Below are 115,343 nucleotides of genomic sequence, written 5' to 3'. Positions count from 1 at the left end.
TCCGGCTACAGGACAACCGCCTGGCCGCCCTCGATATCGACGCCAATTACGCGGCGACGGCGCTGTGCGGCATGGTGCGTGAATTCTGTTATCAGTGGGCCAAGGCCGATGTCGATATCGACGCCGACGCGGCCGCGGCGACCCTGTCCACCCTGTGGGTGCGTGGCATCGGTGTCGTCCACCGTGCGCCGCCGGTGTGATCGCGTCGAGGAGTTCTCATCGCGTCGATTCACGCAATGATTCCCGATCGATGGCCCGTTTGAGGATCTTGCCCGTGGCACCCTTGGGTAGGGCATCGGTGAACCGAATGATGCGCGGAATCTTGTATGCCGAGAGGCGTTCCCGAGTCCATCGGGAGATATCGTCGGCGTCCAGCGCCGAGCCAGGCGTGGTGACGACGACCGCGGCGATCTCCTCACCGTAATGAGCATCCGGCACCCCGACGACCGCGGCCTCGATGACGTCGGGGTGCTCATAAAGAACCTCCTCGACCTCGCCCGGATAGACGTTGTAGCCGCCTCGGATGATCAGATCCTTGACGCGGTCGACGATGCGCAGATCACTGTCGCCGTCGAATTCGCCGAGATCCCCGGTGCGGAACCAGCCGTCCGCGGACAGCACGTCGGCGGTCGCCTCTGGCCTGCGCCAATATCCCTTCATCACGGTGTCTCCCTGGATGAATACCTCGCCGACCTGGCCCGGCGGGCACACATTCGAATCCTGATCGCGCACCTCGACCCGCAGCCGGGGGACAGCGCGTCCGGTGTATCCGATCTTCGCCCCGCGATCGAGATCGTTGAACGTACCGAACCCGGCGGTCTCGGTGAGCCCGTAGCCCTCGAGGATCGTGCAGCCGAACTTCTTCTCGAAGTCGCGGGCGATCTCACCGGGCAGTGACGCGCCACCGGAGATCGCGACGCGCAATTGTTCGAAATCGGCGCGATCCGCGGCATCGGCCGCGTGCAGCATGGCATTCCACATTGTCGGGACCCCCGCGACGATGGTCAGCCGGTCGCGCCGCAGCATCGCGAGCATGGCGACCGGATCGAAACGGGCCAGCAGCGACAGCGACCCTCCGGCGGTGAAACACGGCATCATCACCGCGGACTGTCCGAAAACATGGAACAGCGGCAACCCGGTCCCGGTGCGATCGGCCTCGGTGCCGCGACCGACCAGCGCTCCGATCTCCCCGCCCGCGAGCAGATTCCCGACGGTCAACTGAGCGCCCTTGGGCCGCCCGGTGGTACCGGAGGTGTACAGAATGGCAGCGGTGTCCCCCGGATCACGGTCGGCACATCCGGCCGGCTCCGCGGCCAGCTGCGCGCCGGGCGCCAACAACCACAACGGAATACCCCAGCGCTCGGCGGCCTCGGCTACCGCGGGCCCGAGGCCGTGCCAAACGACGGCAAGCGCACAGTCGGCATCGGTGAGGAAATACTCGATCTCGGCGCGAGTCGACATCGTGTTCACCGGCACGACGACGCCCCCGGCGATCTGGATACCCAGGTAGGCCACGACGAATTCCGGCACCGACGGCGCGGCCAGCAGCACCCGGTCGCCCGCACGCAGGCCCGCTGCCGCCAACGCTCCGGCGAACCGTGAACTCGACCTGTCCAATTGCCGATAGCTCCACTCGATTCGCTCGGACCGCAACGCGACACTGTCGGGAGCCCTTTCGGCATGGCGGCGAACAGGATCGAAGACGTTGACCATAGTGGGATTCCTTCGAAATCGAATGTGACCGGGACCGGAGCGGACGAGCGGGCTGGTTGGCCGACGAGTGATCCACGGTCGCTGACCGTGGACCACTCGTGAACGCTGTGCAGGCCGGATCGCTACTTCACCGGGAACGGCTCGTTGATGGTGGTGAAGTACTGGATCACCGCTGCCGTCGCGACCGGGGCGCCGACGAAGAGGGCGCCGGTGAGGGCGCCGATGGGCGCCAGCGCGCCCGCGCCGATCAGGCAGCCGACGACCGGACCCGCGCCGAACATCATCGCGAGCGGGCTTGTCGCCGCGGCCAGCGTGGCTCCGCCGACGAGGCAGCCGATCACTCCGGCGCCGACCGCTCCGACCATGCCGCCCACCACACCGGCGACTGTGATCGTGGAGGCCATTCGGGAGAACGCGGCGACCTCGCGGTCGTACGGCGTCTTCCACGGGGCCTGGTCCTGGAACGGCAGTGCCACCGGTTTCGTCTCGGCGCGAGCGGGGTCCAGCGACGGCGTCAAGCGCGCGGTGCGCCCGTCGATCTGCGCGTCGATGGGAAAGGCGACGTTGTTGACGTTGAACTCGAGTGGCACGCCGGCAAGTACCGTGCCGTCGTCCGCGCGGATCTGGAACCTGCCCTTGTCGACGATCAACTGGCCGGCGTCGACGGTGATCACCGCCGTGTTCCCGTCCTGGTAGGCGGTGTAGTTGACGCCGGGTGTGATGTCCACGCTCAGGGGCTCGGCGTGGACGGTGCCTGCGCACACCGTCAGAGCGGCGGCGCCGATAGCGGCGGACACGACGGACTTACGAACTTTCATGAATCTACTTTCGGATCGATATCTGGATGGGTTGGCGGTCGCTATTTCGATGACGCGGGCGACGGATTCGGCGACGGCCGCGGGCTCGTCGCTGCGCGCTACGCCCGAATTGGTTCAGGCGTAGAGCTGTTCGCCGGGGACGGCGTCAGGATCCGCGCGGACCTCGGCGGGATTGGTTTCCCGCAGTAGCCAAGCGCTGAAGACGGTGACCAAGCCCATCAGCGCCAAATACACGGAGACGAGCGTGGTCCCACCCGTATTGGCGATCAGCGCCGTCATGATGAACGGCGTGCCGCCGCTGACGGTGATCGCGGCCAGCTGATAGGCCAGGGACGCGCCCGAGTAGCGCAGCCGAGGTTCGAACAGCTCGCCGAGGAAAGCCGCCAGCGGACCATAGGTCAACGATTGCAAGATCGTGCCGACGGCGACGGCGATGAAGAACATCGGCAATTTCCCGGTGTCGACCAGCAGGAAGTACGGGAAGGCCCAGGCCGCGAGACCGATTCCGCCGATGAGGATGAGCGGTCTGCGCCCGACCCGGTCGGATCGGTGGCCCGACCAGAGAATCACCGCGCAGCCGAACAGGGAGGCGACCAGCGAGACGGTCAAGATGTCGTTGCGCTTCATGCCGAGCTCGTGGGTGCCGTAACTGAGCACGCCGGCGATGCTGATGTAGAAGGCGGTGTTGGTGGCGGCGAGCAGGCCGCACCCGAGCAAGATCTTGCGCCAGTGCAACCGGATCGCCTCCGACAGCGGGGCTTGGGCGACCCGGGCGGGGCGCGCTTCGGCCACTTCCTGTTGAAGTTCACGGAACTCCGGGGAGTCCTCGACCTTGGTCTGGATGTAGAGCACAACCGGGAAAAGCAATGCGCTGCACCAGAACGGCACCCGCCAGCCCCAGCTCAGGAACGCGTCCGCGGAGAGCGCCGAGGTCGCGACCAGGAATACCAGATTGCCGAGGACCACCCCGAGCGGAACACCCATCTGCCCGAAAGTCCCGGCGAATCCCCGTCTTTTCGGGCTCGCGGATTCGGTGAGCAGCAACACGATGCCGCCCCACTGGCCACCGCAGGCGATGCCCTGCACGAATCGCAACGCGACCAACAGAATCGGCGCGGCGACACCGATCGCGTTCGTGCTCGGCAGACAGCCGATGAGGAAGGTCGCCAAGCCCATGCCGAGCAGGCAGGTGACGACGGCGGGCTTGCGTCCGTACTTGTCGCCGAAGTGCCCGGCCAGCACGCCGCCGAGCGGCCGGGCCACGAAACCCGCCCAGAACGTGCTGAACGACAGCAACGTACCCATCAGCGCGGAGCTGTCCGGGAAGAACACGTGGGGGAACACCAGCGCGGCAGCGGTTCCGTAAAGGAAGAAGTCGTACCACTCGATGGAGCTGCCGATCAGACCGGCGGCGAGGAGTTTGCGATGGGCTCGCCCGCGTTCCGCGGCCGGCGCGAGGGAGGTTTCGCCGGTGCCGGCTGGTTCCAGTGGTGGTGCGGTCATGCGCGTACTCCTGGTCGAGATGTGTCCACTGATCGAGATCGAGTGGAGTAGAACTTGACGCCAAGTTCAGTTTGGTGGGAACAGTGTGGAGCAGTGGAGAAGTAATGTCAATCACACTTTTCTAGATCGACGCATCGGCCCATGTTCGAGCGTCGAACGCCCGTAAACACCGACGACCGAGACATATGTCCAGTTCAGAGGCATAGACACCGACGCTGACGCGCTGCCTTATCAAACCAAGTCGGCCTGCGCAAGCCCTCGAGCCATCCCACTGGCCGATCAGGCCTGGACACCCAGCGAATAGGCAGGAGATTCGCCCGCGAAATCGGACTCGGTGTCAGTTGCGTCCGGGTGCGGCAGGATCAGGAACCGCTCCCCTACCGACGGCTGTCGGCACCACCTTCGCGACATCGGCCGCTCGCGCCGTTGGCCGCCGCCCGAACCGCGCGCCCGGAGCTTTTCACATCCGGGCGCGACCCGAGCGCAAATGCCACCCGTCCGGAAGTACGATGTGCGCCAAACCTTTTGGATACATGCACAACGAACTGTGCAGCGATGGAGCCTATGTCGCATCATTGGGCCGACGACGCAGCCATCGGCCTATGGGAGTTCTCCATGCAGCCCAGTCACCCCACCGCGCAGAGCTCACCCGCTGACAACTCGCCGGTGCCACCGCTTTTCGCCGACTACTCACTGCCGAAGAAGGTGTGGGAGGTCTTGGGAGGCCCTGCCGTCGGTGGCGTGATTTGTGGTGTGGCGTTGCTGGTGAACCTTTGGGCCTACATCGCCGCGATCGTGCTCGTCGTCCTCGCCGGACTTCCCGCAGGCGCCCAGCACCGAACCTTGCCGGGCGCGCTGATCCGCGCATGCGCGGCCGGGATCGTGTGGGCGGTCGCCATGCTGCTCGTCAGCGGCATCGGCGACCCGACGCTGACCCTGCCGCCTTTCGGCGTGTTCATCACCTTGTTCGTCCTTGTGCCAACCGCCCTGAGCGCGACGATCTCGTGGTACTTCGGCCGCCGAGCGAGCCGAATTCGGATCGAACGACGGCGTGCACGATGAGTTCGCGACTGGCCTGCTGGAGTGTTTCACCACCCGAGTCGCCTGCTGAGCCAGTTGGCCGTGACTTGCGCTGAGTGGGCCTGGTACCGGCGGAGCCAGGGTGATCGCGGTGGCGCGGGCTCGCGGCTTTTCATAGCCCAGTAGCCCGCAAGGGCGCACAGGAATGCCGATACCGCGGCGGGATCGACGCCGCTGGTCGTTGGATGCGTGGCGAGGAGCTCGTCGACATCGATTCCGTGCGCGACGATGTTCGGAGTGAGCGCGACGAGATCGATCCACGCGGCGCCGCGGCAGGGCCACGCCCAGTCGAGGACCATGACGCTGCCGTCGAGTTGTAGCAGCATGTTGTCCGGGCGAAGGTCGGTGTGCAACAACGTTTCACCTGCGGCGTGGTCGGTCCAAGTCGATTCCAGCTCGGCCAGCTCGTCCAGGTTGCGCCGTGACCAGCCATCCAAATCGGCAGGAGGCTCGTGCTCCGCGAATCTCCTCCAGCCCTGTAGCTGCCGTCCGTAGTGCTGGACGATTGTCGGCAGATCAGGCAACGGGCTGGGCGTGAGCATGATCGCCAGCCGCTCGATCGTGGCCAGCACCGCTGCCAGCTCAGCTCGTCGATCGAGCCGGGGGTGTCGGCCAGGAACGTAGTCGAAGACCGCGACCAGCCAACCTCGGGCATCCAGGGTGAACCGCAGCGCCGGTGTGGGGACCGTTGGCGGCAATCGGGCGGCGGTTTCGAGTTCGGTCCGGTACATCACGGCGAGGCTGTCATCGGTGCTGATCGCCTTCGCGAAGAAGTTCTGACCGTCACGCAATTCGAGCCGGGCTGCCAAGCCGTGGCTGAATCCGCCCGCCTGGGTGGTGGCTGCGCGCACCTGAGATCCCAACCGGTGCTCGACCTCGGCGCGCACGGTGCCGGGGAGTTCGTCCCATCGAATTCGGTTCACGCTGTTGTCATCCCCGTCCATGTGACCATCGTGGTGCGGGGCGCTTTCCAGTGCCAGTTCTTTTGTAGCCACAGATTCGCCAGACACACGCAGGATGCGCCGGTTCTTCGCACCCGGGCCGCTTAAGCTGTCTGCGGCGCCATGTGCGACAAATACGCGAGGCCAGAAAGCACTAAGAGGTACACGTCCAGGAGGTGCGGAATGCCGGAAGCCGGTCGTTGGCGGTCTCGTCCGATGTTGATTGCGAGCATGTTGCCGCTCGCGGTCCTTCTCGGAACCGGAGTAGCCAACGCATCCCCGGATGACACCCCTGTCACGTCACCGACGCGCCTCGAGCAGGGGCTACTCCCTCCGCAGGCCGTGCTCGTTCCGGTCGCCGAGTCGCCGGTCGACACCGCGGCTGCGGCAGACACCCGCGGCGACAGACGACCAGCGCATCCGGTCGCCGACAGTCCGACCGAGACGGTCACCGCGCCGGACGCGCCGCCGACCGTGAGTCAGGAGCAGCTCGAGGCATTCTGCGCGCAGATCCCCGTCGATCCCCGCCAATGCACCGTCGCCGCCGTGGACGCGGGCGTCGGTGCGGCGATCGGTGCGGGCGTCGCCGCGGGACTGTCCGCACCGGTCGCGATAGCCGCCGCGTTGGCGGGCGCGGCGGCCGGGTTCATCGTCGGTATCCCGTTCCTGCCGACCGGCTTGGTTGTCGGCCCGCTCCTCGGCGCGGCCCTCGGCGTCACCATCGTCGCCATCCCCGCCGCCCTGCTCGGTGGGGCGCTCGGGGCGTCGATCGGGGCGTTGCTGGGCATCAACACGCCCCTCCCGCAAGAGGACGGCCGCACCGAGGAATCCGGCGCGCCCACCACCTCGCCGAACTGAGCGGACCTCACTCCAATCGTGCGTTGAGAATCCGGGCGATCTGAGCGATCGCACTCGGTTCGGTCATCGCCAGATGCGTCGTATCGATGTCGAAGACCGAGATCTGCCCGCGGACCACCCGCGCCCATCCCTCGTGCCCCGTGGCATCCGATCGCCTTTCCCGTGTCGCGGTGAAATAGAGCATGTCGCTGTCCAATACCGCGGGCCGCCATACGCCGACCGCCCGGATCGCCAGGTTGTAGGCATCGGTCAGGCGCTCGATCCGTGTGGCGTCGATACCGAGGCCGCGCCCCAAGTGCCGTTCGATCAGCTCGGCGGCCTCCTCGGCGGTCGCGTCGGGGCTCACGAAATCGACGCCGAGGACCGGACCGAGATTGCTGATCAGCTCTCCCGCGGTGACCGCGGAGAATGTCGGCTCCTCGACACCGTCTACCTCGGCGTCCAACAGCGCGAGCAGCGCGACCTGCTCACCGGCGGCACGCATCTCGACGGCAACGGCATGGGCGATCACACCGCCCAGTGACCAGCCGAGGACGTGATAGGGACCGTGGGGCTGAACGGCGCGAATCTCGTCGAAGTAGCGTCGAGCCATCTCTTCGATCGTTGTCGGACCGGGGACGTCGCCGCCGATCTGCGGAGCCTGTAGGCCGTAGATCGGTCGACCGTCGGAGAGGTAGCGGTCGAGGGTGCGGTAACACCACGACAGGCCCGCGGCCGGGTGGATACAGAACAGTGGTGGTCGCTCACCGCCGGTCCGGATCGGCAGCAGCACGTCGAAGCCGTGATCGGTTCGCTCGACGACGGGACCCGAGCGCATTCCGGATTCGATCCGCTTCGCCAGATCGGCGGGGCAGGGATCCGACAACATCCAGGCGATCGGCACCTCGTAGTCGAGTTCTTTCCGCAATTCGTTCACCACTTGCACCGACTTCAGCGAGTTACCGCCCAACGCGTAGAAGTCGTCGTCGGCGCCCACCCGATCCGCTCCGAGCACCGCTGCGAATGCCCGTGCGACCGCACCTTCCAGCCACGACGAAGGCTCCCTGAACTCCGCTACCGCGAGCACCGGCTCCGGTAGTCGCGTGGAGTCGAGCTTGCCCGACGCGGTCAGGGGCACCGTGTCGAGCACCATCACCGTGGTGGGCAGCATGTATTCCGGCAGTTTGGTCGCCGCGTGCGCCAAGACGGCCGCGGTGTCGACCGCGGCGCCCGCGGCGGGCGTCAGGTAGCCGACGAGGTGATCCACCGCTCCCGTGGAGCGCACCACAGCGATCGCCCTGGCGATGCCGGGGTACTCGGCGAGTACCGCCTCGATCTCGCCCAGTTCGATACGCAGCCCGCGCAGCTTCACCTGGAAATCGGTGCGGCCCAGGTATTCCAATTCGCCGTCGTGGCGCCAACGCACCAAGTCGCCGGTGCGGTACAGGCGACCGCCGTCGCCGTACGGGTCGGCTACGAACCGTTCCGCGGTGAGTCCCGGTCGTGACCGATAGCCGCGGGCGAGCTGGGCGCCCGCCAAGTACAGCTCCCCGGCGACACCCGGCGGCACCGGATGCAACCGGTGGTCGAGGACGTATGCCCGCGCGTTCCATACCGGTGTGCCCATCGGCATGTTCGCGCTGTCGGATTCGGTCACCCGATGCGCGGTCGCGCACACGCTGAACTCGGTCGGCCCGTACAGATTGTGCACCTCGACCCCGGGCACTGTTCGCCGCACCGCGGCCACCACCTCGGGGCCGAATGCCTCACCGCCCACCAGCAGCGTCCGCACCGACTCGAGCGACCGCGCGGGCGCCGCGTCCGTGAATACCGCCAGCATCGACGGCACGAACGCCGCGACCGTAACGCGCTGGAGGGCAATGGTTTCGGCGAGGTAGGCCGGGTCGGCATGTCCGTCGGCTCGTGCGATCACCATGCGCGCCCCTGCCGCCAGGGTCGCGAACAGCTCCCACACCGACATGTCGAACGTGGCCGGGGACTTCTGCAGCACCACGTCGTTCGGCGTCAGCGCGCAGAGGCCGCTGACCCACCGCACCTGGTTCACCACCGAACAATGCGATATCGCAACACCTTTCGGCCGTCCGGTCGAGCCCGAAGTGAAGAGCACGTACGCGACGTTGTGCGGTCGCAGCGGCGCGCGCCGATCCGCGTCGGTGACCGGCGCGTCATCGAAACCGGCCAGCTCCAGCCCATCGAGGGACGACAGCTCCAGCACCGGTGCGGCGATCGACAGCATGTACGCGATGCGGTCGGCGGGAAGGTCCGGATCGACCGGCACGTACCCACCGCCCGCGGCGTGCACCGCGTACACGGCGGTGACCTGGTCCAGTGAACGCCGCATCCGCAGCGCCACCAAAGATTCCGGACCCACGCCCCGGGAGATCAACCACCGCGCCAATCGGTGCACGCGAGACGCGAATTCCGCGTAAGTCAGCGACTTTTCGCCGAATACCACCGCTGGCCGATCGGCATGCGCCCGCGCGGAGTCGGCGAAGATCGAGGGCAGCGTCTCGCCGGGCGGTAGCCGGTGTTCGGTCGAGTTCCACTGCGTCAGAACCGCTTCCCGTTCCTCGGCGCCGAGCAGTTCCACCTCGTGCACCGGCTGTGCCGGATCGGCCACCAGCGCGCACAGCAACCGCAGGAGGCGATCGACGATCATGGTTACCGTCGTCGCGTCGAAGAGGTCGCTCGCATAGGTCACCGCGCCAGTGACGCCCGCCGGGGCGCCGGTGGCGTCGTAGGAATCCGAGACCGTGATCTGCAGATCGAACAGCGCGGTGTCGGTGTCGGCCGTCACGGCCGACGCCGAGAGCCCCGGGAGTTCGAACTCGGCCCTGCCGATGTTCTGGAATGCCAGCATCACCTGGAACAGTGGATGGTGCGCGTGCGAGCGCACCGGGTTCAGCTCCTGCACCAGTCGCTCGAACGGAACATCGGCGTGCCCGAACGCGGCCAGATCGGTTCCGCGCACCTGCTCGAGCAGCTGGGTGAACGTCATCCCCGGGGTCAACCGGGTCCGCAGCACCAGGGTGTTGACGAACATCCCGACCAGATCGTCGAGCTCCGGCTCGCCGCGTCCCGCGTACGGAGTGCCGATGGCGATGTCGTCGGTATCGGCCAGCCGGGCCAACGTAGCGGCCAGCGCGGCATGGAACACCATGAACAGTGTCGTGTTGTGCACCCGCGCGACCCGCTGCAATCCCGCGTGCAGATCGGCGCCGACGGCTATCGGTACGCTCGCGCCCGAATAGGTCTGCACGGGCGGACGCGGACGGTCGGTCGGCAGCTCCAGCAAAACCGGCAGCTCCGCCAATGCGACTGTCCAGTAGTCGATCTGGGCGCGCAACAGGGACTGGGGATCGTCTTCGGTCCCCAGCACGGTTCGCTGCCAGATCGCGTAGTCGGCGTACTGCACCGGCAGTGGCGGCAGGCTCGGTGTCTCCCCGGCCAGGTGGGCCGCGTACGCGGTCATGGTGTCTCGTGCCAGCGGGCCGAGCGACGATCCGTCGCAGGCGATGTGGTGCACCACCACGGCGAGGACCCACTCGTTCGGCGCGAGCTCGAACAACCGGATCCGCACCGGCGCGTCGACCGTCAGATCGAACACCGTCGAGACGAACGCCGACAAGGCTTCGGCCAGTTCATGTTCCGCGACGGAGGTCACGGTCAGCGGCGCGATCGCCGCGGCGGGAAGGACGACCTGCGACGGCTCGCCCTCCCCATACGGGTACACGGTCCGCAGTACCTCGTGCCGGTTCAGCACCTCCTCGACGGCCGCGCACAGCGCGTCGAGATTCAGCTTCCCGGACAGCCGTAGCACGATCGGGATGCTGTAGGCCGCCGAGCCGGGCTCGAGCTGGTTCAGGAACCACATGCGCTGCTGGGCGTACGACAGCGGAATGCGCTGCGGCCGTTGCTGTGCGGTCAGCGCCACCCGGCCGGTGTCGGCCCGCGATTCGGCGCAGGTGGCCAACCGCGCGACCGTCGGCGCCTCGAAGATCATCGACGCCGGGATGGTCGCGTCGAGCGCGGCGCCGATCCGGGCCGCTACCCGAATCGCCACCAGGCTGTTGCCACCGAGTTCGAAGAAGTCGTCGTCGGCGCCTACCGGACCGTCGATGCCGAGGATCTCGGCGAACACGCCCGCGACTATCTCCTGCACCGGTGAGGCCGGGGCCCGGAATCGCTTGGCCTGGACGACCGGTGCGGGCAGGGCCGCGCGGTCGAGCTTTCCATTCGGCGACAGGGGAATCGCGTCCAGGATCATCACCGCGGCGGGCACCAGGTACGACGGCAGCACCTCGGCCAACGACGCCCGCAACTGTTCACCCGACAGGCCCGCCCCGGCTTCGGGCACCGCGTAGGACACCAGCATCTCCGGCCCCGTGTCATCCTGCCGCGCGACGGTGACCGCGTATGCCACATCCGCCCGCGCGCTCAGCACCGCGTCGATCTCGCCCAGCTCGATCCGATAGCCGCGGATCTTCACTTGGGAATCGTTGCGCCCCAGGAACTCCAGGGCGCCGCCGGTGTTCCAGCGCACCACATCACCCGTGCGATACATGCGATGTCCCGGTTCCCCGAACGGATGCGCCACGAACCGCGCCGCGTTCGTCGCCGCCCTGTTGAGGTACCCGCGCGCCAGCGCAGGGCCCGCGACATACAGCTCTCCGGCCACCCCTACCGGCACCGGCTGCAACCGGGCATCCAGGACCAGCGCCTGCGTTCCCGGCAGCGGGGCACCGATCGTCGGCCGCTCATCCGATCGCAGCGCGCCCGTCGCGGTGGCGGCGATCGTGGCCTCGGTCGGCCCGTACAGCACCTGGAACTTTCTGACGCCCGCGCTGTCGGTGCCCGCCCATCGGCTCACCAGATCGGCCGGGACCTCCTCCCCACCGGACATCACCAGCCGCAGGTCGTCCAGCCCGTCCGGATCCACCGACGCGAGCGCGGCCGGGGTCAGGAAGGCGTGGGTGACCCGCCGCACGCGCAGGAGCTCGGCGAGTTCGCCGCCGCCGTATATCTCGGTCGGCGCCACGACCAGGACAGCGGCCCGGCTGACGGCGATCAGGATCTCCAGCAGTGCGGCGTCGAACGACGGCGACGCGAAATGCAACACCCTGGAGGTGTGCCGGAGTTCGCGGTCGGCGCGCCACACCGAGATCAAGTCGGCGATGCCGGAATGGGTGATGGCGACGCCCTTCGGCACTCCGGTCGATCCGGAGGTGAAGATCACGTAGGCGATATCCGCGGCCCGCAGCGGCCGCGACCGCTCGTCATCGCTGATCGGGCCGCTCGCCGACGCGTCGATCCACGCGGCGACGGCCGGGTCGTCGAGGACGATCCAGTCCACCGAATCCGGCACCTCGGCACGCGCCGCCGATACCGTAATCCCCAGCGGTGCACCTGAATCCGAGACCATCTGCTCTATCCGGCTCGCCGGATAGCCCGGGTCCACCGGTACGTACGCGGCGCCCGTCTTGACCACCGCCCACCACGCGACCACCGATGCCATCGACCGCGCCGCCGCCACCAGCACCGGACGCTCCGGTCCGGCGCCACAACCGATCAGTACCCTCGCCAGCCGACTGGACCGCTCGTCCAGCTCCGCGTACGTCAGCGTGGCATCCCCCGCGACGACGGCGATACCGTCGCGGTTGTCGCGTACGGCCGAGGCGAACACGTCCGGCAGCAATCCGGAGGGCTCCGCAGCCGCCGCGGTCCGTGTCCCGACGCGCGACGTGAGCGCCGCGCGCTCGTCGGCTTCCAGCAAGTCGATGTCCCCGATCACCACGGCCGGATCGTCGGCGACGGCTTCCAGCACCCGCACCAACCGTCGGACGATCGCCGCTGCGCTCGCCTCGTCGAACAGATCCCGCGCGTAGGTCATCGTTCCCGAGATACCGTGCGCCGCATCGGTATTGCCGAACGAATCGGACAGCACCAGTTGGAGGTCGAACTGGGTCGCCCCGGTATCGGCGTCCACTCGGGCGACCCGGACGCCGGGTAGCGCCACATCGACCGTCGACACGTTCTGGAACGCCAGGACCACTTGGAACAACGGATGCCGCGCCGCCGATCGCTCCGGGCTCAACGCCTCCACGACCCGCTCGAACGGCACGTCCGCGTGCTCGAACGCGAGCAGGTCCGTCTCGCGAGCGCGCATCAGCAACTCGGCGAACGGTTCGCGGGTATCGACCCTGGTCCGCAAGGCGAGGGTGTTCACGAACATCCCCACCAGAGCGTCCAGCGCGGGCTCACCGCGTCCCGCGACCGGGGTGCCGATCACCACGTCATCGCTGTCGCCGAGTCGCCCCAATACCGTTGCCAGCGCGGCATGCATCACCATGAACAGCGACGCTCCGCGCGCCCGTGCCAGCCCGAGCAGCCGCTCGTGCAGACTCGCATCGATCTCCACGGGCACCCGGCCGCCCGACAGCGACGCGACGGCCGGACGTGGTCGGTCCGCGGGCAGTTCCAGCCGGTCGGGTGCGCCCGCGAGCGTCGAGCGCCAGAACTCGAGCTGCGCGGACAGCAACGACGCCGGATCGTCTTCGGTCCCCAGCATCTGCCGTTGCCACCACGCGAAATCCGCGTACTGCACGGCGAGCGGCTCCCATTCCGGCGCGTGCCCGGCCAGTCGCGCGGCATACGCCGCCATCACGTCACGGGCCAGCGGTCCCATCGACTGACCATCGCCTGCGATGTGATGGACCACCAGGGCCAGTAGGAATTCTCCTGTGTCGCCGTCGAATTCGAACAGCCCCACGCGCATCGGCACCGCGGTCGTCACATCGAATCCGCGCCGCACGAACTCGCCCACCACCTCCGGGACCGAATCCGCGGACACCCGCACCGGCTCCACCGGCACCGCGGGCTCGTCGAGAACGACCTGCCGCGGCTCACCGGAGACCTCCGGGTAAATCGTGCGCAGTACCTCGTGACGTGCCATCACATCCGCGAGCGCGGCCGCCAGCGCCGCGGTGTCCAACTGTCCCGACAGCCGCAGCAGCACCGGAATGTTGTACGCCGCGGAGTCCGGATCGAACCGGTTCAGGAACCACATCCGCTGCTGCGCCAGCGACAGCGGCACGGGGTCGGGGTGCACTCCGGGTAGCAGGGGCAACCGGCCCACGCCGCTGAGTGTCCCTGCGAGCGCCGCCAATTCGCCGACCGTCGGGGCCTCGAACACCGACCGCACCGGCACGCGCACCTCCAGGGCCGCGCCTATCCGCGCCACCACCAGCGAGGCGCTCAGCGAATCGCCGCCCAGCGCGAAGAAGTCGTCGTCGACTCCCACCCGGTCCACGTCGAGTACCTGCTCGAATGTCCGCGCGACCAACTCTTCCAATCCCGGTGCAGGCGCACGGAATTCGCGCGCGACGGCAACCGGTTCGGGTAACCGCTCGCGATCCAGCTTCCCGTTGGCGGTCAGCGGCACCTCGTCCAGCACCACCACCGCGGACGGCACCATGTACCGGGGCAACGCCTCGGCCAGTGCCGCGCGCAACTCCTCGCCCGACACCTCCGCCCCGGTCGCGGCCACGACATAGGACACCAGCAGCGTTGATCGCCCCTCGTCACTGCGCGGCACGGTGACGGCGTATGCCACATCCGCACGCGCGCCCAGCACCGCGTCGATCTCCCCCAGCTCGATCCTGGTGCCGCGCACCTTCACCTGAAAGTCGTTGCGCCCCAGAAACTCCATCTCGCCGGCGGCGGTGCGGCGCACCATGTCGCCGGTCGCGTACATGCGCTGGCCCGGCTCCCCGAACGGGCATGCGACGAACCGCGCCGCGGTCAACGCCATCTTGGCGACATACCCATCGGCAACGCCGGGGCCGAACAGGTACAGCTCGCCCGCGACACCGGGTGGCACGGGCCGCAACCAGGTGTCCAGGACAACGGCCGCGACCGTGCCGACGGGCCTGCCGATCGTGACCGCGGCGCCCGGCGTCAGAGCGTCGCCGGAGGTAGCCCAGATCGTGCATTCCGTCGGCCCGTAGACATTGATCATGGCGCGATCCGGCGCCCACCGATCGACCAGTTCCGGCCCGACCGGCTCACCGGCCGCGGCCAGCACGCGCAACCCGTCGAGACCATCGCACGGAACCGTCGCCAGCGCCGAGGGTGTCACTATCGCGTGCGAAATGCCCTCGCGGCGCATCAGTTTCGCCAGCTCGGGCCCGGCGTAGACATCGGCGGGTGAGATGACGAGCCGACCGCCCGAGCCGTGCGCCATCAACAACTCGAAGATCGAGGCGTCGAAGCTGGGCGAGGCGACCTGCAGCACCACCGACGCCGGGTCGACGCCGAGTATTCGCCGCTGCGCCGCGACGATCTCGGCCAAGCCGCGATGGCTGACGAGAACGCCCTTGGGCGTTCCGGTCGACCCGGAGGTGTAGCTCACGTACGCGATCTGGTCCCGCCGAATCGGCCCGCCGCGTTCGACATCGGTGATCGGCGCACCAGAGACCGAGTCCAGGGTGTCGTGCGTCTGCTCCTCGTCGAGGACCAGCCAGTCGACGCACTCGGGGAGATGCTTCCTGGTCGACGCATCGGTCAGTCCGACAACCGTTTTCGAGTCCGACAGCAAGAACTCGATACGCTCCGCCGGCAGGATCGGATCGATCGGCAGTACGGCGGCGCCGGTCTTGGCCACGGCCCACAGGGTCAGCGTCGCCGCCGGGGATCGCGGAAGCACGGAGGCGACGACCTGTCCGCGCTGGGCGCCGTGCCACAGCAGGATCCGGGCCAGACGTGAGGATCGCTCGTCGAGCTGCCGGTAGGTCATGGCAGCCGCACCGCACCGCACGGCGACCGCGTCTGGTTCGGCGGCAGCGGAGGCGGCGAGTATGCCGTACAATGTGTCCGGAATCGCCGCTTCCGCAACCGAAACCGGCCACAGCGGACCCGATTCCCCGGCGAGCTCGCCGAGCCGCACGTCCGCGTTCGCGGCGATCCGGCACAGCAGCTCAACGAAGCGATCGAGAATCCCGCGCGCCGAGGCGGTGTCGAACGCGCGCTCGTGGAACCGGAGGGTGATCCGCAGCCCCTGCACCTCGCCGTCCTCGGACTGCTTCGGTTCCACGGCCAGGCTGAGCGGGTACGGCGTCGCGTCCACACCGCTGAGTTCGTCCACCCGCAGGCCCGCCGAATCGACGAGTTCCTGCAGCGCCGTCCGGTCGATGGGGAACGACTGGAAGGTGATGACGGTGTCGAAGAGTTCGGGCAGGCCGACGCTGCGGTGAATCTCGGGTAGGCCGATATGGTGATGCTCCAGCATGCGGGCGTGCCGCGCGTGAATGCCGGTCAGCAACTCGCGCACCGTCATGGTGGGTCGCAGCGGGACTCGCACCGGAATCGTGGTGAGGAACATGCCGAGCGTCTGATCGACCAGCGGCAGCTCCGGAGGCCTGCCCGACACCGCGGCGCCGAACATCACATCGGTCTCGCCGGTCGATACACGCAGATTCAGCGCCCAAGCCGCGGCCACCGCGGTGTTGATGGTGACGGCCGTCTCCGCCGCCACTAGACGGAGTTCCGCGAATCGATCCGCCGTGAGTTCGGCCGCGACCTCGGCGGCGCAGACCGAGCCCGCCGACGAGGCTTCGCGGGACACCCGGGTGGGTCCGTCGACATTCGAAAGCTCCTGCGCCCATGCCGCTTTGGACGCGGCGCTGTCCTGCCGAGCCAGCCAGGACAGATAGTCACGGTAGGACGGAGCGGGACCGGCGGAGTCGATACGCGCGGGAGATCCGTAGTAGTCGAGCAGTTCTCGCATCAGCAACGGCATCGACCAGCCGTCCAGGATCGCATGGTGGTTCGTGACGAGCAGCCGGAAGGACCGCGCGTCGAGCCGGATCAGCGTCAAGCGTAGGAGCGGAGGAGCCGACAGGTCGAATCCCGCCGCCGCGTCGGCCGCGGCGATCGCGCCCGGGTCGGCGGGCGATCCCGCGTCGACACCATCGGCGAGATCTACCTCGCGGAACGGGATTTCGGCATGGTCCAGCACGACCTGGCACGGCCCGCTCGCCGTCTCCACGAAGGCGGCCCGAAGGATGTCGTGCCGGTCGACCACGGCTTGGGCGGCACGCCGCAGGCGCTCACCGTCGACCGCGCCGGACAATCCGATCATCGTCTGGACGGTGTAGTTGTCCCCGGCACCCGGGTCGAACGTCGAGTCGAAGTGCATCCCGGATTGCATGGGCGACAACGGCCACACGTCGGACAGGCCGGGGTACTGGCGTTCCAGCCGATCGAGGTCGTGTTCGGTCAGCGTGACGAGCGGATGCCCCGAAAAGCGGTCCGCCGTCGGGCGCCGCGGGGGTTCCTCGATCGCCACCGGGGCGGCGATGTCGTCCGCCAGTGCGGCGAGCGCGGCAACCGTCTTGTGTTCGAACACATCTCGCGGTGTGAGTGTGAGCCCGGCGGATCTCGCCAGTGCCACCAGCCGCATCGAGACGATGCTGTCCCCGCCGAGCGCGAAGAAGTTGCTGTCGGCGGACACCGTGTCGAGATGGAGTACATCGGCGAAGAGTCGCGCCACGATCTGCTCGGTAGGCGTCGACGGCGGTCGCCCGCCCGCGGCGTCGGCAGCGAAAGGGCGCTGCCGCAGGGCTTTCCGGTCGATCTTGCCCGTGGGCGTGCACGGCATCTCGTCGAGCCGCACGATCGCCGCGGGATTCATGTACCGGGGTAGCCTGGCCGCGAGATCGTCGCCGATCGCCGCCACATCCACGGCGGAGCCCGGCGCGGAGACGACATAGGACACCAGAACCGGTTCACCGGAAGTGCCTTGCACCGCGACGGTGGCGACACTCGCCACGTCCGGGTGCCGGGCGATGTGGGCATCGATCTCCCCCGGCTCGATCCGCAGCCCGTGAACCTTGACCTGCTGATCGCAGCGACCCAGGAATTCCAGCGCCAACCCGGCGGGTCCGCGCACCCAGCGCACGGAATCACCGGTGCGGTAGATCCGCTCGCCGCGAGTGGATCGCGGGTCCGCGACGAAGCGCGACGCCGTCACGCCCGGTCGATCGATGTACCCGCGGGCGAGTCCGGGCCCACCGACGTAGAGTTCGCCCGCGACACCGACCGGCACCGGTCGCAGCCAGGTGTCGAGAACCAGCGCGGACGCACCGCGGATCGGGCCACCGATCGTCACCGGTTCGCCGGGTACGAGGGCGTCCGACCCCGTCGCCCAGATCGTGCACTCGGTCGGTCCGTAATGGTTCATCAGCCGTCGCCCGGCGCCCCACCGGTGCACGGTGTCCGGCCCGGTCGCTTCGCCGACGACCGCGAGCGTTGTCAACGAGGGAATCCGGGACGGATCCATCGTGTTCAGCACGGACGGGGTGAGGATCGCGTGCGAAACCCGCTGGGACCGAATCAGTTTCTCGAGATCGGTCCCGCCGTACACCTCCGGCGGCGCCACGACCAGACAGGCGCCACTGCCGTGCGCCAACAGCAACTCCGACAGGCAGGCGTCGAATCCCGGCGACGCGACCTGCAACACCCGCGCATCGGTATCCACACCGAACGCGTCGACGTGTGCCGCGACCAGGTCGGCCAGGCCTCGATGGCTGAGCTGGACCGCCTTCGGCGTACCGGTCGATCCGGACGTATAGATCGCGTATGCCGCGTTGTCGGCGGACAATCGGCCGGTATCGGCCGGATGGGGTAGACCATCATGACCGTCCGAAGCCGGAGCGTCCAGCAGCAACCAGTCGACAGTGTCCGGAAGCCGCTGTGCCACAGCGCTGGTCGTCACGCCGAGGCCGGTCCGCGAGTCGGACAACAACTCCCCGATCCGCGCGGCGGGATTGCCGGGATCCACCGGCAGGAACGCGGCGCCGGTCTTCGCCACCGCCCAGATCGCGACGACCAGTTCGGCCGAACGGGGCACGGCCAGCGCGACGAGCGACTCGGCCCGTGCGCCGTGGCTCGCCAGCAGGCAAGCGAACGCGTCGGCGCGACGCTCCAGCTCACGATACGTCCACGTGGAGTCACCGCACCGGACTGCCACAGTGTCCGGATACCTCCGCGCGGTCCCCCACAGGATGTCGCGTAGCACGAGCGCTGCGGCCGGGTCCTCGCCGCGTACCGAAAGCAGTTCCGCGCGTTCGGAGTCCCGGTACGAGGAGACGTCGGACACCCTCCGGGCGGGGTCCATGACGATCTGCCCGATCAGCAGCTCGAATCGTTCGAGCAGTGTGCGGGCCTCGTCCGCATCGAATCGGTCGGTGGCGAATTTCAGTGTCACCGTGTAGGTGTCGGGCTCGTCGACGTCCGGTCGTCCGTCGCGGCCCGACCGCGGCGGGGTCACCTGCAAGCTCAGGGGATACGGCGTGGCGTCGTGGGCGTCGACCTCGACGAGCCGCAAACCGGCGTCGGAGAGATCGCGTGCCAACAGTTCTCGGCCGAGTGGATAGGACTCGAGTACCGTCGCGGTGTCGAACATATCGGTGATGCCGATGACCCGTTGCAGTTCCGCCAGACCGATGTACTGGTGATCCAGCATCGCGGCCTGCTCGGATTGCACACGGACGAGCAGGTCACCGACGGTCTCGTCGGGTTCGAGCCGGACGCGGACGGGCAGCGTGTTGACCAGGAGCCCGACCATGCGCTCGATGTCCGGAAGCTGCGGCGGGCGCTGCGACATCGTATTGCCGAACACCACGTCCGACCGTCCGGTCATGGCGGCCACCAGCAATGCCCACGCCACCTGCAGGGCCGTGTTGGGCGTGACGCCGTGCGAGCGCCCCAGCTCGAAGATCGCGGCGGTGGTCGCGGCGTCCAGGTTCATGCCGACTTCACCGGCGTCCGCGGCGGCTGTTCGATCCGGCCCGCCCGCGACCCGGGTCGGACTGTCGATTCCGGCGAGCATCTCCTGCCACGCGGCGATCGCGGCGGCGCGATCCCGAGTTTGCAACCACCGCAGATACTCTCGGTACGAACGAGGGGGCGCGAGGTCGGCGGTATCCCCGTCGGAGGCGTACAAGGCGAGCAACTCGTGGATCAGCAGAGGCATCGACCAGCCGTCCAGCACGAGATGGTGGTTGGTGACCAGCAGCTGGAAGGTATCGACGCCGGTACGCACGAGGTGGAAACGCACCAGCGGCGGGTGAGCCGGGTCGAACGGAGCCGCGGCCTCGGCCGCGAGTCGCCGAAGCGCTTCCGCCTGCGGGGCGACATCGCTGACACTCGACTCGCTCCACTCGACCCGGGTATCGCGCAACACGATTTGCCGTGGCCCGTCGGCACTCTCGACGAACGCGGTCCGCAGGCTGTCGTGGCGGTCGACGAGCACCTGCGCGGCCCGCCGCATCCGCTCCGTGTCCACGTGCCCGGCGAAGGTCAGTGCCGCCTGCACGATGTAGCCGTCGTCGCCGTCTCGGTCGTAGATCGTGTGGAACAGCAGCCCGGACTGCAGGGCGGTCAGCGGCCACACATCGGTCATCGACGGGTATTCCCTCAGCCAGCCGTCGATTTCGTGCTGCGACACCGTGGTCAGCGGGAAGTCGGAGGGGGTGAAGCCCGGTGTGGTGTCGGATCGGACGTGCTCGCCCAGCGCCAGCAGTGCCCGAGCCCACAGCCCGGCGAGTTCGTCGACCTCCTCGCCACTCAACACCTGCGAGGCGAACTCCCAGGTCGTGTCGAGTTCGAGTCCGTCGCTGCCTTCCTCGGCGATCGCGTTGATGTCGAGGACGGCGGCCAGCGCCATCGCCGGATCGCTCGTGGCGGTCAGCGCGGTGAATTCAGTGGTGGGCGCCCACGGCCCCGAGTGCTCAGCGGCGCCCACCCGCCCGAGGTAGTTGAAGCTGATCTGCGGTTCGGGCAGACCGCCGAGCTCGGCACTGCCCTGGGGATCGAGACAACGCAGCATTTGATAGCCGATGCCGTTGTCCGGCACCGCACGCAGCTGCTCCTTCACCTGCTTGATCGCGTGTCCCGCACTCGGTCCACCGGCCAGCGCATCATCGAGATCGATGTTCTCCCAGTCGATCCGGACCGGGAAGCGGGTGGTGAACCAGCCCACCGTGGAGCTGAGATCCGCGCCGGGCACGGCCCGCTCCTCGCGGCCGTGTCCCTCCAGCGAGATCAACTCTCCGGCGGCCGCCACCGCACCACGCCTGCGCCGCCACTCACTCAGTGCCAGTACCAAGGCCGCCAGCAGCGGTTCGTTGGCGCTGCAATGGAAGCGATCCGGAATGGTGGTGAGCACCGCCTCGGCGACCGCCGCCGGGATGCGCTGACGAACCCGGCCGGCCGTGGCTCCGACGTCACGATCCGGCAGCAGACGGCGCGAGCCGAGAAGTTGATCGCCGCGCTCGAGCACGTCTTTCCAGTGTTCGAGTTCCGCCGACCGCCTGCCCGGCGCCTGCACGACCAGGCCGTGCGCCCAGCGCCGGAACGAAGTGCTGACCTGTCCGAAACGCGGTGCGCCGCTGGGCATTCGCGACCAAGCCTGCGCGAGGTCGGCGAGGATGATGCGCCAGGACACCGCGTCGACGGCGAGGTGGTGGATCACCAGCCACATCAGGTCGGGTCCGGACCGGTCGCGATCCCGAATCCAGACGGCCTGCACGAGCACACCACTGCCGGGATCCAATCGATCCGCCGCCTTCTGAAGGTGGCGATCGACTTCGGCGGCGTCACGTCGATCGAGCCAGACGTCGACGAGCGCGGCGTGCGGGTCGACGGCTTCCCGATCGAGCACCTCGACGTACGGATCGACCGAATCGCCGCCGCGCAGCACCGCGCGCAACATGTCGTGGCGCTCCAGCAGGGATCCCACGACGCGCACTAGACCCGCCCGGTCGACCCCCTCGGGCAGCTGCACGAGCGCGGCCTGCGCGAATCGGTCGTAGTGACCCCGATCGAGCATCGCGCGCATGATCGGCGACAGCGGCATCGGCCCCACGCCGGCACCGGGCAGCTCGGCCAACTCGAGGGTGTCGACGGCTTCCGTCGCCGTGGCCGCCAGGCCCGCGACGGTCTTGTGCACGAACACATCCTGGGTGGAGAAACTCAAGCCCTCGGCCTTGGCCCGCGCCACCAGCCGGATCGACAGAATGCTGTCGCCGCCGAGTGCGAAGAAGCTGTCGTCCGCCCCGACCCGAGGCACGCCGAGCACCTCGGCGAAAAGCCGTGCGACCGTCTTCTCCCGAACCGTGGCCGGCGCCCGGCCGACCGGCGCGGTCCCGAATTCGGGCTTCGGCAAGGCGCGGCGATCGACCTTGCCGAAGGCGTTCACCGGAAGGGCGTCCAGCGCGACGATCACCGCCGGGACCATGTGCGGCGGCAGCGAATCGCGGGCGAAGCGCTGAAGTAGGAGCGGATCGACGCGACGGCCAGCGACCGGGACGACGTAGGACGCCAGTACGGTCGTGCCGACGTTGTTGCGGACCGGCACCGTGACGGCGAGATCCACGTCCTCGTGGGCGGTGAGCGCGGCGTCGATCTCGCTCGGCTCGATCCGGTAACCGCGGATCTTGACCTGGAAGTCGCCGCGCCCCAGCAATTCCAGCGTCATCTCGGCGTCGTCGCCGGTCCAGCGCGCGATGTCGCCGGTGCGGTACATCCGCTCGCCGGCGTCGCCGTACGGATCGGCGACGAACCGGGCGGCGGTTTCGCCGGGCAGTCGGCTGTAGCCACGGGCCAATCCCGGCCCAGCGAGGTACAACTCGCCCGCGGTGCCCTTGGGCACCGGCTGGAGGGTTCGGTCCAGCACCATCGCCGCGACGCCACGGAGGGGGCCACCGACCGTCTGGGCGCGGCCGGGTCTCAGCCCGGCGCCGAGGGCGGTCACGGTGGTTTCGGTGGGACCGTATTCGTTGTACATGGACAACGACTGGGTCCACCGCTCGACGACGTGCGGCGGGCAGACGTCGCCACCGACCACGACCACCCGCAAGTCGGTCGCCGGACTCGGGTCCACGGTCGCCAGCATGGCGGGGGTCAGCGTCAGGTGGGTCACGTGCTCGTCGGCGAGCAGGCGCGTGAGCGGAGCACCGCCTGTCACTTCGGGCGGCACGATCACCAGCGTGGATCCGCTCGCGAAGCAGGTCAGAAACTGTTCCAGCGAGGCGTCGAAACTCGGCGAGAGGGCATAGGACACGCGGGATTTCGTGTCGATACCGTACGTGGCGGCGCGGTCGGCAACGAGATTCGCGAGGCCGGTGTGGGTGACCTGGACGCCCTTCGGCTTCCCGGTGGAACCCGAGGTATAGGTGACATAGGCGATATTGGACGGCCGTAGCGGGCGGATACGGTCTTCGTCGGAGATCGGCCCGCTCGCAGCGTCGCATTCCTCGAGGGTCGCGGGGTCGTCGAGAACCACCCGATGTATCTGTCGCGGGAGCCGCCCGCGCAGAGCGTCGACCGTGATCGCCACTGTCGCACCGCTGTCGGCGATGATGTGGTCTATCCGCTTCGACGGGTACTCGGGATCCAATTGGACGAACGCCGCACCGCATTTCGCGACCGCCCACGTCGCCACGACCGATTCGACCGAGCGGGACAGCATGATCGCGACCGCCGTATCCGGCCCACAACCCAGGGCTATCAGATGCCGGGCCAGCTGGGAGGATCTGGTGTCCAGCTCGCCATACGTCATCGTCCGCCCGGCCGAGCTGATCGCGCACGCACCACGATTCCGGCGGGCGCTCGCGGCCAAAATCTCTGGAAGCAGCCGTGTTTCGACCCCGCCGGGCCCCCGCACCGGCAGCAGCGCGGACCGTTCCTGTGCTTCCAGCAGCGGCAGCCTGCTGATCGGACAGCCCGCTCCCCCGGCCAGGAACTCGTGCAGGAACATCAGGAAGCGGCGGTGGTGACCGGCGAGTTCCTCAGGGCTGTAGGCATTCGGATTGCCTTGGAAGTCGATGTGCGTACTGTCTTTGCCCGCACCCGGATAGATGTTGACGAAAAGGTCGGCGGTCGGGCCCGAGGTGAGGACGTGCAGGCGGCCTGTCGTCTCACCCAGCACGACCTCGTTCTCGACCATCATGAGGTTCACGGCCGGCCCGAAGGACGCCGCCTCGTCGCGCGCGATTCCCATATCGTGGAAGATGTCCTCTTGGCGATAACGCTGCCGCCGAAGCGCACTCGTCAGCTCGCTCAGCACAGCGGCGATCAGCTCACCCACACTGCGGCCCGCGACCCGCACGCGCAACGGGACGACATTGGCCACCATTCCCCCGGAGTGGCGCAGCACGGCGGAGTGCCGACCCGAAACCGGGAGGCTCAGCAATACTTCGTCGCTCCCGGTCATTCGCGCGAGATAGGCGGCGAACGCCGCGACGATGGTCGGTGTCACGCTCGTGCCGTTTCCGAGCACGACGCTTTCCAGCAGATGCGCTGTGGCCTCGGGCAATTCGTCGCTGACCAGCGTCGGATGAATGGTGGCCTTGCCCATGCGGCTGGAAAGGCTGACGAGGGGAGGCGCGTCCGCCAGATGCTCCGACCAGTATCTGCGGTCGTTGTCGAAACGCTCCGAGCCCCGGTACGCCAGATCCTGCTCGACGACGACACCGAGATCCCGCGCCATACACGGCGGCGCTTCCTCGGAGTTCACCCACGCGTTGTACAGCGCGGTTATTCGGTGCAGCATGGTGACGGCGGCGAATCCGTCGAGCGCGATATGGTGCGCCCTCTGATACCATAGGAAATGGTTCGCGCCGACCTGGAACACGATGCTCGCCATGAGGTCGTCACGCAATAGGTCCAGCGGAGCAGAATAGTCCTGAACCATGATTTCGAGCGCGGTCGCAACCGGATCGGCGTGTCGGCGCAAATCCATTACCGAGACCTGACCGCCACGTTCCTGGTCGATGAACTGACGCGGCTCTCCATCGACCTCGATGAGGCGCAGATGCCCCGAGCCGAACTCACGACTGGCGGTTCGGCAGGCCTCGGTGAGCAATTCCACGTCCAAATCGCCTACGATCTCGACGTATTGGGCCACCGATATCGGCGACGATTCCGCGAGATGCTGAGCGAACCAGATTCCCCGCTGGGCCGCGGTCAGTGGAAGAATGCCGGACGACGGACGTCGCGCGTATCCATTACCGTTGGAGTGCGCTCCGGAATCCTTTTCCCGATGTCCGGAGGAACGGAATGAGCTGATCTCCGACCGTTTCGATCGGTCCCGACTGTCATCGATGCCACGCTTTCGGCCCATTTCGAACCTCCGACGATATCGTTCATTTCAGGAGCTCAGTTGTATTGCCGTAAGGTTGCCTATATCGGATTGTTAGAAGTTTGCAACGTGGTTACGACAACCGGAATGCATGCTCAGGAAAATCATGACGATCGGCAACCGATCGCCGACAGCGGTCTCGCCGGCCGGACGTCTCCGTCATCCGCCCCATAGTCAGTTCACCTGCGGCGCGAGCCCCAGGACTGAGGTCACAGTTTTGGATACGATACAGCGTCTCGCAGCAAATATAGCGCAAGATCTTGCCACAAGGTCAAGACGGCCGTAACCTGGCATCAAATGTCCCGCGAGCACGAAGGAGTAGTTCGCACCGAGAGACAGCAATGAGTTGGCTATCGCTTGCTGTGAGCAGTCCCGGTTAGGACGATCCCATACGCCGGTTCCTCCGCGCGGTGCTATTGCACCGTGTGGTGAAATCGCGGGCTTGTTCATCGAAAAGCACTCCTTTAATTCGCGCATCGAGCACAAGAGTGCTCCTTGACAGCCAGTCACTTACGACTGCCCGCGAGTTCCCGCCTGCCACAATTCGGCTGGGCGTTTTCCCGTGCGCCCGACACATCTCGGTGACCAGCTGGGAAACGTCGGAAGGCAGGGCTTATGGGGCACTTCGAGCCCGCGGCCCGGCGCGGATGCCGAACTCGCGGCGCGCATCAACGATCTGCTGCTGCCGATCTTCAAGGGTGTTGGCTCCGAGCGCGCCTACCAGTACCTGACTGCCGCCTTCACGATCATGGAAACAGAGCGCGGAGTGTTCGCGGCACTGGCGGTGGTGGGCACGCTGACGCTGGTGCGCCGCGAACCCACGCGGATGGACTGGCCGCCCTGGCCATCGTCGCGAGCAGGCGACACCACCGCCCCTCGCCCACCCCGGACAGCGACGCAATCCACTGACCGGCGAGCAAGGCGGATGCCGTGAATGTGGACGAAGTGATGTGGTTGTGCATCGTTTCGGTGCGCAACGCCCGCCGACTGTCTAGGCTCACGAAGCTTGTTGTCAGATCACCTGGAGTATCTCCGATGACGATGTCCTCGTCCGCAACGCACGGCAGGTCCGCGCGCGATTCGCCCATCGATACCGACGGCCCGCGGGTGCCGCTGTATTCGCCGGAGTTCGCGGCGGACCCGCACCGGGTCTATCGCGAGATGCGCGACCGCTACGGGTCTTTGGTGCCGGTGGACTTGGCGCCGGGTATCCCCGCGACCCTGGTGATCGGCTACTACACCGCGGTCCGGATCTTCAATGACCCGGACCATTTTCCGGCCGACCCGCGAGCATGGCAGCAGAACATTCCAGCGGACTGTCCAGTGCTGCCGATGATGCAGTGGCGGCCGAACGCTTTGCGCAACGCGGGCGCCGACCATGCGAGGTATCGGAAGACGAATACCGCGGGTCTGGATCAGGTCGATCAGTACGGTTTGCACGCCACGGTCGCGGCGCTCGCGGTGCCGCTCATCAATTCCTTCTGTACCGAGGGCTCCGCGGATCTGGTGCGCCAGTACGCGTTTCCGCTCGCCTTCGGGGTGCTCAATGCCCTGCTCGGCTCACCGGCCGAGATCGCGGCCCGCGCCGCAAAAGGGATGGCCGCCGTGTTCGAGGGCGCCGACGCCGAACAGGGCAACCAGATGCTCATCGGCGCACTGCTGGAACTGACCCAGCTGAAGCGCGCCGAGCCCGGCGATGACGTCACGACGCGGATGCTGCAACATCCGGCGGGGTTGAGCGACACCGAAATGGTGCATCAATTGGGCACGCTGTACGGAGCGGGCATCGAGCCCCAACAGAACTTGATCATCAACACCCTGCTGTTGATCCTCACCGAGGAACGGTTCGGCGGGAGCGTACTCGGCGGGAGTCTGTCCACCCGGGACGCACTCGACGAGGTGCTGTTCGACGATCCGCCGATGGCGAACTTCTGCATCAGCTTTCCGCGCCAGCCGATTCTGATCGACGGCGTGTGGTTGCCCGCGCATCAACCCGTCGTCATCAGCATAGCCGGCTGCAACAACGACCCGGAGATCAAAGCGGATCAGTACGCGGGCAATCGATCTCACCTGGCGTGGGGTGCCGGGCCGCACGTCTGCCCGGCTAGTTCGATGGCATACCTGATCGCCCAGGAGGCCATCGATCAACTTCTCGACGCCCTGCCCGAACTACGACTTGCGGTACCGCCCGATGAACTGACCTGGCGCCCAGGCCCGTTCCACCGAGCCTTGACCGCCCTGCCCGTCACCTTCCCGGAATCGCCACCGCTGCCGGAGATTCAGGCGGTGAACTCGGAACCCGGCTCTGGGCAGTTCAGCTCTCGGTCCGCTCCGGTTGCGGGATCAGAACGGTGAATGTCGCTCGGGGCGAAGACGCGCTGGCGAACGACCGCCGCACCTCGCACAATCTCAGGCGGCGAAGTCGCGACCAGGACCGCAGAAGTTCGGCCGCGACGGCTCAGGCGAACGGCCACCGCGTCAGGCGGTCCTCGGCGCGCGACTCATAGGGCCGCGCGCCGAGCAGGCGCGCCCGGTGCCGCGCGGCGATCACCTCCTCGCGCGCGCCGGGAAGTCCGAGGATGCCGCGGGCGGTACCGCGGTAGAGCCCGGACGGCCCGAGACACACCAGCCCCGGCCATTGCACGATCAATGTCTCGCCCCACCCCTGGGTGAACGGTTCGAGTTCGGCGGTGAGCTCGACCACCCGGTCGCGCTGCTCCGGCGCGCGCTGACCGACCGTGAGCAGCGCTTCGATCAGCAGCGGCACCCGTACCACCAGGCGCGGGCCGTGCAACCGCCCGGGCAGGGCGATGATCGACTCGATCGTCGACAGCGCGCGCTCGTGATCATCGACCTCCGCCGATGCCATCGCGACCACGAGCGCGAAGTCCTCGTCGAAGTCCTGAGCCATCCGGTCCACTTCGGCGAGTACCTCGCCGAGCCGTCCGCGATGCCACAGCTCGATCGAATTGCTGGTCAGCGCAGAGACTTCGGCGAGCAGCCGAGCGTGATCGTCGACCGCGCCGAGATCGTCGGCGAAGCGTGTCATGAGCGCCTGCGACTCCCGGTAGTCGCCACGCAGCACGGCGAGCATCACTTGCCACCACAGCTGGGTGGCCGCGAGGTCGATGTCGTCGGCGGAAGCGAGCCGGGCGAATTCGGCAGACAGCCGACGGACCAGCCGCATATCGCCCGTCTCGAGGGCACACACGCGGCGCAGGTGGACCGCCGTCGCCCGCGCCGTGCGGTCGTGGCCCGCGAGTTCCTCCAGTTCCTCGGCGATCTTGCGCCGGTCGGCGACGGTTGGCGGCCCCCACGTGCACAGGAACTCGGCCAGCAGTACCTGCGGCCACGATCGGCTTCCGGCCGCGCTGCGCGCCCGTGCCTCGGCCAGCGCGTCGAAATCCCCTGGCAGACCGTGGATCGCGCGGTCCGCGGCCTCGATCGCCTCCGCATCGGCGACCAGCTCGGCGTCGAGATCGAGACGATGCGCCAGTGCCTGCGCCCGCAGCGCCGACGAACCCGCGTGCACCACACCGTATCCGGAGAAGTATCCGGCTACACCACGCGGTGCGGCGAGCAATGCGGTCCGCGCCAGGCCGGACCAATCTCGGCGTTCGGCGCAGCGCCGACCGGCCCGGTCGAAAGACACGGCGGCCGCGTCGTAGTGGCCGAGACGGTGATGCGCCTGCCCCGCAAGCTGATCCAGCTCGATCAGCAGCTCCGCGTCACCGGGGTCGGCGTGCCGGAGCCCGCGCGCGGCGAGTTCGGCGCACTCGGTGAGCGCGTCCCGCCGCAGCGCGTCTCGCGCCGCGACCGAACAAGCATGTGCGGCAGCAGGATCCAGCGAATCGAGGGCGGCGGCACTGCGATGCCGTGCCTGCGCCGTGAGCGCACCGGGTCGCAGATCGGCCAGCGCGTCCGCGATTCGCTTGTGCAGCAGCGCCCTCCGCACTTCACCGATGGTGGCGAGCACGGCATCGCGCACGAGGTCGTGTTCGAAGGCGACGGCGCCGTCCTCGAGCGAGACGACCCGTGCGGCGACGAGCTCACCGATCCGATCGTCGAACCGTGGCTCGCTGTCGGCGGCCGCGACCAGTCCGATCGACGCGCGCGTACCGATCACGGCCAGCACCTCGGCGAGCGCTCGCGCCGAGGGCGAGACAGCGGACAGCTTCGCCGTCGTGATCTCAGGGGCCGAGCCGCTGACGTCCAACGGGCGGCCCGCGCGAACGAGATCGCACAGTTGCGCCGCGACGAACGGACTACCGGCGCTCGAGTCGATGATCTGATCGCGCACCTCCGGACCGACCGAACCGAGATCGTTGCGAACCAACTCGTCCACGGCCGCGGCGGACAGCGGAGGCAGGTCCACCACGACGTGAGCGCCCGCGGACTGGAGCGAGTTCACCTCCGCCGGGAGCGGCTCGGGGCGAACCGTCAGAAGCAGCAGCACAGGGTGGCCGCGCAGCACCCGCATGGCCGCCGCGATCATCCGAACCGAATCGGGATCGGCCCACTGCACGTCGTCGATGACCGCGACCAGATGTCCGGTCTCCCGCGCTACCTCGGCGAACAGCGCGGCGAGCGCGCGCGGTGTGGGGACATCGGGCACGGCGCGTCCGGCCAGCGCGGCCTGATCCAGCCACGGCATCAGCGTCGCCAACGCCGAGGCGCCCGTCCCGCTGATCCCCGCGGTGAAGAAGGCCACCTCGCCGTGGCGCCGCATGACGTCCTCGACGACGGCCGTCTTGCCGATGCCGGGCGCGCCGCGCACCGTCACGACGGTCAGTCCCTGCCGGGACCGGTTCCACGCACGATTCAAGACAGCGGCGACGTCCGCACGTCCCACGAGGACCGATCGTTCCGCCGGGGCCGCCGCGGGCTTGGCCGGAGTGCGGATCTCGTTCTCGACCCGGACGGTGTCGGGCGCGGGATCGAGCCCGAGATCCTCCCGCAGCGAGCGGCGCAGTCGAACGAGAACGTCGAGGGCGTCGGAGACCCGTCCGCAGTCGCGCAGCGCCAGCGCCAGCAGCCGTGCCGTTCCTTCCCGCTGTGGATGCCGCTCGCATTCGTCGGTGAGCAGGGTGACCGCGTGCCGGGCGCGTCCGAGCACGATCAAACCCTCGGCGCACATCTCGACGAGTTCCGATCGCAGCTCGACCAGACGCGCCCGTTCCGGAGCGAGTTCGGCGACGTCGTCGACATCGCAGAGCGCCTCGCCGCGCCACAGGCGCAAGGCGCGTTCGAGCAGATCGACGGTTCGTCCGACATCACCGTCGGCGTGCGCCGCGCGCGCTTCCCTGGACAGCACGTCGAGCAAGTCGAGGTCGGTGCCGGATCCACCGCACCGCAGCACGTAGCCGTTCGGACTGGTCTCGATCCGGAATTCCGGAAGTGGCCGCAACGTCCGGCGCAACCGTGAGACGTAGCCCTGCAGCGTGACCAGTGCGCTCTCCGGCGGGCTGCCCCGCCACAGCAATTCGCACAGGTACGGCGCGCTCCGGGCGGTGCGTTCGGCCGCGAGAATCACCAAGAGCTCGGCGTGTTTGCGTGCCGGGATGGTGAGGCGGGCGCCGTCCGGGCCGCGCACTTCCAGCGGCCCGAGCACCGAGATGGCCGGGCGGTCGTCCTCGGACCCGCCGCGCACCAGCGTCACACCAGCGCCCTGGTCGACCCTTGGCCCATGACACACACGCAAGCACTCCTACCAACCCACACCACCGGCGAAACTCGGGCCATCGGCCCCTCTCGCGAGACTGTACTGCGGATGTGCGGCGCCGCACTGGCCTTCGCGGGCCCCCTGTGCATCGCGGGCGGCACACTGCATCCGATCGTGGCGGGCAAGAGCCATTCGGTCGAGGCGCTCACCAGCCCCGGCGCGCCGCTCGCGCAGATCCTGCTCGGCATCGGAACCGTTCTGCTGATCCTCGGCCTGCCCGGGATGTACGCGTGGATGCGGCCGAGACTCGGCACGGCCGGATTCGTCGGCCTGATCTGCTACCTGCTCGCCAACGTCGTCACCGCGGCCGGTCACCTCACCGTCGAGTTGTTCGTCGCCTACCCGTTCGCGGCTGATTCCGGCACCGCGCACCTGATCGCGGGCAACGACAACATGATCGACACCACGGCGTTCGAATTGTTCAACATCATCGGCGCTGTCGTCCTGCTCGCCGGGCTGGGCCTGATGGGCGGGAGCATGTTGCGCAACAGCACGGTGCCCCGCTGGATCGCGATACTCACCCTGGTCGCCGGGCTCGGCTTCTTCCTGCCGGTTCCGCCCACCCAAGGCCTCACCGGATTCCTCTACGAGGCGCCGCGCGGCATCGTCGTCGCCGCGATCGGTGTGCTGATGTTGCGGTGGCCGGGCGGATTGCGGCGGTGGGCGGAGGACTCGGATCGCTAGCGGAACCCATTGTCACGGGCGGGCGGGTTTGAACGCGAACCCGACTTTCACGAGTCCGTGGTCACCGGTGCCGCTCTCGCGGTGGTTCTCGAAATTCAAATGGTCGTTGTTGATGGTGAGCCCGTCGAACAGCCACACGCGTTTGCGGCTGTTGTCGTAGAACTGTTCGCTGACGAGCACATGATCGAGCGATTCGCGAATGTCTTGGTGCACGTGGGTGTAGTAGACGTCGCGGGTATCGCGGTACTCCTGCAACGTCTGGGCGGTGTAGAGGCCGTTGTCCACGCCGCCCAGCGAGTCCCCGACCAGGTAGCGGGGCTGCTCGGTCAGGATGTTGGCGGTGTTGCTGTGCTGGCCGTCGTTGATGTCGCCGAGCACGACGACCGGCGTCGCGGTGCCCTTCATCGCGGTGGTGAGCAGGACGCGCAGCGCCACCGCCTCGGCGGTGCGGCGAATTGTCGACAGCCCCGCACCCAGCGCCAGCTGATGCGGCTTGAAGGTGTCCGGATCGTCCTGGAACCACTGCTCGCCCGCCAGGCTGGTCGGCAGTTTGGATTTGAGGTGGACGACGAACACCTCGGTCGGCTGACCGTCCCGCAGTTCGACGCTGAAGTGCAGTACCGGTCGGGAGAACCGGTCGATGGCGACCCGGATCTGCGGTGCTTGCGGGTCGTTTCGATCGTCGGTGGATTCCAGGCGGACCGCCTCGGAGAAGTCCGCGATCCACTGCGGATCGCCGTGCAGAAGGCCTTTGCGGACCAGCGCCGCGCAGATGATCCGGGATCCGTCCGCGGGATCGGCGAGCACATCGTAGGTCGCCTCCAATCCCCCGGCGGCGACCACCTTCTCCAACGCGGTCTTGCTCCACACCTCCTGTAGACCCACGATGTCGACGTCCAGCGTGGTGAGCTGACCCGCGATCCAATCCGCCTTCCGCGTGAATTCCGCTTCCGTCCAGGGACGTTGACCCGGATTCATCGGTTGTCCGGGGTCCTGGAGGTTGAACATGTTGAACGTGGCGACGCTGAAACGATTCAGGTTCATCGCGCACTCCCTCGAAATCGATCGGTCGAGTTACCGCGCGGCCGAATGGTGCATTGACTCAACCGATCATGCCGCCCACGCAGGGCCTTGCCCTGCGTAGTCGACTACTCGATCGAGGCTTTCTCGACCGGTAGTCCGGCCAACGCCCATTCCAGCATTCCCTCGTCGAGGCGTTTGACCTCCCGACCGGACTGCTGCGCGATGCGGATCGCGTCGGGCGCCATGACGCAGTAGGCACCGCGGCAGTAGGCGACGATGTCCCGGTCGGCGGGCAGCTCGGCGAGTCGGGCGGCGAGTTCGGCGAGCGGAATGTTGATGGCGCCCGGGATGTGCCCGGCGTCGTATTCCTCGTGGGGGCGGACGTCGACGAGGATGATCTCCCCGGCGTCGCGGCGGCGGATGAGTTCGTCGCGGGTGATCGCGTCTTCGGGAGAGCCGAGCGCGGCGGCGGCCGCGAGGGCGACGTCGGCGAGGTGCGCTTCGGCGACGCTCTGCACTAGCGCGAACAAGCGAGCGACGTCGGTCCCGGCAAGCCGGTAGTGCTGGCGGGTTCCGTCGCGTCGCGCCTCGACCAGACCGCTGGATTTGAGCGTTTGCAGGTTCGCCGAGGCGGTGGTCAGGTTCATGCCGGTCGCGGTGGCGATCGCCTCGACCGTGCGCTCGCCCTGGGCGAGCAGATCGAGGATCTGCAGTCTGCGACCGTTGCCCAGCGCCTTGCCGACGCGGGCGACCTGGTCGAACAGAGCGGCCTTGGGACCGGACGACTCGCTCACGCTTGCTTCTCCAATACTCTTTGGAATAGCTTATTCCACAGTTCCTTGGAACAACATCGAACATGGCGATTGTATTCGCGACCGCTTGCCCCGCCCGCTCGACAGCGGCTCACCAGGAAGACCTTCTCGTGGCCACCGGCACCACCAGCATCACCTCCGACACCCCGCTCCCCGACACCGCACGAGCGCAGCGCCGCATCCTGATCGTCCTGGTCTCCGCGCAGATCCTCAGCGGCGCGGGACTGGCCGCCGGAATCACCGTCGGCGCGTTGCTGGCCCAGGACATGCTCGACTCCACCAGCCTGGCCGGACTGCCCAGCGCCCTGTTCACCGCCGGTTCCGCGCTCGCCGCCGTCGCCGTCGGACGTCTTTCCCAAGCCCGCGGGCGCCGTCCCGGTCTGGCCGCCGGGTACCTCACCGGCGCGATCGGCAGCCTCGGCGTCATCGCCGCCGCCGTGCTGAACAACCTGGCGCTGCTGTTCATCGCGCTGTTCGTCTACGGCGCGGGCACCGCAACCAACCTGCAAGCCCGGTACGCCGGAGCCGATCTGGCCACCGCTTCGCACCGGGGTCGCGCCGTGTCCACCGTGCTGGTCGCGACCACTCTCGGCGGTGTCATCGGCCCGAATCTCGCCGCCCCGACCGGCGGATTGGCCCAGAGCTTGGGCATCCCCTACCTGGCCGGGCCGTTCCTGCTCGCCGCGGCGGCCTACGCCTTGGCCGCGCTCGTGCTCGCGGTGTCGCTGCGGCCGGACCCGCTACTGCTGGCACGGGAACTGGGCACGACGGATGCGGCGACCACACAGACGGCGCCTGTCGACGATTCCGGCAAGGGCATCGCCGCGGGCGGCTTGGTCATGGCGCTGACGCAGCTGGTCATGGTGGCGATCATGACCATGACTCCGGTCCACATGCACGCCCACGGCCACAGCACCGCCGCGGCTGGGCTGGTGATCGCCATCCACGTCGGCGCCATGTACCTGCCCTCGCCGCTGACCGGCTGGCTCGTCGACCGCTACGGTCGCCTACCTGTCGCCGCCGCGTCGGGGGTGACACTGCTCGCCGCGGGACTCCTCGCGGCCGCCGCACCCGGCGACTCCATGGTGTTGCTCGCGCTCGCGCTGACGCTGCTGGGGTTGGGCTGGAATCTCGGGCTCGTGGCGGGCACGGCCATCATCACCGACACGGTGCCGCTCGCCACCCGCGCCAAAACCCAAGGCGCGGTGGATGTCTCGATCGCCGTCGCTGGAGCGACCGGCGGCATGGGGTCCGGGCTGATGGTCGCGGCGACCAGCTATCCAGCCCTGGCTCTCGCCGGTGGCGTGCTCGCGGTGGCGGTCGTGCCGATCGCGGCGTTCACCGGGTTCAGCCGGTCGGCATCGAGATAGCCATTCGGGTGGCGCGCGCCTGTCCCTTCGACGACCTCGCGCGACGTAGCTTGGGCTCATGGACGAGCAGCCGTCTACGCACAAGTTCCTCGACGACACCAGCGTCGACGAGATCGCGGAACGCGCACGGCAAGACCTGGGATCGGATCATCCCCGCTGAGTCAACGCGCCGCGCTCGTCGCTGAGACCTGATTCGAGCCATTCGAAAGATCAAGTCCGGCAACTTGTTTGTCGCGATCTGTGGGATTGCGCCAGGGCGAACGAAACTGGTCGCGGTGACAAAGATCTCCCCCTCGCCGTCGAGCGCCTCGGCGGGTGATGACCGCTGCTATCGTCGGAAGCGTTCATGGCGCCGGGTGAGGGACCGCGCGCTTCATTCGCGCGCGAGGACGAACCCTCTTGAAGTATGTACCCCGCCTGGTCCTGTTCCTGGCTGTTCCGGCCCTGCTGATCTCGCTGCCGTGGTGGACGTTGGTGGCGGCGCCGACCCAGGGAACCGGCTCGCTGTTCTGGCTCGGCTCGGCGCTGGCCGCCCTGACGTTCTGCTGCCTGCCCGCGGCGATGTATCTCGGCCACGGACACGCGCAGTCGGATGCCGCCTCGATCGTCGGCGACACGCTGCTCGGCGTGATGTGGGTGGTGTTCAGCTGGTCGGTCTTCGGCAACCTCGCACGCCTCGGGCTCGCCGTGGCCGGTGTCGACGATCCGGCCCGTTCCCGGATCGTCGCCGCGGGCGTGTTCGCCGCCTCCGCCGCGCTCGTGGTGTGGGGCGTGGTCGAAGCACGGCGGGTGCCGCGGGTTCGCACCGTGGAGGTATCCATCCCCGGACTCGGTCCGGCGCTGGACGGCCTGCGCCTGGTGGTCGTCACCGACACCCACTTCGCCGCGCTCGACCGATTGCGCTGGTCGGAGCGCGTTGTCGAGGTGGTCAACGCGCAACGTCCCGATATCGCTTGCCACGCGGGTGATCTCGCGGACGGCTCGGTGGCGAAGCGGCACGCGCAGGTCGATCCGCTCGGCAAGGTCGAGGCCGAGCTCGGCCGGTTCTACATCACCGGCAACCACGAGTACTTCGGCGACGCGCCAGGCTGGATCGACCACATGAGTTCGCTCGGCTGGCAACCGCTGCGCAATCAGCACGTGACGGTGCGCCGCGGCGACGATCAGCTGGTGATCGCCGGTATCGATGACCCGACGGGCGTGGGCTTGACCGGTCACGGCCCGGACCTGACGACCGCGCTCGCCGGTGCCGACCCCGACGCGCCGGTCGTGCTGCTCGCCCACCAACCCAGGCAGATCATCGACGCCGTGGCCGCGGGTGTCGCACTCCAGATCTCGGGCCACACCCACGGCGGCCAGATCTGGCCCTTCCACTATCTCGTCCGGCTCGAGCAGCCCGTTGTCGCGGGACTGAGCCGCCACGGCGACACCCAGCTCTACACCAGCCGGGGAACTGGCTTCTGGGGGCCGCAACTGCGGGTCTTCGCACCGAGCGAGATCACCGTGCTGGTCCTGCGTCCGCAGTAGCGGAACGCCGCCGCGGCGTGCGGGCAGCGTGTTTCGTCCACGCAGTCGTTGCTCGGCTTCCGCCTCCCCCGCTGATGTGCCCCGGCCGTTCCTACGACCGGCATCGGTGGCAGCCAGAAACGCGCCTGTCTCGCCACTGGACTTCCGGTGTGGTGGACCGCTGGCGTACGATTAACGATGCAATTTCGATGCAGCACACCGGCGTGTTGTGTGCGGGCAACGGGGTACTCGACGCACGAGCGGTGCACTCCCGGAGACGCGAGGTGCGGACATGCGATGCGTGATATTCGGGGCGACCGGATATATCGGCGGCCGTCTGGTTCCCGAGCTTCTTCGCGCCGGTCATACCGTCCGGGTAGTCGCGCGCAACCCCGGGAAGCTCGCCGACGCACCGTGGCGCGATCGGGTCGAGATCCTGCGCGGCGATGTCCTCAGCGATGACGACGTTCGCCGCTGCGTCGCCGATCAGCAGGTGCTCTACTATCTGGTCCACTCGCTCGACCGAGCGGATTTCGGCGAGATCGACCGCGCGGCCGCCACTCGGGTCGCGGCCGCCGCCGCGGCGGCGCGGGTCGGTCGCATCATCTACCTCGGCGGCATCACCCCCACGGGGCAAACCCTTTCGCGCCACCTCGCATCACGCGCCGAAGTCGGCAGGATCTTCCTGGCCTCTCCCGTCCCCACGCTGGTTCTGCGGGCCGGTGTAGTCATCGGGTCCGGCTCGGCGAGCTTCGAGATCCTTCGCTACCTCACCGAGCGGCTACCCGTCATGGTCACGCCGCGGTGGGTGCGGAGCAAGGTTCAACCGATCGCTGTCCGCGACGTCCTCTACTACCTGGTGCGGGGTGCGGACCTGACGCCGGACCGAACCGGCGCCTTCGACATCGGAGGCCCGGACATCGTCACCTACGAAGAAATGATGCGAACGTACGCCGAGGTCGCGCAGCTGCCTCGCCGGATCGTCATCCCGGTACCACTGCTGACGCCCTGGTTGTCCAGCCAGTGGGTCAACTTGGTGACACCGGTACCGCGCGCGATCGCCGTTCCCCTGATGGAATCGCTGATCAACGACGTCGCCTGCGCCGACCACTCGATAGCGCACCTCATCCCGGACCCGCCAGCGGGGCCGATACCGTTCCGCGAGGCGATCTCGTTGGCGCTCACCAGAATTCGAGACCTCGACGTCCCGACCCGGTGGTCGGATGCCAGTCCCCCACGGACGCCGTCGGATCCACTGCCGACGGACCCCGAGTGGTCGGGCGGCTCCCTGTACCGCGACGTCCGCGAACTATCGACTTCCGCGGATCCCGAGGTCCTGTGGTCGGTGATCGAGTCGGTCGGCGGGGAACACGGGTGGTACTCGTTTCCCCTGGCGTGGGCGCTTCGCGGATGGCTGGATCGAATCGCGGGCGGTGTCGGTCTCCGTCGCGGGCGCCGGGATCCACACAAACTCCACCAGGGTGAGGCTCTGGATTGGTGGCGCGTCGAAACACTGGAACGCCCTCGACTGCTTCGACTGCGGGCCGAGATGCTCCTTCCCGGACAGGCATGGCTCGAACTGTCCGTCACGCCGACACCCGAAGGCGGCGCGCGCTACCGGCAGTGCGCGGTGTTCGAACCACGGGGACTGGCCGGGCATGCGTACTGGCACTCGATAGCGCCCTTCCATGCCGTCGTGTTCGGCGGTATGGCTCGCAACATCACGGCGAAAGCCGAAGCGGCGTAACGCCTATGGTCGGTCGCGAGGACCGGCTATCCGATCGACCGCGTCGGCCAGCGTGGTCACCGGAGTGGCCCGAGCCGCAAGGACGACCGAGTCCCAGCCCGGTCCGCCGACGAACACCCGGGCGCCTGCCGCCGCGCATGCCCGCACCGCCGATGTGAGCGCCGTGGATTCGTGCTGCGACCAGAGCACCACGTCGGGGCAGGAATCGGTGCGCGCGAGGGCATCGGCGAGAGCGGCGGTGGGCACATCGGCGCCGAGCATCCAGGCGCGCACGCCGCGCTCGGCAAGCGCTGCGCGCAAGGTCTCCAGCGGGAGTACATGCGTCTCACCGCCTGTACACGCGAGTACCGCGGCGTGCGCCTTCGTTGGCGTGGTGGGCGGGACATAGCTGTGCAGGGCCGCGGTGGTCGACCACGACAGCAGGTGCTCGACGTCGATGCACGCCTCGCCCGCGAGCTGCCGTGCGACGATCGCCGCGAAGACGGGGCGGCACAGCATGTTCCAGGAGTCGACAACACCGTAGGCGAGTAGATGCGCGTTGAGCAGCGCCGACAAGGCTTCGGCATCGAGCGCGAACGCGGCGGTCGACAGCGGCTCCCAATCCCCGCGGACGGCCGTGGTCCGGCGCCGCTCGGTCACCACGGCCGCCGCGCCGGCCGGGCTCACACCCGCGCGGATCAGCGCGAGCATCCGTTGCAGTGCCGCGATATCGGATTCGCCGTAGCGGCGGTGTTTTCCGGGCTCGTGACGGCTGGGGCCGATGTCGTAGCGGCGATTCCAGCTGCGCAGCGTCGCGGTCGGGATGCCCAAGCGATCGGCTACCGCGCGCACCGAGTAACCGAGCACCTCGGAAGCGGGGTCCGCGGGCCCGAGCTCGCGCCGTCCGTCCTGTATTCGGGCTCGGGACCGCGGACCGCGACCGGTCGGGCGCGCTGCCGCCGGGTCGGATCCAGGTGTCGCACCGTTGGGAGTCACGAACCCACTCTTCTCACTGGCAGGAATCGTCTCCTCCAGTATGCATCGTTAGTGCATCGTTTAGTGGTATCGTTGGCCTGAACGAAAGCGAAAGACGCGAGGGGAACGAATCGACGGCACTCGCGGCGACCAGCCGCCCCGACACAAGTGGTGAAGGACATGAACAACACGAAAGCCGTACTGGCGACGATCCTGCTGACTTTCTCGGTCGCGTCCGCCGCGGCCTGTACGGATGACGACACGGACTCCGCGTCGACCGCAGAGCAGACCACCGCACCGACGCAAACGGCGGCGACAGCACCGGGCACAACGACGCCGAGCGGCGATCCGGCCGCCGGACTGGTCGGGCCGGGTTGTGCGGCGTACGCCGAGCAAGTCCCGACGGGACCCGGTTCCGTCGCGAGCATGGCACAAGAACCGGCTGCCGTCGCGGCGTCGAACAGTCCCTTGCTGACTACATTGACCGCCGCCGTATCCGGGCAGCTGAATCCGCAGGTCAACCTCGTCGATACCCTCAATTCCGGCGATTTCACGCTCTTCGCCCCCGTCGACGACGCGTTCGCCGCGGTGGATCCGGCGACGATAGAATCGTTGAAGACCGATGCTCAGGCGCTCACGACCGTGCTGACCTACCATGCGGTGCCCGGTCGGCTCGCCGCGGACCAGGTCGCGGGAACCCATAAGACGGTGCAGGGCTCCGAGGTCACCGTGACACGATCCGGCGACGACATCCAGGTCGCCGACGCCGAGGTGCTCTGCGGCGGGGTCCAGACCGCGAACGCGACGGTGTACCTGATCGATGCGGTACTGATGCCACCGACGAGCTGACCCACCAAGCACCGCGCAGAAAGAACCCACTAGGCGCGCCGGGCACCCGCGATCGAGCGAGAGGCGAACCGATGACCAAGCGCAGGTTCCGTAAAGGCGAGAAGGTCGAATGGGATAGCCACGGCAGCGTCGCCAAGGGCACGGTGGAGGAGAAGATCACCTCCGACACCGAGGCAGCAGGACGCACGGTCCGGGCGTCCGCACAGGATCCGCAGTACCGGGTGCGCAGCGAGAAGTCCGACCGCGACGCGGTACACAAACCCGACGCCCTACGTCCCCGCGACGACTGAACGAAAGAGTCGATTCGTTATGACGAGAGACGACGACAAGGCTCGCGAGGAGTTCGATGCGACCGTCAACATGACGGCGAAAGAACTCGGCCGATGGCTCGACACCGACGAGTCGAAGTCGGTGGGGCAAAAATCCGAGGGCGGCGGTGAGTCCACCGGACACGCCAGCGGCCGAAGGATCATCGAGATCTTGAACAAGAAGAAGGCGGATCTGACCGACGACGACTACGCGCACATGCGCAAGGTCGTCGGTTATGCGCACCGCCATCTCGCGCAACGCCCCTCCGGCGACGCGCAGGACAGCAAGTGGCGCTACTCGTTGATGAACTGGGGGCACGACCCCACGAAGCGATGACCGATCCTGCCACCATGCAACCGGGGTCGAATCCGGTTGCCGCAGTGGCCGGTTCGCGGTCAACAGAGGTCGAGGTTGAACGCGTCCGCAGAAAGCCGGAAAGTTGTTGCCCCGCAGCGCTTCCAGGAAAGCGTCGTTACGGCACGACTTCGATGATGTCGCCGGGCGAGAGGTAGTCGAAGAATTCGCGCGCACCGTCGGGTGTCATGCGGATGCACCCGTGCGACTCCTCTTCGATCGGCCCGATGTGCGTGGCGATGTCACCGTCGAAGAAGACCGCGTACTTCATCCAGACGTGGTGCATGGTGCTCCAGTGATCCTCCCGCTTGAAGTCGACGTCGAAGACACCCACCCGGGTGCGGAAGCCCGCCCTGCCGTGCGAAATCGGCGTGGGGCCGTAGGTAACCCGCCCGTTGTCCATCAGCCACGCCTCGTTCGTGGACAGGCGCATACACCCGCGCGCCGCCTCGGCGGTACACGGCGCCACCACCGGTGCGGGCGGCACCAGCGGCGGCAGGACCAGCGGGGGCACGCCCGGGATGTCCGGTCCACCGGGCCACAACGGTTCACCCATCGCCGGGGCCGCGACGGCGAGGCCGGTGACCGCCGCGCCGATCAGCAACGCGATCCGCGCCACCGGGCGGAATCGACTCTGGCACTTCATGAATCAGACCTGCCTTTCCCTCACCCGGGTAGTTGGACGTGCCGCTCGCGGGGCGAGGGGACGCGCATGGGCGACACGAGAGTCCGAGCTGACCTGAAAGTGTTTTTGATCATTCTGAAGTGGCTTTGGACCCCAACGTGGCAAATCGGGCACGACCGGTAGGCAACCGAGTCGATCTCGATAGCGTCGCGTGATTGCCATTTTCAGAATTTTGTGATTGGCCTGTCCGCCGGGCGATACGGCGTGGCGCGCCGAAATACAGCAATCCGACAGCTACGCTGACGGGCTAGCTATCCGACAGCTACAGTGACGGATCAGCGGCACGGGCTCGGTTGCGGTCGAGCTTGTGCGGTGCGTGCACAACCGAGTGGTTCCGGACGGAGACAGGAGCTCCATGCGAACACGGAAGTGCGGATACGCCCTCGTCACCCTCGCCATGATCGCGACCGTGGCGCTCGCGCCGGGGACGGCCCCCTCGGCGCACGCGACCGTCGCGCCGTTCGGCGACGAGTTCCTCTGGGGAGTCGCGTCATCCGGCTTCCAGTCCGAGGGGCACGCGCCCGACAGCAACTGGACCCGCTACATCGACTCGGGCGAGGCCGGGGACGAGTACCTGAATTCGGTCGACTTCCTCGAGCGCCATCCCGCCGACATAGATCTGGCCGCTCGGCTCGGTGTCCAGGTGTACCGGATCGGGATCGAGTGGGCCCGCCTCCAGCCGGAACCGGGAATCTGGGACGCGGCGGCCTTTCGGTTCTACGACGAGGTGATCGACCGTATCGTCGCGGCCGGTATGCGGCCGATGCTGACTCTCGACCACTGGGTATATCCGGGCTGGGTGAGTGATCGCGGCGGCTGGCGCAATCCGGGCATCGTCGACGACTGGCTGACCACTATGCGAAAGGTGGTGGACCGCTATGCCTCTCGCAACCCGCTGTGGGTCACTTTCAACGAGCCCGCCGCCTATGTCGGCACCGAGCTGCGGATCGGCGCCATCACCGTCGATGAGGCGCCCGTGATGCTGGACCGAATGGCCCAGGCCCACAACACGATCTACGACATCATCCACCACGCCGTGCCCGACGCACAGGTCACAAGCAACCTCGGCTACGTGGCGGGCGCCGAGACCGAGGTCAACCAGCCGATGGTCGACCGCATCGCGGACAAGCTCGACTTCATCGGCGTCGACTACTATTTCGCGGTGCTGCCGGAATCCGGCCAGTCGGTGCAGGGTGGTTCGAACCAGGGTCCGGCCATCTGGGAATTGCCGATTCGCACCGAGGGCATCTACTACGCGCTGCGGCACTATTCACGCCTGTTCCCGGACCGTCCGCTGTACGTCGTGGAGAACGGCATGCCCACCGAGAACGGTGGCCCGCGCGCCGACGGTTACACCCGCTCCGAACACCTCCGCGACACCGTCTACTGGCTGCAGCGCGCCAAGGCCGACGGCATCGACCTGATCGGCTACAACTACTGGAGCCTCACCGACAACTACGAATGGGGTTCCTACACACCCCGTTTCGGCCTCTACACCGTCGACGTCCGCACCGATCCCACGCTCACCCGCCGACCGACCGACGCCGTCGACACCTACCGCACGATCATCCGATCCGGCGGCGTCCCGACCGGCTACCGGCCGACTCGTCCCCCGGCCGAATGCGAACTGGTGGACCCGCCGGAAAGCTGCGATCAAACGGTCGGCCTAACCGATTAGACCGCCCGTGCGCACACGAACACGTGATCGCACCAGGCGCACCGGTCAGTCGAAAGGCGACTTGTCGACCGCGCAACCGGTGCCGTCCGGTGGAAGTTCGCCGGTGAACAGGTATTCCCGCTTGGTTCGCTCGGCGCAGGTGCTCGGCACGTACATACTGCTGTGGCCCGCGCCTTCGATCACCACCACCCGGGCGTCGGCCAGCTGGGCGGCGCCGGCGAAGGCGCCGGCCAACGGGGTGGCCGGGTCGAATCTGCTGTTGAGCACCAGGATCGGCGCGGCGGTGCGGCGGTTCCACGGTCCGGTGTACCGGTCGGCGTCGTGACCTCGCCAGAACGCGCAGGTCGTATTGCCGAACACTGGGATCCGCCCGAAATGCGGCACCCGCAGATCTTCCGCTATCGCCGCACGACTGTAGACCTCGGCGTCGGTCGGCACGACGCTGTCGGCGCACTGGATCGCGTGGTACGCCTCGGTGCGGTTGCCCAGGTAGGACTCGCCGCGCGCGACCGGCAGCAATCCGCGGACGGTGGTGCCCGCGTCGAACAACCTTTGCAGCAGCACCGCGAGGTCCGGGAACGTGGACGGCTGCGCAAGACTCGCCGCCGTATCGAGGACCGACGCGTACGTCCACGTCTGGTCGTCGAGCCTGATGGGCGCCAGGCGAGCCCGCTCGGCGAGTACCGTCCACTTGACCCTCGGATCACCGGAGGAGAACGCGCACCGCGGCCCGGCCGCCGAACACTGTCGCAGGAACGCGTCGAAGGTGGCGGCGATCGCGTCGGCCACGCCCTGCCGAGTGTCCAGCGGAACCGTCGTGCCTTGCCCGTTGTGCCCGTTGACGTTGCCCTCGAAGTCCATCGATCCGTCGAAGACCATCGCCCGCACCCGGCTGGGATACATGTTCGCGTAGATCGCGCCGAGCTGGGTGCCGTAGGAGATGCCGTGGTAGGTGAGCTTCGGATCGCCGACGGCGCGGCGCAACAGTTCCAGATCCCGCGCGGTATTGGCGGTCGAGGCGTGGTTCAGTATCGGACCGGCGTGCCGCCCGCAGCGATCGGCGAACTCCTTGGACCAGTCGTAGAACGGGGCCTCTTCGCCTGGCGTCGTTGGCATTTGGGGGCTGGCGCCGAGAAACGCCGTTTGTTCGTCCACCGTCGGGAAACAGCGCGCCGCCGCACTGCGGGCCACCGCTCGGCTGTCCCAGGAGACCACATCGAACCGCGAGCGCAGCTCATCGGAGAACAGCCACGGCCACCGCGCCCGTTCCCGTAGGCGATCCACCCCGGACGGGCCGGGACCCCCGAAGTTGACGAACAGGGTGCCGATGCGCCGACTCGGATCGGCGGCGGGCAGTTTGATCACCGCCAACTCGATCTGATCCTGGTGCGGCTGGTTGTAGTCCAGCGGCACCTTCGCCGACGCGCACTGGAAGCCGTCCTGGCAGTCGGACCACCGCAGCGCCGGGGTTTCCGCCGCCTCGGACAGGCGATCGATGTAGGAGTCGGCGACGTCCTCCGCGGACGCCGACACGGGCACACCGAGTACTCCTACCCCGACCGCGAGTGCCAGCACGGCACGCCGGATCCGATGAGATCTGTTGGGTCCCAAGCGTAGATCCAAGCGAAAGCCTCCTGCGCACAGCTCGACGAACCGGGCGATCTTGTCATACGCGCGGCGGGGCTGCCACAATCCGAGAGCAGGGGCACAACGGATTCGACGAATTTCGACCCGAGAGGTGTCGATGCACGCCGATTCCGGGGTCGGCGGCTAGGGTCTAGTCGGCCCGCGAACGTGGCGGCGTTCCGCGGCCGTCGGGGAAGCGGTCCGTCCTTCGCACGATCGAGTCGGGGGACGGACCTCCCGCGGACAAATGCTTGACTCGTTCCAGAAAACGGACAAGACTTTCGTCCGTGCACACTGCCGAGGAATTCCAGCAGATGCTGCAGGGAGCTTCGCTCCGCGTGACCGCTCCGCGAGTCGCGGTGCTCGGCGCGGTGCACGATCACCCGCACGCCGACACGGATTCGATCATCCGTGCCGTGCGTTCGCGCCTGTCGGCGGTGTCGCACCAGGCGGTGTACGACTCGCTGCGCACGCTCACCGCCGCGGGCCTGATCCGATGCATCCAACCGTCCGGCTCCGTGGCGCGTTACGAGTCGCGGGTCGGCGACAACCACCACCACGTCGTGTGCCGGGCGTGCGGGTCGATCGCCGATGTCGACTGCGCGATCGGCCATGCCCCTTGTCTGACCGCATCCGAGGACCACGGCTTCGCCATCGACGAGGCCGAGGTCATCTACTGGGGTCTGTGTCCCGACTGCGCCGCATCTCAACGTCCCTGATCGCAGCCCGCACCTCATTCAGGAAGGAATGTCGTGACATCAGATAGTCGTCCACCCGCTCCGGACACCGGTACTCGAAGCACGAGCGAGACCGAGAACCCGGCGATCCCCTCCCCCACGCAGAAGACCGAGCATCGCCCCCGCTCCAACAAAGACTGGTGGCCGGAGCAGATCGATGTCTCGGTGCTGCACGCCCACTCTTCCAAGTCCAACCCGCTCGGCGAGGACTTCGACTACGCGGAAGAGTTCAAGAAACTCGACGTCGAGGCCCTCAAGGCCGATGTCGCGGCGGTCCTCACCGATTCGCAGGACTGGTGGCCCGCCGACTACGGCAACTACGGCGGCCTGTTCATCCGGATGAGCTGGCACGCGGCGGGCACCTACCGCATCGCCGACGGACGCGGCGGCGGCGGTCAGGGCGCCCAGCGCTTCGCGCCGCTCAACAGCTGGCCGGACAACGCCAACCTGGACAAGGCTCGCCGACTGCTGTGGCCGGTGAAGCAGAAGTACGGCAACAAGATCTCGTGGGCCGACCTGCTGGTGTTCGCGGGCAACGTGGCGCTCGAGTCGATGGGTTTCCAGACCTTCGGCTTCGGCTTCGGCCGACCCGACATCTGGGAGCCCGAAGAGGTCTTCTGGGGCCCGGAGGACACCTGGCTCGGCGACGAGCGCTACAGCGGCGATCGTGAGCTGGCGAGTCCGTTCGGCGCGGTCCAGATGGGCCTGATCTACGTGAACCCGGAAGGGCCCAACGGCAGGCCCGATCCGGTGGCCGCCGCGCGCGACATCCGCGAGACGTTCGGCCGCATGGCGATGAACGACGAGGAGACCGCCGCGTTGATCGTCGGCGGCCACAGCTTCGGCAAGACCCACGGCGCGGGTGACGCCGGGCTGGTCGGCGCCGAACCCGAAGCCGCCCCGCTCGAGCAGCAGGGCCTGGGCTGGAAGAGCGCCCACGGCACCGGCAAGGGCAAGGACGCCATCACCAGCGGCTTGGAGGTCGTCTGGACCGCCACCCCGACCAAGTGGGGCAACGGCTTCCTGCAGAACCTGTACGGCTACGAGTGGGAGCTCACCAAGAGTCCCGCCGGCGCTTGGCAGTGGAAGCCGAAGGACGGTGCGGGCGAAGGCGCGATCCCGGATCCGTTCGGTGGCCCCGCGCGGACGCCGACCATGCTGACCACCGACCTGTCCCTGCGGGAAGACCCGATCTACCGCGAGATCACCAGTCGCTGGTTGGAGCACCCGGAGGAACTCGCCGAGGCGTTCGCCAAGGCGTGGTACAAGCTGCTGCACCGCGACATGGGACCGATCAGCCGCTACCTCGGTCCGTGGGTCGCCGAACCGCAGCTGTGGCAGGACCCGGTGCCCGCCGTCGACCACGAGCTGATCGATGAGCAGGACATCGCGGCCCTCAAGAGCGAGGTTCTCGAGTCCGGCCTGTCGGTCGCGCAGCTGGTCAAGACCGCGTGGGCGTCGGCGGCGAGCTTCCGCAGCACCGACAAGCGCGGCGGCGCCAACGGCGCCCGGATTCGGCTCGAGCCCCAGAAGAACTGGGAGATCAACGAACCGGCCGAGCTGGCCAAGGTGCTGCCCGTGCTCGAGCAGATCCAGCAGCGCTTCAACAGCTCGGCGTCCGGCGGCAAGAAGGTCTCGCTGGCCGACCTGATCATCCTCGCCGGGTCCGCGGCGGTGGAGAAGGCCGCCAAGGACGCGGGCCACGACGTCACGGTGCCGTTCACACCGGGACGCACCGACGCGTCGCAGGAGAACACCGACGTGGAGTCGTTCGCGGTGCTCGAACCGCGGGCCGACGGCTTCCGCAACTACGTGCGAATCGGCGAGAAGGCTCCGCTGGAGCGCTTGCTGGTCGACCGGGCGTACATGCTCGATCTGACGGCGCCCGAGCTGACCGTCCTGATCGGCGGCCTGCGCGCCCTCGGCGCCAACTACGGTGGCACCGAGCACGGCGTCTTCACCGACCGGCCGGGCACGTTGACGAACGACTTCTTCGTCAACCTCCTCGACCAGGGCACGGAGTGGAAGGCGTCCGAGTCGGCGGAGAACGTGTACGAGGGCTCCGACCGGCGCTCCGGTGAATCCAAGTGGACGGCGACCGCCAACGATCTGATCTTCGGGTCGCATTCGGTGCTGCGTGCGATCGCCGAGGTGTACGCGCAGCAGGACTCCCAGGCGAAGTTCGTGAACGACTTCGTCGCGGCGTGGGTCAAGGTGGTCGACAACGATCGCTTCGACCTCCGCTGAGTTGTAGTGGTGAATCCCAGGCCCACCCTTCGGGGTCGGCCTGGGATTCCTTTGTTCGAACCGAAGGAAGTCTCTTGTCCGCACCTTTGGCCCCGTCGCTACTCGGTCGCGCACTCGGTGCGCTCGGCGCTCTCGCCGCGGTCCTCGCGACCGCGTTCGTCGTCGCTCCGCGCGCGCTGGCGGGCGATTTCGCCGACGAGCGCGATCTCCGCGACGCTTTCCGCGCGGCGTTCGTCGAGTACTGGCGTTCCGGCGACCGGGATTTCTCCCCGGCCTTGGAAAGCGTTGTGGATTACTGGTTTCGGTACCACGTGGCCAAGGGAGTGATCGCCGCGCTCTTGCTGATCGTGCTCGTCGCGCTCGGCGCTCTGCTGTGGCGGGCATTTCTTCGAGGCCGCGGTCTCGGCGCGGGCAGGAATGCCGCCTTCGCGTCGGCCGGGGTGGTCGTCACAGCGCTCGCGGTGTTCTCGCTGCTGGCGGTGATGGCCAATGTCCAAGGTGCGGTGGCGCCCTATGCCTCGCTGCTGCCGATGTTGACGGGCGGCGACACCGACAGTGAGCACGCCGAGACACGCGCTCGAGTCAGGCAGCAACTCGCCGAGTCGGTGAGCGGGAATGGCGAAACTTCCCCTGCGCTGGCGGTGATGATCAGCGACTTCTCGCTCTACCACGTGGCGATGGCCGTGATCGCCGCGGTCGTGGCGATCGTTCTGCTCGGCCTGAGTGTGGTGGCGTGGAAGCGATTCCCGAGATCGGCCGACACGCGAGCGAGGCGCGTACTGGGATCGTTCGGTGTTCTCGCCGCGTTGTCGTCGCTGGCCTCGATCGTTGTCGTCGTCGCGAACACGACCACCGTGGCGGATCCGGGACCGGCGCTCTTGGCGTTGTTCGACGGCGGATGGTGAATGCCGACGCGGCCGTCATGAGCCGGGGCGCGCCGCCTCCTCTGGAAGTGGCCTCGTAACGGTTCTTACGTGCGTCGACCGAGGACCGAACGCCCACACACGGGTTTGGGAACTGTCGTTCTTGACTAGTTGTTCCCAAACTCGGTAGGGTGATGACATGGCGCGACCGAGAACATTCGATGAGGTAGCTGTTGTCGAGTCGGCAGCGGAACTGTTCGCTCGGCGGGGGTTCGACGCCGTGTCGATCGACGACCTCGTCGGCCACCTCGGCGTGCACCGCCACAGCCTGTATCGCACCTTCGGCAGCAAGCGCGGGTTGTATCTGCGGGCGTTGCGAGCGGCACGCAAGCAGAGCCTGGTCGCGATCGCGGCCGCCGATGATCCTCTGCGAATCCTCTGCGCCGCAGTGGTTTCCGAGGGGATCGGCAGCCTGGATCTACTACTGATGGCGGCCATCGAGCAGGGTGCGGCGGATCCGGAAGTCGCCGCCGAGGTGACGGGCGCGTTCGCGGAACTCGACGCGGTCACCGCGGCGTTGGGCGACGGAACGTTGTCGACCGCGACACTGCTGGGACTTCGGTTGCGCGCCCGCGCCGGTGACGACGTGGCCCGCATCGCGGACGAGTTCACCGGACGAACACAGACCGATCGATAGATACGAACGAAGGAGAACGAGATGGCCGAGGTCGGCATCGACGGCAGGGATCTGGTGGTCCGCATGGAAGGCCTGGACAAGCTGTGGGCGTTGAAGAGTCGCCTGGTGATCCCGCTGGCGAACGTCCGCGGCGCGACCGTCGACCCCGGAATCATCAAGGAGCGCAAAGGTATTCGCGCGCCTGGGACGCACTTCCCCCGGGTGATCACGGCGGGAACCTTCCACATCGACGGGGAACGCGTGTTCTGGGACGTTCGCGATCCCGACAAGGCCGTGGTCATCGAACTGGCCGACGAGCGGTACGCACGGCTGGTGGTCCAGGTCGACAACCCCGCCGATGTGGTCGGGCTGATCGAAAAGGCCTGTGCTCGTTGAGTTTTCCTAGCAGCTGACGCCTGGCGGGCATGCCCGCGCCCTCGCCGAGATGGCCTCCGAGCGGTTGTGACGCGTGCGGAGACGACCGCCTCGGCGAGGGAGCGCCCGCTGCCCGGAACCGGCCGCGAACTACGCGGATGCCTGCATATCGGCCACGATCTTCGCGACCCGGTCGCTGGCCTGCGTCGCCCAGTGCGGATGGGTGGTGACGTAGAGACGATCGGCCTCGACCGCCGTCAGGATGATCTCCGCGGCCCGCGCGGCGGGCATGGCCTCGTTCGCCAGCTGGGTGATCGCGCCGAATCCAGGGGCGAGCCGCTCCCATTGCTCCGGGGTGAGCGTGCCCAACCATCCTTCGGTGGGCTGCGCGGGGAGGCCGCCATCGCCGAGCAAGGAGCCGATGCCGTCGGTGAGACCGCGCAGCATCTGCGTGTCGACCGGCCCCGGGCACACCACCGTGGCGCCGACCCCGGGCGCGAGTACGGCCAGCTCGCCGTGTAGCGCCTCGGTCAGCGAGACGACCGCGTGCTTGCTCGCGGTGTAGGGGCCGTTGAGCAGACCGACCGTGACGCCCGCCAGGGACGAGGTGTTGACGACATGACCGCGCCCCGCCGCGATGAAATGCGGGACGAAGGCACGCATCCCGTTGACGACACCCTGCACATTGACCGCCCAGACCCGCTGCCAGTCGTCGGGCGCGACTTCCCAGATCGGTCCGCCCACACCCATTCCGGCATTGTTGAACACCAGGTCGACACGGCCGAAGTGCTCCACAGTGGCATCGGCCAGTCGCTGAACTTGTTCCGGATCAGCGACATCCGTCGGCACCGCGAGGATCTCGGCGCCGAGTTCGTCGGCGGCCTTCGCGACGGCCTCGCCATCGATGTCGGCGAGCACCACTCGAATCCCGCGGTCGCACAGCGCCTGCGCCACGGCCCGACCGATGCCATTGGCGGCGCCGGTCACCACCGCTACCTGTCCTGGTTCCAGTTTCATTGGCTCCCTTTCGGTTCGAATATTCCGGACTTCTCGACGTCAGTCGGTCGCGCGTGCGGGCTGCGGAGCGGTCGCCCGATCGAACAACGTAACGAGTTGCGCCGCATAGAAATCGACATCACTCACCTGCCCCTCGGCATAGCGGATCGCGATGGTGTCGATGGCCGCGCGCAGCGTCACCGCCATCACATGGGCATCGAAATCGCCGAATTCGCCTGCTGATCGGCCCGCGCGGAGACCTGCTTCCAGCGGCGGCAGCGGCGAGTCGGCGCCCGCGTCGTCGAGGAACGGCTCGCCGATCGCCGCCCGGGCATTGCTGTTGAGCTCGATCAGCGCGCGCAGGACGGTCGTTCGGTCTCGCATGAACTCCATGTTCGCGGTGATGTAGGCCGCCAGTTGCGCCCGATGACCGGACGCGGCCAAAATGCGCGGCTGAATGTATTCCACCGCAGCGTCTTTCGCCGCCACCACGACGGCGCGCATCAGGTCTTCCTTACCGCTGAAGTGATAGGAGATCAGCCTCGTACTGCTCAGACCGGCGTGTTTCGCGATCTTCGCGAACGACGTCTGCGCGTAGCCGTACTCGGCTAGCACCTCCATCGTCGCGGCCACGATCTGCCTGCGCCGCTCCGCGGCCGCCGGAGACAGGGGTTCGGAGCCGTCCGTTACTCGCACAAGTAAGAAATTACTCGACCAAGTAACACCATGCAAGGGCGTTGGCCGGTTCAAGACGCCGTGCAAAATCCCGCAGCGCCTTCGGGCTGCCACCGACATGCCGTCGTCGTCCAGCGGCCGGTGTACGAAACGGGTTGCCGGGTATCGGCGGAGTATGACGAAGTTCCAGGAGAACGAGATTTTCAAGCCGGGCCAGAAGGCCCCGGCCAGCGGGATCTACGAGTGCTGCGGTCCGACTTCGTGTGGGCACCGGTTCAGCACCGACGTCGCCGGACACCGGCTACCCCCGCTGCCCGCCGACTGCAAAGGCGGCGGCTGGCGACTGCAGCAACCCACCCCGCACATCCACGCCACCGACAGCTGAGCTCGATCCCCGCCTCGGCGCCGCGAAGCTCAGGCGTCCTCGTCTCAGTGGGCCGCGCAGCGGAAGAGGGCCACGAGGTCGGGCTGATAGCCGTGGGTCGCGCAGAATCGGTGGCCGCCGAAGGCGCGGCGGTCACGCGGCGCCGACCAAGGCCAGCAAGGCGATCGGAGCCAACAGGATCCACTGGGGAAGCCGTAGCAGCCGTCGCGGTCCCGGTAGAGCGGCCGCGATGACCACGAAAACCACCGAGTAGGCGGCGAAATGCAGAGCGGTCAGCAGCGCGACCAGCTCGGTGCCCGACGGCTCGGCCACCGCCAACACGATCAGGGTGATCGCGGTGAGCACGAGATCGACACTGACCCAATGCCATACGACGTGCATCGTCCGCTTCGGGACATCCGGTAGCGCGCTGTCGAGCAGCGGTCGCACCGGGTCGACGTGTCCGGCGATCACGTGCACTGCCGCGACGGCGGCCGCGGCGATGCCCGCGCCCAGCAACCAGCCGTTCATCGCGCACCGATCCCGGTGGTCACGATGCGGCCGAGCTGATCGGCCAACGTCTCGGTCACCGGCTCACCGAGCAGGCCGAGGTGAAAGAACACCGCACCGGCCAACGTGTCGAGCACCAGCTCGACATCGACCTCGCCATCGAGCTCCCCGCGCCCCCGGGCGCGGTCGAAGACCTCCACCATGCGCGCCTTGGCCGGAGCCAGGAACGCGGTGCGCACCCGCGAACGCAGCTGCGGGTCGGCGGCGAAATCGGCCAGTAGCCCCGGCAACGCGGCGACCGCGGCCGGTGTGCTGAACTCGGCGATCAACGCGGCGGTCAAAGCGGTGACATCGCCGCCCAACGTCCCAGTGTCGGGCACCGGACCCGTGTCGACGGTGGTGAACAGCGCCTCGTAGACCAGTTCCGGCTTACCCGACCAGCGGCGATAGATCGCGTCCTTGCCGACTCCGGCGCGCGACGCGATCGCGGTGACCGAGGCCGCCGCGTAACCGGATTCGATCACCAGTCCTTCGGTGGCATCGAGAATGGCCCGGTGGGTGCGCTCGTCGCGCGGTCGCCCGGCTGTTGTCTGCGTGCTCACGCGATTACCTTACGGGTCTACCCGTTTGGTAATCAACACTTGGCCCGTCACGCCCTCGACTTGGTGGCCCACAGGACGACGTTGGTGCCGAGAAACTTCTTGCTCCACCCGATGTCGTGAAAGCCGAGCCCGCGCAGGATTTCGGCGAGGCGCTCCGGTGCCGCGAAGGCGAGCGTGCTGGATTCGAGATAGGTATAGGACGACCGGTCCCGAGCCACGATCTGGCCGAGCAGCGGAACGACGAGGCGCATCCCCCACTCCACGATCGGCTTCACCGGCCCGCTCGGCGGACACGTTTCGAGGACGACGATCCGGCCGCCGGGCTCGAGGACCCGGTGCTGTTCGCGGAGCACGCCTTCCAAGTCTTCGACGTTCCTGAGCAGATAGCCTTCGGTGATCCCGTCGAATGTCTCGTCGTCGAACGGCAGACGAGCCGCGTCCGCGCGTTGCCATCGAACCGACTGCGCACCGGGCTTGGTCTGGGCGCGCGCCAGCATCTCCTCCGAGAAGTCGACGCCCGTCACCGTGACCGAGGGATACCGCCGTGCGGCTTCCAAAGCGATCACGCCGGTCCCGGTGGCGATGTCCAACAGCTGTCCACCCGCGGGCGGCGCGACCCGTTCGGCCACTTCGCGGCACCATCGTCCATGACTGCCGAGCGTCATGAGGAAGTTCATCCGGTCGTAGTATCCGGCGATCTTCTCGAAGATCCCGTGTACTTCGGCGCCTTTGCTCTTGTCGATGGTCACTCGGTCTCCACTGCTGATCTTTCGGACTCGCGACCGGACCTGTCGACGTAGCCGAAATAGGGCGCTGGCCAACAGAAGTCGGCGGAGTCCGAACCGGGCGCACAACAGCGTATCGAGACAGGTCATCGGCCGTGGACGCGGGTGCCGATCCAGCAGCGGGCGGGTGCCGCTCTGATACGGGGCATCGCCGGGGGCGGTCGAACAGTCGGCCCGGCCCGACGATGCCGGGCCGAGAGCGACCGGCCCTGTGGCTCAGGGGCGTTCGTGCACGGTGAGCAGCAGGTGGTCGAACCGGGTGCGGGTGCTCACCGAACCGCCGCCGAAATCGCGCAGCGCGCCGACCATTTTCTCGGCGATAATGCGCAGTTTGGTGTTCGTCTCCTGGGAACGCCAGGCCAGCACATTGAACGCCTGCTCGGCGCTGATCCCGTACACCAGCATCAGCGCGCCCTTGGCCTGCTCGATCACCGCCCTCGCCTCCACCAGCTCCGGCAACGCCTCGTTCAGGACCGCACGCCGGGTCTCGTCCACGCTGTCGGTGACGTCGACGTAGAAGCCCGCGGTGCCGACCAGCGCGCCGGTGTGATCGCGCAACTGGTCGCCGACCACCAGCACGTGGTGCTCGACCCCGGCGGTGTCGATGATCCGGTGACGACTACAGAACGGCTGACCGGTCCGCACCACCGCGACGAGGGTGTCGGCGACCTCGGCGCGGTCGTCGGGATGCTTGTGCGCCAATAGCAGTTCGGTGGTCGGGACGACGGTGCCCGGGGCGTACCCGTGCAGGGCGGCGACCTCGTCGGACCATTCCCAGCGCTGGTCGGCGAACCAGAAGCGGAAACTCCCGGCCCGGGGCGGCTGCTCGGGGCTGGCGTCCACCGCATGGAGCCCGGCTGTTTCTGTCACCCGGAAAGTATCGCCGCCGTGCGCCGCGAGCGGGTGGACCGGGGCCGACTGCCGGACCTGCTCGTTCGGGAGGGGCTGACAGAATCGACGTTCGTGGTGGATGATGCGCGATTGCGACCGGCGATGGACGACGATTACGACGCTGTCGTCGCGGTCGTCGATTCCTGGTGGGGCCGAACGGTTTCGGCGTCCTTGCCACGACTGTTCTTCGATCATTTCGCGGGCACCAGCCTGATCGCGGAACGCGACAGTGCGCTGGCCGGGTTCCTCGTCGGCTTCCGCTCGCCCGATCAGCCAGCCGAGGCCTACATCCATTTCGTCGGCGTGCATCCGCAGCTGCGCGGCAGCGGACTGGCACGGCGGCTGTACCAGCGCTTCATCGCCGACGCTCGCGCGGACGGACGCACGGTGATCAAAGCGATCACCTCCCCCGGCAATACGAACTCGATCGCCTTCCACGCGGCAATGGGTTTCGTCGTCCACGACCGGACCGCCGACTACAACGGTCCGGGACGCGACATGGTGACGTTCGTCCGCACGCTCGGTCCCTCATCGGTACGACTGTCACCATGACAGAACCAGCGAAAGCGAGTCGGTCAGGTACGTGCCACCAGAATCTGCTCCGACTCCGCGGGCCGCAGTCCATCGGTGCGGTCGGCGAAGTAGCGGCGGGTCAGCTCCTCGCACGAAATGTGCTCGGCTGAAGCGAAACCCGACTCCTCGGCGAGCGCCACTATTTCGTCGGGCCGGAAGAAGCTGATGAACGGGGTGCCGGAGGCTCGGGCGCCCTGCTCGGCGGACCGGCGCATCCATTGCTCCTCGGCGCCGACGAGTTCGAGTGGCAGCATGAACGTCACAGCCAGCGAGGACCCCGGCGCGAGCGCCGAAAGCTGGCGCAGGGTAGCGATGTTCGTCTCCCTGTTGAGGTACATGGAGACGCCGGTGGAGGCCACGACCGCGGGGCGACCCGGATCGAAACCGGCGGCGAGGAGCCGCTCCCACCACGAGTCGACCTCGAAATCGACGGGCACCCAGCGCAATCCGTCCGGAACGCCCAATCCGAGCTCGTCGAGGCGCTGCCGCTTCCACGCTTGCGTGCCGGGCTGGTCGACCTCGAACACCGTCAGCCGCGCGGCGAGCTCGGGCCGGCGCTGCGCGAAGGTGTCCAGCCCGGCGCCGAGGAGAACGTACTGATCCACGCCGCGGTCGATCCGCTCGGCGAGCAGATCCTCGAGGAAGCGGGCCCGCGACACGATCCCCGCGCGCATCGGGCTCGTCGTCCGCGGATCCATATCGGGGCGATCCCGCCAGCCGTCCTCGGGGGCGGCCAGCCGCAGACCGATCCGGTCGTCGAAAACGCGAGGCGGCGCATCGATTTCCGCGTGCAGGGCCCGCCAGAGCGCGACCCGGACCGCGGTGTGATCCGGAGCGATGATCGGCACAGCACTCACTCCTTGCCCGGCGCCTGCAGATTCCACAGTCGCCCGTCGGGGTCGCGGACGGTCATCTCCTGGGTGCCGTAATGGGTCGGCTCGAACTCGTTGACGATCTCGACGTCGCCACCAGGGCGATCCGCCGTGTCGGCGACTTTCAGAACCAACAGCGTCCGCGGCTCGCTGGTCGGCGGAACCTCGGCCACGAAGACATAGGGGCCGTCGCCGTTGCGGAACTGGCCGGAACTGTGGCCGGTCTCGAACTCGACCTCGAATCCCAGTTCACGCAGGAATCTCGCCTGTTTGCCCCAGTTGTGCGTCTCCAGGAACACGGCTTCGATGCCTTCGGTCTTCATGTCAATCCTCTCCCGGCGATGTCTTCGGGTGGGTGTCGTCGAGGTAGGCGCGCAGCGCCTCGGCGACCAGCGCCGACAGCGACATTCCCGACTCGATCGCCTGGAACTTGACCTGCTTGATCAGTCCGATCGGCAGGTAGACGTTGAACTGCTTCACATCCTCGTCGCCCACGGGACAAATGCTAGCACGCTAGCCTACTAGCTTGCTAGCAGAGCGCGAGACCGGTCCGCGACCACGCCGATTCGGCGAAATCGGGTTGGATCGCGCCGAGCGGGTACGCGAGGAATGAGCAGCGAGAGACGAGATCGGGATGGGATGGTCGGATGAGCGAGCTCGGTCCGTTGGATTCGGGATTCATGGAACTCGAAGACGTCGATCAACACGTCAGCCTCGGCATCGGCGCGGTGGCGATCCTGCGCGGAAGTCCCGGCCCCCGTGCGGAATTCACCGCGCACCTGGCCGAACGGATCAGCGTGAACCCGCGCCTGCGCCAGCGCCTGCGGCGGGCCCTCTGGGATCTGAGCGCGCCGCAGTGGGTCGACGACCCGCACTTCGATATGGGCCATCACCTGCGCTGGGCGGCGCTGCCGCAACCGTGCGACGAACCGGCACTGTGGGAGATGGTGGCCACCGTCATGGAGCAGCGACTCGACCGCGACCACCCACTGTGGCGCGCCACCGTGGTCGAACACCTGGCCGGACAGCGCTGGGCATTGATTCTCACCGCCCACCACAGCATGCTCGACGGCGTCTCCGGCATCTCGCTGTTCCAACGCTTCTGCGATCCCCCCTCCGACTCCCCGACCCCGAACCGCCACCAGTCGGACAATGGCGCCGACCGCGGCCGGGATTGGCGGGCGCTGCTCGCCGAGGGACTGCGACTGCCGGTTCAGGCGCCGGCGGCGCTGCTGCGCACGGTACGCGCGGCAGCGCCGCTGGCGTGGAACGCGATCGTGCCCGAGAGCGGGTCCTCGCTGACCGGACCGATCGGGCGCCAACGCCGCTACACCGTCGCCCGGGTGTCGTTGGCACAGGTCAAACAGATCGGCGCCGCGTTCGACGTGACGGTCAACGACGTCGCGCTCGCCGCGGTGACCGCCGCGTTCCGCGCGATGCTGCTCGCCCGCGACGAACAACCCGACACCGAGACCGTCCGCATCCTGGCACCGGTATCGGTACGCACCACCGACGCCGACGGCGTACTCGACAACCGGGTCTCGGCCATGCTGCCGCAGCTGCCGACCGAACTCGACGACCCGCTCGACCAACTGCGCACCGTGCACCGGCGCCTGAACAAGCACAAGGCCAGCGGCGAAGCGGGCGCGGCGAATTCGATTCTCTCGCTCGCCAAATGGATACCCTTCGCACCGCTGGCCTGGGCGGTACGCACCGCACTGCGCTTCCCGCAGCACAGCATCGCCGGACTGGCCACCAACGTGCCCGGCCCCACCCGCACCCTGCGGCTCCACGGCCACGAGGTCCTGGAAATGTTCCCCTTCGCGCCGATCGCCATGCGACTGCGCACCTCCATCGCGATCCTGAGCTACCGCGACCACCTCGGCTTCGGTATCACCGGCGACTACGACACCACCCCCGACCTCGACCTGCTCGCCGAGACCATCACCACCACCGTCGACCGGCTCCTGGACAGCTGTCCCCAGAGCTAGGCCGTCGCCGGGTGACCCAGCGAGGATCACACATGCCGCAATCCGGCAGCGCACGGGCGACTTCGTCGACAAGAGGCAGGCGGCCGCCTGTTCGCGAGGGATGCCGAACGCCGTGCGTTCTTATATAGTCGAGTTCGACTAGCCGAACTCGACCAAAGGACACCGGTGGCCCGAGAACTGCGCGCGCTGCAAACGCCGCTGACGATGGCGGTGCTGAGCATGCTGGCCGAGCAGCCACGACACCCCTACGAGATGAAGATCGCCATTCGCGAGCGGCACGTCGAGGACGTGGTGAAGATGCGCGGCGGCTCGCTCTACGACGCGATCGGCCGCCTCGAACGGGCGGGGCTGGTGCGACAGGCCGGTACGGCGCGCGAGGGGTCTCGACCGGAGCGGACGGTGTACGAGATCACCGAGGCCGGTCGGCAGATGTTGCACGAGCTGCTGGAGCGGTTCCTCGCCGAACCGGTGAACGAATATCCGCGTTTCGTCGCCGCGCTGGCCCACCTACCCGCGCTCGCACCGCCAGCGGCGGCACAGTTGCTGCGCCGACGTGCGCGACGACTGCGCGAGGACCACACCGATACCGCCCGCATGCTGGACGAGCACTCGACCGGACTGCCGCGTGCGGTGCTGTTGGAGGCCGAGTACCTCCAGCATGTGCGTGCCGCGGAGATCGCGTGGCTGGACGGAGTAGCTCGCGATATCGACGACGGAATGCCCTGGCCGGACGACGAATTCACCGAAAGTGACGAGGAGTAGATCATGACCAGCGAGAACGATCGCATGCGGCGGCGCTTGAAGCCGTTCAACCGGATGGTGATCGCACTGCAAGGCGTCGGCTTGACCCTGGGCACCATGCGAGTGCTCTCGGTGCCCGGCCGGAAGACCGGAACGTTGCGTACCACCCCGGTCTCGCCGCTGACCGTCGACGGCGTGACGTACGTGGTCGGGGGATTCGACGACGCGGACTGGGTGCGCAACGCGCGCGCCGCGGGTTGGGGCGTGCTCGCGAAAGGGCGGCGGAAACAGCGGGTTTCGCTGATCGAGCTGCCGATCTCCGAACGTGCCGCGGTGTTACGCGAGTTTCCGCGGAAGGTGCCGCACGGGGTGCGGTTCATGCTGAACGCCGGTGCGGTCGAGTCCGCGGACCCGGACGCGTTCGCCGCGGCCGCGCCGCGCTGCCCGGTGTTTCGGATCGAACCGTCGCGCGCGGCGGAGGCGCCTGCCGATTCCAGGCGGTGACAGCGGTCGGTCAGCACCTCGACTCGGAGCGCCCTATCGCACAGCGCTTTTCGCAGGACGGGAACCGGGCCCGGGGTGACGACGACCGACCGCCGTCACCCCGGCTCCGGAGCCGACACCTCAACCTCCTGGCGAATGCGCGGCGGTATCGCGGATGGTGAGGATTTCTTCGATCGGCCGCCGCGGCGTCGGCGCGGATGCGGCGGTGTCCGCGGGTGCGGCGCCCACCCGAATGATGACCTGCGGTATACCCGCGCCGGTCAGCACCGACTGGATCGACTCGCGCGCCGAGGTGAGTTCGGTGATGTGGGTCAGCGCGCAACTCGCCAACCCGGCCGAGGCGCATTCCAGCAGCAGCGCGGACAGGGCCTCCCCGACGTGCAGCCAGTCCGCGGGAGTGTGCCCGGGCGAACTGAGCACCAGCAAGGCGGCCTGGTCGTCGAGGTCACCGCGGCGATCGGAATGCGACGCGGAGGGGAACTTGCGAGCGATCGGTACGTGGGAAGCTTCGGCCTCGGAGGCCAGCGCATCGGCAGGCACCCCTTCGGGAGCCCCGGAATGCCCTGCCCACCAATGCAATTCGGTCTGGTATTCCATGTCGTAGCGGCGGTTGGCCCCGGCGTGCTCGGAAGCGGCCGCCAGCAGCGGGCGGGCGCTGTCGTCGAGGACGTCGAGCTCGACCTCGTGCGGGCTGAGCAGCATCCGCGCGGCGTGCACCAGCTCGCCGAAGCCCGGTGGCGGGTTCAGCGGCAGCCGGTCGGTCCGGCGTCGCTCGATGGCCGCGGCGCGGGTGAGGACCCCGGGCGGCGGGTCGGGCCAGGGCCGGAAGCCGATCGTGGCCAGCAGCTCCGGGCGGGTCGGCACCGGCACGCGCTGGGTGTCGGTGTGCCATCCGCGCGCGGCCAGCGCGGTGCGCAGGTGGTGCAGGACGGCGCCGCAGCTGATGACCAGCTGGCGTCCCTGCGGGTCGGCGGCGATCAACAGCCGATCGTCGTCGCGGAACAGGTGCAGCCGGGTGCCGTCGAACTCCCAGCGCCACGGCTGGGTGTTGTGTACCGAGGGGGCGCGGACGGCCAGTCGCAGCGCCGCCAGCAGGGTGGGCATATCCGGCACGGAGGATGCGGGAGTCGCTGTGCTGTCGGTCATGAATCCAGTGTCCCCAGGGCGCGGGCCTCGCCGAGACGGGAATTGTGCCGCTCTTCGAGGGCCGATGGTCACATCGCCGCGTGAACCCCACGGCACACGCCCGGGCGCCCATCCACGCAGCCGCGCCCACTGCCGAACAGGGGCTGCGGCACGCGCAAGGCGTACGCGGTTCTCGGAACGCTCATCGGCGGGGCCCGGCCGGATCACGGCCGGGCCCCGGTCTCAGGCGTTGACGGCGGCGCAGCGCCTCGTCTTGGGCGACCATCGCCGCGAACGCGGGGATGACCGGCAACTCCCCAATTCCGCGCTTACGGAATCAGAACCGCGGCTCCGTCGAAGCGGCCGTGGGACAGGTCGTTCAACGCCTGGTCGGCGCGATCGAGGGCGTAGCGGTGGGTGGAGACGTGCAGGCGGTGTCGTTCGGCGAAGGTGAGGAATTCGCGGGCGTCGGCCCGAGTGTTGGAGGTGACGCTGCGTAGCTGGCGTTCCCGGAACAGGTGGCGCTGGTAGTTCAGCGGCGGTATGTCGCTGAGGTGGATTCCGGCCAGCGCGAGAGTGCCACCGGCGTCGAGGGCTTCCAGCGCGACAGGGACCAGTTCTCCGGCGGGAGCGAACAGGATGGCCGAGTCCAGGGGTTCGGGCGGGACGTCGGTCGCGCCCTGCACCGAACTCGCGCCGAGAGTGTGGGCGAGGTCCCGCGCCGCCGCGCCACGGGTCATCACGTGTACCCGCGCGCCTTGGGCGATCGCGACCTGCGCGGTGAGGTGCGCGCTTCCACCGAACCCGTAGATGCCGAGCACACCGCCCGCGGGCAGTGCCGCACGCAGCAGCGCGTGGTATCCGATGATGCCCGCGCACAGCAGCGGCGCGACCTGCTCGTCGGTATAGCCCGCCGGTAGACGCAACGCGAAATCCGCTGGGACAGTAACGTATTCGGCATATCCGCCATCGGCGTCCCATCCGGTGTAGCGCGAGTGCGGGCAGAGGTTCTCCGCGCCCCGGCGACAGTACCGGCACACCCCGCACGTGTGGCGCAGCCAGGGGATGCCGACTCGGTCACCGATCGCGAAATCGTCGCGGCCCGCCGCGACGGCGAGTACTTCGGCGACGATTTCGTGCCCGGGAACCACGCCGGGGCGATGGACGGCCAGGTCACCTTCGACGACGTGCAGATCGGTACGGCACACCCCGCACGCCAGGACCCGCACCAGCAGCTCGTCCGGCCCAGGTTCGGGGATGGGCTCGTGTGCCATTCCCAGGGGATGGCTGTCCAGTGAACCCGGCGTGCTCACCCGCCACGCCCGCATCGAATGCCGTGTTCCCACGACAGGCTCCTCTCGGTTGTGCTCTCCATCGTGCGCGCTGTCCGGACATCGAGAGAGTCCCGCATGTGCCGGGTATGCCCGGCCGTGCGTCGGCCTCACCTGGACGACCGAACGGGGGTTGTCCGGCGCGGGCTCCGAAACCCTTGGTCCTCCAGGCCTGCGACCTTCGGCCCTGACGAAGAGCGCGGCCGAGCTGATGACATGGAACATCGAACACACTCGCGCACGGATAGGGAAGCACGTGGGACCTTGCGAACCGACCGCCACGGTGAAATCAGCCGCACGGCGTACACGCCCGACCCCTCACCGCGCCATCGAACAAGGCACGCGACAATGAGCGACTCCCCCACCGTCGACCGAACCGACCACAACGTCATCGAATTGACGCGCGAGGAGGCATTGACCCTCCTCGCGCAAGCACCGTTCGGACGCGTCGTCTACACCCACGACGCACTGCCCGCCATCCGCCCCGTCAACCACCTACTCGACAACAACCTGCTCATCGTGCGCACCCGACTCGCCGCACAATTCTCCACCACCGTGCGCAGCCGCTCCGGAATCGTCGTGGCCTACCAAGCCGACGACATCGACATCGAACACCACACCGGCTGGTCGGTGGTCGTCACCGGAATCGCCCGCCCGATCACCGACCCCGCCCGCACCACCCACTACCAACGAACCCTCCACCCCTGGATCGGTTCCCCCATGGACGGAGTGATCGAGATCGAACCCACACTCGTCTCCGGCATCAGACTCGTCGACGGCGCGCCCGCCCACAACGGGTAGTCGCCTAGTCTTCGCCGCGAGGCGCTGACTTACGCGGTGAACAGCGGGAAAGCAGCGTGGGCAGGCCGGAACCGGCGAGGTCGTCGCAGTACGTGTGCCTTCCCGCCATGGCCATGGTCAGCGCGAGGGTCGTTCCGTGGACCAGCGGGCCGCTGCCCGTGGCGAAGGCGCTGTCGGTCGCTTCGAGGCGCAGGCCCTCGATGAGGCTGCGGCTGGGCACGGTGAAATCGCGGGCGGCGAAGAAACGGGCCACTTCCAGGCACGCCGCGACCGAGGGCGTGCGGGGCAGTCCGAGTGGACGCCGGATGTCCTGGGCGTGGACGATCACCTCGCCGAGCCATGCCGCGGTATGTCCTGACGCGGCCGTGGTGCTCGTGACGATCGAACGGAACCGTTCGAGGGTTTCGGCCGGGTCGGCGCCGCGGTGCTCGGCCAGTCGCCGGTCGTTGTGCCGATCGAAGTCGAAGCGGGCGCCGACGACGCTGATCAGCCAGCGCGCCCGGCCGATGCTCGCCGCCGCCGTGAGGTGCGCGACGACCTCCTCGACCACCCAATCTCCGCACAGCGAGGGCATGGCCCACTGTTGGTCGTCCAGTGCGGCGAGATCCTCGGCCAACGCGGCGCGTTCGGCGTGCGCCATTGCCCACAGGTCCTCGCTGGACACGACATTCGACACGGGCTTCCCTTCGCTCGTGGCCGGCAGAGCCGGCGGTGTGGTCGATCCACGTCCCGGTCCGCCCGGGTCGTTCTCGGATTCAGACGATTCCGCTCGCGCGAATTCATCGGTCCACCGCGTGTGCCATTCAGCCTTTCGGCCGAGGCCCATTGGCCCTGGGTTCGGTGGATCGAGCCGATCGATACTGACGATCGTGGGCGGCGCTTCCGCGGCGGCCAGCAGCCCCGCCGGTGCGCGGGGCGTCCAGATTCGACTGAAAGGCAGCAGCCATGACCGGCCAACACCGACACGACGTACACGAAATGGCCTCGGCGGCAGTGGTGGTCGGAACAGACGGCTCGCCCGCCTGCGCGCACACCGTGGCGTGGGCCGCCCAGACCGCGGCCGATCGAGGACGTCGTCTGATCGTCGTGCACGGCTACGATCTCGCCGCCACCCGCGCGGTGTTGGGGTCCTACGAGGTGCTGGTGCCCTCGGTCGTCGAGCACCTGCGCGACCACGGGCGACAGGCTTTGACGAGCGCGGAGCGGATCGCCCGCGAGGCGCACCCGGATCTCGAGGTCGCCACGGAATTGTCCGACCGCAATCCCGCCGCATTGCTCATCGAATTGTCGACGACAGCGCATCTGGTCGTGCTCGGCGCGACTCCCGGGGTCGGGTCCTTCGCGCACCTGGGCTCGACTCTGCTTGCGGTGGCCAGCCAGAGCAAGGGACGCATCGTGGTCGCGCGCCACAACGGCGTCAAGCAGCAGGTCCGGCGCAGCGGCCCGGTGGTGGTCGGTGTGGACGGCAGCCCGATCGGTGAACCCGCGATCGAGGCCGCGTTCGACGAAGCGTGTGCGCGCGACGCAGAACTGGTGGTCGTGCACGCCTGGAGCGACTTGTCGGAGGGACAGTTCGCCGGAACCAGCTATCTCCAGATCCCGATCGCCGAGCTGGAAACCGCCGAACACGCGCTGCTTTCGGAACGATTGGCGGGCTGGCAGGAGAAATATCCCTCCGTCGCGGTCACCCGCCGGGTCTATCTGTCCGGTGCCCGCAAACAGCTGATCGAATGGTCCAAGAGCGCGCAACTGGTCGTCGTCGGCAGCCGCGGACGCGGCGGATTCCGTGGCTTGCTGCTCGGCTCGACCAGCAATCACCTCGTCCAGCACGCCCATTGCCCGGTGCTGGTCGCCCACGCGGACTGACCACGCCGACTATCGCGGCTTGTGCTCTCGAACGCCCGCGGCGCGCGTGATGATCGCGTCGAAGGCGCGGTCGGGCAGCAGCCACTTCAGGAAGATCAGTGGCCGGGCGCCGATGCGGGCGGTGGCCTCGCCGATGCCGGAGGAGGCTCCGGTGACGAGCGCGGATTTGGTGGTCATGTCGTCTCCCGAACTCGAGGTGAACCCTGGTCACGTTCCATGGGGAACTCCTGAACCAGGTTGCGGAGCCGACCGCGCGCTACCGTCGTCGGCGAGGGTAGCGCTGGACGACTGTTCGACGCTGACCACTCGCTCGGTCGAGCTCGAACCGATGTGGATGCCGAGATCGGTGAAGAAGCGTTCGGGATCGATGATCGTTTCCGGTGAGTGAACCCCCGCTGCGCGTGACGTGCCGTCGAGGAGTTGGGCGAGGCCCAGCGCCAAGGGGATGCCGGTGAACCGGGCCATGTCGGCGGTGAACCGGTCGACTTCGGCACTGTCGGCCAGATGTGCGAGGACGGTGCGGTGTTCGTCTCCCGCGCGGCCGGTGACGGCGGCGAAGAACGGCGGCAGGGTGCCGTGGGAGGCGAAACGGGCGGCGCGCAGGATGGAGCGAAGCGTCCGGCGCGAGCTGGGTGCGGCCAATTCCCGCGCCGCGGACTCGTTGGTCAGCCTGCCCTTGTCGATATCGGTGCGCAGCACATCCAGGTAGGCCGCGGTGCCCGGTGTGACGACCATGAGGTTCGCGGCATCCCCGGAGGGCGCGAGAGAGCGGTGCAGGGTGACCGGTTCGGGGTGTCCCACGGTGTAGGCGGTGCCGCGGCGTCGACCGGGCAGCGCCAAGGTGACCGCGCGCAATGGCGCCTCCTCGGCCAGTCGACCGTCGCGGACGACCGTGATGGCGCCGCTGATCTGCTGCATCCAGTGCACCGCGGCAGCGGGCGGTTCGCCTCCCGCGCCAAGCACTTCGGCGGTGTCGAGCGCCTCGGGGACGTCGACAGGCCATGCGGTGTAGACGTTTTCGACGGCATCGAGCCCCCTGGCCGCGCGGGCCGCGAGCAGGTTGCTCACCCCGGGGCTGGCTCCCATGCCGATGATCGCGCACACCCCGGCGTCGCGGGCCGCGGCGTCGAGTTCGAGCATCCGCAACGTCGGCTCCCAATCGTCACAGATGTCGAGATAGTGCGTCCGGGCACGGATCGCGGCCCGCAGCACCGACAAGCCGAAACGGTAGTAGGGCCCGACCGTATTGAGCACCACGTCGGCGCTGCGCAGCGCGTCGTGCAGATCATCGGCCTCGGTCACGTCCACCCGGCGCGCGCGAACGACAGCGCCGCGCCCGTTCAACTCGGCGGCCAGCCGCTGAGCCGCGCCGAGATCCCGGTCGGCCACAACGATTTCGGCCACGCCGGGCAGCGTGACGGCCGCTCGGACGGCCGCCGCTCCCATTGCCCCCGACCCGCCCAGTGCGAGAACACGCATCAAGCCTCCTACGATCAAACTGTAATCGTTCGTTTCTTATACGATCGAATGTAGCATGATCACTATTTCCTAGGAGGAACAGATGAACGCCCGCCTCGCGGCCGGTCGACGCGCACCGCACCGCGGCGCGAACGGCCCCCACCCACCGCGTCCGACCCGCAAGCTTGTCGCAGCGGAGGCGTGGGGCGGCATCATCGTCGGCTCGGTGACGTTGCCCTTCACGCCCGCGACCGCGGGCGCGGTACCCGAATGGGCCCAGCTGCTCGGGCTGGCCACGCTGCTCGGCGCGCTGGCGCTGCGGCTGCGATGCTGGCGTGCGCTGATCACGCACGGGCTGCGGCGCTCGGCCACACCGGTTTCGACCCGGCTGCGCGAGCAGCGGCGAGACGAACGCCGAGTACGTCTCGGCGCTTTCGTGGCCGGGGGTGTGACCGTGGTACTGCTGCCGATTCCGCCCACCTGGGTGCGGTTCTGGTTCGTACTCGGAGTCGCGACCGTTGTCCTGTCGACGATGTCGCTGGTCGTCCTGCGTTGGGAGACGACTACTTTCGCGCGGCGCCGGTTCCGGCCGCCTGCGCGCCCGCGGCCACCTCTCGGATGACCTCGGGACTCATCCACTCACGACCGGCGCCATCGACACTCCCCAGAAATCCGCGTAGCGCCCGCCCAGCCGCAGCAGTTCCTCGTGGTTTCCGTCCTCCACGATCCGGCCGCCGTCCAAGAAGACGATGCGGTCCGCGCGCTGGACGGTCCGCAGGCGGTGGGCCACCATCACCACCGTCCGTCCCGCCATCAGCCGTTCGATCCCCGCGTGGACGGCCGCCTCGTTCACCGGGTCCAGCGCGGAGGTGACCTCGTCCAGCAGGACGATGGGCGCGTTCTTCAGCAGGGCTCGGGCGATCGAGACACGTTGGCGCTCACCGCCGGACAGCAGCGCGCCGCCTTCGCCGACGTTGGTGGCCCAGCCGTCGGGCAGGCGCTCGATGACGTCGTCGAGTCGCGCCGCGGACGCGGCCGCGCGCACCTCGGCGTCGTCGGCGTCGGGACGCGCGAAGCGCACGTTCTCCTCGATCGTGCCGTCGAAGAGATAGACGTCCTGGAAGACGATGGCGATCCGCGCCATCAAGTCCTCGGTGTCGATCGCGCGCACGTCCACCCCGCCCACGCGCACCGCACCGGCGTCCGCGTCGTAGAACCGCGCGAGCAATTGCAGCAGCGTGCTCTTGCCCGCGCCCGACGGGCCGACGACGGCAAGTCGCTGTCCCTCGGGCAGGGTCAACGACACGTCGTCGAGTACGGTGCGGTCGCCGTGCCGGAAGACGACGGAATCGAACTCGAGGTCGTGGCGGCGCGGCCGCACGGGTTCGCTGGGTTCCGGCAGCGGCTCGGTGCGCAAGACCGCCTCGAGCCTTGTCAGCTCGGAGCGCGCGCTACGGAGCTGGCCACCCATGTCGGCCAGCGACAGCAGCGGGTCGGCGCAGCGGGCGGCGAGCACCAGGATCGTCAAAACCTCTGCGGCGCCGATGTTTCCGCCGATCGTGAGGTAGGCGCCGAGAACCAGCAGCGCGCTGAACATCGCCTGCACCACGAGCGCCATGCCCACGACACCGGGCAGCGTCGACAGCGTCTGCCTGCGCGACGCGCGCCCGACTTCGCGCAACGAGTCGTCCAGCAGCTGGAAGCGTTCGACGGTCCGGCCACCCGCGCGCAGAACCGGCTGGGCCTGCAAGTATTCGATGACTCGGCCTGCCGCCTCCTTGTCGCGTTCGTGACGCTCGGCATCGGCCGCGGCCGTCGAGCGTCCGGTCCAGACCTGCGTCGCCGCGACGATCGGCACGGCCGCCAACGCGGCCAACCCCAGGCGCCAATCGAAGGCGAGCATCACGACGACGATCGTCAGCGGCGTCACCGCGGCGGAGACGAGCGGCGCCAGCAGATGCGCGATGACACTCATCGCCTGCAGCACACCGCGACTGGCCAGCACGGACACTTCCCCGACGCGGCCCGCCGTGTACCAGCCGATGGGCAGCCGGGCCAGGTGATCGCCGAGCCGGTGGTAGACGCCACGCAACAGCGTTGTCCCGCCGCGGAAACCGGACAGATCGCTGACATAGCGCAGCACCGCGTAGACCGCGACCACGCTTCCGAACGCGATCAGCCAGGGCCACGCGTCCGCCGGGGTGTCGCCGAACAGGGCTCGCAGCACCGGAACCAGCAGCGCGTAGGACAGACCCTCGAGGATCGCGGTCGTCGTCATCAGTGCCACGGTGCGCCGCACCGGCCGGGCGTACTCGGGTCCGAGCACCCGCAACAGCATTCGAATCATCGGGGCCACTCTCCTAGCGGTGTGTCATCGGCGGAGTTCGCGTGCGCGGCGCTCCGCTGGGATTGCCAGAGCGCGGCGAACTTTCCGTTCCGCGCCAGCAGCTCGGCCGGTTCGCCGCGCTCCACGATCGATCCGTTCTCCAGCACCACGACGGTGTCGGCGTCGGCGACCGTTTCCAGACGATGGGCGATCACCAGGATCGTCCGATCGCCACCCCACGTCGAAAGGGTCTGGCGCACGGCTTGTTCGGTCTGCGGGTCGGCGAACGCGGTCGCCTCGTCGAGCACCAGGACGGGCGCGTCGGCGAGCAGCGCCCTGGCGATCGAGAGGCGTTGGGCCTCACCGCCGGACAGTCCGGCGTCTTCACCGAGCACGGTGTCGTAGCCGCGCGGCAGTTCGAGAATCCGTTGGTGGATGTTCGCCAGCCGAGCCGCGCGCACCACATCGTCGAGGTCGGCGTGCGGCACGGCCAGCGCGATGTTGTCCGCGACCGACGCGCGCAGCAGCCGGACGTCCTGGAAGACGAAGGAGACCGTCCGGTAGAGCTCCCGGCTGCCGAGGTCGCGGAGATCGACGCCGCCGAGAACGACCGAACCGTGGGTCGGGTCGAAGAACCGCGGCAACAGCTGAACCAGCGTGGATTTCCCGCTGCCCGACGGCCCGACGAGCGCGGTGACCGTCCCCGGCTCGAGCACCAGGTCGATGCCGCGCAGCACCTCGTGACCGTCTTCGTAGCCGAATCGAACGTCGCGCAGTTCCACCCGGTGCCCCTGCGGCGCGACGGGATGCGCGGGCTCTGGTAGCGACGGCACCGCGAGCACGTCCCGGATCCGGTCGACCGCGCGTCGGGCTGCCTGCATGTCGTCGAAACCGTGACCGAGGGCCGCCACCGGTGCGGTCAGTCCCAGTCCCAGGAGCAGGAACGGCAGCAGATCGGCCGGGGCCATACCACCGGAGGTGATCAGCGCCGTACCGCCGATCAGCACGGCGAGCAGTACGAACGGCGGCGACAGCGCCACCTGCATTCCGGCAGCGACTCCGGCGAGACCGCGCACCATCCGCAGGAAGATGTCGGCGAAATCGTCGGCGGCCGTGACGAATTTGCGGTGCGCGCGCCCGGATCCGCCGAACGCCTTGACCACCGCGATCCCCTGCACGAACTCGACGACCGAACTCGCGATCCGTCCCATCGCCGCGTCGAAATCCGCCTGCTCACGCAGCCGGGTCGGGGTCATCATCAGCGGGACGAGCGCGACCGCGAGCAGCACCGGGACGAGCGTGATCAGCGTGAGCCGCCAGTCGACGGTGAACAGGTAGATCAGCGACACCAGCGGCACCACGAAGGCCGAGACGAGTTCGCCTGGGGTGTGGGCGATGAACGGGTGCACGGCGCTGACGTCCTCCCCCACCACCTTCGCCAGTTCACCGGTCCGGCGCCGGGCGAACCAGCCGAGCGGTACCCGGCCGAGCCGTTCGGCCAACTGCCTGCGAAACGACAGTTGCACCCGGTCGTCGAGCAAATGTCCGATCCCCGCCGACGCGGCCGTGCACAGCAGCCGGACCAGTAAACCGGCCGCGCCCGCGACCACCACGAACCAGACATGGTCGTGATCGATCGGGCCGGGCGACAACAGGACTCGGCCCAATTCCGCGACCGCCAGCAGCGGAGCCAAACCGGCGACGGCGCCGAGAACCTGAAGAGCCACGACGGCGGCGAAACCGCCCAGGTACGGGCGCAGCAACCGCACGATGCTCTGCTCCGGCGCGGAAGCAACCTTCGGTGGCGGTGCGGAACGTTCGCTCGCCTCGACTGGTTCGGTCGCGGTCATCGCCCGACGGTCTTCCGCGACGCGACAGTCTGTGACTCGACGAGGTGATCCAGGAGGAACTCGGTGATCTCCGCACGCGCCGCCTTCGCCTGCGGCACCACGCCGGGCATGGCCAGGAACCCGTGCGGCGCGCCGTGATGTTCGGTGAGCCGCGCGGGCGTGCCGGACTCGAGCAGCCGTTCGGCGTACCGGCGGCCCTGATCGGCCAGCGGGTCGACGGTGGGCACCACCACGAGCGCCGGGGCCAACCCGCTCAGGTCGTCGGCGCGCAGCGGCGACACGGCACGGGCATTCGTTCCCGGTGGCACGGACAACCGCTGAAACAACGTCAGGCGCGCCGTGTTCAGGGTCGGGCTGTCCGCGTACCTGGTCATCGAGTCGTAGTCGAACATCGTCTCGGTCAGATCGGTGGCCGGATTGACCAATACCTGCGCCCGGAGGTGCAGGTCGGACTCCTTGGCGCGGATCGCCGCGACGGCGGTGATCAAACCACCGGTGCTGTCACCGGCGATCGCGACGCGGTCCCGGTCGATTCCCCATTCCGCGGCGTGCCGCACCACGTGCAGCAGTACCTCCCAACCGTCGTCGACGGCGGCTGCCAGCGGCGTCCCGGTAGCGAGCAGACGGTGTTCGACCGAGACGACGACCGCGGGCAGGCGTGCGGCGAAATGGCTGTTCGCCCAATCGCATTGCGCCGCGGTGCCGACGTATCCGCCGCCGTGCACGTGCAGCACCAGCGGCAGGTTCGCACCTCCGCGCGACGGCCGATATTCCCGGACCTGGATCGTCCGATCGGGCAACTTCACGTCGCGCCAGCCGATGGTGACGCCGCGATCCGGAAATCCGGTGATCACCCGCGCGGCGCGGGAGGCCCGCTTGCGGTTCTCCGCCTCGCGGAAAGCGGCCAGTTCCTCGTCGGTCATCGTCGCCAGGTCGGGCGCCTTCGCCAGGGCGTGCAGCAGCCGGATACCCAGTGGCAGCCGTTCGGTGCCGGTGACGTCGTTCATGTTTCCTCCCATGGGCTTCTCGCCTGCCGTCCCGGCGCGCGGCTCGACAGCACCCCGCGCCGGGTACGACTGCCAGCATCGCCGGGCGCGCCGCCGCGTGTATTGGAGAAATGTTCCGCTCTGGTGGTCAGCGCCGAAGAGCCGCGCCGCAAGCCCCGATCCGATCGGGGTCGGCCCACGCGACGTCGTCGACCGCCAACCACGGCGCGGCCGCGATGGCCGTGGGCGTCACACCGGCGAAGGCCATGACGTCCCGATGGAGGTGGGACTGGTCGACATAGCCGCTGTCCGCCGCCACCAGCGCGGCGCTGTGCCCCGCGGCGAGGCGGTGCGCCGCGTGATCGAAACGAACCAGCTGAGCGGCGCGCTTGGGCGTGAGACCGACCTGGGCGCGGAACCGCGACCACAACCGCTTACGGCTCCACCCGATCTCGTCCGCCAGCCGTTCGACCCGAACCGAGCCTCGACTCGACACCATTTGCCGCCAGGCGAATTCGATCTGCGGGTCGACCACCCGGCCCAGCCCGTGTCGCCGTCGGAGCGCGGCCTCCGCGATCGCGAACCGCTCGTCCCACGACCCGGCGGCGTGCAGTTGTTCCAGGATTCGTCCTGCGTCGGGGCCCCAGAGCTCGTCGAGGCCGACCACCGTCCCGCTCAGCTCCGAAGCCGCGCCGAGCACCGCGTGCGCGACCGAGGGAGACAGCCGAATCTGCAGGCAGTCGATATCGCGCCCGCCCACTCGAACGCTGTCGGGCGCGAGGCCGGTGACGATACCGCCGCGAAACCGCCGGCCACTGGACTCGTCTACGAGCAGGCCGTCGCCGAAGTCGATGGCCACGGTGAGCGACGGGTAAGGGACCACCTGCATGTCTACGGGGCTCTTCGTCCGGCCGCGGAATCCGGCCATACTCACCCCGGCGATCCGGCCCGGCCGTGCCGGGACCGTGATGTCCCACAACTCCGCGGCGTGGGGAACCGGATCGACAGCGCGCATGCCGCCATGTTACGAGGGCGGCGGGACGAGTCCGAGGTAGTGGGCCTTGCGCAGGGCCGCGACACGATCGTGCACGCCGAGCTTGCGGTAGAGGTTCTCGGTGTGTTTCGTCGCCGTCGCGGGCTTGATGCCCAGCCTGGTGCCGATCACGTGCGCGGTCAGACCTTCGCACAGCAGCGTCAGCACCGCCCGCTCCCTCGGCGTGATCTTGTAGTCGGCCGGATCGGCGAGGGCGGGGCGGGCGAAAGCCGCGGCCTCGTGCGCTTCGACGGTGTCGAGCAGCGAACGGGCGAGCGCGGCGTATTCGAGGTCGCGCTCGCTGAAACCGCGTCCGCTGCGGCTCATGATGACCCCGCGGATCCGTCCGGGTGCGGAGCCGAGCGGCAGCGCGAGCTGGCGGTCGATGCCGATGGCGTCCTTGCCCGCCCGGTAGGCCTCGCCCTTCCACCAGCGGTCGTCGGCGACCTCGTCCATCGTCAGCGGCGTCCGGTCCCGGGTCCGCGCGTAGTGCCGCAGCAAGGGGTGCGAGCGCATGTGCGCGTGGATCAGCGCGTCGAGCGGCGCCTCGTGCAGCCAGTCCGGTGATCCGGTGAGGGCGTGACCGGTGCCCGCCGCCCAGTTCAGGTCGATGAGCACCGCGAGGTCGCACGGGAGGTCGGCGGTCAGCCGCTCCATCAACAGCGGCCAGACCCGGACCGGCTGCTTCTCGGTGATGATCTGCAACGCGAGATCGTGAATCCGTTTGGCGTCTCCCCCGGGCGCGGCCTCCATTCCAGCATTGTGCAGCAACGGTTTCCGGAGCACAGCTCGTGTGAAGCCCGCTATACGAAGTTCTTCGTATACCGGGGCGGGAGTGCCGAGAAGTACCGTTCGAATGCACGTAAGCACCTGGTCGACAAGCACTTTCGAAACGGCGGCCATCGGGTCGGGCACATCGCCCATGGTGATCGGGACAGGACTGGGGGAACGAATGCGGACATTTGTCATCAATCTCGATCGCGATATCGACCGCCTGCGGGTGATCTCCGAGAATCTGGCACGCCACAGGTTGGACTACGAGCGGTGGCCGGCCACCGACGGACGCACCCTGAATCTCGATGATCCCGAATACGGCGAAGCCGTCCGGGACTTCGGTCCTTGGGCGGCGTTGGAGGCCGCGTGCGGAATCAGTCATATCCGGCTCTGGCGCCATCTCGTCGACAACGGCATTCCGTGGGCGATCGTGCTCGAGGACGATGCCGAGCTGATCTCGCCCCTGCCCGGCAGCATCGACGAGTGGGCATTGCCCGCGGACTGTGATCTCTTATTCCTCAGTGGCAGAGCCACACCGGGGGAAATCCGCGCGACCGGCGGGGCGTTCTCCTACGCCGAGCTCATCGGCGGGGCGGGCACCGAGGGATATCTCGTCGGACTCGCGGGCGCGGCCAAACTCCTGGAGATCACGACTCCGCTCAAGGATCCGCTCGACTTCCAGATGTACGCGCATGTCGCGTCCGTTCGACGAAACGACACATTTCCCTACCTCTGGACGCTGCCCGCCAATCCGGCCGCGTCACATGTGCGGCTCGACGCGTACCGTCTCGTTCCCGCTGTCGTGCGCCATACCGGGGCGGAATCGAGTATCGGGAACAGTCGTCATCCGCGTGCCAGGTTCTACTGCCGACTCCTTCTCGGTCTGGATTTCGACGACGGGACCTATGGATCGGGCGGCTACCCGAAAGTGGAACCCGCCGCGACCGAGCCGCTCCGAGATTCCGCGGCACGACACCAATCCCGGTGCGTGTCCGATGTTTTCCACGGAGTCGATGTGTCGCACTGTCCGGATCGGCGAGCGTCCGCGGTGACGACGACGCTCGCCGAGCACGGCGTGAACAGCGTGCGATTGAGCATCTGGGTGGACGGCAGGTCGCCGATGAACCTGGCGCGTGCGATCCATCTGGCGCTGGCGGCCCGATCCGCCGGGCTCGCGGTGTGTCTCACGCTGCACTACTCCGACACCTGGGCCGACCCTGGCACGCAGGTCAAGCCCAGATCGTGGGCCGCGCTGCCGATTCGCTCGCTGATCGAGGAAGTCCGGCGTTACACCCGGGATGTCCTCATCGAATTCCTGCGGCACGGAATTCGGCCGGCGATGGTCCAGATCGGCAACGAGATCACCAATGGGATGCTCTGGGCCGAACCGGGGCAGGACCCACGCGGCGGCGCGCGGCTACATCCCGCAGCCGACGACGGGCGCGAGTGGAATTCGGCCGATCAGTGGGTGATCCTGTCCGAAATCCTGCGCGCGGCGACAGCCGGTGCGCGGGAAGCCACCGACTCCGCACTCGTCTCCGTTCATCTCGACCGGGGCGCCGATGCCGAAGGCGCGGAGTGGTGGTTGCGGTATGCCGACCATTTCGACCTCGACTACGACGCCGTCTCGCTGTCGTTCTACCCGCTGGCCCACGACGACGCCACGATCGCGCGTCTGAGCAAACTCGAAGCGCTCTGCTCATCGCGACCGGACAAACGACTCTTGATAGGCGAGACCGCATACCCCTTCCGTCCCATCGTCGGCCACGACCGCGTCTACACCGACACCGAGCGGGAGTTCCCGTTCGACACCCGCGGCCAACACGAATACCTTCGTTCCGCCCTGTCCACCGTGCGGGAATTGTCGACCGGATGCGGATTGTTCTGGTGGGGAGCGTGTTTCCTCGACGACAGCGTCGAACCCTCCGTCGACTACTTCCGCGCCCACGCCCTCTTCGACCCCCGCTGGCACCCCCTCCCAGCCCTCGCGGCTTTCGGAGAACAACTCTGACCCGCCGCCCATGGCCGGAATAGACCGGTCACGACTCGGCCGACACGGCGTCTCACCGTGTCGGCCGAGTGTGGGTGTCGCGTCGCCTGACGGGCGCTGTCGGACGAAGTCCGTGCTCCGCCTACGCATCGCCGAGCGAAGGCGGAGGTACGCCTAACCGCGCAGCGCGGAAGCGAAGATGCCGGGCAGGGCGGCCACGCTGGGCTTCTTCGCGAAATCGGTCAACCGGCGCAGCGTGGTGGCGCCGGTGCGGTTCGTCACGAACCACGGGGGCTTCGGCGACAGCGTGAACTCACCGTGCAGCACCGAGCGCGGCGACGGCCGGAACGGTCCGCGGACCACGGTGCGTTCGGGGTCGGCGATCAGCAACGCGTTGTGCACCACGCCGATTCCGCTCTGCACGTCGTGGACGCTGTGCCCGGGGAAGGCGCCCCAGCTCGCCCGGGCCGTGAGATAGCCGAGGCCGGTCCAGGCGTTGATCGCCACGGTGCCGTAGCGCAGTGTCGCGACGGCGGTGTCGAAATCGGCGCCCAAGGACTTCATCGTCCGAGGATGGGCGATGATGTTGGCCCCGAGCGTCCCCTCGAACTCGTCGTTGCACACTCGCACCGCCTCGGCGAGGAATGCCGCCGCGGTCCCTGGGATCTCGAGGACCCCGAGAACCGGTGCGAAGTACTCGGTGTGCAGCGCGGGTTCCGATTTGGTCGGCGCGAGACCCGTGATGAGCGTGCGTTCACCGTGCGCGCCGAGCTTTCGCGCTTCGGGGTATTCGGCTCGTGCCGCGGCCACCCGCTGCGCCGATCCGGGGTAGTAGGCCTTGCGCGCGGGCGCGCGGTTCATGGCGGCTCGCAGCTCGTCCAGGAACTGTTGCTTCTGCGGCCAGTCCGCGCTGACGACCGCCACCTGGGCGGCGACGCAGTTGTAGCCGTTGTTGTGCAGTCGCTGGGTCGCCAGGTGCTCGGCCTGGAACCGCAGATCGGCGCGCGACCATCGACCCGGCACCACGATGGTCGGCGAGATGCCGCCGAGCTCGCTGGTGATGGGCTTGTTCAGCAACGGCTTTCGCGCGGCCTTGCGCCGGGCGCCGTCTTCTCCGGCGCCGAAGACGATCGCGTCGTGGGTCAGCGCGCTGCCGGTCATGTGCACCGACTCGACGTCGGGGTGGTGCACCAGTGCGGTGCCGATGTCGGCGCCGCCGGTGACGATCCGCACGAAACCGCGGGCGATGGCCGGAGCGAAGATCTTCTCGAAGACCGGAAGCAAGGGGTCGGTGATCGGGTTCAGCTTGAGCACCACGACCCTGTTGTCCGCGTAGAGCTGGTACAGCACGTCCAGCGGCGCGATGGAGAAGATGTTGCCCGCGCCGAGGACCACCGCGATGCCGCCGGTCCGTTCTGGTGTGCGCTGCCCCAGTCCGGCGCGCGCCCGCACCGTGGCGGCGTCCACACCGGGCTTCGACCACACCTGAGCGCTGAAACCGTTGAGCAGCAACCGGTCGAAGCCGCTCGCCGGGAAGACGTCGACCGCGGTGCGGTTGCCGGGCGCCTCGTGGATCCGGTATCCGTCGACCGGACTCGCGCCGTCTTCGAGAGCGGCCAGCGATTCCGCGAGAGCGGCCGCGCCGGTCAGCAGCGAGTACGGGCCGCTGACCCATTCCTCGCCGAGCAGCGGGGAGTCCGCGACCAGACCCTTGATCCCGGCGGCGGTCTCCACCCATTCCCGCGCGAATTCCGCTGTGGCGGCGTGGATCTCCTCCAGCAGCTGCCGTCGGCCGCGCAAGGGTGTCCTGCTCCATTCGATCTCGCCGAGTCGCAGGGCCGCGATCGCCGAGTCGATCTCCTGTGCCGTCGTCATCGTCATCGTGCGGATCCTTCCGATTCGAGCTCCTCGGCGATCATCGCGGCGGCCTTCTCGCCGATCATGATCGTCGGAGCGTTGGTGTTGCCCCGCACGACGCTCGGCATCACCGAGGCGTCGGCGACCCGCAGGCCGCGCAGGCCGAACACGCGCAGCCGGGGATCGACCACCGCGCCGATCGCGCAGGTCGAGGTGGGGTGGTAGAGCGTCTGTGCGGTGCGGCCCGCCTCGATCAACGCGACCTGGACGGCCGGGTCCTCGGACAGCCGCGCTGCCAGCACGGATCCGGCGGACCCCGCGCCGACGACGACGTAGTCGTACACGATCGGCACCTCTCTCGATTCACCATCGACCCGGCCCGCGTATGGCCCAGGTCACTTTCCAGGTCGATCCTGCAATCAGTCCGAGGTGGCGCGCCATGGGCCGCAGCCAACGATTCCGCGCCCTGCGATGTGCTGCAGCACATCCACGGCGCTCACGGCGCTACGTATCATCGGTGCATGACGACGGTGATCGGATCGGTGCCCGAGGGGGCCGAGCTACTCGCCCGCGATCTGCTCGACCAGCTCGATCAACTCACCGACGACCTGGTCGACCGAATCCGCGTCGGCGACGAGATCTATGCGAAATCGACATCGCTGACCGATCAGCAGCTGCACAGCACGGTCCACGACAATCTCGCCGCGCTCCTCGGTCAGCTGTCGGGCACCGCGGCGCGGCGCCTGCATCCGGCGATAGTCGCGGGCCGGTTGAAAGCCGAGCTCGGGATACCGCTCGCGGCGCTGCTGCACGCGTACCGGCTCGCCGGTCGGCTGATCTGGGAGCGATCGTTGCGCGGCGCCGCGCCGAGCACCCAGGACTGTCTGCCCGCGCTGGGTTCGGAGATCTGGCGGCTCGTCGACGACTACTCCAGCGCGGCCGCCGACTCCTACGAGCACTACCTCGCCGACCGTGTGCACCGCGACAACCAACGACGCAGGACCATGCTGCGCACCCTGCTCACGGGCACGGCCGACAACGCGACGCTGTGGGGGATCTGCCGTGCCCTGCATCTGCCGCAGACCGGGTCCTTCGTCGTGGTGCACGCGGAAAGCGATCCCGCCGCTGAGGTGCTGCCCGCCATCGAGGACCGGCTGCGCGCCGGATTCGTCGACTCCTTCTGGAGCACCGAGCCCGACAAGCGGATCGGCCTGCTGAGCCTCGTCACGCCGCGCGGCCTGGATCCGGCACTCGATCTGCTGACGCTCGGCGCGACGTCTCGCATCGGGGTCAGCCGGCTGTTCACCCGTCCCATCGACGCCGCCGCGGCGCTGCGTGAAGCCAAAATCGCTTGTCGCTGTACGACTCCGGGCGTGCCCGCCGTGACGAGCTATGGCGCCGAGCCGATTCCGTTGCTGCTGGCACACGCACCGCATCCGAGCGGCGAGCTGGCCACCGAGATCCTCGGCCCGATCCTCGAGCTGCCCGCCACCGACCGTAACGAACTGCTGGACACACTCGACTTGTGGTTCGAGTGCGCGGGCTCGAATCTCGAGGTCGCCCGCCGACTCCACTTCCATCGCAACACGATCCACAACCGGCTGCGCCGCATCGAGAACCTCACCAACCGCCGGTGCGCCGACCCCAAGGCGGCCGCCGAGCTGTACATCGCCCCGCGCGCGGCCCGCCTCATGGACGCCGATCACACCGCGAACCCCTGAACCTGCGCGCGGCAGACTCTCGTGACGACGTCGACCCACACCTGATCTCGCGGCGCCAGCGCGTCGTCCTCCAGGTAATGAACGCACCCCGGCCCACCTGAGAGCACCACGACATCCGGCCCACGTCCGGTGACACCGACACGCAGCAAGGACCCGTCATCGGCGGGCACCCTCATCGATCGCATTCCACCCCCTGGCGAAAGCACCGGTCTCGCCGCCTCGACCTTATCGCCGCGAATCGACCAACGCACGAGTACGGTGACGTCCGCCAGGGCAGTCGTCACCGATTCGATCGTGCGCGGAAAGGGAGATACCGATGAACAACAAGCGCTACCGGCAGCTGCACCGCTGGACGTCCATCGTCTTCACGACGACCGTCGTCCTCTGTTTCGTCGCCGCCGCACTCGGGCTGACCGAGTCCGCGGTCTGGCTGTTCTACCTGCCGTTGCCCCCGCTCTTCCTGCTCATGGGCACCGGTCTGTACATGTTCGCGCTGCCGTACCGCGCGAAGCGGCGCCCGAACCTCGCCCAGTAGCGCCGATCGACCCGGTATCGCCGCCCGAGCCGACGATCACTTCGTGTTCGGGGAAGCGCCCCACGGCACGGACGGTCGCCGTGATCACGCCCGCGGTCGATCGGTGGTCGCGGCGTCCATACGGCGCCGAACCGCCAGCAGGTCGGGGCGTTTGGCGGTGCGGCCGTCGCCGGAGGACCGTCCAGTCAGCCGTCGCCCGAGCCAGGGACCGAGAAAGGATGCGGCCCAACGTATTTCGCTCGCGGCGGTGGCAAGCGCGGCGCGGGCGGGCAGCGGCGGCAGGGCTTCGGTCCAGCGGTCGTCGGCGCCGGGCAGGCGCAGAGCGTAGGCCAGTGCGTCGGCGATGCGCTGATGCCCGATCGGGCCCGCGTGCAGCCGATCCGGGCTCCAGAGGCGGGGATCGGTGACGACGGCGTAGGGGGTCGTGTCGGCGACGATGACGCCGTGCCGTTCCGCGGCGGCACGAAGGCGCTGATTGAGCGCGGTGACCCGCCCGCTGATCGGACGCGCGAGCGGGGTGATGCGGGCGACGTCGGGGAAGGTCAGCGTGGCGACGACCGCGCCACTGCCGGTCAGCGCCGCGAACATCGCGTCCAGGTGACCGGCGACCTCGTCGGCGTCGAATCCGGGGCGGAGCAGGTCGTTGAACCCGGCGACCACGGTGGCCAGGTCGGGCCGCAGCGCCAGTGCGGCGTCGAGCTGTTCGGCGCGCACCTGGCCTGCCAGTTTGCCGCGCACGGCGAGGTTGGCGTAGCGCAGTTCCGGTTCGATCGCGGCGAGCCGGTCGGCGAGACGGTCGGCCAGACCGCGCAGTCCGGTCCGGTCGTCGCCGTCGCCGACGCCTTCGGTCTGGCTGTCGCCGAGCGCGACATAGCGCGAATAGGCGGTCATGCGGCACGCTTCCCGCGCCGCTGTTCGTCCTCGCACCGGTGCGACAGCTCGGCCATCTTGCTCGCGCTCACAGGTCGAGCTCCACATCGCTGATCGGATAGGCGACGCAGGAGTGGGTGTAGTCGAACTGCGCGTCGGAGAGGCGGAGCTTGGCCTCCTCCGCGGTGTGTACCCGACCTTTCACGACGCGCACTCGGCACAAACTGCATTCGCCCGAGCGGCACGCCGCCTCCGGACGAAGATCGTTGTCCTCCAGAGCGTCCAGCAACGGACGATTGCGGGGAGTACGGAAGGACACAGTCCCGACGGTGACGGTGACCTCGCCTGCCGGATCGGCCTCCGCAGGCCAATGCGGTTGCGCGGTGGGATCGTTCGGAGCACCGTTGGCCTCGAAGCGGATGCGCTTGCGCGGCTGGCCGAGCGCGGTCAGCTGGGTGAGGGCGTAGGGGTAGAGGGCTTGCGGGCCGCAGACATAGACCATCCGGTTGTCGAGTGTGCCCGCGAGGGAGCCGATGGTGTCGGCGGTGAGAAACCCGGTGGCGCCGGTCCATTCGGCGTCGGGCTCGGCGATGACGTGGTCGACGTCGATGCCGGGATGCCCGGCGGCAAGCGCGTCCAGTTCGTCGCGGAAGATCACGTCGGCGGCATCGCGAGAGCCGTAGATCAGGTGGAAGGTGCGGTCGAGGCCGAGCTCGCCGATCTCGCGGATCATGCTCATGGCGGGCGCGACACCGGAACCGCCCGCGAGAAACACGACGTCGTCGCCGTGGAAGAGCGGGTTGTGATGGAAAGTGCCCATCGGCCCGGTGGTGGTGAGGACTCGACCGACTTCGACGGTGTCGATGAGCAGGTTGCTGACGCGGCCGCCGGGCACCCGGCGGACCGTGAGGTCGTAGTGATCCAGCCGGGTGGGGCTGGAGGAGATGGCGTACGGGCGGCTGGTGCCGTCGAAGAAGACGTTGACGTACTGCCCGGCCAGGAACGGCGGCAGCGGGACTCGGTCGAGACTCGTCAGCCGGAAAGTCTTGGTAGTCGGGGTTTCATCGATGATCGCGGTGACCGCCAGCCGCAGCCGCTTGGGGTGATAGGCGTCGACGGTGGCCCGGGTTTCGGCGAGGTGATCGCGGGTGTCGGAGATGCGGGAGTCGATCTCGGCGAGGATCTCGCTCGCGCCGTCGAATCGTTCGGCCAAGGGGTGTTTCACGAGAATGCTCCGTTCAGGCGGCTTTGGTGCGCAGCAGGCGGCGGGCGACGCGGGCGCCCGCCTCGAGTGTGGGTTGGAATCCGCCGATACCGGCCCAGGAACCGGCCAGATGCAGTCCGGGAACGTGGGTTCGGCGTTCGCTGTCGCGGAAAAGCCAGCCTTCGGTGGCGTCCTGGTCGTAGCCGTAGATCGCGCCGCCCGGGTGGCCGAGGTAGCGCATCATCGTCAACGGCGTCGCGACGTCGACCTCCTCGATGGCGTCGCGGATGCCGGGGGTGATGGTCTCGCACAGGTCGAGCAGAGTCTCGGCGTAGGCGAACTTGGTGCGCGCGTACTCCGAGGGGGCGACGTTCCTCCAGATGTCCGCGTATTGCAGCGTCATCAAGCTGACGTGGGTGGCGCCGGACGGCGCGAAGCCGATCGGTGCTACATCGTAAGAGCTGACGCAGATTCCACGCGCGGGTTCGAACGAGCGCCAGGCGTCGTAGGTGCGATCGTCGTCGGCGTCCATGTTGACGAAGGTGGTGCTCGTGGTGAAGCCCAGCTCCGCGGGAGTGGCGTCCAGGCCCATGTGCAGCACGAACCCGGAGACGCCGATTCGCCTGGTCGCCAAGTCTTCTCGGACCGCCGCGGGCATATCGATGCCCTCGAGCATTCCGTACGTGGTGGGCAGCGAGGCATTCGACACCACGTCGGGCGCGGTCACTTCGGTACCGTCGTCGAGCCGCACGCCGAGCACCCGGCCGCCCGCGGTGAGCACGGCCGCCACGCCGGTGTTGAACCGCACTTCACCGCCCGCGGCGAGGAAGGCGTCCAGGATGGCGGTGGACATGGCCTGCGAACCGCCGCGCACGTGCCACGGCTTGAACTCGAAGTAGGCGAACAGCGTCAACGCCAGGTCCTGGAAGCGCAGTTTCGACGGCGGCTGGCCGAGGTAGGTCCAATACATTCCGAGCGCGACCTTGATGCGGTCGTCGTCGAAGTATTCGTCCAGCACGTCCTTCAGCGGACGCAGCCCGTACCGGAACAGCACCGGATCGATCTGCTCGACCGGCATGCCGCGCATGGCGGCTATCTGCCAGAAGCTCACCTGCTTCAGCAGTTCGAAGAACTTCGCCGCCCGATCGCGGTTGCCGGGGAACTCCGCCTCGATGGCGTCGATCGCGGCATCCCAGTCGGCGGGCAGGGTCAGATCCAGCTGCCCGGGAATCACCGCTCGGTAGAGGTCGTGCTCCTGGACGAACTCCAGCTTGTCGGCGATGCCGAGCTGCTGGAACAATCCCTCGCGCAAGGAGATCGGCTGTCCCTCGACGCCGACACCGGACAGCTGGTGCAGCGCCACCTCGAACTCGAACCGGCCGCGGCGGAACGAGGTGCCACATCCGCCGGGGATGTTGTGGCGTTCCACCAGCAGGGTCCGCGCGCCCGCGCGTTGCAGCGTCGCCGCGGCGGTCAGACCGGCGTTGCCCGCACCGACGACGATGGCGTCGTAGTCGGTCATGCGCCGGTCGCCTCTCGCTGGAGTTGCGCGGTGGCTTCGGCCTCGATGCGTTCGAACTGCTCCCCCATGCGCGCCGCCAAGGCCTGCGCGGCGGAGAGCGGGCGCACCATGACCATGAAGTCGTCGATCTTCCCGTCCTCGTCGAAGTGCAGGAAGTCGCAGCCGGTCAGCTGCTTGCCGTCGACCGTGGCCTCGAACACGAAGGCGTGGTCGTGACCGTCGGCGTCGGCGATCTCGCGGACGTAGCGGAAGTCCTCGAAGACTCGGATCACCGCGCGCAGGATGGCCGCGGTGATCGCCTTGCCCGGATACGGCTTGAACGCCACCGGACTGGTGAACACGACGTCGTCGGCCAGCAGTGCCTCGATGGCGGCCTCGTCGCGGGCCTCCACGGCTGCCCGGAAGGGATGCATGTCCCCACCTTTCATATGCAACTAGTTGAGTACTACGTCCATGGACGATAATGATCCTGCGGATAGTTGTCCAGAGATGATTAGTAAATTATTTGTCTAGTCATTCCTGCTGGTATCTTGGGCTGATGGCGCTACGTAACGCGGTACTCGCGGCCCTGCTGGAAGGCGAGGCCTCCGGCTACGACCTGGCCAAGGGCTTCGACGCCTCGGTGGCCAACTTCTGGATGGCGACCCCGCAGCAGCTGTACAAGGAACTCGAGCGCATGGCGGCCGACGGCCTGATCGAGACCCGGGTGGTGCAGCAGGAACGCCGTCCCAACAAGCGCCTGCACGCCCTCACCCCCGCCGGACGAGCGGTCCTGCGCGAATTCATCGAAGCGCCCCCCAAACCCACCGCCATTCGCGACGAGATGATGGTGAAGGTGCAGGGCATGGACGTCGAGGACGCGCCTGCCGTGCGCGCCGCGGTCCTGGACAAACTGGAGTGGTCGAAAGCCAAGCTGGCCCGCTACGAGCGGCTGCGCACCCGCCTGCTGGCCGGCCGCAGCGAGCAGGCGTACCTCGAGGAGGCCGAGCGGGTCGGCCCCTATCTCACGCTGCTGCGCGGAATCTCCTTCGAACAGGAGAACATTCGCTGGAGCGAGTTCGCGCTCTCCGTGATCGACAAGAGGATCGCCGCGCACGCGTGAGCGCGGCCAGCGCACTGGAGTGCCTGATCCGTCCGCCGTTCGGCCGTGTTAGCCCTCGTCGGCGCAGGTCTTCTTGCTTACGTTGGGCGGGTGAGTACAGCGCGCAGAGTGGTCGTCCTCGTCCTCCCCCAGGTGAATTTGCTCGATCTCGCCGGTCCGGTGCAGGTCTTCGACGCCGCGACGGTGCTGGGCGGCGCCTACCGGATCGAGCACGTCGGCGCCGACTCGAGCGTGCGATCCGCCCAGGGATTGGTCCTGTCGGACCTCGCGCCGCTACCGACGACCTCGGCGGGCGATCTCGTTCTCGTTCCGGGGCCTCGCCTTCGAGGCGACCGCCCGCCGGTGTCGCGCAAGGTGACCGACTGGTTGCGGGCACAGGCCGAGCGCGGCGCGCGGTTCGCCTCGGTGTGCAGCGGCGCGGCCGCGCTGGGCGACGCCGGGCTGCTGAACGGGCGGCGGTGCACCACCCACTGGGAGCTGCTCGACGCGATGCGGGCGCGCTATCCCGCTGCGCGCGTGGCGGATTCGGTGCTCTACGTGCACGACGGGCCGGTGAGCACCAGCGCGGGAATCGCTTCCGGGATAGATCTGGCGCTGTCCCTTGTCGAACGTGATCACGGCGCCGCGCTGGCCGCCGCCGTGGCACGCCAACTGGTGGTCTATCTGCGGCGCGACGGTCGCCATGCCCAGCTCAGTCCGTTTCTGCGGGATCGGGCCCACCTGAACGAGGCGGTGCACCGGGTACAGGACCATCTGGCCCAGAACCTCGACTCCAGTCACACCCTCGCCGAACTCGCTGCCATCGCCCATCTTTCGCCACGCGGGCTCAGCCGTGCGTTCAAGTCCACGATCGGGATCACGCCGTTGGAATATCGCCAGCGGCTGCGTCTGGAGTTGGCCGCGAATCTGCTCGAACAGACGGATCTGACGGTGCAAGCCGTCGCCGCGCGGTGCGGGTTCGGCGATGCGCGACACCTGCGCCGGTTGTACGCGACCCGATTCGGTACCACTCCGGCGGCGCGGCGATGAGGAAGGGGCTGACAGCAGTGCTCGGAATCGTCCTCGCCGCAGCGACTTTCGCAGGCGTATGCGCGATCGGTGTCCATGTATCGATGTCTCGCAACTACACGATCGCTCCCGGGCAAGTTCCGGCGCCGCGTCCGCTCCCCGAGGGCCGCATCACTGTCGCGGTCGTACTGGGGCACCGCGGTTCCGTCGCGGCCGACGCGCTGGCGCCGTTCGAGGTGTTCGCGCGGTCGGCGGGGTTCACCGTGTTCACCGTGGCGGCGCATCGCACACCGGTCGCGCTGTCCGGCGGGCTGACGATCGTCCCCGACCGGACGTTCGACGACGCACCGCCCGCCGATGTCGTCGTCGTGCCCGCCGTCGCTGATCCCGAGGAATCCGCGGCGCGCCAATACATTTCGAATCGGTCCGGTCAAGGCGCGCTGGTGTTGAGCGTCTGCGCGGGCGCAAAGCTCGCCGCCGCGAGCGGGGTGCTGCGCGATCGCACCGCGACCTCGTTCTGGGATTCGATCGACGGCCTCGCCGACGCGTACCCCGACACCCGGTGGGTGGCGGGGAAACGCTATGTCGAGGACGCGAACGTCATCAGCACCGCGGGTGTCACCTCCGGCGTCGTCGGCGCGCTGAAGGTCGTCGAACGCCTCGCGGGCCGCCCGGAGGCCGCTCGGATCGGCGCGGAGGTGGCCTTTCCCGGCTGGACGCCGGAGGGGACGACCGACATTCCGGCGCACGGCAGGCGACTGTCCGATCTGCCCTACGTCCTCGGTGTGGCGTTCCCGTACTTCCAACCGCGGATCGGAGTCCGACTCGGTGACGGCGTCGGCGAACTGGACTTGGCGGCGGTGCTGGAGGTCTACGCGGGCAGCTCCTTCGCCGCGCACCTCGTCCCGGTGGGCGATACACCGCACGTCACCTCGCGCCACGGTCTCACCCTTCTCGCGCACACGGCCGCGCAGGTCGATCGGGAGATCCGCCCCGGAGCGGATCGCCGTCCGGGTGACTTCGCCTTCGACCCGGCGCTCCGGGACCTCGCGGCGCACACCGATCGCGCCACCGCCAGGGTCGCCGCGAAGTTCACCGAGTATCCGGACGCTCACCTACAGCTCGACGGCGCCGTATGGCCCTGGCGTCCAACTGTCCTGGCGGCTCTGACGCTGGTGGTGTCGATCGCCGTCGGCTGCACGCCCGCGGTCCTGCGCGCCGTGACGACACGTGCGAAGGGCGACACTCCCTACCCCTAGGACGTCCGCCGTCACCGGCTTCCCGAAGAGACGGAGCCGTTCCGGCAGCCTCGGGTGGTTCGCAAATTCCGTTGAACCCGCGGGCGTGGTGGGGTACGAAGAGCGGGTGAGCCCATCAGCCGTCGCCGAGCGAACCGTGGAACTGCGAAGGATCACCGCGGAGACCGTGTACGAAGTGTGTAAGCTCAGCGAGACGCTGTCGCCGGAGCAGCGGAAGATGGTGGCCGACAACGGCATATCGATCGCCGAGGCGCACTTCGCGGATGCCGCTTGGTTTCGCGGTATCTACTCCGGCGACGAGCCGGTCGGCTTCCTCATGCTCGACCTCGGTATGGACTTCGACGAACCCGGCGTGTCCCTGTGGCGCTTCATGATCGCGGGCCCGCACCAGGGCAAGGGATACGGCCGCCGGGCGATCGAGAGCCTGGTGGCGCACCTGAAAGCGCGTGGCACCAACACGCTCTACACGAGCTACGGCCTCGGCCCCGGCAGCCCGGAGGGCTTCTACCGGGCGCTCGGCTTCGAACCCACCGGTGAGTTGGTCGACGACGAAACCGAGGCCGTCCTGCGCTGGTGAGCGCGTTTCCCTCGCGGATCTGGATCACCGCTCCCCCGACCCCGGATTCCCGTACTCGAATATCGACGGCGCTTGTCGGTGCCGGACGGTAACTTCCCTCCTGACTTTTCGTGGGAGACAGTCGATCGGAAAGATGATGTTCAGCGTCGCGTTCCTGCAGTACGCCGGATCCGGTGCGATGCGGCACGAGGAGAAGCTGCTCGCGGAAGGGTTGGGTCGGCGCGGGATCCCGGTCCGGTACTACAGCGTCAAACATATCCATCGCAGACAGTTGCCGTTGGGACCGGAGACGTTCATCGCGGGCGATATGGACGCGATGCACGGCGCCATGCGGCAGCTGCGCATCCCGGTCCCGCGACCCGACGACTACCCGGAGAGCCTGCGGGAGTTTCTCCGGCGCAGGGTGTGGACGTCGACACTGGGCGAGATCGAGCGCGCGGTAGAGAACGGGTCCGCCCCAGCGGTATTCGTGAAGCCGTCGGAGCGGCGAAAGAGCTTTTATGGCGCCTATGACATTGCCGCGGACCACTACACGGAGCTGGTGCTACGGCGGTGGCGCGAGTTGGTCGAAGCCGCGCAGTGGGGACCTACCACCTGAACGGGGGCGACCCGCCGGTGACGGGACCGACCCTCCGCGACGACCCGCGGAGGGCGGACTCGCCGACGCCCTACGAAGCGGCCTTCTCGTACGCCGCGACGACCTCCGACGGAACACGTCCGCGGCTGGGCACCTCGAAACCGTTCGCCCGAGCCCACTTCCGGACCACGCCCGCCTCCGGCTTCCGCGCACCGCTCGGCTCGACGGGCTTGCTGCGGCGACGCCCGACCCGGCCGACTTGCCTGCCGAACGGCGTCCACTCCGCGAACACCTCCCGCAAGAGGGCCGCGTTCTCCTCCGACAGGTCGATCTCGTAGCCGACACCGTCCATGCCGAACGACACCGTCTCCACCGCCGGCGAGCGACCGTCGTAATCATCGACGACCGTGACTACCACTTTGCGTGCCACCGAACATCCACTCCCAACTCATTGAACCGACCGACCGTCCCCTGACGAATCGGGAAAGCAACGCAAACCAGACAGGGCGAAACCGCCACTGTCCCGGACCCCTCATCCAGACGCAGGATGGTACGCGCGTTCTTCCGCTCCGCAGAATCGAGGCCGCTGGCAGTGGCTCGGAGCCCGGCGCTCGGCGCGTCTCGTCGTACGCGTGCCGGTGTGAGTTGTTGCGCTGCAACAGGGTTATCGGAGGGCCGCCGCTGGCCTGCTCCGATTCCGCCAGGCGCGTTCAGGTGTAGCGGCCGGGTCCACCGGTCGGCCCGTAGTGGGACAGTGAGGTTTCGGGGCGGTTCAGGGCGCGGCCCACCGGCAGGGAACCCATACGCGTGATTCGCACTCCACCGTCTCACCGATAAGGGACAGCCGAAATACATCGTCGCAATTTCACCGGCATCGGGCGCGCCGGTGTTCGAGTCGCGTACGCGCACCGCTCGCCGCGCCCAGGGCATTCGTTAGCCGATCGATTCGCATGGAGTGCGAGACAAGAAAGCAGGTATTCAGTAGCATTAAATGGGTACGGTGCAGCGGGTTTACCTACACCGCGGCCGCATCAGGTTCCCGTACCGTATCGGCGCGGGAATGTTGTGAGCATGTTGTCTTTTCGAACGAACGAAGGGGCATATCTATGTTCGAAGCGGCAGCCGAGCGGGTCGGAGTCGAACATTGGGTTGACGTCGCGAACCCGGTGTGGCACAGGGATCGGCGGAGCCGACAACACGAATCGCATTTGAATTCGGACAAAACGTACTTAGTTCGACACGTCTAACGGGTTCCGCAACGACCGGCGTGGCCAGGTGTTTTTCGGCCGCAACGGGTTTACAGTGGCATCGTCGTGCCGCCTCACGACGAATTTGTTGCACAGTTGTTGTAGACAGGGTCGGGGGACAGGGGGTCGAAATACATTTGAAAGGCGCCGACACCTGGAGCCGTATCCGTCGAGGAGCGGCCGCGGCTTCGTGCTGCCATTCACAATGCAGATGAAGTGCGTATGTAAGTGCATCTGGACGTTCAGGAAATGCCCGGGCACGGGCGGGGTTTTGTTGTGCGCTGTTCTCGTGTCCGGAATTCTAGGAGGGGTTAGACGATGAGTTCGAATTCAGCCACGTCTGCGGACCGAGATCCGGATCTGATTCCGCTTTCCAGGGCGCAGTACGGAATGTGGCTCGCTAACAACCTGCCGGGCGGTCCGAACGTCAATATCGCGCACTACGTCGAGATCGAGGGACCGATAGACTACCCCGCGTTCACCAAGGCGGTAAACATTGCCGCCCACGAATCCGAGTCGCTCGTGGTCCGTGTGGTCGAATCCGCCGGCCACCCCTATCAATTCGTCGATCACAGCTTCGTTTACGACGAACCGTTGCTCGACCTCAGCGCCGAAGACGACCCCTACGCGGCGGCGATGGAATGGATGCGGCGGGACTACAACACCAAGATCGTCGATCTGGCCAGGGACCGGCTCGCCGTGACACGCCTGATCCGGCTGGGCGAGGACCGGTATCTGTGGTACGGGCGCGCCCACCACCTGGTGATCGATGGTTACGGCGCGTTCAACGGCTTGAACCGGGTGGCCGAGCACTACAACGCGCTGCTCGAGGGAAGGCCGCCTGCCCCGCTGGTGGCGGCGCGGCTGGCCGACATCATCGCCATGGAGCAGGAGTATCGCGCCGGCGCCCGATTCGACAAGGACAAGGCGTACTGGCTCGACAAGGTCGCGGATCTGCCGCCGACCACGAGTCTGTCCGGTCGCACCGCCAAATGGAGCGAGGACGATCGCTTCGCCGGCCGGCGGCTGCCGTCACGGCTGACCGCCGGGCTCGACCGTTTCGCCGAGGATCTGGATGCTTCGCCCGCACAGGTGCTCGGAGCCGCCTTTGCCGCCTTCCTGTCCCGCATGACCGACACCGACGACGTCGTCTTGTCACTGCCGGTGACCGGACGGGTGACCATGCGACTGCGCAATGCCGCCGCGATGTTGGCGAACATGGTGCCGATCCGATTCACCGTGGACGCGACGACCACCGTGGAAGGACTGATTCGCGCGTCGGTGTCCGAGTTCGTCCTGGCGATGCGTCATCAGCTCTACCGCTTCGAGGATCTTCGCCGTGATTCCGCCGCCTTGGACCCGGCCGCGACCTCGTTCGGCCCGATCGTCAACATCCTGTTCTTCGATTCCGAGATTCGCCTCGGTTCGGCGGTGGGTCGCTATCGTGCCCTGACCTCCGGCGCCCTGGACGATCTGCAGCTGAACCTCTACCGCTCCGGGTCCGATGCGCCCCTGCTCATCGAATTGCACGGCAATGCCAACCTGTACAGCCATGACGAACTCGACATGCACATCAACCGATTCGTCGACTTCCTGGAGCAGATCATCGCCGCGCCCGTCGACACCCACGTGCTCGACATCCCGCTCGCCGCTTCCGCGGAGCGGCAGCGCATTCTCGGCGAGCTCGCCGGCCGCGACGGCGTGGCGACCACCGCGACGCTCGTCGATATGCTGACCCGGCAGGCCGCGGCCACCCCGTCCGCGGTCGCCGTCACGGCGGGCACGATCGCCCTCACCTACGGCGAGTTGGACGAGCGTTCGAACCGGCTCGCCCGCACGCTGATCGCCCGCGGCGCTGGGCCCGAATCGCTGGTGGCGATCGCGATGCCGCGCGATGCCGACCTGATCGTCGTGGCGTTGGCCGTATTGAAGTCGGGCGCCGGATATCTCCCGCTGGATCTCGCGCACCCGGTCGATCGACTCGACTACGTACTGCGCGATGCCGATCCGATCGCGGTCGTGACGACACGGAGTCTGCGCGAGCGGGTGCCTGGAGATCCGGGCCGAGTGGTGTTGTTCGGCGACGACCGGGAAGTCGAGACCGCGCATCCGATCACCGATGCCGAGCGCCTCCGCCCGCTGCGTCCGGACAACATCGCCTACGTCATCTACACCTCCGGGTCGACGGGGCGGCCGAAAGGTGTGCCGATCACCCATCGCGCGGTGGCCACCTACTTGACGAACGCGTGTGCCGGCATCGGAATCCGCCGCGACGATGTCTGGACACTGTTCCATTCATTCGCTTTCGACTATTCGGTGTGGGAGATTTTCGGCGCGCTGACAACCGGCGGTCGCGTTGTCGTGGTGGACAGCCTGGCCACGCGTTCGCCGGACTACGTGGTGCGACTGGTGGCGCGCGAGCGGGTGAGCGTCTTCAGCCAAACCCCCTCGGCCTTCGATCAATTCGTCACCGCCCGGGGGCGCTACGCGGATGCGGGCGAGCCCGACGGCGCGCTCGGACTGCGGCTGGTCGTGCTCTCCGGCGAAGCGCTCGACCCGGCCGGTTTGTCGACCTGGTACCGGCACAATCCGAATCTGCCCGTGCTGGCCAACAGCTACGGCATCACCGAAACCACCGTGTTCGTCACCTATCTGGAGCTGACACCGGATATCGCCGTGCCGGGCGCGCCGAGCACGATCGGGCCGCCGCTGTCGGGGTTGCGTGTCTACATTCTCGACGAGCACCTGCGCCCGGTGCCACTTGGCGCCTGGGGGCAGCTCTACGTCGCGGGCGGCCAACTGGCCCGCGGCTATCTCGACCGCCCCGGATTGACCGCGGGACGCTTCGTCGCCGATCCGTTCGGCCGCCCGGGCGAGCGGCTGTATCGCAGCGGCGACGTCGCTCGCCGAAATACCAAGGGCGAGTTGGAATATCGCGGTCGCGCCGACCAGCAGGTGCAGCTGCGCGGATTCCGGATCGAGCTGGACGAGATCCGCAGTGCGCTGCTGAGTCACAGCGCGGTCGCGGCGGCGGTGGTCATCGTGCACCTGCCGGGGACGGAAGCGGCTCGGCTGGTCGCGTATGTCGTGCCCACCGACGAAGCGGTCTTCGAACCCGAGGCGGTGCGCGCGCACGTCGGGTCGTTGCTGCCGGAGTACATGGTCCCGGCACACATCGTCGTTTTGCCGGCGATTCCCTTGACCGTCAATGGCAAAGTGGATTATCGGGCGCTGCCCGAACCGGTCATCGATTCGGTCGCGGCGTACGTCGCGCCGAGCACCGTCGCGGAGGAGACCGTCGCCGAGGTCTTCGGCGAAGTTCTCGGTGTCCCGCGGATCGGTGTGCTGGACAACTTCTTCGAACTGGGCGGTAATTCGCTCACCGCGACCAGCGCCGCGGTCCGGATCGCCGAGCTGACCCGCGCCGAGGTATCGGTGCGCGACCTGTTCGCCAATCCCACCGTCGCCCGGCTCGCCGCCCATATCGACGTCGGGCCGCACTACAGCCGCCCCGCCCTGCGGGCACAGCCACGCGTCGAGCCGATCCCGCTGGCACCGGCGCAAAATCGGATCTGGCTGATCAATCAGGCGGATCCGACCTCGGCGGCCTACAACATTCCACTGGTATTGCGGCTGACCGGACAGCTCGACGCCACGGCGCTACGTTCGGCGCTCACCGATCTGCTACGACGACACGAATCCCTGCGCACCGTGTACCCGGCAGTGAATGGTCGAGGCACGCAGGTGATTCTGCCCACCGAGCAGGTCGCCGCCGATCTCGATCCGACCCCGCGAGTCACCGAGCCGGACGAACTGGAGCACCGAATCCGGGAGTTGGCCTCGACCGGCACCGACGTGCGCCGACGTCCGCCGATCCGGATCGCCCTGTTCGCATCCACCGACCGTCGCCGACACACCTTGGTCGTCGTCCTGCATCACATCTGCTGCGACGGATCGTCGTTGCCACCACTCGCAGCGGATTTCGCGGCCGCCTACCGAGCGCGGTCTCAGGGATACGCGCCGGACTGGCAACCGCTGAGTGTGCAATACGCCGACTACGCCATCTGGCACCGCGACGTGCTCGGCGACGACAACGACCCGGACTCGCTCGCCGCACGCCAACTGCGGTATTGGACAACGCGATTGGCGGGAATGTCGCGAGTGCTCGAACTGCCCGCCGACCGTCGGCGCCCAGCTCGCCGATCCATGCTCGCCGATGTCGTCGACACCGTCGTCCCGGCCGAGACACGCGCCGGGATCGAGCGGTTGGCGCGCGCGGCGAACGCCACCAGCTTCATGGTCGTACACGCCGCGGTCGCGGTCGTGCTCGCCCGGTTGTCGGGCTCGGCGGACGTCACCATCGGGACGCCGGTCGCGGGCCGGGGTGAGCGCGTGCTGGAACCGCTGATCGGCATGTTCGTCAACACAGTGCCGCTGCGCACCCAGGTCCGCGGCGACGAGCCGTTCGCCGAGTTCCTGGCCCGGGTCAAAGACATCGATATCGATGGCTTCGCCCACAGCGATCTGCCCTACGAACGTGTCACGGAGGTGGTCGATGCGATGCCGTCGGCGGCGCGCGACCCCCTGTGCTCGGTGTACCTGGCCTTCGAGAACATGGACCGCCCGCGCCTGGAACTGTCCGAGCTCACCGTAGAGGTCCTGGATCCGGGACCGCAACCGGCGAAGGTCGATCTCGTCATCACCGTCGCCGACAACACCAGCGCCGCAGGTGATCTCGGACTACGGATCAACTTCACCACGGACCTGTTCGATCGGGCGACGATCGAGGATTTCGCCGGGCGACTGAATCGGATCCTCGCGTCGGTCGTGTCGAATCCGGACGAGTGCGTCGGTGTGATCGATGTGCTGTCACCGCGTGAGCGAGCCGCGCTGGTGCCCGCGTCGGGCGGCGCTGCCGAGCAGCCGCTGGTGCTGGCGGAGTTGCTGACGGTCGAGAATCCGGACGCCGTGGCGATCGTGGCCGCGGAACGCACGATGACGTATGGGGAGTTGGATCTCCGGTCGAATCAGCTCGCCCGGTTGTTGATCGAGTGGGAAATAGGTCCGGACGACCAGGTCGCGTTGGTACTCGGTCGGTCGGTGGAACTCGTGGTCGGGATGTGGGCGACGGCGAAGGCCGGTGCGGCATTCGTCCCGGTGGATCCGCGCAATCCCGCCGAGCGTGTCGCGCTCATGGTCGCGCGGGCGCGGGTGGTGCTGACGACGCGGGCCACCCAGGATCTGTTGCCTCCCACGGCACCCCGGTTGCTGCTCGACGATCCGGCCAGCGAGATCCGCATTGCCGCACAATCTTCCGGCTCCGTGACCGACACCGATCGGATCCGGCCCTGCCGGGTCTCGAATGCGGCGTACGTGGTGTACACGTCGGGGTCGACGGGTGAGCCGAAGGGCGTCACTGTGACGCACACGGGCTTGGCGAATTTCGCCGCCGAACAACGTCACCGCTATCGGATCGACAGTTCCGCCCGGGTGTTGCAGGTTGCGGCTCCTGGCTTCGACGCGCTGGTGCTGGAGCTGCTGATGGCCCATCCGAACGGCGCCGCGCTCGTGGTGTCGCCACCGGAGGTCTTCGCCGGTGACCGATTGGCGGAATTGATTCATACGCAGCGCATTTCGCATGCGTTCATCACGCCCAGCGTGCTCGCGACCATGTCGCCCGACGGTGCGGACTCTTTGCGGGATCTGGTGGCCGGTGGCGAGGCGGTGTCGGCGGAGGTGGCGGCGGTGTGGGGTCCGGGCCGTCGGTTGTTCAATGGTTACGGGCCCACCGAGACCACGATCATGGTCGCGATCAGCGACCCGCTGCGCACCGATGCCCGCGTCACGATCGGTGGCCCGATTCGCGGTGTCGCGGCCCTGGTGTTGGATGAGAATCTGCAGCCGGTACCGGTCGGGGTGACGGGACAGCTGTACCTCTGTGGCATTCACCTCGCTCGCGGCTACCTCGATCGGCCCGGGGAGACCGCTTCGGCGTTCGTGGCCGATCCGTTCGGCAAGCCCGGTACCCGCATGTACCGTACCGGTGACCTCGCCCGCTGGACGCCCGAGCACACGCTGGAATACCACGGGCGCACCGACTTCCAGGTGAAGATCCGCGGCCAGCGCATAGAACTCGGCGAGATCGAAGCCGTTCTCGCCGGGCATCCCGCCGTGGCGGCGGCGGTGGCGGTCAGTGTGGCCACGGAGAGCGGGCCGCGAATCGCTGCCTACGTCACGCCGGCGGCCGAGGCCGTCGACATCGCGCAGTTGCGGACCCACGCCGCACAACACCTGCCGTCGCATATGGTTCCGGACGCGCTGACAATGCTCGACTCGCTGCCGCTGACCTCGGTGGGCAAGGCCGACCGCGCGGCGTTACCCGCGCCGGTATTCACCACCGAGACCGAATTCGTCGCGCCTCGAGACGCGGCCGAGCAGATCGTCGCCGATGTATGCGCCGCTGTGCTCGGCCTCGATCGCGTCGGCGTGCTCGACAACTTCTTCGACCTCGGCGGCAACTCGCTGTCGGCGACGCGGCTGGCGGCGCGGCTGAGCGCCGTATTCGGCGTCGACGTTCCGCTGCACACCGTCTTCGACGCGTCGACCCTCGCGGCATTCGCGCAAACTCTGAAGGCCATCGAGGCACCCGGGCGAGAAGCGCTGGTCGCGCGGGAGCGGCCGACGCGGATTCCGCTCGCGCCCGCCCAGGCTCGGATGTGGTTCCTCAATCAGTTCGACACGAGCTCGGCGCTGTACAACATCGCGCTGGTCGTGGACATGGCGGGACCACTCGACGTGCGCGCCCTGCGCGCGGCGATCGCCGATGTGCTCAGCCGCCATGAAACGCTGCGCACCATCTATCCGGACAGTGACGACGGACCACACCAGCTGATCGTGCCGGTTCGAGCCGAGATGTCCATGCTCGAGCCGATCGAGGTGGCGGCCGACGACATAGCGGCGCACATCGCCGCGGCCGCCGCGGCCGGATTCGACGTCACCCGCGACGTGCCGTTCCGAATTACGTTGCTGCGCAAGGACTGCGAGCAGCACACCCTGGTCCTCATCGTCCATCACATCAGCTTCGATGGATCATCGCTCGCACCGCTGGCCGCGGACCTGGTGACCGCCTACAACGCCCGCGTCCGGCAGCGGCCGCCGCAGTGGCCACCGTTACCCGTGCAGTACGTCGATTACGCGCTGTGGCAACGCGAATGGCTCGGCGCCGAGGACGAGCCGAACTCCCCGGCCGCCACCCAGATCGAGTATTGGCGCACGGCACTGGCCGATCTGCCCGAAGTGCTCGACCTGCCCACCGACCGGCCGCGCCCGGCCCGGCAATCGTTCCGCGGCGCGACGGTGTCGGCGACGCTGCCCGCCGACCTCGGTCGCGACATAGTCGCGCTGGCCCGCAGCCACGACGTGACAGTCTTCATGGTGCTGCACGCCGCCTATGCCGTACTGCTGGCCCGGCTGGGCGGAACCGGCGACATCGCGGTCGGCACACCGATAGCCGGTCGGGCCGAGCCGGGACTCGAGCGCCTGATCGGCATGTTCGTCAACACTCTGGTGCTGCGCACCCGCATCGAGCCCGGCGCGTCCTTCCTGCAGGTCCTGGAGCAGGTGCGAGCAAGGGATCTGGCCGCTTTCGACCACGCCGACATCCCGTTCGAGCGGATTGTCGAGGTGCTGAATCCGCCTCGCACGACGACGCACGCGCCGTTGACACAGGTCGGATTCTCGTTCCACAACATCGAGATACCCACCGTGGAGTTCGAGGGCATGACGGTGTCGGCGCGGGCCGCCGATCCGAGTGTGGCCAAGTACGATCTGCATCTCAACCTCGTCGACACCGCGGCGCGCGCCGGTGAACCGGGCGAGATGGCCGTCGAATTCGGTTACGCGACGGATCTTTTCGACGAGGCGACGATCACGTCCATGTTCGAACGCTTCGTGCTGTTGCTGCGGGCGATGGTCGCCGATCCCGCCCAGCCGGTCGGCGACGTCGAGCTGCTGACCGCACGGGAAGCGCGCGAGCTCGTCGCGCGAGAGACCGGGCGGAGGACCCCACTGCCGTCGACGACAGTCGCGGACCTGTTCGCCGCCCAGGCCGCGGCGACGCCGGACAACACCGCCGTGCTCGACGCCGAGACCGGCGCGCGGCTGAGCTATCGTGAGTTCGCGGGACGGGTGAACGCGCTGGCCCGCGCGTTGATCGCACGCGGTGTGGGCCCGGAAACCACTGTGGCCGTGGCCATGCGGCGCTCGGTCGACCTTCTGATCACGCTGTATGCCATCCACGCGGCCGGCGCGGCGTACCTGCCCTTGGACCAGGACCATCCGCGCGAGCGCGTGCGCGCCGTGCTGACCGCAGCGCGGCCGAGGGCGGTGCTCACCCGTCCCGGCGACGACGCGAATCTGCCCGGCCACGTTCCGGTATGGACGCTCGCGGATCTCGAGGCCGCGCACGAGGATCCCTCGCCGTTGACCGACGCCGATCGGCTCGAGCCGCTGCGACCGGAGAATCTGGCCTATGTCATCTATACCTCCGGTTCGACCGGGGTACCGAAGGGGGTGGCGATAGCGCATGCCGCGGTGGTCAATCAGCTGCGCTGGCTGCGTGAGCACTACCACCTCGGCGACGACGTCATGCTGTTGCGCACGCCCGTCACCTTCGATCTGTCGGTGTGGGAGTTGTTCTGCCCCTTGGTATCCGGCGCGACAGTGGTTGTCGCAGGTCCCGACGGAAGCGGTGATCCGCACGCGGTGGCCCGGCTGATCGCCGAACATCATGTGACGACAGCCGATTTCGTGCCGTCGCTGCTCTCGGTGTTCCAGGAGACGGCCACCGGCCGCGACTTCCCGGATCTGCGGCGAGTGCTGTGCATCGGCGAACCGCTGCCCACCGAAACCATCAGGCGATTGCGGGAAGTCAGCGACGCGGGCATCGATAATCTGTACGGGCCGACCGAGGCCGCGGTCAGCGTCACCGCGTACCACGTCGACGGGGTCGACGGGATGAACGGCGCCGCCGTTCCGATCGGTGTTCCCGAGCCGAATGTGATCGTTCACGTGCTGGATTCGCGACTGCATCCGGTGCCGGCGGGCGTGACCGGCGAGCTGTATCTGGGCGGCATCCAGCTGGCCCGCGGATACCACCAGCGCCCAGGGCTGACGGCGGCGACGTTCGTCGCCGATCCGTTCGACCGTGCCCGCGGAACCCGCCTCTACCGCACCGGCGACCTGGTTCACTGGGGTAAGGACGGCGCCCTGCACTATGTCGGCCGCGCCGACAACCAGGTCAAGATCCGCGGACTGCGAATCGAGCTGGGCGATGTCGAGGCCGCCCTGCTCGCGCACGAGCAGGTGAGCGCGGCCGTCGCCCGGGTGCGTCCCGGCCGTGACGAGCACCGCTTGGTCGCCTATGTTGTCTCCCCGGAAGCCTTGGACACCAAAAAGATTCGACGCTTCCTGCTGGAGCGGCTGCCGGCGTACATGGTGCCTTCAGCGATCGTCCGGATCGACACCGTGCCACTGACGGCCAACGGCAAGGTCGACTATCGGGCCTTGCCCGAACCGGAGCCGAGCGACCACGAGGCCGGCTACCGGGCACCGCGTTCGCTGGTGGAGCAAGTCGTAGCCGAGGTCTTCGCCGAGTTGCTCGGTCTGCCCGCGGTCGGCGCGGACGACGACTTCTTCGACCTGGGCGGGAATTCGCTGGTGGCCACGCGCGCGCTGAGCCGGATCGGGGCCGTCGTCGACGCGACCGTGCCGGTCCGGATGATCTTCGAGGCGCCCACCGTCGCCGAGTTGGCCGAACGAATCGCACAGCTGCGTGGCGTGCCCGCGCTGCCCGACCCGACGCCGAGGCCGAGACCGCCGCGCCTGCCGTTGTCGACGGCGCAGGCCCGAATGTGGTTCCTCAACCAGTTCGATCCGGCCTTGCCCGGTTACGTCGTGCCGCTGGCGATTCGGCTCGAGGGCGCGCTCGATGTCGATGCGCTCGCCGCGGCCGTCGGGGATGTCGTCGCCCGTCACGAGAGCTTGCGGACCATGTATCCGCCCGTCGACGGCATGCCCACGCAGGTGGTGCTGGACGCGGCCGACGTCGTCGCGGGCTTGGATCCGACCCCGCGGCGGATCGCGGAGCGCGAGCTGGTCCCCCGGCTGGCCGCGTTCTCGAGCACCGGGTTCGATGTCTCGAAGGGCGTGCCGCTTCGGGTCGCGCTGTATCAGCTGTCGGATACGGCCTGGGTGGTCGCGGTGGCCGTGCACCACATCAGTTGTGACGGCTATTCGGTGGCACCGCTCGCCGCCGATATCGTGACCGCGTATCGGGCACGGACCAGGGGAAATCTCCCGGATTGGGCGCCACTCACCGTCCAATTCGCCGATTACGCCCTGTGGCAGCGCGAGGTGCTCGGTTCGCCCGACACCACGGACTCGCCCCTGTTCCGCGATATCGCCTACTGGCGAACCCGATTGGCGGGTATCCCCGAACTCCTCGAACTGCCGACCGATCGGCCGCGCCCGGTCGAGCAGTCCCACCGCGGCGCGGTGCTGCGGGTCGAGATTTCGGCCGAATTGCAAGGCCGGGTGGAGGCGTTGGCCCAGCGAGCCAAAGCCACGACGTTCATGGTGGTGCACACCGCACTCGCGGTGCTGCTGTCGCGGCTGTCCGGCAGCGACGACATCACGATCGGCGTGCCGCACGCTGGTCGCGGGCACCGGGCACTCGACCATCTCGTCGGAATGTTGGTCAACACCTTGGTGCTGCGCACCCGCGTCGGGCTCGAGCAGACCGGCACCGACCTGCTGGACGCGGTGCGGCACAACGACATCGAGGATTTCGATCACGCCGCCGTGCCGTTCGAGCAACTGGTGGAGGCGCTGAATCCGGCACGATCGACGGCACACGCGCCGTTGTTCCAGGTGATGCTCGCCTACCAGAACATGGTGCGGGCGCACGTGGAACTTCCTGGCCTCACCATCGAGACGATCGATCCCGGGGACAGCGCCGCGATCTACGACCTGCTGCTGATGATGACCGAGGAGCACGGGCCCGACAACGAGCCGAGCGGCATGACGCTGCGCCTGACCTACGCCACCGACCTGTTCGACGTCGAGTCCGCGCAGCGTTTCGCCGATCGGTTCGTGCGCCTACTGGACGGTCTCGCGACCGACGCCGATTCGCCGATCGGCGCTATCGATCTGCTCGATGCCGGAGAGCGGCAGCTGGTGCTCGACCACTGGAACGACACCGGCGACCCCGCCTCGGTCGGCCGGACCCTGGTCGACGCCTTCACCGACCAGGTCGAACGCACCCCTGAGGCCCCGGCGATTCGGCTCGCGGACGGCGAGGCGCTGTCCTATCGGGAGTTCGCCGACCGCGTCAACCGGTTGGCGAGGCGGCTCATCTCCTGCGGCGCAAGGCCGGAAAGTATTGTGGCGGTCTGTGTTCGGCGTTCGATCGAGCTGGTCACCGCCCTGTATGCGGTGGTCGAGGCGGGTGCCGCCTTCCTACCGATAGACCCGGACCAACCAAGTGCGCGCATCGCCAGTGTGCTCGGCACGGCACGTCCGCTGCTGGTGCTCACCACCTCGGCAGACGACTATGGTCTGCCCGCCGGATTCGACTCCGTTCGCATCGATCGACTCGAGCTCGCCGAAGTGTCCGGCCTCCCGATCACGGACGCGGAACGGCTCGCGCCGCTGCGGCCGGAGAACGTGGCCTACGTGTTGTTCACCTCCGGCTCGACCGGGGTTCCCAAAGGCGTATCCCTGACCCACGCCGCGACCACGAGTCAATTGGCGTGGGCGCAGCAGCAGTGGCCGCACACGGCGTCCGATACGGTCCTGCACAAGACGCCGATCACCTTCGACATCGCCGTGTGGGAGTTGTTCTGGCCGTTGCAGGTCGGCGCGCAGATCGTGGTGGCCGAACCCGGCGGGCACCGGGACCCGGCCTACCTCGCCGACGTGATCGCGAGCCGTGACGTCAGCACGGTGCACTTCGTGCCGTCGATGCTCGAGGTTTTGCTCGAATCCGAGGGCGATACCGAATTGCGCTCCGTCCGACGGATTTTCGTGGCCGGTGAGGCGCTGGCGCAGCACACCGTCGACGCCGCGCTGCGCGTATTCCCCGAGGCCGAGGTGGTGAACTGGTACGGCCCGGCCGAGGCGGAGGTGGTCACGGCCGCGCGCTGCCTGCCGGGTGCGCGGACCTCGGCGACGGTCCCGATCGGCGCGCCCGTGGCGGGGATGCGGGTCTACGTGCTCGACAAACGGCTGCGACCCGCGCCCGTCGGAGTCGTCGGTGATCTGTACGTCTCGGGTGTGCAGGTGGCGCGCGGATATCACGCGCGAGCCGACCTCACCTGCGCAGCCTTTCTCGCGCACCCGTTCGGGGCGCCCGGGGAGCGGATGTATCGCACGGGCGACCTGGTGCGGTGGACGCGCAGCGGTGAGCTGGAATACCTGGGCCGCAGCGATTTCCAAGTGAAGGTGCGCGGTCAGCGGGTGGAACCGGGCGATATCGAAGCGGCGGCGTGCGCGCTGCCGGAAGTGGCCCGTGCCGCGGTCGTCGCGACCTCCGAACGCATCGTCGCCTATGTGACACTGGCGCCCGCGGCGGTGACCGATGGGCGCACGATCCGCGAGCGGCTGTCGCGACTGCTGCCGTCGTATCTGGTACCGGCCAGCGTCGAGGTGCTCGACGCCATGCCGCTCAGCTCGAACGGAAAACTCGACCGCGCCGCCTTGCCGGCGCCTACCTTCGACGACGGCGAGGATTTCGTCCCGGCACGCACCGAAAGCGAAGCGGCACTCGTCGATATCGTCGCCGCGGTCACCGGTGCCGGGCAAGTGAGCGTGCGGGCGAACCTTTTCGAAATCGGTGTGGACTCCCTGTCGGCCGTTCGGATCGCCGCACGGTCCGAGACAGCGCTCGGCGTCGAAGTCGGCATCCGGGACATCTTCGCGGAACCGACGATCGCCGGTTTGGCGGCACGGCTGGCGCAGCGGCCGCGGGCGGCGCTGATTCCGCTCGCAGCGCGGCCACGCCCGGCGACTGTCCCGCTGGCAACGGCGCAACGCCGGTTGTGGTTCATCAACCAGTTCGACACCGCCTCGGCGGCCTACAACATCAGTTTCACGGCCCGGTTGACCGGCGCGCTCGACGTCGAGGCGCTGCGCGCGGCATTCGGCGATGTGGTGGCTCGGCACGAACCGTTGCGGACGGTGTATCCCCCAATCGGCGGCGAGCCATGTCAGGTCGTGCGGGATGTGGCGCAGGTGGTCGACGGCTCGGCGCTGGACCCGGAGCCGGTCGCCGACGAGACCGTGCTGGCCGAGCGGATACGGCAGACCGTCGAGATGGGCTTCGACGTCGCGCACATGGTGCCCCTGCGAGCACGGCTGTATCGGACAGGCCCCGACGCGCATGTCCTCGTGCTGGTCGTCCATCACATCGCCGCCGACGGCGCGTCGATGGCGCCGTTGGCGCGCGATATCTTCGCCGCCTACCACGCGCGCGTGCAAGGCTCTGCGCCGCACTGGAAACCCCTGCCGGTTCAGTACGCCGACTACGCGTTGTGGCAGCGGGAGATCCTCGGCGCCGAGGACGATCCCGCATCGATGATCGCGCGGCAGATCCCCTATTGGATCGATACTCTCGGCGACGCCCCCGAGTTGCTCGACCTGCCGACCGACCACCCTCGGCCCGCGACCATGTCGATGGTCGGCGGCAGTGTCCGCTTCGACATCCCGCAGCGGCTGCACGAGGAGGTCGTGCGGCTGGCCCGTCGCGAGGGCGTGACCGTCTTCATGGTTCTGCACGCCGCGCTCGCGATCGTGCTGGCGCGCACCGCGCATACCGACGACGTGTCGGTCGGCACACCGGTCGCGGGCCGTGGCATCCCGGCGCTCGAGGACCTGGTCGGCATGTTCGTCAACACGGTGGTGCTGCGCACGCCGGTCCGCGACGACCGGTCGTTCCGGCAATTCGTGGCCGAGTTGCGCGACATCGACCTCGAGGCGCTCGCGCACGCGGATCTCCCCTACGAGCGATTGGTCGATGTGCTCGACCGGCCACGGTCGACGGCTTACACGCCGCTGTATCAGGTGCTGTTCGGGTTGCAGAACACCGCGGCTGCCGGTTTCCAGCTGTCCGACGTCGATGTCGAAGTGCTCGATCCCCATGTCGCCCAAGCCAAGACCGACCTCACGGTGTTGCTGAACGAACGCCTCGACGGTACCAGACCGGCCGGTCTCGATGGTGAAATCGTCTATGCGACAGATCTTTTCGTGGAACCTTCGGCAGCAGCGCTGGCCGAGCGGTTCGTGTCTGTCTTGGACGCGGTCGTCGCCGATCCGGCCCGCCCGATAGGCGAGGTGTCACTGATCGATGACGAGGAGGCCGAACGGCTGCTCCCCGCGCGCGGCGGTGACGCCCCAGCGCCGCGTCTGCTACCCGATCTGCTCGCCTCGGCCGTGGCGACGACTCCCGGGGCGATCGCCCTGATCGACGGCACCCGCACGCTCAGCTACGGCGAGCTCGACCACTGCGCCAACCAGCTCGCGGCGCAGCTGCTTTCCTGGGGCGTGGGTCCGGGGACGTGCGCCGCACTGGTCGTGCCGCGCTCGGCCGACTACCACGTCGCGATGTGGGCGATCACGAAGACCGGCGCCACGTTCGTGCCGGTGGACCTGCGTTATCCGCCGGAGCGGATCGCATATCTGCTGGATGATTCCGGTGCCGAGGTCGGCGTCACCGTCGCGGCCGCGCGGCCGTCCCTGCCGGATGGCGTCCGCTGGTTGATACTCGACGACCTGGGCACCGCCTCCGAGATCACCGCGCGGCCCGGCCATGCCGTGTCGGACGCGAATCGCCCTCGCCCTCTTCGGATCAGGGATACGGCATACGTGATCTACACGTCGGGGTCGACCGGGACACCGAAGGGTGTGATGGTCACCCACGAGGGGCTGGCGGCCTTCGCGGCCGAGCAACGTGAGCGTTATCAGGTAGCGGCCACCTCGCGCGTGCTGCAAGCCGCGGCGCCCGCGTTCGACGCGGTACTGCTCGAAGCCTTGATGGCGCATGCGGCCGGTGCGGCGTTGGTGGTGTCGCCGCCGGAGGTGCTCGGCGGCCCGGCCATGGCCGAACTGATCCGGGCCCATCAGGTGACGCATGCGTTCCTGACACCGAGTGTGCTGGCGACGATGTCGCCCGGCGAGGTGGATTCGGTGCGGATGCTTGCGGTCGGCGGCGAGAAGGTGGCACGGGATCTGATCGCCGCCTGGGCGGCCGGGCGGCGGCTGCACCACATCTACGGCCCGACCGAGACGACGATCGTGATCACGATCAGCGACCCGGTGCAGCCGGGAGAGGTGCTCACCATCGGCGGACCGATTCGCGGTGCCGAGGCGGTGGTACTGGACGCGAGGCTGCGGCCGGTGCCGATCGGAGTGCCCGGGGAACTGTACTTCTCCGGAGCCGCACTGGCTCGCGGTTATCTGAATCGGCCGGGGACAACGGCAGGTTCGTTCGTGGCGAACCCGCACGGTGCGCCGGGTTCGCGGATGTACCGGACCGGCGACATCGTCCGCTGGACCGCGCAGGGCACGCTACAGTACGTCGGCCGCCTCGATTTCCAGATCAAGATTCGCGGCCAGCGCGTGGAGCTGGGCGAGATCGACGCCGCGCTGCTGACCCATCCGGCGGTCGCCACCGCGGTCACCGTGAGTCGAGAAGGCCCCGGTGGGCGCCCGGTGCTGGCCGCGTACGTCACGGCCGAACCCGCGACGGTCGTCGAACCGAGCGCGGTGCTCGATCACTTGGCCGCCGCCCTGCCCGCACACATGGTGCCGGCGACGATCGCCGTGCTCGACCACCTGCCGCTCACCTCGTCCGGCAAGGTGGATCGGGAAGCATTGCCCGAGCCGGTTTTCCAGACCACCGAAGACGTCGCCGTCGCCGCGTCGAACCCTCTGGAACACACCATCGCCGAGGCCTTCGCCGACGTCACCGGTGTGTCCACGGTGGGGGCGACGACCTCCTTCTTCGCGCTCGGCGGCGACTCCATCATGTCGATTCAGCTGGCCGCGCGCCTGAAGGCGGCGGGGATCACCGTGACGGCCCGGGATATTCTCGAGCACAAGACGGTTCGTGGGCTGGCGCGGGTCGCGCAGACCGCCGAACGGGCGAGCCTTGTCGAGCTGCCCGGCGGTGCGGTGGGCGATCTTCCGTGGACGCCGATCGTGTCCTGGTTCGTCGAGTGCCTAGGGGCGCCGGCTCGGTTCGCGCAGTCGATGCTGGTACGTCTGCCGCGTGACGCGCGTATCGATGACGTGGTCTCGACCGTACGGGTGATCATCGAACACCATGACGTGCTGCGGTCGCGGGTCGATGGGCAACGCTGGGAGGTGCCGCCACCGAGCGCCGCCGAGGCCGCCGATTCGGTCTCGATGGGAACCTTCGGCGCCGACGAGGCTCCGGGCAGCGCCGGTTTCACCGCCGTGGTGGAAGCGGCGGCCGCCGCGGCGTACGACCGGCTCGATGTGGTGGCGGGCAGGCTGGTACACGTCGTGTGCCTGCTGCCCGAGTCCGGTGTGGACGCCGAGGGCCGGGCACTGATCGTCATCCATCACTTGGCCGTCGACGCGGTGTCGTGGCGAATCCTGCTGCCCGACTTCGTGTCCGCCTGGCAGCAAGTCGTTCAGGGCCGGGCGGTCGAACTGGCGGCTCCGGGGACCTCCATGCGTCGGTGGGCGCACGCCTTGACCGCCGCGGCGGCCGAGCGAACCGGGGAAGTCGAACTCTGGCAGCGGATCGCTTCGGCATCGGATCCGCTCCTCGGGCGTGCGGAGCTGGATCCCACGCGAGATACGCAGGCGACCGTGCGTGGGCTGACGGTGTCGCTCCCGGTCGAGGTGAGCTCGCCGTTGCTCGACGAGGTGCCCCGCGCCGTGCGCGGCAGCGTCGAAGAGGTGATACTGGCCGCGCTCACCGTGGCGCTGACTCGCTGGCGTAGCCGTCGCGGCGACGCGCACGCGGGCATGAAGGTCCTGCTGGAAGGCCACGGTCGCGAAGAGCAGCTCGCCGCGGGCGCCGACCTCTCGCGAACCGTCGGCTGGTTCACCACCCGCTATCCGGTCGCGTTCGACCTGAGCGACACCGATCCAGCGGACCTGCGCGCGGCGGTGAAATCGGTCAAGGACCAGCTGCGCGCCATCCCGGACAAGGGCATCGGCTACGGCCTGCTGCGCTATTCGAATCCCGGCACGGCCGACCGGCTCGCCGCGCTGCCCGAACCGCAGATCAGTCTCAACTATCTCGGCCGGGTCGGCGTCGACCTCGCGACACTGTCGGATCTGCCGTGGGTACCCACCGACGAGTCCTTCGACCGCCGAGCCGCCTTCGATCCGGATATGCCGGCGGCGGCGGTGCTCACGTTCGATGTGAACGTCATCGACGGCGCTGCCGGGCCGCGGCTTTCGGCCTACGTCGGCTACGCCTCGCGGCTGCTCGACCACGACGACGTCGCCGAACTCACCGGCGAATGGGTCGATGCCATGACCGCGATCGCGGCGCTGGCGACCGAGGATTGGGGGCTGTCGCGGACCGATGTTCCGCTCGTGGACCTCACCCAGCGCGAACTGGACGAGTTCGCCGACCGGTACGGACCGCTGAGCGAGGTGTGGCCATTGGCGCCGCTGCAGGCGGGGCTGCTGTTCCACGCCGAGATCGCCGCGGGCGGGATCGACGTCTACCTCGCGCAATCGGCGCTCACCCTGACCGGCGCGGTCGACGAGAACCGGCTCGAGCGCGCCGCGCGAGCCCTGCTCGCCCGCCACCCCAACCTACGGGCCGCCTTCACTCGCACCGCGGAAGGCGTTGCGGTGCAGGTGATTCCTACCGATACGGCGGTGTCGTGGCGCAGCATCACGCTGTCCGGGGACGCGGTGGGCCTGAACGAGGTGATCGACGCGGAGCGGGCCACCGGATTCGATCCGGCCGATCCCCCACTGCTGCGGTTCCTGCTGATCACGGTGCGCCCGAACGAGTTCCGGCTGCTGGTGACCGCGCATCACCTGTTGCTCGACGGCTGGTCGCTGCCACTGCTGTGGCGTGAGCTCATCGGGTTGTACGCCGCGGACGCCCAGCAGCAGTCGCTGCCCGCTGCCGCGTCCTACCGCGACTACCTGGAATGGCTCGGGCGCCGTGATCGCACCGCGAGCATCGAGGTCTGGCGAGACGCGCTACGCCACGTCACCGAGCCGACATTGATCGCCGGTGCGCACACCGAGACGTCCGCGACCATCCCGATCGATCTGACGATCGATCTCGATCACGATACGACAGCGGAGTTGGCGGACTTCGCCCGCGCACACTCGGTCACGATGGCGACGATCGTGCAGTTCGCGTGGGCAGTGGTGGTGGGCGACTTGCTCGGCACCGACACCGTGGTGTTCGGCAGCACGGTGTCCGGCCGCCCCGCCGACGTGCCCGGGATCGAGTCGATGATCGGTCTTTTCATCAACACGATTCCGGTCGCCGCCGACGTCCGCCGGGACCGGACCATCGCCGAAACGCTGACCCGACTGCAGGCCGACAACACCCGACTGCTCGACCACCACTATCTCGAACTGCCGCAGATCCTGGCGGCTGCGGATGCCGTCGCCCTGTTCGACACCCTCGTCGTGTTCGAGTCCTACCCGGTCGACAGCAGCGGACTCGGCGATGCCGACGTCGACGGGATGCGAGTGATCGCGGCGGACGGCCGCGACGCCGCGCACTATCCGATCACCGTGCAGGCACACCACACCGACCTCCTGCGGGTTCGCCTGCGTTATCAGCCGGATCACATCGACGACGAGACGGCGTCCGGTCTCGCCGCCCGGTTCGACATCGTGCTGCGCGCGATCGCGACCGATCCGTTCGCGCGGCTGGATTCGGTGGATCTGCTGTCGGCAGCCGAGCGACGCGAGCTGGTGCCCGCGACGGGCGGCAGTCCGGAAACGCCGCAGCTCGCTGCCGAGTTGTTCGCCGCGGGCGTGCGAGTGAATCCCGATGCGGCGGCGCTGCTTTCGGGTCCGCGCACGATGTCCTACGCCGAATTGGACGCCCGCTCGAACCAGCTGGCGCGGCAATTGATCGAGTGGGGCGTCGGCCCTGGCGATCAGGTCGCGCTGGCGCTGGGGCGGTCGATCGAGTTCGTCACCAGCCTGTGGGCGGTGACCAAAACCGGTGCGGCGTTCCTGCCGATCGATCCGCGCAATCCGGCAGAGCGTGTCGCGCATCTGATCACGGATTCCCGCGTGCGGGTCGCGCTCACCGCCACGGCGTCCCGGGATCTGCTTCCCGACGTGGTGCGCCCGCTGGTCCTCGACGATCCGGACACCGAGGCCGCCATCGCGGCGAAGTCCGCGGCGGCCGTCACCGACACCGAGCGCTTGCGGACGCCACGAATCCAGGACACGGCGTATGTCATCTACACCTCGGGATCCACCGGGATTCCGAAGGGCGTCGAACTCCCCCACGCGGGGCTGGCGAATTTCGCCGCCGTCCTGCGTGATCGCTTCGGTGTGGATACCCGGTCGCGTGTGCTGCACGCCGCGAGCGTCGGTTTCGACGCGATGTTCCTGGAAGTTCTGCTCGCGCACACCAGCGGCGCAGTGCTGGTAGTCGCGGAGCCGGACGCGTTCGCCGGGAACGAGTTGGCCGAACTCATTCGCACGCAACAGGTTTCGCACGCGTTCCTCACTCCGAGCGTGCTGGCCACCATGACGCCGGCCGGGATGGATTCGTTGCGTGTGCTGATGGCGGGCGGCGAGGCGGTGACACCGGAGTTGATCTCGGTGTGGGCGCCGGGCAGGCGGTTGTCGAACGGATACGGACCGACCGAGACCACGATGCTGGCCGGGATCAACGACGCGTTGCTTCCCGGTGATGTGGTGACGATCGGCGGGCCGATTCGCGGCGTCGAGGCCGTCGTCCTCGATCGGTGGCTGCGGCCGGTGCCCGTCGGGGTGGTGGGCGAGTTGTATCTCGCGGGCATCCAGTTGGCCCGCGGGTATCTGAACCGCCCCGGCGCCACCGCCGGGTCGTTCGTGGCGAATCCGTTCGGCGCGCCGGGCTCGCGCATGTACCGCACCGGCGATCTGGCCCGCTGGCGCACCGACCGCACCGTGGAGTATCTCGGCCGCCGCGATTTCCAGGTCAAGATCCGCGGTCAACGCATCGAACTCGGCGAAATCGAAACCGTGCTGTCCGACTATCCCGGCATCGAGCACGCGGCGGTCGTGCCGCGCGCCGATGTGAGCGGCACCGATCGGCTCGTCGGCTATCTGGTCGGCGACAGCCACATCGATGTGAACGCCGTCAAGGCCGCGGCCCGGCGGCGCCTGCCTGCGCACATGGTGCCCGACCTGCTCGTGCCCTTGACCGAACTCCCGCTCACCGCGACCGGCAAGCTCGACCGGGCGGGACTACCGGCACCGCGGTTCCCCGACGAACGGGAACGGATCGCCCCGCGCACCGAGACCGAACAGCGCATCGCGGATGTCTTCGGCGAAGTCCTCGGTATCGGCGCGGTCGGCGCGACGGACAGCTTCTTCGACCTCGGTGGCAATTCGCTCTCCGCGACGCGGGCGGTCGCGCGATTGCGCACGGCACTCGAGGTGAACCTCGGTATCCGAGACCTCTTCGACGCACCGACCGTCGCCGAGCTGGCCGCGCGGCTCGGCGAAGCCGAGCGCCGGCTCGCCGTGCCGCTGACACCGCGCCCTCGCCCGGCGCGGGTGCCGCTGTCCCCGGCCCAGCAGCGCATGTGGTTCCTCAACCAGTTCGACACCTCGGTCGGCGGCTACAACATTCCGCTGGTGATCCGGTTGCGCGGCGAACTCGACATCGATGCGTTGCGGCAGGCGTGCGCGCTGGTCATCGACCGGCACGAGTCGCTGCGCACCAAGTTCCCACTGATCGACGGAATGCCCGGGCAGGTCATGGTCGACACCGCCGAGGTGGCGCCGGCGCTGAGCCCGATCCAGGTCGACGAACGGCAGGTGCTCGAACGAGCGGCGGCCGTGGTTTCGGCGGGCTTCGATGTGACCAAGGCGCCACCGGTGCGAGCCGAATTGTTCGCCCTCGACGAACGCGATCACGTGCTGGTGATCTGCGTGCACCACATCTGCTCCGACGGTCAGTCGATGATGCCGCTGGCACGGGATGTGGCAGTGGCCTACGAGGCGAGTCGGCAAGGGAGGCAACCGGACTGGCCGCCCTTGCGGATCCAGTACGCCGACTACGCGTTGTGGCAGCGCGAGGTGCTCGGTGCCGAGACCGATCCGGATTCGCTGGTCTCCCGGCAGCTGCGATTCTGGACCGACAACCTCGCCGGTGTGCCCGAGCTGCTCGAGCTGCCGACCGATCTGCCGCGGCCGCCGGTCGCGTCCATGCGCGCCAGCACGGTCGACTTCGAGCTGTCCGCCGAGTTGCATGTCCGCATCGAGGCACTCGCACGCGCGGCCAACGCCACGGTGTTCATGGTCCTGCACACCGCGTTGAACGTACTGCTGGCACGGCTGGCCGGTGTGGACGATGTGGCGATCGGCACCCCGGTGGCCGGTCGTGGCGATCGCGAACTCGACGAGCTGATCGGCATGTTCGTCAACACGCTGGTGTTGCGGTCACGGGTGTCGGCCCGGCAGCCGTTCGAGGAGTTGCTCGCCGCCACTCGCGAGACGGACCTGGCCGCGTTCGCGCACGCCGATGTGCCGTTCGAGCAGGTCGTGGAGGTGGTGAATCCGCGCAGGTCGACCGCGCACATGCCGCTGTATCAGGTGACCCTCGACGTCCAGGATCTCAGCGCGGCCACGTTGGAACTGCCGGGGCTCACCGTCGAGCCGATCGAAGCAGGCTTCGACCAGGCCCGCGCGGATCTGAACGTGAAACTCGTCGAACAGTTCGACGCCGGGGGCGCACCGAGCGGCATGGCCTGCCGCTTGACCTTCGCCGCCGATCTGTTCGTCGAGCAGACGATGTCTCGTTTCGCGCGCGCGTTCAGCCGAATCCTCGAGCAGGCGACCGCGAATCCCGCTGTCGCGGTGGGCGATATCGACATCGTGGACCCCGACCAGCGACACGAAGTGCTCGCGGCCGCCGGAGTCGACGGCGGTCCGGTCGCGGAAGTGACTCTGGCCGAGCTGTTCACCGCCCAGGTCGCGGCCCAGCCCGATGCGATCGCGGTCACCGACGGCGTGTCGCAGCTGAGTTATGCGGAGTTGGACCGGCGCGCGGCCCGGCTCGCGGTTCGGCTCGCCGAACACGGTGTGGGCCCGGAAACCCTGGTGGCGGTGGCATTGCCGCGCTCCCTCGACCTGGTCGTCGGGCTGCTCGCGGTGGTGCGCGCGGGGGCGGGATACCTGCCGCTGGATATGGCCAACCCTCCGCAGCGTTTGCGGTTCATCCTCGATGACGCGCGTCCCGCCGCGGTATTGACATCGGCCGAGTCGGCGACGGACATACCGGAATACGCGGCGCCGACGGTCCTGATCGAAGCGGCCCCGGACCTGGTCGCGGACCGCCCGCTACCCGCGGCCGCGCGGCCGGACAACCTCGCCTATGTGATCTACACCTCGGGGTCGACCGGTACGCCGAAGGGAGTGGCCGTCAGCCATCGCGAAGCTGTCACGCTCTTCACCCACGCCGCCGAGCGATTCGACCTGCGCACCGACGACGTGTGGACGCTGTTCCATTCCTACGCCTTCGATTTCGCGGTGTGGGAGATGTGGGGCGCGCTGCTGAGCGGGGGCCGCGTGGTCGTCGTCGACTACGCCACCTCCCGGTCGCCGGAGGCATTCGTGGAACTGGTTGCGCGGGAGCGCGTCACGGTGTTGAGCCAAACACCGTCGGCGTTCTACGGATTCGTCGACGCCGAGCGTCGATACCGCGAATCCGGATGCGGCTGCGGCGATCTCGCGCTGCGGTATGTGGTCTTCGGAGGCGAGGCGCTGGATGCGGCGCGGTTGACCGGATGGTTGGCCGCACACCAGCCCGGATCGCCGCGATTGGTCAACATGTACGGGATCACCGAGACGACCGTGCACGTGACCTTCGCCGAGGTCGACAGTCCGGACGCCGCCGGGATCGGCACGCCGCTACCGGGGCTGCGGGTTTACGTGCTCGACGACCGGCTGCAAGCGGTGCCGGTCGGTGTACGTGGCGAAATCTATGTCGCCGGAGGGCAACTCGCGCGCGGCTACCTGCGAGCGCCCGCGTCGACGGCGAGCCGCTTCGTGGCGAACCCGTTCGATCCACACGGCGGGCGGTTGTATCGCACCGGCGATGTCGGGCGCTGGCACGAGACCACCGAGGGGCTCGAATTGACCTACCTCGGCCGAGCCGACGCGCAGGTGCAGTTACGCGGGTACCGGATCGAACTGGGCGAGGTGGAGTCGGCGCTGCTGCGCCATCCTGCGGTGTCGCGGGCCGCCGTGGCGGTGCACCGCCACGAGCGCGACGTGGACCAGCTGGTCGGCTACGTCGTCAGCAGCAATGGGCAGCGGCTCGATCCGGGGCAGGTCCGCGCGGGCGCCGCCGAAGTGCTGACCAGTTACATGGTGCCCTCGGTGGTCATGGTCCTGCCCGATCTGCCGCTGACGGTCAACGGCAAGCTGGATCGGAAAGCGTTGCCCGCGCCCGATTTCGAGGGATCGGTCCAGCGGTACGTCGCGCCGCGCACGCACACCGAGAAGGTGCTCACCGAGGTGTACGCGCGGGTCCTGGGCGTGCCGCGGGTCGGGGCGACCGATGGGTTCTTCGACTTGGGCGGCAATTCCCTGCTGGCCACCATGGCGGTGACCGAGTCGAGTGCTCGCGGAGTGACCATCGAGTTGCCCTGGATGTTCGAGGATGCCACGCCGAGAACCTTGGCGCGCCGGGCCGACGACGCGGACGGCCACTCCGGGCTGAAGGTGCTGCTCGCGCTGCGTGGGAGCGGAACAGAACCTGCGGTCTTCGCCGTGCACCCGGCGGGCGGTCTGGCGTGGTTCTACGGCGGCCTCGTCGAACATTTGCATCCGGATCGGCCGGTGTTCGGGTTGCAGGATCCCCACGTCGTATCCGGCGAGCCGGATGCGCGGTCGGTCGACGAGTTGGCCGACCGGTATGTGGCCGAGATTCGCCGCGTGCAACCGACGGGTCCGTACCACCTGCTCGGCTGGTCGTTGGGTGGTCAGATCGCGCACGCCATGGCGGTCCGGCTACGACGCGACGGCGACCTGGTCGGCATGCTGGCCCTGCTCGACTGCGCGGCCGACGCGCCGCCGCAATCGGCGCCGACCGACCAACCCGCACCGGGACAGCTGATGGCCGATCTGCTCGGTGGCTGGCGAGAGCTGTTCGGCCTCGACGACGACGTGCAGGCGGGCAGTCATGAACAGGCTTGGCACATCATCCGCGATCAGGTGGTCGCGACCGGCTTGTTCAGCGCCGAGCAGACCGATCGGGTGATGGAGAGCTTCCGGACAGCGAGCCAGATATCCGCCGCGCACCGGCCCGAGGTGTTCGACGGCGATGTGGTGTTCTTCACCGCCGGGAAAGACCACCCGGATCACGACGGGCTCGTCCACACGTGGCGGCCCTACGTCAGCGGAGAGGTGCACAACGTCGTCGTGGACGCCCGTCACCTCGAGCTGAGCCATCCGCATGCCCTGGCCGTGATCGGCCCCGTCCTGGAGAGGTTCATGGAACAATGCTGACCACAGCTTTGCAGCAACTGCGGCTCGACGACGGCAGAACGGTGACCTGCACCAGTCCGGCCGAGGCCCGCATGTTGTGGGGTGAGACGACCTCGGCACACGGGTTCTACCGGCGGGCAGCCGAACACCTTCGACCCGGCGATATCGCCCTGGACATCGGCGCGAACATCGGCCTGACCGCGATGATGTTCGCCGATATCTGCCCCGGAATCCAGGTCATCGCCGTCGAGCCCGCGCCGATGACCTATCGCTGCCTGGACCGCAACATCGCGGCGCATGTCCCGGCCGGGCTCTCCCTGGAACTCGCGGTCGGCGCCAGCCCGGGTACCCAAGCATTCACCTGGTACCCGCGCGCTTCGGCGAACTCCGGTTTCTTCGCCGACCGCGAGGCGGACGATCAAGCCACACGGATCTATTTGCGCAACTGTGGCCTGGACGACAAAGCCATCGGGCTCATCACCCACGGGCTGCACGAAGGCGTGCCTTTGCAGGTCGAGGTCACCACCGTCTCGGCGATCCTCGACGAACACTGCCGCGACCGGGAGATCGGCTTGCTCAAAGTCGATGTCGAGCGCGCGGAGTTGGATGTCTTGCGCGGCATCACCGACACGGACTGGCGACGTATTCACGCCGTCGTCGCCGAGATCCACGACATCGAAGATCGCCTCCGAGAAGTCCGCGAACTGTTCGATCAGCACGGCATGTCGGTGCAAGCCCAGCAGGATCCACGCTTGGTCGGAACCGAAATACACGAGGTATTCGCGACCAGACCGCGCGCCGCCTGATACCAATCACGTGCCACGCCACTACTCGAAGGAACGGTAGGCTGCTCGAGGTGACCGGACGATAGGTGGCATGAACGCGAGCCACCGCGTCGTCGCCGCCTTCCCCGATGTCGAACGATCCGGCATTCATCGAGGTCGTTCGACGGCGACGGCGTTGTAGGGCGTGGCGGGGGAAGGCGGTGTCGTGAAGCGAGCGTTCGGCAGGTAGAGACGCCCGCCGTACGCCGCGACGGTGGTGGGTACGTCGAAGCGCGGGTCGGTGACGCGTCGCTCGACGGCGCCCGTCGCGCCCGCGGGGTCGAGCGCGACGACAGCGATCGTATGCAGCCGGTTCTGCACGACCACCAATGTGTTGCCGTGCAGCAGGAGTCCGTCACCGTTCGGCACCGCTTCGCCGCCGAGTTCGATCTGCCGGGTCGCGCCGGTCGCCGGGTCGACGCGGAAGAGCTTGCCGGTCACTGACTGCACGATGATCAACCCCGTGCCGTCCGGGGTGCGCACGATGCCGTTGGCGTTGATCGCTCCTGGCACCTGAACGATGTCGCCGGTCAGCGGGCGGCGCACCACGGCGGCGGGCGACGGCAAACTGCCGTCGTCGCCGACGGGCAGGTGGTAGAGCACGGGCGTGCGCGAGTCGGTGAACCACGCGCCGGCGGGCGTGAGGACCACGTCGTTGACGAACGTGTCCGGCGGCGTCGCGAGCCGGTAGCCGGCCAGCAGCGAGCCAGTCCGGGTGTCGACGACGCGGGCGTCACCCCCGGTGCCGCCCGCGACGAACAACCGATCGTGGTCGTCGACCGCGAGTCCCAGCGACGGCGTCCCAGGGCCGGGGCTCAGGATGGCACCCCGGCCGGTCAGCAGGCTCGCGGCGTAGACGGAACCGTCTGCGCGAGAACCGAAGTAGGCCACCGGCAACGTCCCGATCGCGATGCCCTCCGGCTGGAATCCGGCGGGCAGGTCGATCGTGACGGGATACGCCAAATGGTGGTCCGCCCGGTCCGCGGGCACCAGCGCTGTCACGCCGAAGCACGCCAGCGCGACCGAGATACCGAGGACTCGCCTCATCGCACCCTTTCCTCCGTCGCCGATCTTGCTAGTAGCCGACTGTGAAATGTTCGCTGCCGACGGGGTTTTCGAGCTCGTCCAGGACCGCGACGGCGAGGTCTTCGGCCGAGATCCGGGATGTGCCGTCGGCGCCGACGAGGAGCGTGGTGGCACCGCGCCGGTATTTCCCGGTGCGAGAACCGGGTTCGAGGAGGGCGGGCGGACTGAGGTAGACCCAATCGGCCGGGTGCGCTCGGCAGGCTTCCAGTTGCGCCGCGCTCGCGGCCGCGATGGCGCGAATCGCTTCCGGTACGTACTCCGGACTGTCGATGACGAGCCGATCGGGGTGCCGTGGGAGCCGCAACGGAGCGGCGCCGCCGACGAAGAGGATGCGGGTCCCGGCTGTCGCGGCCGCGTCGAGCAGTGCGGTCGTGGTCGTCGCCGCCGTGTGCTCGTTGCCCTCGGCGGGACGGGTCGCGGCGACGATCGCGTCGGCGCCGTGGAACAGTCCGCTCATGCGGTCGGGGTCGTTCGCGTCGCCCTCGACGGCCGGCACGCCAGGCGGCAGGGCGGTGGGCCGCCGGGACCGGAATACCGCGATCAGGTCGTGGCCCCGGCGCGCGGCTTCGGCGACGACGCGCGAGCCGACCATGCCGGTGGCTCCGACGACGGCGATCTTCATTCGGGTGTCCTATAGGTTGTTGGTTCGGGCAGCTGTCCAGCGACGATCGCGGCGAGCGCGAGCCCGAACCCCACGAGTTGAATCGGACCGAGTGTCTGGCCGAGCAGGACCGCGTCGAGCACTGCGGCGACAAGCGGCGAGAGCAGGACGAGAACCGCGACCGAGGAGACGGGCAAGGTGCCGAGGCCGCGGAACCACAGCACGTAGGCGATCAGACCGCC

At 68.2% G+C, this 115,343-nt stretch carries 74 protein-coding genes and 2 pseudogenes (2 of these 76 only partly in view); 36 read left to right on the top strand and 40 right to left on the bottom strand.

The genetic code is table 11. From position 1 onward, the window contains the following. Nucleotides 1–200, top strand: the 3' portion of a protein-coding gene (locus AB0H49_RS26245) for a TetR/AcrR family transcriptional regulator (protein WP_357255105.1). 373 nt of this gene lie to the left of the window's left edge; 200 of the gene's 573 nt are visible here — the last part of the coding sequence; the start codon falls outside the window, past its left edge; its stop codon occupies nt 198–200. A gap of 16 nt (nt 201–216) precedes the next feature. On the opposite strand, the gene AB0H49_RS26240 is transcribed toward AB0H49_RS26245, so the two are convergent. From AB0H49_RS26240 to AB0H49_RS26230, 3 genes are all read right to left on the bottom strand, one after another. Further along, on the bottom strand, nt 217–1,713 hold the full coding sequence (locus AB0H49_RS26240) for an AMP-binding protein (protein WP_357255102.1): 1,497 nt from the start codon (nt 1,711–1,713) through the stop codon (nt 217–219). 122 nt (nt 1,714–1,835) lie between these two features. Beyond that, nucleotides 1,836–2,531, bottom strand: a complete 696-nt coding sequence (locus AB0H49_RS26235; protein WP_357255099.1) for a hypothetical protein — start codon at nt 2,529–2,531, stop codon at nt 1,836–1,838. Between the two features lie 114 nt (nt 2,532–2,645). Then, entirely contained in the window at nt 2,646–4,034 is a 1,389-nt protein-coding gene (locus tag AB0H49_RS26230) for an MFS transporter (protein ID WP_357255097.1), read from the bottom strand. Nucleotides 4,035–4,598: 564 nt separating this feature from the next. Here AB0H49_RS26230 and AB0H49_RS26225 point away from each other — a divergent pair. Continuing rightward, a complete protein-coding gene (locus AB0H49_RS26225) occupies nt 4,599–5,096 on the top strand; it encodes a hypothetical protein (protein ID WP_357255094.1) in 498 nt (165 codons plus the stop codon). A gap of 26 nt (nt 5,097–5,122) precedes the next feature. Here AB0H49_RS26225 and AB0H49_RS26220 read toward each other — a convergent pair whose 3' ends face one another. Beyond that, complete coding sequence (locus AB0H49_RS26220; RefSeq protein ID WP_357255091.1) at nt 5,123–6,058, bottom strand: phosphotransferase; 936 nt, start codon at nt 6,056–6,058, stop codon at nt 5,123–5,125. A 339-nt stretch (nt 6,059–6,397) separates the two neighbouring features. Here AB0H49_RS26220 and AB0H49_RS26215 point away from each other — a divergent pair, with 339 nt between their 5' ends. After that, nucleotides 6,398–6,913 carry a hypothetical protein gene (locus AB0H49_RS26215; RefSeq protein ID WP_357255089.1) on the top strand — a complete coding sequence of 172 codons (516 nt, stop codon included), beginning with the start codon at nt 6,398–6,400 and terminating at the stop codon, nt 6,911–6,913. Nucleotides 6,914–6,920: 7 nt separating this feature from the next. Here AB0H49_RS26215 and AB0H49_RS26210 read toward each other — a convergent pair. Continuing rightward, nucleotides 6,921–24,956, bottom strand: a pseudogene (locus AB0H49_RS26210) (amino acid adenylation domain-containing protein); the annotation flags it as partial. 721 nt (nt 24,957–25,677) lie between these two features. On the opposite strand from AB0H49_RS26210, the gene AB0H49_RS26205 reads away from it, so the two are divergent. Continuing rightward, nucleotides 25,678–26,049 (top strand): hypothetical protein, encoded by a 372-nt coding sequence (locus AB0H49_RS26205; RefSeq protein WP_357255132.1) that lies wholly within the window; start codon nt 25,678–25,680, stop codon nt 26,047–26,049. Nucleotides 26,050–26,150: 101 nt separating this feature from the next. Beyond that, the gene (locus AB0H49_RS26200) at nt 26,151–27,470 is read left to right on the top strand and encodes a cytochrome P450 (RefSeq protein ID WP_357255086.1); all 1,320 of its coding nucleotides are present in this window, start codon (nt 26,151–26,153) and stop codon (nt 27,468–27,470) included. A 103-nt stretch (nt 27,471–27,573) separates the two neighbouring features. Here the strand turns inward: AB0H49_RS26200 and AB0H49_RS26195 are convergent, their stop codons facing one another. Continuing rightward, nucleotides 27,574–30,774: a BTAD domain-containing putative transcriptional regulator gene (locus tag AB0H49_RS26195; protein ID WP_357255083.1), complete on the bottom strand. Its 3,201-nt coding sequence runs from the start codon at nt 30,772–30,774 to the stop codon at nt 27,574–27,576. Nucleotides 30,775–30,801: 27 nt separating this feature from the next. Here AB0H49_RS26195 and AB0H49_RS26190 point away from each other — a divergent pair, with 27 nt between their 5' ends. Beyond that, nucleotides 30,802–31,521: a hypothetical protein gene (locus AB0H49_RS26190; RefSeq protein WP_357255080.1), complete on the top strand. Its 720-nt coding sequence runs from the start codon at nt 30,802–30,804 to the stop codon at nt 31,519–31,521. A 12-nt stretch (nt 31,522–31,533) separates the two neighbouring features. Here the strand turns inward: AB0H49_RS26190 and AB0H49_RS26185 are convergent, their stop codons facing one another. After that, entirely contained in the window at nt 31,534–32,565 is a 1,032-nt protein-coding gene (locus tag AB0H49_RS26185) for an endonuclease/exonuclease/phosphatase family protein (protein ID WP_357255079.1), read from the bottom strand. A 104-nt stretch (nt 32,566–32,669) separates the two neighbouring features. After that, on the bottom strand, nt 32,670–33,338 hold the full coding sequence (locus tag AB0H49_RS26180; protein WP_357255077.1) for a metalloregulator ArsR/SmtB family transcription factor: 669 nt from the start codon (nt 33,336–33,338) through the stop codon (nt 32,670–32,672). A gap of 62 nt (nt 33,339–33,400) precedes the next feature. On the opposite strand from AB0H49_RS26180, the gene AB0H49_RS26175 reads away from it, so the two are divergent. The 3 genes from AB0H49_RS26175 (at nt 33,401) to AB0H49_RS26165 (ending at nt 37,979) form a co-directional block, all read left to right on the top strand. Beyond that, nucleotides 33,401–34,726 carry an MFS transporter gene (locus tag AB0H49_RS26175; protein ID WP_357255075.1) on the top strand — a complete coding sequence of 442 codons (1,326 nt, stop codon included), beginning with the start codon at nt 33,401–33,403 and terminating at the stop codon, nt 34,724–34,726. A gap of 399 nt (nt 34,727–35,125) precedes the next feature. Then, the gene (locus AB0H49_RS26170) at nt 35,126–36,253 is read left to right on the top strand and encodes a metallophosphoesterase (protein ID WP_357255073.1); all 1,128 of its coding nucleotides are present in this window, start codon (nt 35,126–35,128) and stop codon (nt 36,251–36,253) included. A 271-nt stretch (nt 36,254–36,524) separates the two neighbouring features. Next, the gene (locus AB0H49_RS26165) at nt 36,525–37,979 is read left to right on the top strand and encodes an SDR family oxidoreductase (RefSeq protein ID WP_357255071.1); all 1,455 of its coding nucleotides are present in this window, start codon (nt 36,525–36,527) and stop codon (nt 37,977–37,979) included. Nucleotides 37,980–37,982: 3 nt separating this feature from the next. On the opposite strand, the gene AB0H49_RS26160 is transcribed toward AB0H49_RS26165, so the two are convergent. Further along, nucleotides 37,983–38,954 (bottom strand): MerR family transcriptional regulator, encoded by a 972-nt coding sequence (locus AB0H49_RS26160; RefSeq protein WP_357255069.1) that lies wholly within the window; start codon nt 38,952–38,954, stop codon nt 37,983–37,985. Between the two features lie 159 nt (nt 38,955–39,113). Here AB0H49_RS26160 and AB0H49_RS26155 point away from each other — a divergent pair, with 159 nt between their 5' ends. From AB0H49_RS26155 to AB0H49_RS26145, 3 genes are all read left to right on the top strand, one after another. Then, complete coding sequence (locus AB0H49_RS26155; protein ID WP_357255067.1) at nt 39,114–39,782, top strand: fasciclin domain-containing protein; 669 nt, start codon at nt 39,114–39,116, stop codon at nt 39,780–39,782. A 71-nt stretch (nt 39,783–39,853) separates the two neighbouring features. Further along, complete coding sequence (locus tag AB0H49_RS26150; RefSeq protein ID WP_355001196.1) at nt 39,854–40,072, top strand: DUF2945 domain-containing protein; 219 nt, start codon at nt 39,854–39,856, stop codon at nt 40,070–40,072. Between the two features lie 19 nt (nt 40,073–40,091). Beyond that, nucleotides 40,092–40,427, top strand: a complete 336-nt coding sequence (locus AB0H49_RS26145; RefSeq protein WP_355001195.1) for a DUF3140 domain-containing protein — start codon at nt 40,092–40,094, stop codon at nt 40,425–40,427. A gap of 136 nt (nt 40,428–40,563) precedes the next feature. On the opposite strand, the gene AB0H49_RS26140 is transcribed toward AB0H49_RS26145, so the two are convergent. Beyond that, nucleotides 40,564–41,091, bottom strand: coding sequence for a L,D-transpeptidase (locus tag AB0H49_RS26140; protein WP_355001194.1), 528 nt, complete (start codon nt 41,089–41,091; stop codon nt 40,564–40,566). 394 nt (nt 41,092–41,485) lie between these two features. Here AB0H49_RS26140 and AB0H49_RS26135 point away from each other — a divergent pair, with 394 nt between their 5' ends. Next, nucleotides 41,486–42,808: a family 1 glycosylhydrolase gene (locus AB0H49_RS26135; protein WP_357255065.1), complete on the top strand. Its 1,323-nt coding sequence runs from the start codon at nt 41,486–41,488 to the stop codon at nt 42,806–42,808. 45 nt (nt 42,809–42,853) lie between these two features. Here AB0H49_RS26135 and AB0H49_RS26130 read toward each other — a convergent pair whose 3' ends face one another. Then, nucleotides 42,854–44,347 carry an alpha/beta hydrolase gene (locus AB0H49_RS26130; protein WP_357255063.1) on the bottom strand — a complete coding sequence of 498 codons (1,494 nt, stop codon included), beginning with the start codon at nt 44,345–44,347 and terminating at the stop codon, nt 42,854–42,856. 401 nt (nt 44,348–44,748) lie between these two features. Here AB0H49_RS26130 and AB0H49_RS26125 point away from each other — a divergent pair, with 401 nt between their 5' ends. The 5 genes from AB0H49_RS26125 (at nt 44,749) to AB0H49_RS26105 (ending at nt 49,353) form a co-directional block, all read left to right on the top strand. Continuing rightward, the gene (locus tag AB0H49_RS26125; protein ID WP_174554798.1) at nt 44,749–45,153 is read left to right on the top strand and encodes a Fur family transcriptional regulator; all 405 of its coding nucleotides are present in this window, start codon (nt 44,749–44,751) and stop codon (nt 45,151–45,153) included. Between the two features lie 33 nt (nt 45,154–45,186). Then, nucleotides 45,187–47,418, top strand: coding sequence for a catalase/peroxidase HPI (gene katG / locus AB0H49_RS26120; RefSeq protein WP_357255062.1), 2,232 nt, complete (start codon nt 45,187–45,189; stop codon nt 47,416–47,418). A 74-nt stretch (nt 47,419–47,492) separates the two neighbouring features. Beyond that, entirely contained in the window at nt 47,493–48,323 is an 831-nt protein-coding gene (locus AB0H49_RS26115) for a hypothetical protein (RefSeq protein ID WP_357255060.1), read from the top strand. Nucleotides 48,324–48,480: 157 nt separating this feature from the next. Beyond that, nucleotides 48,481–48,978 carry a helix-turn-helix domain-containing protein gene (locus AB0H49_RS26110; protein WP_357255058.1) on the top strand — a complete coding sequence of 166 codons (498 nt, stop codon included), beginning with the start codon at nt 48,481–48,483 and terminating at the stop codon, nt 48,976–48,978. 21 nt (nt 48,979–48,999) lie between these two features. After that, nucleotides 49,000–49,353 carry a hypothetical protein gene (locus AB0H49_RS26105; RefSeq protein WP_357255056.1) on the top strand — a complete coding sequence of 118 codons (354 nt, stop codon included), beginning with the start codon at nt 49,000–49,002 and terminating at the stop codon, nt 49,351–49,353. Nucleotides 49,354–49,482: 129 nt separating this feature from the next. Here AB0H49_RS26105 and AB0H49_RS26100 read toward each other — a convergent pair whose 3' ends face one another. After that, on the bottom strand, nt 49,483–50,349 hold the full coding sequence (locus tag AB0H49_RS26100; RefSeq protein WP_357255054.1) for an SDR family NAD(P)-dependent oxidoreductase: 867 nt from the start codon (nt 50,347–50,349) through the stop codon (nt 49,483–49,485). 39 nt (nt 50,350–50,388) lie between these two features. Beyond that, nucleotides 50,389–50,961, bottom strand: a complete 573-nt coding sequence (locus tag AB0H49_RS26095) for a helix-turn-helix domain-containing protein (protein WP_357255053.1) — start codon at nt 50,959–50,961, stop codon at nt 50,389–50,391. Between the two features lie 217 nt (nt 50,962–51,178). Here AB0H49_RS26095 and AB0H49_RS26090 point away from each other — a divergent pair, with 217 nt between their 5' ends. Continuing rightward, a complete protein-coding gene (locus AB0H49_RS26090) occupies nt 51,179–51,388 on the top strand; it encodes a hypothetical protein (RefSeq protein ID WP_355001185.1) in 210 nt (69 codons plus the stop codon). A gap of 132 nt (nt 51,389–51,520) precedes the next feature. Here the strand turns inward: AB0H49_RS26090 and AB0H49_RS26085 are convergent, their stop codons facing one another. The 4 genes from AB0H49_RS26085 to AB0H49_RS26070 all read right to left on the bottom strand — a co-directional run bounded on the left by AB0H49_RS26085 (nt 51,521) and on the right by AB0H49_RS26070 (nt 54,134). Continuing rightward, on the bottom strand, nt 51,521–51,898 hold the full coding sequence (locus AB0H49_RS26085; protein WP_357255051.1) for a hypothetical protein: 378 nt from the start codon (nt 51,896–51,898) through the stop codon (nt 51,521–51,523). After that, nucleotides 51,895–52,479 carry a TetR/AcrR family transcriptional regulator gene (locus AB0H49_RS26080; RefSeq protein WP_357255049.1) on the bottom strand — a complete coding sequence of 195 codons (585 nt, stop codon included), beginning with the start codon at nt 52,477–52,479 and terminating at the stop codon, nt 51,895–51,897. Before AB0H49_RS26080 ends, AB0H49_RS26085 begins: the two co-directional genes overlap by 4 nt. Nucleotides 52,480–52,526: 47 nt before the next feature. Further along, on the bottom strand, nt 52,527–53,228 hold the full coding sequence (locus AB0H49_RS26075) for a ubiquinone/menaquinone biosynthesis methyltransferase (RefSeq protein WP_357255047.1): 702 nt from the start codon (nt 53,226–53,228) through the stop codon (nt 52,527–52,529). 252 nt (nt 53,229–53,480) lie between these two features. After that, nucleotides 53,481–54,134 (bottom strand): PAS and ANTAR domain-containing protein, encoded by a 654-nt coding sequence (locus tag AB0H49_RS26070; RefSeq protein ID WP_355001181.1) that lies wholly within the window; start codon nt 54,132–54,134, stop codon nt 53,481–53,483. A gap of 93 nt (nt 54,135–54,227) precedes the next feature. Here AB0H49_RS26070 and AB0H49_RS26065 point away from each other — a divergent pair, with 93 nt between their 5' ends. Continuing rightward, nucleotides 54,228–54,707 carry a GNAT family N-acetyltransferase gene (locus AB0H49_RS26065; protein WP_357255044.1) on the top strand — a complete coding sequence of 160 codons (480 nt, stop codon included), beginning with the start codon at nt 54,228–54,230 and terminating at the stop codon, nt 54,705–54,707. Nucleotides 54,708–54,730: 23 nt separating this feature from the next. On the opposite strand, the gene AB0H49_RS26060 is transcribed toward AB0H49_RS26065, so the two are convergent. From AB0H49_RS26060 to AB0H49_RS26050, 3 genes are read right to left on the bottom strand one after another with little or no spacing between them, the layout of a single operon-like run. Beyond that, a complete protein-coding gene (locus AB0H49_RS26060) occupies nt 54,731–55,570 on the bottom strand; it encodes a class I SAM-dependent methyltransferase (protein ID WP_357255129.1) in 840 nt (279 codons plus the stop codon). A gap of 11 nt (nt 55,571–55,581) precedes the next feature. Further along, entirely contained in the window at nt 55,582–55,923 is a 342-nt protein-coding gene (locus AB0H49_RS26055; RefSeq protein ID WP_355001179.1) for a VOC family protein, read from the bottom strand. 1 nt (nt 55,924) lies between these two features. Further along, nucleotides 55,925–56,095 carry a CopG family transcriptional regulator gene (locus tag AB0H49_RS26050; protein WP_355001178.1) on the bottom strand — a complete coding sequence of 57 codons (171 nt, stop codon included), beginning with the start codon at nt 56,093–56,095 and terminating at the stop codon, nt 55,925–55,927. 152 nt (nt 56,096–56,247) lie between these two features. Here AB0H49_RS26050 and AB0H49_RS26045 point away from each other — a divergent pair, with 152 nt between their 5' ends. From AB0H49_RS26045 to AB0H49_RS26035, 3 genes are all read left to right on the top strand, one after another. Beyond that, nucleotides 56,248–57,591 carry a wax ester/triacylglycerol synthase family O-acyltransferase gene (locus AB0H49_RS26045; protein ID WP_357255042.1) on the top strand — a complete coding sequence of 448 codons (1,344 nt, stop codon included), beginning with the start codon at nt 56,248–56,250 and terminating at the stop codon, nt 57,589–57,591. 165 nt (nt 57,592–57,756) lie between these two features. Continuing rightward, on the top strand, nt 57,757–58,353 hold the full coding sequence (locus tag AB0H49_RS26040) for a PadR family transcriptional regulator (protein ID WP_355001176.1): 597 nt from the start codon (nt 57,757–57,759) through the stop codon (nt 58,351–58,353). 3 nt (nt 58,354–58,356) lie between these two features. Then, entirely contained in the window at nt 58,357–58,836 is a 480-nt protein-coding gene (locus tag AB0H49_RS26035) for a nitroreductase/quinone reductase family protein (protein WP_355001175.1), read from the top strand. Nucleotides 58,837–58,956: 120 nt separating this feature from the next. Here AB0H49_RS26035 and AB0H49_RS26030 read toward each other — a convergent pair whose 3' ends face one another. Together AB0H49_RS26030 and AB0H49_RS26025 are read right to left on the bottom strand one after the other, a co-directional pair. Then, the gene (locus AB0H49_RS26030; protein ID WP_355001174.1) at nt 58,957–59,982 is read right to left on the bottom strand and encodes a hypothetical protein; all 1,026 of its coding nucleotides are present in this window, start codon (nt 59,980–59,982) and stop codon (nt 58,957–58,959) included. Between the two features lie 308 nt (nt 59,983–60,290). Beyond that, a complete protein-coding gene (locus AB0H49_RS26025; protein ID WP_357255127.1) occupies nt 60,291–61,289 on the bottom strand; it encodes a zinc-binding alcohol dehydrogenase family protein in 999 nt (332 codons plus the stop codon). 351 nt (nt 61,290–61,640) lie between these two features. On the opposite strand from AB0H49_RS26025, the gene AB0H49_RS26020 reads away from it, so the two are divergent. After that, the gene (locus AB0H49_RS26020) at nt 61,641–62,093 is read left to right on the top strand and encodes a pyridoxamine 5'-phosphate oxidase family protein (RefSeq protein WP_357255039.1); all 453 of its coding nucleotides are present in this window, start codon (nt 61,641–61,643) and stop codon (nt 62,091–62,093) included. Between the two features lie 4 nt (nt 62,094–62,097). Here the strand turns inward: AB0H49_RS26020 and AB0H49_RS26015 are convergent, their stop codons facing one another. Further along, nucleotides 62,098–62,733 carry a maleylpyruvate isomerase family mycothiol-dependent enzyme gene (locus AB0H49_RS26015; RefSeq protein WP_357255125.1) on the bottom strand — a complete coding sequence of 212 codons (636 nt, stop codon included), beginning with the start codon at nt 62,731–62,733 and terminating at the stop codon, nt 62,098–62,100. A 305-nt stretch (nt 62,734–63,038) separates the two neighbouring features. On the opposite strand from AB0H49_RS26015, the gene AB0H49_RS26010 reads away from it, so the two are divergent. Continuing rightward, nucleotides 63,039–63,959 carry a universal stress protein gene (locus AB0H49_RS26010; protein ID WP_357255037.1) on the top strand — a complete coding sequence of 307 codons (921 nt, stop codon included), beginning with the start codon at nt 63,039–63,041 and terminating at the stop codon, nt 63,957–63,959. 9 nt (nt 63,960–63,968) lie between these two features. On the opposite strand, the gene AB0H49_RS26005 is transcribed toward AB0H49_RS26010, so the two are convergent. Further along, nucleotides 63,969–64,136 (bottom strand): hypothetical protein, encoded by a 168-nt coding sequence (locus AB0H49_RS26005; RefSeq protein WP_355002651.1) that lies wholly within the window; start codon nt 64,134–64,136, stop codon nt 63,969–63,971. Between the two features lie 30 nt (nt 64,137–64,166). Then, nucleotides 64,167–65,438, bottom strand: coding sequence for a saccharopine dehydrogenase NADP-binding domain-containing protein (locus AB0H49_RS26000; protein WP_357255035.1), 1,272 nt, complete (start codon nt 65,436–65,438; stop codon nt 64,167–64,169). Nucleotides 65,439–65,520: 82 nt separating this feature from the next. Between AB0H49_RS26000 and AB0H49_RS25995 the strand changes: the two genes are divergently transcribed. After that, nucleotides 65,521–66,039, top strand: coding sequence for a hypothetical protein (locus AB0H49_RS25995; RefSeq protein WP_357255033.1), 519 nt, complete (start codon nt 65,521–65,523; stop codon nt 66,037–66,039). 9 nt (nt 66,040–66,048) lie between these two features. Here the strand turns inward: AB0H49_RS25995 and AB0H49_RS25990 are convergent, their stop codons facing one another. From AB0H49_RS25990 to AB0H49_RS25970, 5 genes are all read right to left on the bottom strand, one after another. Continuing rightward, entirely contained in the window at nt 66,049–67,764 is a 1,716-nt protein-coding gene (locus tag AB0H49_RS25990; RefSeq protein ID WP_357255031.1) for an ABC transporter ATP-binding protein, read from the bottom strand. Further along, a complete protein-coding gene (locus AB0H49_RS25985) occupies nt 67,761–69,593 on the bottom strand; it encodes an ABC transporter ATP-binding protein (protein ID WP_357255029.1) in 1,833 nt (610 codons plus the stop codon). Before AB0H49_RS25985 ends, AB0H49_RS25990 begins: the two co-directional genes overlap by 4 nt. After that, a complete protein-coding gene (locus tag AB0H49_RS25980; protein ID WP_357255027.1) occupies nt 69,590–70,600 on the bottom strand; it encodes an alpha/beta hydrolase in 1,011 nt (336 codons plus the stop codon). The genes AB0H49_RS25985 and AB0H49_RS25980 overlap by 4 nt, the downstream gene beginning before the upstream one ends. Before the next feature lie 127 nt (nt 70,601–70,727). Further along, nucleotides 70,728–71,594 (bottom strand): helix-turn-helix domain-containing protein, encoded by an 867-nt coding sequence (locus AB0H49_RS25975; protein ID WP_357255025.1) that lies wholly within the window; start codon nt 71,592–71,594, stop codon nt 70,728–70,730. 9 nt (nt 71,595–71,603) lie between these two features. Next, entirely contained in the window at nt 71,604–72,365 is a 762-nt protein-coding gene (locus tag AB0H49_RS25970) for a helix-turn-helix transcriptional regulator (protein ID WP_357255023.1), read from the bottom strand. 7 nt (nt 72,366–72,372) lie between these two features. Here AB0H49_RS25970 and AB0H49_RS25965 point away from each other — a divergent pair, with 7 nt between their 5' ends. Next, nucleotides 72,373–74,397, top strand: a complete 2,025-nt coding sequence (locus tag AB0H49_RS25965) for a glycosyl hydrolase 53 family protein (protein ID WP_357255021.1) — start codon at nt 72,373–72,375, stop codon at nt 74,395–74,397. Nucleotides 74,398–74,550: 153 nt separating this feature from the next. On the opposite strand, the gene AB0H49_RS25960 is transcribed toward AB0H49_RS25965, so the two are convergent. After that, nucleotides 74,551–76,257, bottom strand: coding sequence for an aldehyde dehydrogenase family protein (locus AB0H49_RS25960; protein WP_357255019.1), 1,707 nt, complete (start codon nt 76,255–76,257; stop codon nt 74,551–74,553). Then, a pseudogene (locus AB0H49_RS25955) lies at nt 76,254–76,469 on the bottom strand (GMC oxidoreductase); the annotation flags it as partial. The pseudogene AB0H49_RS25955 and the gene AB0H49_RS25960, both read right to left, overlap by 4 nt. Before the next feature lie 285 nt (nt 76,470–76,754). On the opposite strand from AB0H49_RS25955, the gene AB0H49_RS25950 reads away from it, so the two are divergent. Next, complete coding sequence (locus AB0H49_RS25950; protein ID WP_357255017.1) at nt 76,755–77,954, top strand: helix-turn-helix domain-containing protein; 1,200 nt, start codon at nt 76,755–76,757, stop codon at nt 77,952–77,954. Between the two features lie 316 nt (nt 77,955–78,270). Further along, on the top strand, nt 78,271–78,489 hold the full coding sequence (locus AB0H49_RS25945) for a hypothetical protein (protein WP_357255015.1): 219 nt from the start codon (nt 78,271–78,273) through the stop codon (nt 78,487–78,489). A gap of 84 nt (nt 78,490–78,573) precedes the next feature. On the opposite strand, the gene AB0H49_RS25940 is transcribed toward AB0H49_RS25945, so the two are convergent. The 4 genes from AB0H49_RS25940 to AB0H49_RS25925 form a co-directional block, all read right to left on the bottom strand. After that, on the bottom strand, nt 78,574–79,380 hold the full coding sequence (locus tag AB0H49_RS25940) for an SGNH/GDSL hydrolase family protein (RefSeq protein ID WP_357255013.1): 807 nt from the start codon (nt 79,378–79,380) through the stop codon (nt 78,574–78,576). Nucleotides 79,381–79,447: 67 nt separating this feature from the next. Continuing rightward, nucleotides 79,448–80,584 (bottom strand): FAD-binding oxidoreductase, encoded by a 1,137-nt coding sequence (locus tag AB0H49_RS25935; protein WP_357255011.1) that lies wholly within the window; start codon nt 80,582–80,584, stop codon nt 79,448–79,450. A gap of 13 nt (nt 80,585–80,597) precedes the next feature. After that, nucleotides 80,598–82,085 carry an NAD(P)/FAD-dependent oxidoreductase gene (locus tag AB0H49_RS25930; RefSeq protein WP_355002636.1) on the bottom strand — a complete coding sequence of 496 codons (1,488 nt, stop codon included), beginning with the start codon at nt 82,083–82,085 and terminating at the stop codon, nt 80,598–80,600. Next, a complete protein-coding gene (locus AB0H49_RS25925) occupies nt 82,082–82,498 on the bottom strand; it encodes a nuclear transport factor 2 family protein (RefSeq protein ID WP_357255008.1) in 417 nt (138 codons plus the stop codon). The genes AB0H49_RS25930 and AB0H49_RS25925 overlap by 4 nt, the downstream gene beginning before the upstream one ends. Before the next feature lie 125 nt (nt 82,499–82,623). On the opposite strand from AB0H49_RS25925, the gene AB0H49_RS25920 reads away from it, so the two are divergent. From AB0H49_RS25920 to AB0H49_RS25900, 5 genes are all read left to right on the top strand, one after another. After that, nucleotides 82,624–83,187 carry a PadR family transcriptional regulator gene (locus AB0H49_RS25920; RefSeq protein ID WP_357255006.1) on the top strand — a complete coding sequence of 188 codons (564 nt, stop codon included), beginning with the start codon at nt 82,624–82,626 and terminating at the stop codon, nt 83,185–83,187. A 90-nt stretch (nt 83,188–83,277) separates the two neighbouring features. Next, the gene (locus tag AB0H49_RS25915) at nt 83,278–84,216 is read left to right on the top strand and encodes a helix-turn-helix domain-containing protein (RefSeq protein WP_357255004.1); all 939 of its coding nucleotides are present in this window, start codon (nt 83,278–83,280) and stop codon (nt 84,214–84,216) included. A gap of 83 nt (nt 84,217–84,299) precedes the next feature. After that, entirely contained in the window at nt 84,300–85,454 is a 1,155-nt protein-coding gene (locus AB0H49_RS25910; protein WP_357255002.1) for a DJ-1/PfpI family protein, read from the top strand. Nucleotides 85,455–85,560: 106 nt separating this feature from the next. Beyond that, nucleotides 85,561–86,031: a GNAT family N-acetyltransferase gene (locus AB0H49_RS25905; protein WP_357254998.1), complete on the top strand. Its 471-nt coding sequence runs from the start codon at nt 85,561–85,563 to the stop codon at nt 86,029–86,031. Nucleotides 86,032–86,164: 133 nt separating this feature from the next. Then, nucleotides 86,165–86,629: a hypothetical protein gene (locus tag AB0H49_RS25900; protein ID WP_357254996.1), complete on the top strand. Its 465-nt coding sequence runs from the start codon at nt 86,165–86,167 to the stop codon at nt 86,627–86,629. Between the two features lie 70 nt (nt 86,630–86,699). On the opposite strand, the gene AB0H49_RS25895 is transcribed toward AB0H49_RS25900, so the two are convergent. Beyond that, complete coding sequence (locus AB0H49_RS25895) at nt 86,700–87,038, bottom strand: Lsr2 family protein (protein WP_355002629.1); 339 nt, start codon at nt 87,036–87,038, stop codon at nt 86,700–86,702. Nucleotides 87,039–88,173: 1,135 nt separating this feature from the next. Between AB0H49_RS25895 and AB0H49_RS25890 the strand changes: the two genes are divergently transcribed. Then, nucleotides 88,174–112,611, top strand: coding sequence for a non-ribosomal peptide synthase/polyketide synthase (locus tag AB0H49_RS25890; protein WP_357254994.1), 24,438 nt, complete (start codon nt 88,174–88,176; stop codon nt 112,609–112,611). Next, nucleotides 112,605–113,396 (top strand): FkbM family methyltransferase, encoded by a 792-nt coding sequence (locus AB0H49_RS25885; RefSeq protein WP_357254992.1) that lies wholly within the window; start codon nt 112,605–112,607, stop codon nt 113,394–113,396. The genes AB0H49_RS25890 and AB0H49_RS25885 overlap by 7 nt, the downstream gene beginning before the upstream one ends. 126 nt (nt 113,397–113,522) lie before the next feature. Here the strand turns inward: AB0H49_RS25885 and AB0H49_RS25880 are convergent, their stop codons facing one another. The 3 genes in view from AB0H49_RS25880 to AB0H49_RS25870 are tightly spaced (at most 28 nt apart) and all read right to left on the bottom strand, a layout consistent with a single transcriptional unit that may run on beyond the window. Then, complete coding sequence (locus AB0H49_RS25880) at nt 113,523–114,461, bottom strand: superoxide dismutase (RefSeq protein WP_357254990.1); 939 nt, start codon at nt 114,459–114,461, stop codon at nt 113,523–113,525. 28 nt (nt 114,462–114,489) lie between these two features. Continuing rightward, nucleotides 114,490–115,122, bottom strand: coding sequence for an NAD(P)H-binding protein (locus tag AB0H49_RS25875; RefSeq protein WP_357254988.1), 633 nt, complete (start codon nt 115,120–115,122; stop codon nt 114,490–114,492). Continuing rightward, nucleotides 115,119–115,343: the end of an EamA family transporter gene (locus AB0H49_RS25870; protein WP_357254986.1), read on the bottom strand. Its footprint extends 693 nt past the window's final position; the window shows 225 of its 918 coding nt (coding positions 694–918); its start codon lies beyond the right edge, outside the window; the stop codon is at nt 115,119–115,121. Before AB0H49_RS25870 ends, AB0H49_RS25875 begins: the two co-directional genes overlap by 4 nt.

Origin of the sequence: Nocardia sp. NPDC050713, assembly GCF_040654315.1 — a bacterium.
Classification (GTDB): Bacteria; Actinomycetota; Actinomycetes; order Mycobacteriales; family Mycobacteriaceae; genus Nocardia.
Note: the sequence above shows the minus strand (reverse complement) of the source record. Positions and strands in the feature narration are given on the sequence as shown.

Coding starts and splice junctions, on each gene's coding strand:
- AB0H49_RS25940 (WP_357255013.1), bottom strand. CDS start 79,380: ATGACCGCCTATTCGCGCTATGTCGCGCTCGGCGACAGCCAGACCGAA.
- AB0H49_RS25875 (WP_357254988.1), bottom strand. CDS start 115,122: ATGAAGATCGCCGTCGTCGGAGCCACCGGCATGGTCGGCTCGCGCGTC.
- AB0H49_RS26230 (WP_357255097.1), bottom strand. CDS start 4,034: ATGACCGCACCACCACTGGAACCAGCCGGCACCGGCGAAACCTCCCTC.
- AB0H49_RS26140 (WP_355001194.1), bottom strand. CDS start 41,091: ATGAAGTGCCAGAGTCGATTCCGCCCGGTGGCGCGGATCGCGTTGCTG.
- AB0H49_RS26150 (WP_355001196.1), top strand. CDS start 39,854: ATGACCAAGCGCAGGTTCCGTAAAGGCGAGAAGGTCGAATGGGATAGC.
- AB0H49_RS25925 (WP_357255008.1), bottom strand. CDS start 82,498: ATGCATCCCTTCCGGGCAGCCGTGGAGGCCCGCGACGAGGCCGCCATC.
- AB0H49_RS26175 (WP_357255075.1), top strand. CDS start 33,401: ATGGCGATTGTATTCGCGACCGCTTGCCCCGCCCGCTCGACAGCGGCT.
- AB0H49_RS25990 (WP_357255031.1), bottom strand. CDS start 67,764: ATGATTCGAATGCTGTTGCGGGTGCTCGGACCCGAGTACGCCCGGCCG.
- AB0H49_RS26055 (WP_355001179.1), bottom strand. CDS start 55,923: ATGAAGACCGAAGGCATCGAAGCCGTGTTCCTGGAGACGCACAACTGG.
- AB0H49_RS26145 (WP_355001195.1), top strand. CDS start 40,092: ATGACGAGAGACGACGACAAGGCTCGCGAGGAGTTCGATGCGACCGTC.
- AB0H49_RS26135 (WP_357255065.1), top strand. CDS start 41,486: ATGCGAACACGGAAGTGCGGATACGCCCTCGTCACCCTCGCCATGATC.
- AB0H49_RS25995 (WP_357255033.1), top strand. CDS start 65,521: ATGAACGCCCGCCTCGCGGCCGGTCGACGCGCACCGCACCGCGGCGCG.
- AB0H49_RS25970 (WP_357255023.1), bottom strand. CDS start 72,365: ATGGAGGCCGCGCCCGGGGGAGACGCCAAACGGATTCACGATCTCGCG.
- AB0H49_RS26025 (WP_357255127.1), bottom strand. CDS start 61,289: ATGCGGGCGTGGCGGGTGAGCACGCCGGGTTCACTGGACAGCCATCCC.
- AB0H49_RS26190 (WP_357255080.1), top strand. CDS start 30,802: ATGACACACACGCAAGCACTCCTACCAACCCACACCACCGGCGAAACT.
- AB0H49_RS26090 (WP_355001185.1), top strand. CDS start 51,179: ATGACGAAGTTCCAGGAGAACGAGATTTTCAAGCCGGGCCAGAAGGCC.
- AB0H49_RS26015 (WP_357255125.1), bottom strand. CDS start 62,733: ATGGCGCACGCCGAACGCGCCGCGTTGGCCGAGGATCTCGCCGCACTG.
- AB0H49_RS25945 (WP_357255015.1), top strand. CDS start 78,271: ATGAACAACAAGCGCTACCGGCAGCTGCACCGCTGGACGTCCATCGTC.
- AB0H49_RS26220 (WP_357255091.1), bottom strand. CDS start 6,058: ATGGACGGGGATGACAACAGCGTGAACCGAATTCGATGGGACGAACTC.
- AB0H49_RS25960 (WP_357255019.1), bottom strand. CDS start 76,257: ATGACGATGACGACGGCACAGGAGATCGACTCGGCGATCGCGGCCCTG.
- AB0H49_RS25910 (WP_357255002.1), top strand. CDS start 84,300: ATGTCTCGCAACTACACGATCGCTCCCGGGCAAGTTCCGGCGCCGCGT.
- AB0H49_RS26240 (WP_357255102.1), bottom strand. CDS start 1,713: ATGGTCAACGTCTTCGATCCTGTTCGCCGCCATGCCGAAAGGGCTCCC.
- AB0H49_RS25880 (WP_357254990.1), bottom strand. CDS start 114,461: ATGAGGCGAGTCCTCGGTATCTCGGTCGCGCTGGCGTGCTTCGGCGTG.
- AB0H49_RS26235 (WP_357255099.1), bottom strand. CDS start 2,531: ATGAAAGTTCGTAAGTCCGTCGTGTCCGCCGCTATCGGCGCCGCCGCT.
- AB0H49_RS25975 (WP_357255025.1), bottom strand. CDS start 71,594: ATGCGCGCTGTCGATCCGGTTCCCCACGCCGCGGAGTTGTGGGACATC.
- AB0H49_RS25920 (WP_357255006.1), top strand. CDS start 82,624: ATGGCGCTACGTAACGCGGTACTCGCGGCCCTGCTGGAAGGCGAGGCC.
- AB0H49_RS25985 (WP_357255029.1), bottom strand. CDS start 69,593: ATGACCGCGACCGAACCAGTCGAGGCGAGCGAACGTTCCGCACCGCCA.
- AB0H49_RS25900 (WP_357254996.1), top strand. CDS start 86,165: ATGATGTTCAGCGTCGCGTTCCTGCAGTACGCCGGATCCGGTGCGATG.
- AB0H49_RS26000 (WP_357255035.1), bottom strand. CDS start 65,438: ATGCGTGTTCTCGCACTGGGCGGGTCGGGGGCAATGGGAGCGGCGGCC.
- AB0H49_RS26225 (WP_357255094.1), top strand. CDS start 4,599: ATGTCGCATCATTGGGCCGACGACGCAGCCATCGGCCTATGGGAGTTC.
- AB0H49_RS26085 (WP_357255051.1), bottom strand. CDS start 51,898: ATGAACGGCTGGTTGCTGGGCGCGGGCATCGCCGCGGCCGCCGTCGCG.
- AB0H49_RS26105 (WP_357255056.1), top strand. CDS start 49,000: ATGGCCGAGGTCGGCATCGACGGCAGGGATCTGGTGGTCCGCATGGAA.
- AB0H49_RS26030 (WP_355001174.1), bottom strand. CDS start 59,982: ATGACCGACAGCACAGCGACTCCCGCATCCTCCGTGCCGGATATGCCC.
- AB0H49_RS25890 (WP_357254994.1), top strand. CDS start 88,174: ATGAGTTCGAATTCAGCCACGTCTGCGGACCGAGATCCGGATCTGATT.
- AB0H49_RS26035 (WP_355001175.1), top strand. CDS start 58,357: ATGACCAGCGAGAACGATCGCATGCGGCGGCGCTTGAAGCCGTTCAAC.
- AB0H49_RS26155 (WP_357255067.1), top strand. CDS start 39,114: ATGAACAACACGAAAGCCGTACTGGCGACGATCCTGCTGACTTTCTCG.
- AB0H49_RS25930 (WP_355002636.1), bottom strand. CDS start 82,085: ATGACCGACTACGACGCCATCGTCGTCGGTGCGGGCAACGCCGGTCTG.
- AB0H49_RS26185 (WP_357255079.1), bottom strand. CDS start 32,565: ATGAACCTGAATCGTTTCAGCGTCGCCACGTTCAACATGTTCAACCTC.
- AB0H49_RS26100 (WP_357255054.1), bottom strand. CDS start 50,349: ATGAAACTGGAACCAGGACAGGTAGCGGTGGTGACCGGCGCCGCCAAT.
- AB0H49_RS25980 (WP_357255027.1), bottom strand. CDS start 70,600: ATGAACGACGTCACCGGCACCGAACGGCTGCCACTGGGTATCCGGCTG.
- AB0H49_RS26110 (WP_357255058.1), top strand. CDS start 48,481: ATGGCGCGACCGAGAACATTCGATGAGGTAGCTGTTGTCGAGTCGGCA.
- AB0H49_RS25950 (WP_357255017.1), top strand. CDS start 76,755: ATGACGACGGTGATCGGATCGGTGCCCGAGGGGGCCGAGCTACTCGCC.
- AB0H49_RS26005 (WP_355002651.1), bottom strand. CDS start 64,136: ATGACCACCAAATCCGCGCTCGTCACCGGAGCCTCCTCCGGCATCGGC.
- AB0H49_RS25885 (WP_357254992.1), top strand. CDS start 112,605: ATGCTGACCACAGCTTTGCAGCAACTGCGGCTCGACGACGGCAGAACG.
- AB0H49_RS26010 (WP_357255037.1), top strand. CDS start 63,039: ATGACCGGCCAACACCGACACGACGTACACGAAATGGCCTCGGCGGCA.
- AB0H49_RS26045 (WP_357255042.1), top strand. CDS start 56,248: ATGAGCGAGCTCGGTCCGTTGGATTCGGGATTCATGGAACTCGAAGAC.
- AB0H49_RS26200 (WP_357255086.1), top strand. CDS start 26,151: ATGACGATGTCCTCGTCCGCAACGCACGGCAGGTCCGCGCGCGATTCG.
- AB0H49_RS26125 (WP_174554798.1), top strand. CDS start 44,749: ATGCTGCAGGGAGCTTCGCTCCGCGTGACCGCTCCGCGAGTCGCGGTG.
- AB0H49_RS26165 (WP_357255071.1), top strand. CDS start 36,525: ATGCGATGCGTGATATTCGGGGCGACCGGATATATCGGCGGCCGTCTG.
- AB0H49_RS26020 (WP_357255039.1), top strand. CDS start 61,641: ATGAGCGACTCCCCCACCGTCGACCGAACCGACCACAACGTCATCGAA.